The organism is Flavicella sediminum (assembly GCF_006381105.1).
Classification (GTDB): Bacteria; Bacteroidota; Bacteroidia; order Flavobacteriales; family Flavobacteriaceae; genus Flavicella; species Flavicella sediminum.
Map to the genome: position 1 here is coordinate 57,672 of NZ_VDET01000002.1, position 115,343 is coordinate 173,014.

General features: G+C 33.8%; 94 protein-coding genes and 5 tRNA genes (2 of these 99 cut by a window edge). 48 read left to right on the forward strand and 51 right to left on the reverse strand.

Features of this window, described 5'->3' with window-relative positions:
- The 4 genes from def to FGM02_RS01175 form a co-directional block, all read left to right on the forward strand.
- Positions 1–46, forward strand: partial view of a peptide deformylase gene (gene def / locus FGM02_RS01160; protein WP_139956138.1) — the 3' portion only. It extends 542 nt beyond the left edge of the window; only the last 46 of its 588 coding nucleotides appear in the window; its start codon lies off the left edge, out of view; the stop codon is at positions 44–46.
- 57 nt (positions 47–103) lie between these two features.
- Positions 104–526 (forward strand): DUF5606 family protein, encoded by a 423-nt coding sequence (locus FGM02_RS01165; RefSeq protein ID WP_139956140.1) that lies wholly within the window; start codon positions 104–106, stop codon positions 524–526.
- A 170-nt stretch (positions 527–696) separates the two neighbouring features.
- Complete coding sequence (mazG, locus tag FGM02_RS01170) at positions 697–1,476, forward strand: nucleoside triphosphate pyrophosphohydrolase (RefSeq protein WP_139956142.1); 780 nt, start codon at positions 697–699, stop codon at positions 1,474–1,476.
- 4 nt (positions 1,477–1,480) lie between these two features.
- Entirely contained in the window at positions 1,481–2,209 is a 729-nt protein-coding gene (locus FGM02_RS01175) for an SDR family NAD(P)-dependent oxidoreductase (RefSeq protein ID WP_166461108.1), read from the forward strand.
- 46 nt (positions 2,210–2,255) lie between these two features.
- Here FGM02_RS01175 and FGM02_RS01180 read toward each other — a convergent pair whose 3' ends face one another.
- From FGM02_RS01180 to FGM02_RS01195, 4 genes are all read right to left on the reverse strand, one after another.
- The gene (locus tag FGM02_RS01180; protein ID WP_139956146.1) at positions 2,256–3,035 is read right to left on the reverse strand and encodes a (Fe-S)-binding protein; all 780 of its coding nucleotides are present in this window, start codon (positions 3,033–3,035) and stop codon (positions 2,256–2,258) included.
- Positions 3,036–3,113: 78 nt separating this feature from the next.
- The gene (locus FGM02_RS01185) at positions 3,114–4,421 is read right to left on the reverse strand and encodes a (Fe-S)-binding protein (protein WP_139956148.1); all 1,308 of its coding nucleotides are present in this window, start codon (positions 4,419–4,421) and stop codon (positions 3,114–3,116) included.
- A 14-nt stretch (positions 4,422–4,435) separates the two neighbouring features.
- Positions 4,436–5,386 (reverse strand): MlaD family protein, encoded by a 951-nt coding sequence (locus FGM02_RS01190; protein WP_139956150.1) that lies wholly within the window; start codon positions 5,384–5,386, stop codon positions 4,436–4,438.
- Between the two features lie 57 nt (positions 5,387–5,443).
- Positions 5,444–6,550, reverse strand: coding sequence for an N-acetylmuramoyl-L-alanine amidase family protein (locus FGM02_RS01195; RefSeq protein ID WP_139956152.1), 1,107 nt, complete (start codon positions 6,548–6,550; stop codon positions 5,444–5,446).
- 81 nt (positions 6,551–6,631) lie between these two features.
- On the opposite strand from FGM02_RS01195, the gene FGM02_RS01200 reads away from it, so the two are divergent.
- The 6 genes from FGM02_RS01200 to FGM02_RS01225 all read left to right on the forward strand — a co-directional run bounded on the left by FGM02_RS01200 (position 6,632) and on the right by FGM02_RS01225 (position 15,080).
- Positions 6,632–9,280 carry a putative LPS assembly protein LptD gene (locus FGM02_RS01200; RefSeq protein WP_243739322.1) on the forward strand — a complete coding sequence of 883 codons (2,649 nt, stop codon included), beginning with the start codon at positions 6,632–6,634 and terminating at the stop codon, positions 9,278–9,280.
- 10 nt (positions 9,281–9,290) lie between these two features.
- A complete protein-coding gene (locus tag FGM02_RS01205; RefSeq protein WP_208021459.1) occupies positions 9,291–10,211 on the forward strand; it encodes a methylenetetrahydrofolate reductase in 921 nt (306 codons plus the stop codon).
- Positions 10,212–10,300: 89 nt separating this feature from the next.
- The gene (gene serB, locus FGM02_RS01210) at positions 10,301–11,533 is read left to right on the forward strand and encodes a phosphoserine phosphatase SerB (protein WP_139956154.1); all 1,233 of its coding nucleotides are present in this window, start codon (positions 10,301–10,303) and stop codon (positions 11,531–11,533) included.
- 186 nt (positions 11,534–11,719) lie between these two features.
- Entirely contained in the window at positions 11,720–12,370 is a 651-nt protein-coding gene (locus tag FGM02_RS01215; protein WP_139956156.1) for a peptidoglycan-binding domain-containing protein, read from the forward strand.
- A 41-nt stretch (positions 12,371–12,411) separates the two neighbouring features.
- The gene (locus FGM02_RS01220) at positions 12,412–12,792 is read left to right on the forward strand and encodes a RidA family protein (RefSeq protein WP_139956158.1); all 381 of its coding nucleotides are present in this window, start codon (positions 12,412–12,414) and stop codon (positions 12,790–12,792) included.
- Between the two features lie 8 nt (positions 12,793–12,800).
- Positions 12,801–15,080: a transglycosylase domain-containing protein gene (locus FGM02_RS01225; protein WP_139956160.1), complete on the forward strand. Its 2,280-nt coding sequence runs from the start codon at positions 12,801–12,803 to the stop codon at positions 15,078–15,080.
- Positions 15,081–15,122: 42 nt separating this feature from the next.
- Here the strand turns inward: FGM02_RS01225 and FGM02_RS01230 are convergent, their stop codons facing one another.
- The 5 genes from FGM02_RS01230 to FGM02_RS01245 all read right to left on the reverse strand — a co-directional run bounded on the left by FGM02_RS01230 (position 15,123) and on the right by FGM02_RS01245 (position 23,158).
- Complete coding sequence (locus FGM02_RS01230) at positions 15,123–15,485, reverse strand: methylglyoxal synthase (RefSeq protein ID WP_139956162.1); 363 nt, start codon at positions 15,483–15,485, stop codon at positions 15,123–15,125.
- Positions 15,486–15,605: 120 nt separating this feature from the next.
- Positions 15,606–16,604: a type I glyceraldehyde-3-phosphate dehydrogenase gene (gene gap / locus FGM02_RS18160; RefSeq protein WP_208021460.1), complete on the reverse strand. Its 999-nt coding sequence runs from the start codon at positions 16,602–16,604 to the stop codon at positions 15,606–15,608.
- 30 nt (positions 16,605–16,634) lie between these two features.
- A complete protein-coding gene (pfkA, locus tag FGM02_RS18165; RefSeq protein WP_208021461.1) occupies positions 16,635–17,621 on the reverse strand; it encodes a 6-phosphofructokinase in 987 nt (328 codons plus the stop codon).
- 247 nt (positions 17,622–17,868) lie between these two features.
- A complete protein-coding gene (locus FGM02_RS01240; protein ID WP_139956164.1) occupies positions 17,869–18,777 on the reverse strand; it encodes a nucleotidyltransferase family protein in 909 nt (302 codons plus the stop codon).
- Positions 18,778–18,832: 55 nt separating this feature from the next.
- Positions 18,833–23,158: a translocation/assembly module TamB domain-containing protein gene (locus tag FGM02_RS01245; protein WP_166461109.1), complete on the reverse strand. Its 4,326-nt coding sequence runs from the start codon at positions 23,156–23,158 to the stop codon at positions 18,833–18,835.
- Between the two features lie 163 nt (positions 23,159–23,321).
- On the opposite strand from FGM02_RS01245, the gene tsaD reads away from it, so the two are divergent.
- Positions 23,322–24,356, forward strand: a complete 1,035-nt coding sequence (gene tsaD / locus FGM02_RS01250) for a tRNA (adenosine(37)-N6)-threonylcarbamoyltransferase complex transferase subunit TsaD (RefSeq protein WP_139956168.1) — start codon at positions 23,322–23,324, stop codon at positions 24,354–24,356.
- Here tsaD and gldA read toward each other — a convergent pair.
- On the reverse strand, positions 24,353–25,246 hold the full coding sequence (gldA, locus tag FGM02_RS01255) for a gliding motility-associated ABC transporter ATP-binding subunit GldA (RefSeq protein ID WP_139956170.1): 894 nt from the start codon (positions 25,244–25,246) through the stop codon (positions 24,353–24,355). The genes tsaD and gldA overlap by 4 nt on opposite strands.
- Positions 25,247–25,349: 103 nt before the next feature.
- Between gldA and FGM02_RS01260 the strand changes: the two genes are divergently transcribed.
- Both FGM02_RS01260 and lipB read left to right on the forward strand, forming a co-directional pair.
- Positions 25,350–25,502, forward strand: coding sequence for a YqaE/Pmp3 family membrane protein (locus FGM02_RS01260; RefSeq protein ID WP_139956172.1), 153 nt, complete (start codon positions 25,350–25,352; stop codon positions 25,500–25,502).
- Positions 25,502–26,200, forward strand: a complete 699-nt coding sequence (gene lipB, locus FGM02_RS01265; RefSeq protein ID WP_139956174.1) for a lipoyl(octanoyl) transferase LipB — start codon at positions 25,502–25,504, stop codon at positions 26,198–26,200. The genes FGM02_RS01260 and lipB overlap by 1 nt, the downstream gene beginning before the upstream one ends.
- On the opposite strand, the gene FGM02_RS01270 is transcribed toward lipB, so the two are convergent.
- The 4 genes from FGM02_RS01270 to porU form a co-directional block, all read right to left on the reverse strand.
- Positions 26,201–27,268, reverse strand: coding sequence for a 3-oxoacyl-ACP synthase III family protein (locus FGM02_RS01270; protein ID WP_139956176.1), 1,068 nt, complete (start codon positions 27,266–27,268; stop codon positions 26,201–26,203). It abuts the gene before it with no gap.
- 82 nt (positions 27,269–27,350) lie between these two features.
- On the reverse strand, positions 27,351–27,737 hold the full coding sequence (locus FGM02_RS01275) for a group III truncated hemoglobin (protein WP_139956178.1): 387 nt from the start codon (positions 27,735–27,737) through the stop codon (positions 27,351–27,353).
- 74 nt (positions 27,738–27,811) lie between these two features.
- Positions 27,812–28,927 carry a type IX secretion system outer membrane channel protein PorV gene (gene porV / locus FGM02_RS01280; RefSeq protein ID WP_317133617.1) on the reverse strand — a complete coding sequence of 372 codons (1,116 nt, stop codon included), beginning with the start codon at positions 28,925–28,927 and terminating at the stop codon, positions 27,812–27,814.
- Between the two features lie 21 nt (positions 28,928–28,948).
- The gene (gene porU / locus FGM02_RS01285) at positions 28,949–32,767 is read right to left on the reverse strand and encodes a type IX secretion system sortase PorU (RefSeq protein ID WP_243739323.1); all 3,819 of its coding nucleotides are present in this window, start codon (positions 32,765–32,767) and stop codon (positions 28,949–28,951) included.
- Positions 32,768–32,975: 208 nt separating this feature from the next.
- On the opposite strand from porU, the gene gldJ reads away from it, so the two are divergent.
- Together gldJ and FGM02_RS01295 are read left to right on the forward strand one after the other, a co-directional pair.
- Positions 32,976–34,676: a gliding motility lipoprotein GldJ gene (gldJ, locus tag FGM02_RS01290; protein WP_139956180.1), complete on the forward strand. Its 1,701-nt coding sequence runs from the start codon at positions 32,976–32,978 to the stop codon at positions 34,674–34,676.
- A gap of 76 nt (positions 34,677–34,752) precedes the next feature.
- A complete protein-coding gene (locus tag FGM02_RS01295; protein WP_139956182.1) occupies positions 34,753–36,006 on the forward strand; it encodes a UDP-N-acetylmuramoyl-tripeptide--D-alanyl-D-alanine ligase in 1,254 nt (417 codons plus the stop codon).
- On the opposite strand, the gene FGM02_RS01300 is transcribed toward FGM02_RS01295, so the two are convergent.
- The gene (locus FGM02_RS01300; protein ID WP_139956184.1) at positions 35,995–36,852 is read right to left on the reverse strand and encodes an N-acetylglucosamine kinase; all 858 of its coding nucleotides are present in this window, start codon (positions 36,850–36,852) and stop codon (positions 35,995–35,997) included. The genes FGM02_RS01295 and FGM02_RS01300 overlap by 12 nt on opposite strands.
- Before the next feature lie 245 nt (positions 36,853–37,097).
- On the opposite strand from FGM02_RS01300, the gene FGM02_RS01305 reads away from it, so the two are divergent.
- Both FGM02_RS01305 and FGM02_RS01310 read left to right on the forward strand, forming a co-directional pair.
- Positions 37,098–37,367: a hypothetical protein gene (locus FGM02_RS01305; RefSeq protein ID WP_139956186.1), complete on the forward strand. Its 270-nt coding sequence runs from the start codon at positions 37,098–37,100 to the stop codon at positions 37,365–37,367.
- A gap of 96 nt (positions 37,368–37,463) precedes the next feature.
- Positions 37,464–38,201 carry a tyrosine-protein phosphatase gene (locus FGM02_RS01310; RefSeq protein ID WP_139956188.1) on the forward strand — a complete coding sequence of 246 codons (738 nt, stop codon included), beginning with the start codon at positions 37,464–37,466 and terminating at the stop codon, positions 38,199–38,201.
- Here FGM02_RS01310 and FGM02_RS01315 read toward each other — a convergent pair.
- From FGM02_RS01315 to FGM02_RS01435, 25 genes are all read right to left on the reverse strand, one after another.
- Positions 38,190–40,001 carry a LysM peptidoglycan-binding domain-containing protein gene (locus FGM02_RS01315; protein WP_166461110.1) on the reverse strand — a complete coding sequence of 604 codons (1,812 nt, stop codon included), beginning with the start codon at positions 39,999–40,001 and terminating at the stop codon, positions 38,190–38,192. The genes FGM02_RS01310 and FGM02_RS01315 overlap by 12 nt on opposite strands.
- Positions 40,002–40,107: 106 nt before the next feature.
- Positions 40,108–41,640: a glutamine-hydrolyzing GMP synthase gene (guaA, locus tag FGM02_RS01320; RefSeq protein WP_139956192.1), complete on the reverse strand. Its 1,533-nt coding sequence runs from the start codon at positions 41,638–41,640 to the stop codon at positions 40,108–40,110.
- Positions 41,641–41,850: 210 nt separating this feature from the next.
- A complete protein-coding gene (locus FGM02_RS01325) occupies positions 41,851–42,162 on the reverse strand; it encodes a DUF3467 domain-containing protein (RefSeq protein ID WP_139956194.1) in 312 nt (103 codons plus the stop codon).
- 110 nt (positions 42,163–42,272) lie between these two features.
- The gene (rpoC, locus tag FGM02_RS01330; protein WP_139956197.1) at positions 42,273–46,547 is read right to left on the reverse strand and encodes a DNA-directed RNA polymerase subunit beta'; all 4,275 of its coding nucleotides are present in this window, start codon (positions 46,545–46,547) and stop codon (positions 42,273–42,275) included.
- 99 nt (positions 46,548–46,646) lie between these two features.
- Positions 46,647–50,462 (reverse strand): DNA-directed RNA polymerase subunit beta, encoded by a 3,816-nt coding sequence (rpoB, locus tag FGM02_RS01335; RefSeq protein ID WP_139956199.1) that lies wholly within the window; start codon positions 50,460–50,462, stop codon positions 46,647–46,649.
- Positions 50,463–50,589: 127 nt separating this feature from the next.
- Complete coding sequence (rplL, locus tag FGM02_RS01340) at positions 50,590–50,964, reverse strand: 50S ribosomal protein L7/L12 (RefSeq protein WP_139956201.1); 375 nt, start codon at positions 50,962–50,964, stop codon at positions 50,590–50,592.
- A 48-nt stretch (positions 50,965–51,012) separates the two neighbouring features.
- A complete protein-coding gene (gene rplJ / locus FGM02_RS01345) occupies positions 51,013–51,528 on the reverse strand; it encodes a 50S ribosomal protein L10 (RefSeq protein WP_139956203.1) in 516 nt (171 codons plus the stop codon).
- Between the two features lie 23 nt (positions 51,529–51,551).
- On the reverse strand, positions 51,552–52,241 hold the full coding sequence (gene rplA / locus FGM02_RS01350) for a 50S ribosomal protein L1 (RefSeq protein WP_139956205.1): 690 nt from the start codon (positions 52,239–52,241) through the stop codon (positions 51,552–51,554).
- A gap of 9 nt (positions 52,242–52,250) precedes the next feature.
- Complete coding sequence (gene rplK, locus FGM02_RS01355; RefSeq protein ID WP_139956207.1) at positions 52,251–52,688, reverse strand: 50S ribosomal protein L11; 438 nt, start codon at positions 52,686–52,688, stop codon at positions 52,251–52,253.
- A 62-nt stretch (positions 52,689–52,750) separates the two neighbouring features.
- Positions 52,751–53,302, reverse strand: a complete 552-nt coding sequence (nusG, locus tag FGM02_RS01360; protein WP_139956209.1) for a transcription termination/antitermination protein NusG — start codon at positions 53,300–53,302, stop codon at positions 52,751–52,753.
- Positions 53,303–53,307: 5 nt separating this feature from the next.
- Positions 53,308–53,499, reverse strand: coding sequence for a preprotein translocase subunit SecE (gene secE / locus FGM02_RS01365; RefSeq protein ID WP_139956211.1), 192 nt, complete (start codon positions 53,497–53,499; stop codon positions 53,308–53,310).
- Positions 53,500–53,516: 17 nt separating this feature from the next.
- Positions 53,517–53,589, reverse strand: a tRNA-Trp gene (locus tag FGM02_RS01370).
- A gap of 54 nt (positions 53,590–53,643) precedes the next feature.
- Complete coding sequence (gene tuf / locus FGM02_RS01375) at positions 53,644–54,828, reverse strand: elongation factor Tu (protein WP_139956213.1); 1,185 nt, start codon at positions 54,826–54,828, stop codon at positions 53,644–53,646.
- A 64-nt stretch (positions 54,829–54,892) separates the two neighbouring features.
- A tRNA-Thr gene (locus FGM02_RS01380) sits at positions 54,893–54,964 on the reverse strand.
- Between the two features lie 13 nt (positions 54,965–54,977).
- Positions 54,978–55,050: transfer RNA gene (locus FGM02_RS01385), tRNA-Gly, on the reverse strand.
- 46 nt (positions 55,051–55,096) lie between these two features.
- A tRNA-Tyr gene (locus tag FGM02_RS01390) sits at positions 55,097–55,177 on the reverse strand.
- Positions 55,178–55,267: 90 nt separating this feature from the next.
- A tRNA-Thr gene (locus FGM02_RS01395) sits at positions 55,268–55,341 on the reverse strand.
- 98 nt (positions 55,342–55,439) lie between these two features.
- Positions 55,440–55,745: a ribosome hibernation-promoting factor, HPF/YfiA family gene (gene hpf / locus FGM02_RS01400; RefSeq protein WP_139956215.1), complete on the reverse strand. Its 306-nt coding sequence runs from the start codon at positions 55,743–55,745 to the stop codon at positions 55,440–55,442.
- A 6-nt stretch (positions 55,746–55,751) separates the two neighbouring features.
- The gene (locus FGM02_RS01405) at positions 55,752–56,636 is read right to left on the reverse strand and encodes a tyrosine-type recombinase/integrase (protein WP_139956217.1); all 885 of its coding nucleotides are present in this window, start codon (positions 56,634–56,636) and stop codon (positions 55,752–55,754) included.
- Between the two features lie 93 nt (positions 56,637–56,729).
- Entirely contained in the window at positions 56,730–56,927 is a 198-nt protein-coding gene (rpsU, locus tag FGM02_RS01410) for a 30S ribosomal protein S21 (RefSeq protein ID WP_139956219.1), read from the reverse strand.
- A 133-nt stretch (positions 56,928–57,060) separates the two neighbouring features.
- Positions 57,061–58,203 (reverse strand): acyl-CoA dehydrogenase family protein, encoded by a 1,143-nt coding sequence (locus FGM02_RS01415; RefSeq protein WP_139956221.1) that lies wholly within the window; start codon positions 58,201–58,203, stop codon positions 57,061–57,063.
- A 55-nt stretch (positions 58,204–58,258) separates the two neighbouring features.
- The gene (locus tag FGM02_RS01420; RefSeq protein WP_139956223.1) at positions 58,259–59,095 is read right to left on the reverse strand and encodes a helix-hairpin-helix domain-containing protein; all 837 of its coding nucleotides are present in this window, start codon (positions 59,093–59,095) and stop codon (positions 58,259–58,261) included.
- A 15-nt stretch (positions 59,096–59,110) separates the two neighbouring features.
- Positions 59,111–60,715, reverse strand: a complete 1,605-nt coding sequence (locus FGM02_RS01425) for an alanine/glycine:cation symporter family protein (protein WP_139956225.1) — start codon at positions 60,713–60,715, stop codon at positions 59,111–59,113.
- Positions 60,716–60,804: 89 nt separating this feature from the next.
- A complete protein-coding gene (locus FGM02_RS01430) occupies positions 60,805–61,794 on the reverse strand; it encodes a potassium channel family protein (RefSeq protein ID WP_139956227.1) in 990 nt (329 codons plus the stop codon).
- 18 nt (positions 61,795–61,812) lie between these two features.
- A complete protein-coding gene (locus FGM02_RS01435) occupies positions 61,813–62,040 on the reverse strand; it encodes a PspC domain-containing protein (RefSeq protein WP_139956229.1) in 228 nt (75 codons plus the stop codon).
- A 187-nt stretch (positions 62,041–62,227) separates the two neighbouring features.
- Here FGM02_RS01435 and uvrA point away from each other — a divergent pair, with 187 nt between their 5' ends.
- From uvrA to FGM02_RS01475, 8 genes are all read left to right on the forward strand, one after another.
- Positions 62,228–65,053 (forward strand): excinuclease ABC subunit UvrA, encoded by a 2,826-nt coding sequence (gene uvrA, locus FGM02_RS01440; RefSeq protein WP_139956231.1) that lies wholly within the window; start codon positions 62,228–62,230, stop codon positions 65,051–65,053.
- A 256-nt stretch (positions 65,054–65,309) separates the two neighbouring features.
- Positions 65,310–65,735: a hypothetical protein gene (locus FGM02_RS01445; protein ID WP_139956233.1), complete on the forward strand. Its 426-nt coding sequence runs from the start codon at positions 65,310–65,312 to the stop codon at positions 65,733–65,735.
- Positions 65,735–67,507 carry a tetratricopeptide repeat-containing sensor histidine kinase gene (locus FGM02_RS01450; RefSeq protein ID WP_139956235.1) on the forward strand — a complete coding sequence of 591 codons (1,773 nt, stop codon included), beginning with the start codon at positions 65,735–65,737 and terminating at the stop codon, positions 67,505–67,507. The genes FGM02_RS01445 and FGM02_RS01450 overlap by 1 nt, the downstream gene beginning before the upstream one ends.
- Positions 67,504–68,127: a response regulator transcription factor gene (locus FGM02_RS01455; protein WP_139956237.1), complete on the forward strand. Its 624-nt coding sequence runs from the start codon at positions 67,504–67,506 to the stop codon at positions 68,125–68,127. Before FGM02_RS01450 ends, FGM02_RS01455 begins: the two co-directional genes overlap by 4 nt.
- A 177-nt stretch (positions 68,128–68,304) precedes the next feature.
- Entirely contained in the window at positions 68,305–69,018 is a 714-nt protein-coding gene (locus tag FGM02_RS01460; protein WP_139956239.1) for an LOG family protein, read from the forward strand.
- A 102-nt stretch (positions 69,019–69,120) separates the two neighbouring features.
- Positions 69,121–71,853, forward strand: coding sequence for a gluzincin family metallopeptidase (locus FGM02_RS01465; protein WP_208021462.1), 2,733 nt, complete (start codon positions 69,121–69,123; stop codon positions 71,851–71,853).
- 82 nt (positions 71,854–71,935) lie between these two features.
- Positions 71,936–74,389: an alpha-ketoacid dehydrogenase subunit alpha/beta gene (locus FGM02_RS01470; protein WP_139956243.1), complete on the forward strand. Its 2,454-nt coding sequence runs from the start codon at positions 71,936–71,938 to the stop codon at positions 74,387–74,389.
- 161 nt (positions 74,390–74,550) lie between these two features.
- Positions 74,551–75,714: a carboxypeptidase-like regulatory domain-containing protein gene (locus FGM02_RS01475; protein WP_243739324.1), complete on the forward strand. Its 1,164-nt coding sequence runs from the start codon at positions 74,551–74,553 to the stop codon at positions 75,712–75,714.
- Between the two features lie 136 nt (positions 75,715–75,850).
- Here FGM02_RS01475 and FGM02_RS18240 read toward each other — a convergent pair whose 3' ends face one another.
- A complete protein-coding gene (locus FGM02_RS18240; protein ID WP_243739325.1) occupies positions 75,851–76,021 on the reverse strand; it encodes a hypothetical protein in 171 nt (56 codons plus the stop codon).
- Positions 76,022–76,058: 37 nt separating this feature from the next.
- Between FGM02_RS18240 and FGM02_RS01480 the strand changes: the two genes are divergently transcribed.
- The 3 genes from FGM02_RS01480 (at position 76,059) to FGM02_RS01490 (ending at position 80,224) form a co-directional block, all read left to right on the forward strand.
- Positions 76,059–76,610, forward strand: a complete 552-nt coding sequence (locus FGM02_RS01480; protein WP_243739326.1) for a hypothetical protein — start codon at positions 76,059–76,061, stop codon at positions 76,608–76,610.
- Between the two features lie 161 nt (positions 76,611–76,771).
- Positions 76,772–79,363 (forward strand): phosphoenolpyruvate carboxylase, encoded by a 2,592-nt coding sequence (locus FGM02_RS01485; protein ID WP_139956247.1) that lies wholly within the window; start codon positions 76,772–76,774, stop codon positions 79,361–79,363.
- A gap of 183 nt (positions 79,364–79,546) precedes the next feature.
- Positions 79,547–80,224, forward strand: coding sequence for a LuxR C-terminal-related transcriptional regulator (locus FGM02_RS01490; protein ID WP_139956249.1), 678 nt, complete (start codon positions 79,547–79,549; stop codon positions 80,222–80,224).
- Positions 80,225–80,230: 6 nt separating this feature from the next.
- On the opposite strand, the gene FGM02_RS01495 is transcribed toward FGM02_RS01490, so the two are convergent.
- Complete coding sequence (locus tag FGM02_RS01495; RefSeq protein ID WP_139956251.1) at positions 80,231–80,917, reverse strand: Crp/Fnr family transcriptional regulator; 687 nt, start codon at positions 80,915–80,917, stop codon at positions 80,231–80,233.
- 174 nt (positions 80,918–81,091) lie between these two features.
- Here FGM02_RS01495 and FGM02_RS01500 point away from each other — a divergent pair, with 174 nt between their 5' ends.
- The 6 genes from FGM02_RS01500 to FGM02_RS01520 all read left to right on the forward strand — a co-directional run bounded on the left by FGM02_RS01500 (position 81,092) and on the right by FGM02_RS01520 (position 86,713).
- Positions 81,092–83,473: a heavy metal translocating P-type ATPase gene (locus tag FGM02_RS01500; RefSeq protein WP_139956253.1), complete on the forward strand. Its 2,382-nt coding sequence runs from the start codon at positions 81,092–81,094 to the stop codon at positions 83,471–83,473.
- Between the two features lie 130 nt (positions 83,474–83,603).
- Positions 83,604–83,765, forward strand: coding sequence for a hypothetical protein (locus FGM02_RS18005; protein WP_166461111.1), 162 nt, complete (start codon positions 83,604–83,606; stop codon positions 83,763–83,765).
- Between the two features lie 48 nt (positions 83,766–83,813).
- Positions 83,814–84,047 carry a hypothetical protein gene (locus tag FGM02_RS01505; protein ID WP_139956255.1) on the forward strand — a complete coding sequence of 78 codons (234 nt, stop codon included), beginning with the start codon at positions 83,814–83,816 and terminating at the stop codon, positions 84,045–84,047.
- A 39-nt stretch (positions 84,048–84,086) separates the two neighbouring features.
- Positions 84,087–84,458, forward strand: coding sequence for a T9SS type A sorting domain-containing protein (locus FGM02_RS01510; RefSeq protein ID WP_139956257.1), 372 nt, complete (start codon positions 84,087–84,089; stop codon positions 84,456–84,458).
- Between the two features lie 293 nt (positions 84,459–84,751).
- Positions 84,752–85,612, forward strand: a complete 861-nt coding sequence (locus FGM02_RS01515) for a T9SS type A sorting domain-containing protein (protein ID WP_139956259.1) — start codon at positions 84,752–84,754, stop codon at positions 85,610–85,612.
- A 228-nt stretch (positions 85,613–85,840) separates the two neighbouring features.
- A complete protein-coding gene (locus tag FGM02_RS01520; protein ID WP_139956261.1) occupies positions 85,841–86,713 on the forward strand; it encodes a T9SS type A sorting domain-containing protein in 873 nt (290 codons plus the stop codon).
- An 89-nt stretch (positions 86,714–86,802) separates the two neighbouring features.
- Here FGM02_RS01520 and FGM02_RS01525 read toward each other — a convergent pair whose 3' ends face one another.
- Positions 86,803–87,810, reverse strand: a complete 1,008-nt coding sequence (locus FGM02_RS01525) for a LacI family DNA-binding transcriptional regulator (protein WP_139956263.1) — start codon at positions 87,808–87,810, stop codon at positions 86,803–86,805.
- A gap of 584 nt (positions 87,811–88,394) precedes the next feature.
- Between FGM02_RS01525 and FGM02_RS01530 the strand changes: the two genes are divergently transcribed.
- The 14 genes from FGM02_RS01530 (at position 88,395) to FGM02_RS01595 (ending at position 107,692) form a co-directional block, all read left to right on the forward strand.
- A complete protein-coding gene (locus FGM02_RS01530) occupies positions 88,395–89,549 on the forward strand; it encodes a carboxypeptidase-like regulatory domain-containing protein (protein WP_139956265.1) in 1,155 nt (384 codons plus the stop codon).
- Positions 89,550–89,789: 240 nt separating this feature from the next.
- On the forward strand, positions 89,790–91,436 hold the full coding sequence (locus tag FGM02_RS01535) for a sodium:solute symporter family protein (RefSeq protein WP_139956267.1): 1,647 nt from the start codon (positions 89,790–89,792) through the stop codon (positions 91,434–91,436).
- A 20-nt stretch (positions 91,437–91,456) separates the two neighbouring features.
- Positions 91,457–93,736 carry an FAD-dependent oxidoreductase gene (locus FGM02_RS01540; RefSeq protein ID WP_139956269.1) on the forward strand — a complete coding sequence of 760 codons (2,280 nt, stop codon included), beginning with the start codon at positions 91,457–91,459 and terminating at the stop codon, positions 93,734–93,736.
- 10 nt (positions 93,737–93,746) lie between these two features.
- Positions 93,747–96,026, forward strand: coding sequence for a glycoside hydrolase family 2 protein (locus FGM02_RS01545; protein ID WP_166461112.1), 2,280 nt, complete (start codon positions 93,747–93,749; stop codon positions 96,024–96,026).
- Between the two features lie 17 nt (positions 96,027–96,043).
- Positions 96,044–99,064, forward strand: a complete 3,021-nt coding sequence (locus tag FGM02_RS01550; protein WP_139956274.1) for a glycoside hydrolase family 2 TIM barrel-domain containing protein — start codon at positions 96,044–96,046, stop codon at positions 99,062–99,064.
- Positions 99,065–99,121: 57 nt separating this feature from the next.
- Complete coding sequence (locus FGM02_RS01555; RefSeq protein WP_139956276.1) at positions 99,122–99,466, forward strand: hypothetical protein; 345 nt, start codon at positions 99,122–99,124, stop codon at positions 99,464–99,466.
- Positions 99,467–99,581: 115 nt separating this feature from the next.
- A complete protein-coding gene (locus FGM02_RS18385) occupies positions 99,582–99,740 on the forward strand; it encodes a family 16 glycosylhydrolase (protein WP_394344437.1) in 159 nt (52 codons plus the stop codon).
- A gap of 131 nt (positions 99,741–99,871) precedes the next feature.
- Positions 99,872–100,999, forward strand: a complete 1,128-nt coding sequence (locus FGM02_RS01565) for a glycoside hydrolase family protein (RefSeq protein WP_243739327.1) — start codon at positions 99,872–99,874, stop codon at positions 100,997–100,999.
- Positions 100,980–101,246: a hypothetical protein gene (locus FGM02_RS01570; RefSeq protein ID WP_139956278.1), complete on the forward strand. Its 267-nt coding sequence runs from the start codon at positions 100,980–100,982 to the stop codon at positions 101,244–101,246. Before FGM02_RS01565 ends, FGM02_RS01570 begins: the two co-directional genes overlap by 20 nt.
- Positions 101,247–101,250: 4 nt before the next feature.
- A complete protein-coding gene (locus FGM02_RS01575; protein ID WP_139956280.1) occupies positions 101,251–102,711 on the forward strand; it encodes a sulfatase family protein in 1,461 nt (486 codons plus the stop codon).
- A 51-nt stretch (positions 102,712–102,762) separates the two neighbouring features.
- Positions 102,763–104,001 (forward strand): family 16 glycosylhydrolase, encoded by a 1,239-nt coding sequence (locus tag FGM02_RS01580; RefSeq protein ID WP_139956282.1) that lies wholly within the window; start codon positions 102,763–102,765, stop codon positions 103,999–104,001.
- Positions 104,002–104,005: 4 nt separating this feature from the next.
- A complete protein-coding gene (locus FGM02_RS01585; protein WP_139956284.1) occupies positions 104,006–105,334 on the forward strand; it encodes a family 16 glycosylhydrolase in 1,329 nt (442 codons plus the stop codon).
- A 3-nt stretch (positions 105,335–105,337) separates the two neighbouring features.
- Complete coding sequence (locus FGM02_RS01590; RefSeq protein WP_139956286.1) at positions 105,338–106,594, forward strand: glycoside hydrolase family 117 protein; 1,257 nt, start codon at positions 105,338–105,340, stop codon at positions 106,592–106,594.
- A gap of 15 nt (positions 106,595–106,609) precedes the next feature.
- Complete coding sequence (locus tag FGM02_RS01595) at positions 106,610–107,692, forward strand: glycoside hydrolase family protein (RefSeq protein WP_139956288.1); 1,083 nt, start codon at positions 106,610–106,612, stop codon at positions 107,690–107,692.
- Between the two features lie 63 nt (positions 107,693–107,755).
- Here the strand turns inward: FGM02_RS01595 and FGM02_RS01600 are convergent, their stop codons facing one another.
- The 8 genes from FGM02_RS01600 to FGM02_RS01635 form a co-directional block, all read right to left on the reverse strand.
- On the reverse strand, positions 107,756–108,043 hold the full coding sequence (locus tag FGM02_RS01600; RefSeq protein WP_139956290.1) for a rhodanese-like domain-containing protein: 288 nt from the start codon (positions 108,041–108,043) through the stop codon (positions 107,756–107,758).
- A 40-nt stretch (positions 108,044–108,083) separates the two neighbouring features.
- A complete protein-coding gene (locus tag FGM02_RS01605; RefSeq protein WP_139956291.1) occupies positions 108,084–110,180 on the reverse strand; it encodes a peptidylprolyl isomerase in 2,097 nt (698 codons plus the stop codon).
- A gap of 126 nt (positions 110,181–110,306) precedes the next feature.
- The gene (locus tag FGM02_RS01610) at positions 110,307–111,572 is read right to left on the reverse strand and encodes a hemolysin family protein (protein WP_139956293.1); all 1,266 of its coding nucleotides are present in this window, start codon (positions 111,570–111,572) and stop codon (positions 110,307–110,309) included.
- A 6-nt stretch (positions 111,573–111,578) separates the two neighbouring features.
- On the reverse strand, positions 111,579–111,758 hold the full coding sequence (locus tag FGM02_RS01615; RefSeq protein WP_139956295.1) for a hypothetical protein: 180 nt from the start codon (positions 111,756–111,758) through the stop codon (positions 111,579–111,581).
- Positions 111,759–111,760: 2 nt separating this feature from the next.
- Complete coding sequence (gene lptC, locus FGM02_RS01620) at positions 111,761–112,327, reverse strand: LPS export ABC transporter periplasmic protein LptC (protein ID WP_243739328.1); 567 nt, start codon at positions 112,325–112,327, stop codon at positions 111,761–111,763.
- 9 nt (positions 112,328–112,336) lie between these two features.
- On the reverse strand, positions 112,337–113,689 hold the full coding sequence (locus FGM02_RS01625; RefSeq protein WP_139956297.1) for a tetratricopeptide repeat protein: 1,353 nt from the start codon (positions 113,687–113,689) through the stop codon (positions 112,337–112,339).
- Positions 113,690–113,708: 19 nt separating this feature from the next.
- Positions 113,709–114,965: a hypothetical protein gene (locus tag FGM02_RS01630; protein ID WP_139956299.1), complete on the reverse strand. Its 1,257-nt coding sequence runs from the start codon at positions 114,963–114,965 to the stop codon at positions 113,709–113,711.
- Positions 114,962–115,343: the 3' portion of a type III pantothenate kinase gene (locus tag FGM02_RS01635; protein WP_139956301.1), read on the reverse strand. Its footprint extends 350 nt past the window's final position; only the last 382 of its 732 coding nucleotides appear in the window; its start codon lies off the right edge, out of view; it ends in the stop codon at positions 114,962–114,964. Before FGM02_RS01635 ends, FGM02_RS01630 begins: the two co-directional genes overlap by 4 nt.

The following is a 115,343-nucleotide window of genomic DNA, read 5'->3' on the forward strand; positions in this document are numbered from 1 at the left end:
AGACGCAGATTACAGAATGCGTTTTCCGAATGCGAAAAAAAAATAATTGATTTCAATTCTTAACCAGAATCAGAATCTCTAAATCATATAAAAAAACAATTAAATGGGACTTTCAAAAACTATCGCCATTGCTGGAAAAGCTGGTTTATTTAACATTATCACACAATCTAAAGGCGGATTTATTGTAGAATCTATTGCGGAAAAGAAAAAATTTCCTGTAACAAATGCACACAACGTAAGTGTATTGAATGATATTGCAATTTATACCTACGATGAAGAAAAACCATTAAGAGAAGTGTTTTTATCTATTCATGCAAAAGAAGAAGGAAAAGCGGCTATTAGCCATAAAGAAAGTAACAAAGTTTTATTAGCTTACTTCGCAGAAATTTTACCTGATTTTGATCAAGAAAGAGTGTACCCTTCTAATATTAAGAAAGTAATACAGTGGTACAACTTATTAATTGCTGCTGAATTTGATTTTTCTACATTAACAGAAAAAGAAGAAAAAACAGCTGAACAAGCATAAGTACTGTTCTACTATTCAAATACACAAATATAATAATCGGCAAGCTCAACTTAGAGCTTGCCGATTTTTTTTCATCACCTTACTACTTACAGAAATTACAATAAGAATATTTTCGTTTTAAGAAGTTTCTTCCTTGTATATTTTGTAATTTTCGCAGCAAATATAAGCGCATGGTAGCCAAAGAAAAGCAGTTAAAAGAAATTGAACGCCTATTAAATATCATGGATGAACTCCGTGAAAAATGTCCTTGGGATAAAAAACAAACTTTTGAAACCCTTCGGCATTTAACCATAGAAGAAACCTATGAATTGGCAGATGCCATCCTTGAAAATGACCTGGAAGAAATTAAAAAGGAATTGGGTGATTTATTGCTACACATTGTTTTTTATGCGAAAATTGGCTCTGAAACCAACAGCTTTGATATTGGTGATGTAGCGAGTAGTATTTCTGAAAAATTAATTCACAGACATCCACATATTTATGGTAATGTAGAAGTTGCTGACGAAGAAGAAGTGAAAAGAAATTGGGAAAAACTAAAATTAAAAGAAGGAAAAACCTCTGTTTTAGAAGGTGTTCCAAAATCCTTACCTGCTTTGGTAAAAGCCAGTAGAATTCAAGAGAAGGTCGCTGGAGTTGGTTTTGATTGGGAAGAGCCACAACAAGTCTGGGAAAAAGTCCAAGAAGAATTAACGGAATTAAATGAAGAAGTTAAAAATGGAAACAAAGACCATATAGAGGCTGAATTTGGGGATGTGCTATTTTCTATGATCAATTATGCTCGTTTTATAGGTGTGAACCCTGAAAACGCCTTAGAAAGAACGAATAAAAAATTCACCAACCGATTTCAATATTTGGAAAAAGCAGCCAAAGAAAACAACAAGGCTTTAAGTGATATGAGTTTGGAAGAAATGGATGTATTTTGGGAAGCTTCAAAAAAATATTTTAAATAGAAATATGAAAAACATCATTGTTATAACAGGAGGAAGTAAAGGTATTGGAAAAGCTTTGGCTAAAAAATATGCCGACAATGACTATCTAGTTTTTTCCATTGCTAGAAATACTTGTCCTATTAATGATGTTCATTCCATACAAGGAGATTTATCCAATCCCGAAAACATTGAAGCTTACTTCACTTCTATCTTACAAATCGTCAATTTAAAAAAGGTATCCTCTTTCACTCTTATTCTAAATGCAGGAAGCTTAGGCACCATTGGAAATATAGAAAAGAACCCTCTAAACTCAATTCAAAAAACCGTGCAATTGAATTTAACAGGACCTTTATTATTCTCCTCCATTTTCATTGAAAAGCTAAAAGAAGCTACTTTTGAAAAAAAGATCATTTCAATTTCCTCTGGAGCAGCCATAAAACCCTATGCGGGCTGGAGTGTTTATTGCAGTACCAAAGCGGGAGTAGACATGATGACCCGAACCATAGCCGAAGAACAAAAAACACTTGTAAACGGGGTAAAAGTCAATGCTATTTACCCAGGCGTTGTTGAAACGAATATGCAGGAAACTATTAGAAATTCTCCTGAAAAGGATTTTAAAAACGTACAAAGGTTTATCGACTTAAAAGAAAAAGAGGAGCTTTATACGCCTGATTTTGTCGCCGATAAGATTTACAACTTAGATTGTGAAAATGTATTAGAAACGGGTGCCATTGTAGATCTCCGGAATTTATAAAAAAGAGAATTATTTTTCCTTTCTCACAGGAGTTTCTCCATTCATTTTACAAATCTTGAGCGTTGGCAATCATTTCAGCAATATCCATTACTTGCACATCGTCTTCCTTCTCTTTATTCTTCACCCCGTCTGTCATCATTGTATTGCAAAAGGGACAACCCGTAGCAATAATATCTGGTTTAATTTCTAAAGCATCTTCCGTACGTAAAACATTGACTTCTTTGTTTCCTTTTTCGGCATCTTTAAACATTTGTGCTCCTCCAGCACCACAACACAAACCGTTTATTTTACAACGCTTCATTTCAATTAATTCTACTTCTAGTTTTCGAATTAATTCTCTTGGAGCTTCATAAACATCATTGGCTCTTCCTAAATAACAAGGATCGTGAAAGGTAATTTTTTTTCCTTTGTAAGAACCGCCTTCTATAGAAATTTTCCCTTCATCTAACAAGGTTTTTAAAAACTGTGTATGATGCATTACTTCATAAGAACCACCCAACTCAGGATATTCGTTTTTAATGGTATTGAAACAATGGGGACAAGCAGTGACAATTTTTTTCACATCGTAAGCATTCAAGACTTCAATATTTGTCATGGCTTGCATTTGAAATAAAAACTCATTTCCTGATCGTTTTGCAGGATCTCCTGTACAACTTTCTTCTGTTCCCAACACTGCAAAATTCACTTTTGCGTGGGTTAATATCTTCACAAAGGCTTTGGTTATTTTCTTTGCTCTATCGTCAAAACTTCCTGCACAACCAACCCAAAACAACACATCTGGTTGTTTTCCTTGAGCTGTTAATTCTGCCATTGTAGGTACGTTCATTTCTTTTATACGTTTTAAGTTATGAGATTTTAATTTTGAATTAAGGAAAACTCAATACTAAAAAATTCAAAACTGTTTTTATTCATCTTTCCAGTTCAATCGGTCCATTTGATTATAAGGCCATGGAGCTCCATTATTCTCAATATTCCCCATCATGGTATTTAATTCTTGCGGCGCTGCAGATTGCTCCATTACTAAATATTGACGCATGTCCATAATAATAGACAACGGATCAATATTTACAGGACATTCTTCTACGCAGGCATTACAACTGGTACAAGCCCATAATTCTTCTGGTGAAATATAATCATTTAGTAATTGCTTTCCGTCTTCTTTGAATTCACCTTTATTGGCATCGATATTTTTTCCTACTTCCTCTACTCGATCACGTGTTTTCATCATGATGGCTCTAGGAGACAATTCTTTACCTGTTTGGTTGGCTGGGCAAACAGAAGAACAACGTCCACACTCGGTACAGGTATATGCATTCATTAACTGCACCCAATTCAAGTCTGTAACATCACTGGCTCCAAATTTTTCAGGTTCGCCTTCTGGTTCTTCAGGAACGGCATAAGGATCTGCATTCGGATCCATCATGGTTTGCACTTCTTTGGTTACCGTTGCATTGTTTGCAAACTGCCCTTTGGGTTTTAAATTCGCATAAAAGGTGTTTGGAAAAGCCAATAGGATATGTAAATGTTTCGAATAGTATAAATAATTTAAAAAGGCTAGAATACCCACAATATGAATCCACCAAGCTGTGCGCTCTATGACATGATTTGTACCTTCAGAAAGGTTAGCAAACAAAGGACTTATATATTGGCTAATGGTATTTCCTATATTGATTTCTTGGAAATGAATATCTGTGGCATTCATTAGTAAAAATAAGGACATTAATACCATTTCGAAATACAAAATAATATTTCCATCATTCTTTGGCCAAGCCGTCATTTCCTTATACCAAAAACGTTTGATTCGTAATACATTTCTTCTTGCCCAAAAAACAATAACAGAAACAAGTACTAAAAATGCTAAAACTTCGAAAACACCAATTAAAAAAGAATAGAATGCACTTCCTAACAAACCTAAAAACAAACGATGTGTTCCTAAAAGCCCATCTAAAATAATTTCTAAAACTTCAATATTAATAATGATAAAACCTACATATACAATAATGTGCAAGAATCCTGAAACGGGTCTGCGTACCATTTTAGACTGACCAAGTGCAATCTTAAACATATTGGACCAACGTTCCTTTTTTTGATCACTTCTATCAATAGCTTTCCCTAAATGAATATTACGCTTTAATTTTCTTATGTTTTGAATAAAAAAACCAACCCCTCCTATGAGCAATAAGGCAAAAACTATGTTTGGTAGGTACTGCATATGTCAAATTTTATTTAGTTTTTTTGATATTCCTTTTCTTTTTTTCCAAACAAAGAAAAGTGTACATAACGTTTTGGATGCAATTTCAAGTCTCTTAACAATTCTTCCAATTCCTTTGAAGCATTGTCTAAATTATCATACACAGCATCATCCTTCATTAATTTTCCAATCGTACCTTCTCCTTTGGCCATTCCTTCAGAAACTGTTTGAAGGTTTTCAACTGTCGCTTCAATTTTAGCAATTAGCTGACCGATATTTGCATTTACCAAAGTATCAGACAATTTAGCGAAATTATTGGTGATTTTTTCAGTATTGTCTACCGAGGCATGAATATTTTTTCTATTCTCAAGAACAATCAATTCTGTAGTGGCGGTCATTTCATCTAAATTTGCCATGGTACTGTTCATCTTAGAAATAATACCACGAATGTTGTTTTTCGATTCTTCATCAAAAACACTATTTACATGAACTAATAAAGAGTCTGCACTTACAATAACACTTTCCAATTTGGCTTGCAAGGGATTTAATTTTTCTCCAAAAGAAGAAAACATATCCGATTCAATTTCTCCTCTTAAGAAATCTCCAGGTTTTGCCAAAACAGGATCGTCGTAAGATGGAATAATAGCCAAAGATTTACCGCCCATTAAACTGGCACTGTAAATTTTTGCGACACTATTTTTATCAAAATGAAAATCATTTTCAACCGTAAATTCTACAACCAACTGTCCTCGCTTTTCAATTTTCTCATTGAATTTGATATCAACCACTTTACCTACTTGGTAACCATTGATCGTGACTACGCTGGCGGTATTTAATCCTTGAACATTATTGTATTCTGTAAAGTACGAATGTGAAGGACCTTCGAATAAATTATGTCCTTTTAAAAAACTATAACCCCAAAGAAATATAGCGATTATGACGATAGCAACTATACCTGTTTTAAGTTCTCTTGAAAATTTAATCATAAACTAATTTTAATAAACAAAACTACTAATTATTTATGTGGTTAAAAACAAATCGCTCTATTTTATGGCTTCCGACAGAGAGATCTTTTCTCCTCCACGAAATGCCGCTATAAAGGCCGACGTATACCCTTTCTTTTTGGCAGAAATCAAATATTTTTTTGCTTTGCTATAGCTATTTGTTTCTCCCAAATAATACTTGTAATAACTTCCTACTTTTACTCGTTTTACTTCTTTTAAACCTTTAAAATTATAACTAGCCGTACTAATTTTAGATTTCCCTGAAGCTATTTGAATTTTAAACAACACTTCTTCTTTGTTACTAGAAGTTCTGCTTTTCATTTCTACAATTTTAGGTGCTTCAATAGTGACCACCGTATTCATTTTCAACCCGTTGACATAATTGATTATGGCTTTAGAAATAGAACTTGCCATTTCTAATTTCCCTTTTTTAGAGTTTAAATAAGCCCCTTCTCTTTTATTGGTTAAAAACCCAGTTTCCACCAAAATACTTGGCATATAAGTTTGATGCAACACAATAAACCCTGCTTGCTTTACTCCACGGTCTACTCTTTTTAAGCTTCCTTTAAAATTATTTTGAACAGCACTTGCCAAGCTAATACTCTTGTCTAAATTTTCCTCCTGTTCTAAAGTCAGCCCAATTACAGACTCTGGAGAATTGGGGTCAAAACCTCGATATTTTTCTTGGTAATTCTCTTCCAATAAAATCACTTCATTTTCAGCTTTGGCGACTTCAAAATTTCTTTTGTTGGCATGCAGACCTAAAACCCAAGTTTCAGAACCTGCTGCCTGAGAATTATGTGCATTGCAATGCACAGAAACAAACAAGTCGGCATGCGCTTTATTGGCAATTCTACCACGTTCAAACAAATCGACAAAAACATCTTTTTTACGGGTATAAATTACTTTTACATCTTTTTCTTTTAACAAGCGTTTACCAACTTCTAAAACAATTTCTAAAGCGATGTCTTTCTCTTTGTATTTTTTATAACCAACCTTTCCAGGATCCTTACCTCCATGCCCGGCATCAAGTACTACTGTATAGGTTCTTTTTTGTGCCAAAGAACTAAATCCGTCCAAAAACAAATACGAAATAAGTAGGAAAACAAAAATTTGTTTTATTTTAAGAATTTGTAACAAGTTCATGAATATTTTTTAATTAATTTTGGCGTTTTAGAAAAGCAAGTCTCTAAAAAACCTAATAGCACAAAAATAGCATATAAAGCATTGCGAACAAATTTATACCATATACTTTTATTGATAAGCTTTTTTGCTGTAGGTCTTACTGAATCTAATGCTCAAATTGATTCGTTAGCAGCACCCACACTCAACAAAAACCTTAGCTTAAAAGACAGTTTAGTTTCTCCAATAATTTTAAACGATTCCATTAAAAAGGACAGCATTTTACCTCCTAAGGAAGCCATAGATGCTATTATTGATCACAAAGCGGAAGATTACATATTGGAAGACGTTGTTAACAAACTAGTTACTTTATACGACAAAGCAGAAATTACTTACAACGACATCAATATAAAATCAGGTAAAATAACCATTGATTACAAAACCAATATTGTGTTGGCCAAAGGAATTAAAGACAGCGTTGGCGAATATTCACAACGACCAATTTTTGTTCAAGGTGGCGAGGAATCTACACAAGATTCAATTATTTTTAATTTTAAAACGGAAAAAGCAATTATATACGGTATCAGAACGGAACAAGATGGAATTATTACTTTGGGTGAAAAAACCAAAAAGATGAATGATTCAACCATTTTTATACGTGGTATTCGATTTACAACTTCCGATAAAAAAAATCCAGATTATTATTTAGAAACCAAAAAAGCCAAAATTGTTCCGAATAAAAAAATAATTGTCGGACCAACACGCTTGGTTATTGCAGATGTACCCACACCGGTTATTCTTCCTTTTGCTTACCTCCCTTTAACAACAACCAAAACCTCTGGGTTTATAATTCCTAGTTATGGAGAGTCTTCAAACCAAGGATTCTTTTTGCAAAACGGAGGGTATTATATAGCAGGAAATGATTTTTTTGATTTGGCATTGACTGGAGATATTTATTCCAATAGTAGTTGGGGTTTCAATGCAGAGTCTGCTTATAAAGTTCGTTACAAATACTCAGGTCGATTTAATTTTAGTTATGAAAATTTAATCTTTGGACAACAAGGTTTTGACGATTATAGCAAGGCAAAAAACTTCAATTTAAGATGGTCACATTCACAAGATTCAAAAGCCAATCCGAATGGAAGATTATCTGCCTCGGTAAACTTAGGAAGTAGTAAGTATTTTAGAGAGTCTTTGAATCAAGTTAATAATTCGCAAGCTTTAACCAATACTTTAAGTTCTTCTATTTCATATTACAAAAAGTTTGTTGGTACCCCTTTTAATTTATCGGTTACTGCCTCACATTCACAAAACACAAATACAGAAGTGATTACCATGGCCTTGCCGAGCTTGCAATTTAACATGGATCGAATTTATCCTTTTGCCCCTAAAACAGGAAGTAAAAAAGGAGCATTTCAAAAAATTGGACTGAACTATGCCTTAAAAGCAGACAATAGAATTACCACAACAGATGACGAGTTTTTCTCTCAGAAAATGTTTGACGAAGCAAAAACAGGAGCAAAACATACGGTTTCATTAAGTACCAATATGAAAGTAATGAAATATTTTACTTTGTCTCCTAGTGTTAATTATAACGAAACTTGGTATTTTAAATCTTTAGAAAAAACCTACGACAGCGAACAGCGTGAAGTGGTAACGGATACCATCAAAGGATTCAATGCATTTAGAGAATATTCAGTAAGTGCAGCCCTATCCACAAATATTTATGGTTTGTACCAAATCAATGGAAAAAAATTAAAAGCCATTCGACATGTTTTAAGACCATCGGTATCTTTAAGTTACAAACCTGATTTTAGTTTTTACTATGAGGATGTACAACAAAGTGAAGATCCAGAAGATCTGTTAAACTATTCTCCTTATCAAGGCGGAATTTACGGAACGCCTTCTACTGGTTTGTCAAATTCTATTGGAATTTCCTTGGCCAATACCTTGGAAGCCAAATTAGCTCCGAAAGAAGATGATCCTGAACAAGAAGATCGGAAAATTAAGCTGTTAAACAACTTAAACCTTTCTACCAGTTACAATATGGCGGCAGACACTTTAAAATGGTCTCCTGTTAGTTTGAGTGCCGGTACGCAATTGTTTAAAAATAAATTAAGTTTAAACATGGGGGCTACCTTAGACCCATATGCCATCAATGCCAATGGTAAAAAATACAATGTTTTTAACATCAACAATAATGGTAGTTTGTTTCGTTTAACACGTGCCAACTTAACCATGAGTTACTCACTTTCTAGTAAAGATTTAACCGCAGAAGGAAAAAGCAAACCTGCCGATGAAAATGCGGCAAATACTCAAAACACAGATCTATTCGGAAAAAACCTTGGAGACAACAGAACCGAAGAAACGCCAAAGGAAGAGGATGACGAAGACAAAACGGTAAAATTGTATCACAATGCCATTCCATGGTCTTTGCGTTTATCCTACTCTAGTACTTATTCTAACGGTGCACGGCAAAATGAAATTTCAAACAACACCTTAATGTTTTCTGGTGATCTTGAATTAACTCCTAAATGGCAAGTTGGTGCCTCTTCAGGTTACGATTTTAAAAACCAAGGATTTAGTTATACTCAAATTAGAATCTCAAGAGATTTGGACAGTTGGAAGTTGAACTTTAACTGGGTTCCTTTTGGTACACGTACTTCCTATTATTTCTTTATTGGTGTAAAATCACCTATGTTAAGCGACCTGAAATGGGACAAAAGAAAGGTTCCGGACAAAAGGTTATTTTAAAAAAATTGTAATGTTGTTAAAAGAGAAAATTTTAAATAAAAATTCTGGCCTATTGTTTTATGGGCTAACACCTCCAAAATTAAACACTGACCCAGAAAAAATTCATACCATTGCTAAAAAGCAAATAGAGCGACTAAAAGACTTGAATTTAGATGGCTTAATTTTATACGACCTTCAAGATGAATCTTCTAGAACAGACGCTCCTAGACCTTTTCCTTTTCTTTCTACCTTAGACCCTGATACCTACGCCCAGCATTATTTATCTGAATTGGCTATTCCTAAAATTATTTACAAAAGTATTGGAAAACAAAATAAGGAAGACTTTGTCCAATGGATTTGTAACAAAAACGGCACTACAGACACCTGTGTTTTTGTTGGGGCTCCTTCTAAAAACCAACATACAAAATTAGCGCTTCAAGAAGCGTATCAAATAAAAAAAGCCAACAACCCACAAATGTTGTTAGGCGGAGTCACCATTCCTGAAAGACATTTAAAAAAAGGGGATGAACATCTACGAGTCTTTCAAAAAATAGAAAATGGCTGTCAGTTTTTTATTTCTCAGTGTGTTTATAATTTAGAAAGCAGCAAGAATTTTTTAGCCGACTATTATTATTGGGCACAAGAAAATCAAAAAGAACTCGTCCCTATTATTTTTACACTAACCCCTTGTGGCTCTGTAAAAACGCTGGAATTTATGAACTGGTTAGGAATTGACATTCCCAATTGGCTAAAAGCTGATTTGAAACATTCCAATAATATTTTAGAAGAATCCGTTGAAATGTGCAACAAAATAGCGCAAGAATTACTGGATTACGCACGAAAAAAAAAGATCCCAATTGGTTTTAATATTGAAAGTGTGGCCATTCGAAAAGAAGAAATTGAGGCTTCAATCAGCTTGGTAAAAACTATCAGAAAAATGATGAACTCCTAAAAATAAATCCCAATAAATAAAGTAGTAATATACTTTTATATATCAATAAGATTAAGCAATTTTGCAACCTATAATAAATCTCATTCAAGATGAAAAAAGAAATCATTTTATTAAATATCTCCGGACAAGACAAACCTGGGTTAACATCTAGTTTAACTGGCGTATTAGCGGCATATGGAGCTAAGATTTTAGATATTGGTCAAGCAAACATTCACGATACCTTATCCTTAGGAATATTGTTTGAAATAAAAGCGAAATCGAGTGCTGCACCGGTTTTAAAAGATTTACTTTTCAAAGCTTATGAATTAGGAATTACAGCGAAGTTTAGACCTATTACTCTTGAAAAATATGAAAAATGGGTAAACTCGCAAGGGAAACATAGATATATTGTGACCATTTTGGGTGAAAAATTGGCGGCAGAACAAATTTCAGCAGTAACCAGTGTCATTTCTGACATCAACTTAAATATTGATTCTATTAAAAGATTGACAGGTAGAACTTCTTTAGTACATAAAGACGAATACCCTAGAGCTTGTGTACAATTATCTATCAGAGGAGAAATCAAAGACAAGGCCTATGTTACAGAAAAATTCATGGAAATTTCTCATGAATTAGATGTAGATATTGCTTTCCAAGAAGACAACATCTTTAGAAGAAACAGACGTTTGGTTTGTTTTGATATGGACTCTACCTTGATTCAAACAGAAGTTATTGATGAATTAGCAGAATTAGCGGGTGTTGGTGAACAAGTAAAAGCCATCACTGAATCTGCCATGAATGGGGAAATAGATTTTAACGAAAGTTTTAAAAAGCGTATGGCATTGTTAGAAGGCTTAAGTGAAGAAGTTCTTCACAATGTTGCCATCAACTTACCGATTACAAAAGGAGCACGCAGGTTAATGAAAACCTTAAAAAGCTATGGTTTTAAAACCGCTATTTTATCTGGTGGGTTTACCTACTTTGGTCATTATTTACAAAAAGAATTGGGTATTGACTATGTACACGCCAATCAATTAGAAATAAAAGATGGTGCCTTAACAGGAGGTTATTTAGGAGATATTGTAGATGGTAATAAAAAAGCAGAATTCTTAGCACAAATTGCCAAAGAAGAAAATATTGATATCGCACAAACTATTGCTGTTGGTGATGGGGCAAATGACTTACCGATGTTAAATTTAGCAGGTTTGGGAATTGCTTTCCATGCAAAACCGAAAGTCAAAAAAAATGCACAAAGTTCTATTTCTAGTATTGGACTAGATGGAGTTTTGTATTTGTTAGGATACCACGATCGCTATATAGATTTAGTAGACGACGAAGCATAAGTCTCTGAAAAATTCATAACAAAACCTCAAGTATTTAGTTGCTTGAGGTTTCTTTTTTTTAGGAGAAGATCAAACTTCTTATCCTCACAACCGTCATCGTTTTCGTAAGAAAAATTCTAAACTCGATTCTTATAAAACTTTTGCCTATTTTTGTTAGAAATACCACAATTATCCAAATTCGCTATTATGAAACAACTTATTATTTTCCTGCTTTTAATTATTGTTGGTTTAATTGGCTATGGAAAGTACAATCAATACAAAAGGTACCATACTTCAGAAATAAACTATAGCTCAGAAAAGACCTTAGATTTTGACTATCACAACCAAGATTTGGTTTTAAACTACCACAACGCCATAGAAGATTTAAATAGTTTTACCAAATTGCAATGGACTGCCAATAATATTGACGTTAGAACCCCTGAAGAGGATGATGACGCAACAAAGCAAGCCGTTGCAAAGTACAGTGAAAAATTAGCCACTCTTCATTATTATGAACGAAAATTAGAAAACTCAGCAAACTTAAAAAAAGACGGACTCTCAAATACCGAAATCAAACACCTTGAAGAAACAGGAACAGATTTAAAAGAGTACCAAAACGCAATACATAACAAAAAAATTAAAAACCTATACGATCCGAATACAGTGATGCGTTATGGACATAGCAGTGTATTGGTTTATGAAGTCCAAAAAAAATTAAACACCTTAAGTTTTTCTATTAAAATTGATGGCTTGTACAAAAGCGAAACCAAAGATGCCATCACAGAATTTGAAGAAATAAACGATCTTTTTCCTGATGGAATTATAGATCCTTTGACTTTGGATGCCTTGTTTAAATAGAACTACTGTCTACTAATTTTTATCCCCTTTAAGAGAATATAATGAAAAAAATCATCCATACAACGAACGCGCCAGCTCCTTTAGGCCCCTATAATCAAGCCATATTAAACAAGGATACTTTATATATTTCCGGACAAATAGCGATCGATCCAGCTACCAATGAATTTGTTTTGGATTCTATTAAAAACGAAACACACCGTGTCATGCAAAACTTGCAGGCTGTGTTAGAAGCGGCAGGCATGAATTTTGAAAACGTTCTTAAATCTTCCATTTTTATTAGTGATATGAATAATTTTGGAGAAATAAACGAAGTATATGGCAGTTATTTTAATGAAGCCACGGCTCCAGCAAGAGAGACCGTAGAAGTAGCTAGATTGCCAAAGGATGTGCATATTGAAATATCAATGATTGCTTCCTTATAACATAAAAAATGCTTCGTAAAACGCTAATTTTTCTTTTAAAACTAGGATTTTTATTCTCTTTCCTAGTAGCCTTATTTATTGGAACTGTGCTTGTAGGTGGCTTTGGACCTATTCCTAGCCATGCAGCGTTAACGGATATAAAACAATCAGAAGCCAGCATTGTTTACAGTGACGATGGGGAAATTCTAGGAAAATATTTTTACAAAAATCGTACACAAATAAGCTTCGATAAAATTCCAAAACATATAATTGAAGCCTTAATTGCAACTGAAGATGTTCGTTTTTACGAACACAATGGAATTGACAAAATTGCAATGACGAGAGTCTTGGTCAAAACCTTGCTTTTAGGAAACAGCTCTTCAGGTGGTGGGAGTACTATTTCGCAACAGCTGGCAAAAAATTTATTTCAAAGAAAAGATTTTTCTTTTTTATCAATGCCGGTAAACAAAACAAAAGAAGCCATACTTGCCAACAGGCTGGAACATATTTATTCAAAAAACGAAATCCTTACCTTATACCTAAACACGGTACCTTTTGGAGAAAGTGTGTATGGAATTGAGACAGCATCGCAAAGATATTTTTCAACAACAACCCAAAATCTTAGTGTAGCACAAGGCGCTGTACTTGTAGGAATGCTAAAAGCAAACACCTATTACAACCCTAGAAAACATCCAGATCATGCTTTGCGCAGAAGAAATGTTGTATTGCATCAAATGTATAAAGCAGGTTCTATATCTAATGAAAATTTAAAAAAAACAACTCAAGAACCTTTACACACAAATTATAAAAATTTATTAGTAGAAAACCCAAACGGTTATTTTTTACAACTTACAAAAAACAAAGCCAGCCTTATTCTTAAAGAATCTTTAAAAGATGACGGTACGGAATGGAACTTGGAACAAGATGGTTTGATTATTGAAACTACCCTCAATTCTGAATTGCAAAATGCAGCCTTAGACGCCCGTGAAAATCATTTGAAAAAACTTCAAAAATCGATGGATAACTATTGGCGCAGCTTAAAAAGAAAAAAAGACATCCAAAACATTGTAAAAAAAGAATGGGAAGTTACAAAAGAATATCGCTATTTAAAAAAGTTGAAACTAAGTAAGAACGCCATTTTAGATGCTGCAAATAAAAAAGAACAACGTTTGCTTTTTGACTGGAAATCTACTTATCAAAATAGTTCTAAGCTTGATTCTATTCAACACTATTTAAAAATGATCAATGCGGCTGTTTACGGAATGGATCTTAGCAGTGGTGCTGTACAAGTTTATGTAGGAGGAAATAGTTACGAATTTTTACCTTATAATTTATTAAATAGTGAACGCCAAGCAGCGTCTATCTTTAAACCTTTTGTATATACCGCAGCCATAGAAAATGGTCAAAAACCTTGTGACTGGATAAATAACGAAATAAAAACCTATGGCGATTTTGACGATTGGAAACCTGAAAATTACGACCACTCTGAAGGTGGCTATTATTCAATGCCAGGTGCATTGGCCAAAAGCATGAATATTCCAACCATTGAGACCTATATACAAGTTGGAAATGAAAAACTTCAGAATACAGCAAATGCACTTGGCTTAACAAAAATACTTCCAGATGTTCCTTCAACGGCCTTAGGCGCAAGCAGCTATTCTTTGCAAAATCTTGTACATGCTTATACTGCTTTTGCTACGCGAAAAGCTCCTGTCAGTCCGTATTATATCAAGACTATAAAAACGCCCAAAGGAGAAATTATTTACACACATACTGCAACGCAACAACAAAACAAAACAGAAGGCATTAGCGCCACTACTTTAGAAACCATGCAGTATTTATTAAAAGGGGTTGTTGCACAAGGAACGGCTAGCAAGCTAAAAACAAAATACCAAGCCAAAGGAGATTGGGCTGGAAAAACGGGAACCTCACAAAATTATAGTGATTCATGGTTTATTGGTTTTAACTCCAAGTTTATTATCGGATCATGGGTGGGTTGTAAATATCCTAGTATCAACCTTGCTCCTGGCATAGGCGGAGGTTCTGTTGCTGCTTTACCTATTGTAGCATCTGTACTTTCAAAAAACTACGATTCAAAAAAAATAAATGCTAATTTGGCAGCTGGTTTTCCTTCTTTTGATAAAAAAATCATGGAAGATTGTGACTGTGAATTTTACCGAGAAGAAAATACAATTGAAAAAATATTTGACATCTTTGATAAAGAAAGAGTAGAAAAAAAAGAAAAGAAAAAACGAAGTTTCTTTAGCCGCTTATTTGGTCGTAAAAAGCCGAAAGACGGTAGTCAATAAAGTGATAAAAAAAGCCTCTAAAAATATTTTTAGAGGCTTTTTTTATACTGATTTTATCAATAAGGTTGCGGTAGCAGGATTTGTTGCTAAGGGAACATTGTATACATCACACAAGCGCATCAACATAAAAATATCCGGTTCGTGTGGGTGTTTTTCTAAAGGGTCTCTAAAGAAAATAACCATTCCTGTTTTTCCTTCTGCAACTCTCGCTGCAATTTGTGCATCTCCACCTAACGGTCCAGACAAAAATCGGTGTACTGTCAATCCAGCTGCTTCTACTTTAGAACCTGTTGTTCCAGTAGAAATCAAACTAATTTCCTTTGCTTTTAATAATTCTTTATGCTCCATAAGGAACTGAACCATATCTGCTTTTTTACCATCGTGAGCAATAATAGCTATCTCCATAATTAAATTTCAAATTTCGGGTGTAAAGTAATTAATTGTCGCCAACTTACAAATACATTTTAAACAAAATATCCCGATTTGAAAACAAATCGGGATATTTATTATTTTAAATAACTGTGCTTACAAAGTAGCAGCATATTCAATTAAGTCAACGATTTTAGTTGAGTAACCAATTTCGTTATCGTACCAAGAAACAACTTTTACGAAGTTATCAGTCAATGCGATACCAGCATTAGCATCAAATACAGAAGTACGAGTTTCACCAACGAAATCTTGAGAAACAACTAAATCTTCAGTATAACCTAAAACACCAGCCATAGATCCTTCTGATGCAGCTTTCATAGCAGCACAAATCTCAGCATAAGTAGCAGGCTTGTCTAATTGAACCGTTAAATCAACAACAGAAACATCCATTGTAGGAACACGGAAAGCCATACCAGTTAATTTTCCATTCAATGCAGGAATTACTTTCCCTACAGCTTTAGCAGCTCCAGTTGAAGAAGGAATAATGTTATGGATTGCAGAACGTCCACCTCTCCAGTCTTTCATAGAAGGCCCATCAACAGTTTTTTGAGTTGCAGTTGCAGCATGTACAGTAGTCATTAAACCACCTGTAATACCCCAGTTATCATTTAATACTTTCGCAATAGGAGACAAACAGTTAGTTGTACAAGATGCGTTAGAGAAAATAGCCTCATCAGCTTTTAACTCAGTATTGTTAACACCCATTACAAACATAGGCGTATCATCTTTAGATGGAGCAGACAATACTACTTTTTTAGCACCAGCTTCTAAGTGAGCACCAGCAGATTCTTTCGTTAAAAAGAAACCTGTAGATTCAATAATGTATTCAGCACCAATCTCATCCCATTTCAAGTCAGCAGGATTACGCTCAGCAGTAATTCTAATTTCGTTTCCGTTAACGATTAATTTTCCATCAGCCACTTCAACAGTTCCGTTAAATGGTCCATGTACTGAATCGTACTTTAACATGTAAGCTAAATAATCAACGTCTAATAAATCGTTGATACCAACTACTTGTACATTTTCTCTTGCTACAGCAGATCTGAAAGCAAATCTTCCGATTCTACCGAATCCATTAATTCCTATTTTAATCATCTTCTTTAAATTTAAATAATTCTTTGTTTATTATATACTCATTATATCAGCAACACGCATTAATTCGTGGTCGATATTATGATGTTCTTTTACTGCTTTTTCTAAGGCTGTGTAACGAATTTCATTGTTTACAAAACCAACCATTAAATTAGAAGATCCTGAGACTAACAATTCAACAGCACTTACACCAAATCTACTTGCCAATACTCTATCAAAACAACTAGGAGCTCCTCCTCTTTGCATGTGTCCTAATACAGAAACTCTAATATCATACTCAGGTAAATTCTTCTCAGCATATTCTGCCAATTCAAAAATATTCTTTCCTGTTTTTTCTCCTTCGGCGACAACAACAATACTTGATGTTTTTCCTGACTCTTTACTTTTAATCAAAGAAGCCAACATTTTTTCCAAACCAATGTTTTCTTCAGGAATCAAAATTTCTTCAGCTCCTGCTCCAACTCCTGCATTTAAGGCAATAAATCCAGCATCTCTTCCCATTACTTCCACAAAGAAAAGTCGGTTGTGAGATGACGCGGTATCTCTAATTTTATCAATAGCTTCTACTACGGTATTTAAAGCTGTATCATAACCTAAAGTATATTGAGTACCATAAATATCATTGTCAATTGTACAAGGAATTCCAATAATTGGAAAATTATGCTCTTGGTTAAAAATCATACCTCCAGTAAACGTACCGTCACCTCCAATAATGATCAAACCTTGAATTCCTTCAGCAACTAAATTTGCATGGGCTTTTGCTCTACCTTCTACGGTCATAAATTCTTTTGACCTAGCTGACTGCAACATTGTTCCACCTTTGTTAATAATATTATTAACGCTTCGAGGACCCATTTCAATAAATTTGCCTTCAATCATTCCTTGGTAACCTTGGTAAATTCCAACACAGGTTACTTTATAATAAGCACAGGTTCTAACCACGGCTCTTATGGCAGCATTCATCCCTGGAGAATCTCCTCCTGAGGTCATTACTGCTACTTTTTTTAGTTGTATGTTCATTTTTCTATAATATTGTATAAAATTACTGCTTATTTACCATCTACCGTGTAAATACTCTATATTTATACGAAAACGTTTTCGGTTTATTTATTGCTAAAAGACCTCAAAACTAACTGTATTACAACAACTTATAAATAAGTGTTATTTTGACAATAAATAATAAACGCGCAAAAAAAAAGTCTAACAAGATTTACAATAATTCTCGCTTTGACTTTTTCTTACTTGTAAAATTACTCAAAAAAAATGATTATTGCCAAAGGTTTCTAGGATATATATTTTCCTTTTTCAACCTATTTACTTCACCAACAACAACAGGTCTATCTTCTGCATAAGTAACCCCCATCCATTTGGCATCTGAAGTCAAAACTTTAACGCTTCCTTTTCCTGATTCGATAATTGAATTCACAACCGTTGGAATGTAAAACTCACTTTTTAATTCTGTAGAGCGCTCTGCTAAGAAAGATTTGAATCCTTCTTCTAGCGCTTCTAAATATTTAGGTGTAAATCCCCAGAAATTCATTGAAACGATGGTATCCTCTGCCATAGTTTCTAAATTCCCAGCCTCATCTTGTCTTTTTATGACTCCGTCAATTTCTTCAATATGTGTTCTTTCAATAATATTGGTAAGCTCCATGTTTTCATTTACAAAACACTCTCCTCTTGATACATAGCCATTATCTGACAAGGTGTTTTTTAAATTGTATCCAACCATACACATATTATAAGAGTCCACATCTAAAGCGTCTAAGGCTTTGATAATTGTTTTAAAGGCTCCTTTACTGTAAAAATCATCTCCATTTATTACTATAAAATTACCATCAACTACGTCTTTGATCATTAAAGTGGCATGACCGGTTCCCCAAGGTTTTACTCTTTCCGGGCTTACTTTATAACCTGCTGGAATTTTTTCAATTTCTTGACAAACATATTCCACCTGAACTTTTCCTTTTAGTCTTTCGTCATATATCTTTTTAAAATCTTCTTTAAAAGACTCTCTAATAATAAAAACAACTTTCTTAAAACCTGCTTCGATGGCATCAAATAGAGAAAAATCGATAATTGTATCACCGTCATCCGACATTTTATCCAATTGTTTTAATCCTCCATACCTGCTTCCCATTCCGGCCGCAAGAATTACTAATGTATGTTCTTTCATGATGATTTTTTTAGTTCATTTTTAACTATGCATAGATACATAGTTTTTTTTAAATTTAAAAAGGTGCCGTTAAAATGATTGGAACTTCCTCTGTTTTTAATTCCTTTTCTTTCTTTCGCTTCCTTTTTGATCGAAATTTCTCAAAAACTTCACTTATATTATCAAAATCTATTTGATAGGTCAAACCAATTCCTTGCGTATAGCCTTCTTCTTCTTCAGAATACTGAATTTCATTTTGCCTATTAAAAAAGGTCCATCGTAAATTCCCTTCTTCATCTACTAGTACTTCTACTTTTACCTCACCTACTACACTTGATTGGGTTTTAGTCCCAACCGGTACTCCCAATTTTCCATTGATCAACACACGATCATTAATTTGTGTTGCCAATGAAATATCTACCTGATCATCAATATTCTGAGTTTCTAAATCATTTTTTTCTCCAGCCGTATACCCCAAATCAATTTGCAACCTATCACCAGATTTATTAAAAATATCTGACAATGCTCCTGAAATAATATCAGAGGTGGTTCCTGTAATTGCCGAATTCCCGTTTTCTGCCAAATTATTCTCATTGTAAAAACTCTTAGAAATAAGCAAAGAAAAGAATTGACGCATTTTTGTATTGTCGTCGTTATCATTCAATTTAAAATCTAACTCAGAGGCAACAACCGAACTTGAATTCGGAATGACAATATCAAATTCATTGGAAGAATTAAAAAGTTTGCCTCGAATTTGTGTTACCAAATCAATATCAATTTTTCTGTTGGTGCTCAAACTTTCCAACAAAGCTTTAGGATTTGCTTTTACTTGGTGAATGGCTTCAATATTAAGTTCGGCATTGTATGGATCTCCATCCCAAGAAACAACCCCTCCTTTTTTTACAATAAATGGTTTGTTGATGACTCCTCCATAGATAAAATTGTAAATTCCACTATCCACAAGATAGTCGCCAAACATATTAAATTTTCCTTTCGTATCTATTTCTATGGTTATATTTCCTGAACCGTATCCTTTTAAAGAACTTCCAGAAACTCGATCAATCACTACCTCTCCCAAAGCTTCTTTGGTGACATCTATATCAAAGTTTAATGAGAGTCCTTGAATATTTTTTAAAATAGACGACCCATCAAACAACAACTCTTTGCCTTTCTTCTTTTTCACTTCTTTAAAGTGAATTAATGTAGAATTTTCAATGGCCTTTACATCGCTTAACGGAATAATAAATTTTGTACCCGCTAAGGTTTTTGCCTTAACATTGATGCGTAAATCATTTGTTGGCCCAATAAAATCAGCAGTTCCAGAAATAAAACCCGTTCCATAATAACTAACATTTTCATCATCTTTGGTATCTAAAACCAACAATCTGTTAGAGCTAATTCTTAAGTCTAACATCCAATCTTTAAATGCACTATGATGTATGTTTCCATTTAAAAAACCTTGCGTTTTCAACTTAGAGTCTTGCAACTCTAAATTATTAAAAACAAAGGATTGCTTTTCCAAGGTAATTTTAGGTTTCCCAACAAAATTATAATCCACATTTAAATAAGGAATGGACAAACCTGTTTTGGACAAAGACAGTTCTCCATCCATTACCGGGTTAGACAAGGCACCTGTCACTTTAAATTGCCCATCGGCAAAACCTCTAATTTTTGTCAAAATATTTTTTCCTAACGGACTAAAGGCATTCAGTTTAAAAGCATCTAGCTTTACGGCCAAATCAATGATAGGTTGTTTGGGTGTCAAATCAATGGTTCCTGTTGCTTCTAGGTTTTTATAAGAATCACTAATCAGTTCAATGTTTACATTGTATTTTTTATAGGAGTCTTCTGCATTTAAATGCATACTTAAATCGCCTTGTTCAGCATTGTTAATTTTAAAATCATCAATATTCAACACTCCAAAAGGTTTGTAAATTCCGGCTTCTTGTTTAAAATTTAATTTACCATTAACAATTCCTTTTAAGGACAAGCTGTCTATTTTGGGGGTAACATCGTTCAGACTTACTTTGTCAAAATGTACTTTTAAATCTTTGTAAGTAGAATCTTTAATGACACCTGAAAAATGAATTTTTTGATTTCTTGAAGCCAAATCAAATTGTTCGAAATTGAATTCTTCTTTTTCAATATCAAAAATCACTTTGTTTTTTGCATTCTCATCTGGATTCACAAACCAATCTTCATTTTTATAACGAACTTTTGCTTGTTTTACACCTAAAACAGATTTTTGATCTTTATTATATGTATAAAACAAAGACAAATCAAAACGTTCATTTCCTTCTTTTCCTGCAGTAAAATCGGTTCTAAAAAACAAGGTATCGTTTAAGGTTTTGTTCAGCAAGTTCACTTCATTCAATATATAATCAGATGTAGCAACTTTTTTTATCGTTAAATTGGTATTCAACACCGGGTTTTTATTGTCAATTTGTAAATCTACCTGATCTAAAATAGTTTTGTATACGGACAGTTTTGGAGTTTGAAACAATAGTTTTATTTCATTGTTATCGTCAATAACTTTTCCTTTTAATATGGTATTGGTTCCAAATTTAATTTGTGGTAAAAACACCTCTACAATTTCATTGTAAATTTTAAAATCAAATTCAAAAAACTGATGCTTATCTACTGGAAAAGGAACATAATTAGACAGCATACTTCCCATGGCATTCTGTGTCAGCTTTTGAATTTCTGAAAGTTTAAAAACCCCTCTAATTTGTCCGTTGACAATATCTTTAGAATCTATCCTTATAATTTTAACACTGTCCTTTATGGCAGATATAATATTAAAATCTTTGAATTCAAATTTTTTGTTTTGGTTGGTATAGCTAGAATTTACAAAATGGGCTTCCCCTTGAATATCGTCTAATTTATTACCTTTAAATTTCATTTCAATATCTCCTTTCAAAATGGCAATACTGTCTTTTGTAAATAAATGCAATTGATTGAATTTTGCGTAGTCTACTTTGGCTTTAAAATTAAAATTGTTCTCCGCTTTTGAAAAATCTGCCAGCCCTAGAAAATCCAATTTTAAATTTTTGTCGTTTACTTTTAGCCTTCCGTTAAAATGTTTGTTTTTAAAAAAACCATTTATTTTTATATTTTTATAGGTATAACCTTTGTACTGGTGCTTGGTAACATCTCCTTTTATTTTTGCATTTAAATTTGCCACCGTAAAGCCTTTTCCTTTAATGTCTCCTTCTAGTGAAATTTCGCCAAGTAAAGAATCATTCACCACTAAGCCCAAATCAAAATCGGTTACTTTTATATGTCCGTTAAACGAAGCTTCATCTATTTTACTTACCTCGGTCAATAATAATTTTGTTGTTACCTCGCCTATGCTCGACACAATAGAAACGTCTAAATCAATGGTATCACTTGTTATGAGTGAGGCTCCTTCCATAGAAAAATCACCTATTTTCTTAAATTCGCTTGGCATATTCGTACCAACCAATCTTGGAAAAAGGTCCTTCAGCATGTCGTAATTCGAAGAAAATTTATTGGTCACCCCTTTTAATGAAAAAGTAGCATCGGCCAAAGCACTATTTTTTATATGGTAGCTTCCATTTAAAACCAAATTATTTTTAGAAAACAAATCTAAATGCGCCAATTTAAAATTATTGACCGTCCCGCTAAAACCTGTTTTTATATAAAAAGTTTCTACGCCGTTAAATTCTTTATACAGCTTTTTTAAATCGATGGTTGATATATACGACTCTTTTAAATCGGCATGGATTTGTACTTTGTCGTTAAAATATTTCAAATCATCTCCTTCGTAATGAAAAATGATTTCCGCATTTATTTTAGAATGTTCCGTTTTTAAACTGGTATTCTTAAAATCCATTCTGCTTAACGTATAAACAAAATCTGTTTTAAAAGCAGTAATTTTTAAATTGTGGTTTTCTTCTAAGGATAACTCTCGGAGTTTTGCAGAAATATCGGTTCCTTTCAATTCAAAATCAAATACCTGACCTTTTATATTTTTGTAATAGGCAATCAAGTCTCCTTTTTCTCTATTCTTGTTTCGAATCTCAAAATCAATACCGTCAACAGCAATTTGCAGGGCATTTAATAAAAACAGGTCGTCTTTGTTTTTTGATTTCTTAGCTAATTTGGAAGAAAATATTGTCAAGTTAGACTGTTCTTCACCTTTATAGGTTGTTAAATAAAACTCTCCATCTGCTAAAGAAACCTTTCCTAAATCAACTTTCTTCTCTAAAATTTCTTTAAAACTCAATAAAGAAGTTTCTAATTTATCTACTGCTATTAAAGTATTGTCATGATGATCTCTAATGAGAATGTCTTTTAACTTTATAAAACCTAAGTACGACAAATCCATTTGTCCAACCGAGATATACACATCAAATTTATTTTGTAATGTATTGGTCACATAGGAACCCAATTTTGTTTGTGTGCCAGATAGCGACAATACAAAACTTGAGATAAGCATTACTAACAAAAGTAAAACCAAAATTCTGCCCAGTATTTTTCTAAATCGTTTGATATGCTTTAACTTTGTTTGCTGTTAGAAATAAATGCCTAATTAATTTAAAATGTCTGAACAACAAATTTACATTCTTGCCATTGAATCTTCATGTGATGATACAAGTGCAGCTGTTATATGCAACGGAAAAATATTATCTAATATTGTTGCCAATCAAAAAATTCACGCCGAATATGGCGGTGTTGTTCCTGAACTAGCATCTCGTGCACATCAACAAAATATTGTGCCTGTTGTTCAACAAGCTATTTTGAAGGCAAATATCGACAAAAAACAGTTAAGTGCCATAGCTTTTACGAGAGGACCTGGACTTATGGGCTCACTTTTAGTAGGAACTTCTTTTGCCAAGTCTTTAGCCCTGTCTTTAGGCATTCCTTTAATTGATGTAAATCATATGCAAGGTCACGTTTTAGCTCACTTTATTGATGAAGAAAACACACCTAAACCTGCTTTTCCTTTTCTTTGTTTGACCATTAGCGGAGGCCATACACAAATTGTTAAAGTTTCAAATTATTTTGAAATGGAAGTATTGGGTGAAACTATTGACGATGCAGTTGGTGAAGCCTTCGACAAATCGGCTAAAATTTTAAACTTGCCGTATCCTGGTGGTCCCTTAATTGACAAATACGCGCAATTAGGAAATCCAAAGGCTTACAAATTTACCAAACCCAAAGTAAATAAAATGGATTTCAGTTTTAGCGGGCTGAAAACTGCTATTCTATACTTTATTCAAAAGCAAGAAAAAGAAAACCCAAATTTTGTTACAGAAAATTTAAATGACATTTGCGCTTCTATACAGGACACCATTGTTTCTATTTTATTAGACAAATTGAAAAATGCTGTCAAGGAAACAGGAATCAAAGAAGTAGCTATTGCAGGTGGTGTTTCTGCAAATTCTGAAATTAGAAAACAACTAAAAGAAGGAGAATTTAAATACGGTTGGAAAACCTACATTCCTAAATTTGAATACACAACCGACAATGCGGGAATGATTGCCATAGCCGGTTATTTAAAATATTTACAAAACAATTATGCCGACGCTAGTATTTCTGCACAAGCACGATTAAAAGTCCACCAAACCAACTAACTTGTTAATTCTGTAAACAGACTTTCTAAATTTTTGTTTTTCGTATTTAATTGTAGTATTTTTAAGCCATTGCTTGTCGCAAAATCAAAAATTGCTGAACTTCGATCTTCTTTGGTGTTAAAAGTTAACTGCCAAGTGGTACCTGCTATATTATTACTTTCTAAAAGATTGGGCAAAGAATTAAAAAACCGCTTTTCTATTTGAAAATCAAAAGCGACTTCAATAATTTGATTTTGTTGTTTTTTTAATTCTTCCATTTTTTCATCTTTTACAATTTGGCCCTTTTTTATAATCAAAACTCGATTACAAACGGCTTCTACTTCTTGTAAAATATGGGTGGAAAATAATATGATTTTATTTTTTCCTAATTCTTTAATTAAGGCTCTTATCTCAATTAACTGATTCGGATCTAAACCCGTTGTAGGCTCATCTAAGACCAGTACCTCAGGATCATGCAAAATAGCAGCCGCCAATCCAACACGTTGCTGATAGCCTTTCGACAATTGCTGTATTTTTTTATTAGCTTCAGGCAACAAGCCTACTTTGACCAATGCTTTTTCAGCAGCTTCTTTAGAAACCCTGTGTACCGCCGCTACAAATTGCAAATATTCTCTTACATACATTTCTTGATAAAGCGGGTTTTGTTCTGGCAAATATCCTATCCGCTTTTGTACTTGTAAAAGATCCGTAGAAATATTCAAATCACCTACAAACACCTCTCCTTCGGAAGCTTCTAAATAGCCCGTTAAAATTTTCATCAAAGTAGATTTACCTGCTCCATTTGGTCCTAGTAATCCAACAATTTCTCCCTTTTCAATTTTAAAAGAAACAGCATCCAACGCCTTTTGATTTCCATAATATTTAGAGGTATTCGAAACTTCAACTATCATACACTTTATTTATACGAACAAAAATACACTAATATCTTAATTGAATTTCATATTTCAACAATATTGATTTTTTTTTCAGACCTTTGCCACAAACCTAATCACTATGAGTTTTTTAAGAGCTTTGGCTTGTATCTTTTTCCCTCCGTTAAGTGTTCTTGACAAAGGTTGTGGATCCATTTTAATTGTTTTATTGCTAACCATTACAGGATGGATTCCGGGAGTTATTGCCGCTTTAATTATTAACAACAAAAAATAATGAATAAAAAAGTTCAACTTTTAGATTTAGGAAATACTGCCTACAAAGAAGCTTGGGAATACCAAGACAAATTATTTCAAGGCATTATTGATATAAAAATAGCCAACCGCAAACAAAACACCACGCATACAACTCCTAACTATTTATTGTTTGTAGAGCATCCACATGTGTATACTTTAGGTAAAAGTGGAGACGTATCGAATCTTCTTTTAAACGAAAAGCAACTGGCAGAAAAAGGAGCTAGCTTTTATAAGAGCAACCGAGGTGGCGATATTACTTACCATGGTCCTGGACAAATTGTAGGCTATCCTATTTTCGATTTAGAAAACTTTTTTACGGACATTCATAAATACTTGCGTTTTTTAGAAGAAGCCATTATTTTAACCTTAGAAGAATACGGATTAAAAGCAGAAAGAAGTCCGGGAGAAACCGGAGTATGGTTTGACGTTGGCACACCCTTTGCTAGAAAAATTTGTGCTTTGGGCGTACGCTCTAGTCGCTGGGTAAGCATGCATGGATTTGCCTTAAATGTAAACGTAAACTTAGGCTATTTCGACAATATTATTCCCTGTGGAATAAAAGACAAAGCCGTAACTTCTATGCAAGCTGAATTAGGCAAAATAATTTCTGAAAAAGAAGTGAGAGAAAAAATAACCAAGCATTTAGCAAGCTTGTTTGAAATCGATTTTTTTGCTTAATTAAAATTTATAAACAACAGCATTGATGTTCATTCCAGCACCCACCGAAGCTAACAAAACTACATCCCCTTTTTTTACTTCTTGATTTTCCATTTCACCCTTACGAACCAAATCTAATAGTGTTGGTACCGTAGCCACTGAGCTATTTCCTAGCTTGTGGATGCACATTGGCATAACCCCTTTGGGCATATTTGTTTTATACAAACGGAAAAACCTTTTTACAATAGCTTCATCCATTTTTTCATTGGCTTGGTGAATGAATATTTTTTTAACATCCGTTATAGAAACACCACTTTTATCCAAAGCAGTTTTCATAGCAGCTGGTACATTGTTTAAAGCGAATTCGTAAATTTTTCGCCCGTGCATTTTTATATAACAAGTTGCATTCGCTTCTTTTTTATAGGATTTTCCAAAAAACAAATAGTCGGTTTCGACTTCTGTAAAAGTTTGTGCTGCATGACTTAAAATTCCTGTTTTCTCAGCAACTTCCTTTGCTTCAATAACGCAAGCCCCAGCCCCATCGGCATAAATCATTGAATCACGATCGTAATCATCTACAACTCTCGATAGTGTTTCGGCTCCAATAACCAGTACTTTTTTCGCAATTCCTGATTTGATAAAAGCCTCTGCCTGAATGACTCCTTGTACCCAACCTGGACATCCAAAAATTAAATCATAGGCAACACAATTTACATTGCTGATTTTTAATTTGTTTTTTAATTTGGAAGCCAAACTTGGCAAAGTATCTCCTTGAATACTTCCTTTTTTTATATCACCAAAATTATGAGCAACAATGATGTAGTCCAATTCATTTTTATCTAATTGCGCATCTGCTATTGCTTTTTCTGCGGCAAAAAAGGCCAAATCGGAAGTGGTTAAATCATCTGTTGCGTAACGCCTTTCTGCAATACCTGTAATTTCTTTAAATTTTTCAATAATAAGCGCATTGTCATTTGAAAACGAAGTACCGTCTTCATTTAAAAAATTACTATCTAAAAAATCAGTATTCAACTTACACACTTCAGGAATATAACTACCTGTTCCAGTAATAATTGATTGTATTGCCATAAAATTTTCAACTTAAATATTTATCTCTTTCAAGATCTACGATTCTATAATGCGTGGTTTTGGGAATGCGAAAATAAAAACGTTAGGTGTTTTTTGCAAATTCTATCATTTTTATTTGCATAACCGTTGCAATAGATTGTGCTCTTGATTTTATTGTTTCAGCCGACTGCCCTTCAAAAAGAAAATCTACCGACTCTGAAAACAACTGTATCCATTTTTTAAAATGTTGGTCTTCAAAAGGAATGGATTTATTTTTTTCAAAATGCGGTGCCATTGCATTTTTTTTATAAGTTCCTGAATCAAATAAAATACCGTCCCAAAAATCGACCAAAACAGCCAAATGCTTTTCTAATAATTCCGGTTCTTTAAACTCCGTAAAAAACACAGCCATGTCTGCATCTGCAAATAACTTTGTGTAAAAAAGTGCTACTATTTTATGTAAATCTTTCCGGCTATCAATATCTCTCATTCTATTCATTTCAAAAAAAAAATCTGCTACATGCAATGTAACAGATTTTTTTATTCTTTTATAAGTTTTCTTTTTTAAAAATTCTCGTAGATATCTCCTAAATCAAAAGAAATTGAGAAACGTAAGGTTTTTTCTAAAGGATTGTTTACATCAGAGGCATTGATTAAATAAGACAAGTCGATATTAAAAGATCTTGCTTTGATACCTCCACCCATGGTAAAATGTTGTCTATTTCCTTTTATTTCACTTTCATGAAAATACCCCGCTCTAACAGCAAATGCATTGTTATATAAATATTCAGCACCTACAGAATAGGTGAATTCCTTGAACTCTTCACTAGATCCACCAGGTGCATCATTAAAAGATTTAAAAATTCCTTCTACCCAACCTGCATCTTCTGCATCACCTCCTGGAGTTGGTACTAATAATTTTGAGGTTTCTAAAGTCACCGATATCGTATTATAGTCATCCATAATAAAATCGAAACCACCCCCAAGACGCATTCTTGTTGGAATAAAGTTTTTATCACCAGAATTTGAATAAGAAACTTTTGGCCCTAAGTTCGAAATATTGAATCCAGCTCTCCACTTCCCATTAAAATTCCCATAATTTCTTTCTCTAGATTGGTAGTATCCAGAAACATCCACTCCAATACCATTGATGGCAGAAATATCATCATCTGCGGCATTGATCGATAAATCTGAACGAATATAACGTAAGGTTACCCCCATGGAATAATAGTCGCTCAATTTCAAGGCATAAGAACCTGCAATAGAAAATTCTTTTGGTTTTTCTACTCCTTGTGGCTGTGCTTGATCATCGAACAAACGTATTTCTCCCAAAGAAAAATAACGAAGATTAGCCCCCCAAGCACTTCTTTCATCAATTCTGTTGATTACAGAACCTCCACCTATAAAGAGTCCATCTACCAAATTTTGCAACCATGGTGTGTAATTAACACCATAGGTAAACTGAGAGGTATTAAAAGCCATTTTTGCGGAATTGTGGTAAATAGCACTTGCATCAGAACTGGTTGCAACCCCTAAATCTCCCATTCCGGCAGAACGCGCATCTGAGTTAATTAATAAAAGCGGTGCTACTGTTGAAATAGCATTAGACTCACTTTGAGCACGTACCGAACTTATTCCTCCTAAAATTAAAGCTAAAACTATAGCTACTTGTTTCATCATTTTACTTCTTATTTTCTTCAATTATTGTAATATTACTAGTTTCTCATATTTTTCTGCAGAAATACCCGATTTTGTTTTAACAATCAAGTGATACACATACACTCCTTTTCCTATTTTTTGTCCAAAATCATCCAAACCGTCCCAGGTAATAGAACGAGACAATGCACTGCCAGTAGCTGGAATTTCTTGATTGATTGTTTTGACCAATTTACCAGACACCGTAAATACATAAATCACCACATCCAAAACTTCATTTGGCTTGTTATGATTGAACCAAAACTCTGTATAATTGATAAATGGGTTTGGATAGTTCAACACATTTTCTATTAAAAAAGTGCCATCATCCACAATGTTAAAAGTTAACGTCTTTTCCGAAGAATTATTATATGTATCCCAAGCTTTTAATTGCAAAGTATGGGTTCCCGGTTCTAAACCTCTTAACGTATAAGAAATATTCCCTTTGGTATAATCGCCCAATTCAGTTTCATAAAATTCATTTAAGATAATTGGGTTGCTCACATCTCCATCAATAATTACAGAAATATTATGTCCTATTGAATTAGATGACGTGTTAATTCCATTAGCATCCGACAATTTAACTTTTAAATTTGGCAGGGCATTGGTATTTCCTCCATCTACGAAGGACTCGTCATTCATAAACAGTTCAATTTCTGGACCTGTAAGATCTTCGACTGCGTTTTCGTCGATTCCTCCAATTATCGTTTCAACATCAACACCTCCTTTATCTAAGACTCCATTTTCGGCGTACAAACTGATTTTCGCATTTCCTAAGGCTATTTTTATATCTTTTGGCACAACAAACTCTAAGTCGAACAAGCCATTTGCTACTTCTGCCGCGCCTCTAAAAATTCGACTGTCCTGCACGTCAAAAGTCATAACAACACCATAACCATCATTGTCTAAAGTAGTTTTGTCTATGGGCTTATCAAAAACTGAAGCAGAAACTTTTCCATTATAACTTGTCAAAGTATTTCCAGAAATATCTGTTACTTTTCCTGATAGTTTAATTTTTGACAAAGCTTTTAAAGCTGCTCTTTCTACAGTTACATCAACATCATTTATATGTGTTAATTTAATCTCTGGCTTGGTTGTTTTAAGCTTCATGGCAGGATCTCCAAAAGAAAAGATAAAATAATGCTGTCCACTTGAAGAAGGAACTTCATTCTTCGTATGCATCAAAGCTTCAGCAATAGAATAATCTTCATTGTTAAATTCAAGCATTTTTTTTATCAAAACCTTATTAAAAGACCTTCCAAAACTAATAAACACCTCACGTGTTGTAGAAATCAAACTACCTGCACCTCCGGTTGGGTGTAGCATAATTTCTTCTCCAGCTGCCAAAGCTGTTTTGTTTAAATGGTCAAATCTTGAAAAATCGCAGGTTACAGTAATAATTAGCGGCAACCTTTTTGCATTTTGCCAAGATTTGATATCTTCAACACGAAGTAATCTTTCTCCGGCCCATCCTATTTCACCTCCATGACCAAAATAATCAATGACCAAACTTCCTTTTTCAACCGCATTCGACATACCTAAATTCATATCTGGGTAGAAATCTCCTCCAGAAGATTTTACCTGTTTGAAAGAATCTGCATATAACTTTTTAATATTATAATGCGGTTTATTTGCCTTGATATCATCGGCAATATTTTCCATTTCTTGTTGTAAAACGGCTTCAGAAGCATTTCCTAAATCATCAGCAACAAGCGTTATTTCATTTCTCCAATCACCATAAGCCTCAGCACTGTAATAGGTTAATATTTTATCGACAACCGTTTTGGCCTGACTTACATTTTCCACAAGAATTCTTCCTGTAGCCACATCTTGTTTATCGCTAGACGACATCAAACCTTCGGTGTCATCCATAAAACCATAATAATCATCTGTTACATAAGAATATACCAAACTAAAACTTCTATACGATTCAAAGGCAGGAACAATATTTTCGTTTTTCTCTAAAATATTTTTAAAATCAAAAGAAGCATTTCCAAAAAGACACAGATATTTGATACGTGTTGCCTCACTCGTAGCATTTGTATATAAATGTTTTACAAAATCTCTTATAGAGGTGATATCTGCTGAACCTGAACCAAATTCGTTGTAAATTTTATCCAAGGTAACAACAACAGAGGTGAGTCCGTTATTTGTATGATGATCGGCCAAACGTTGGGCCTGACTTTTTAATTCATTATTAGTTACCAATACATATTGAATATCTTTTAAGGCATGCAAATTCTGATTTTCTATAGGACCATTCCCTACCGCTGCCGGCGTATAATAATCACTATTCGAAACAACTCTATATTCTTTTAACTCACCAGACGCTCCTTTAAAAACAAAATTGCTTGAACTAGGATCGCTATTGGCAACCAACTTTGGTTCTAAATGATTGGTCACATCCCATAATTGATGAATATTTGAAGCATTAGTAACGGTATATTGTAATATTCGAGCCGCTTCTTTGGATAAAAAATTTCGAAAAGAAAATTGCTTTCCACCCGCTATTAAATGTTTATCTCCAATAAGCTCAATATAATCTAAATAAGACGCAGCTGAAACATCTCCATTAACATCGTAGCTAATATTTACATTGATTTCATCTGAATTAACTAATACATTGCTTTCCACAATTTCATCATCTGCTTGTACAAATGAATTGGAACTTATGGCTAAAAAATTTATTGAAAAATCATTCGCTCCATTTACTTGAATCGTTTGGCTAGTGGCTACAGAAGACTCTGCCATAGATCGAACCCTAACTTTTACTTCTTTACTCTGATCTACATTTTCAAAATCAAAAGAATAATTATGTGACAATTCAGATCCTCTAAATACATCACCAAACCATTGTTGACCTACCTCATATATATTATCTGTTTCTTCTTCAAAAAAGACATAATCTTTGAATGTGCTTACAAAATCTGTTGCTCCAGCTGTAATTGGTGTTTCATTTGCAATTCGCTTTCCCGCTCCACTATCTACAGAAATAAAATAATACGATTTTTCAGAGTAGATATTCATTCTATGTTTTATAGAAGCCTCAGTGCTCGTATCCCAATCATTCGGACCTTCGGCATAAAACAAAGCAAAATCATTCGAATTAAAAACACCATCCGATGCTCCTTCTACATACAAGGCGTTTTCTTGTAAATCGTCATATCTAAATTCACTATTTAAATTAGGCAACAAGCTGCCTCCATTTCCAAAAACGCGAATGTTTTTTGGATCCAAACCAGAGGTATTAATTCCCAAACTGTTTAAAAAATTAGTGTCAATTTTATAAACTCCGGTTTTATCTATAGAAATTTTATACCAAGTCCCGGTTGCTAAAACAGAATTTTCTACCAAAACAGCTGCCGATTTATTGCTCCTTGTTGCGTTGGCTTCTAATTGATAATTCAACACAAAAGATTCTACGATTTGAAGTAGTTCTCCTTTTTTAATTACCGGAATCATCGTAAGTGAAAGCAAATACGAATTCCCTACTTTATTGATCGATACTTTTTCTGATATATCTGTAGGAATTTTTGAAAGATCCATTTCTCCTAAATAAGCAGAAGGAACTGTTTTATAAACAACATTTGTAAATTCAAACGTTTTTAAAGTTCCTTGTGACACTTTGAAGGTTTGCATATAGGTCGGCAAACCATCTGCATTGATAGAATTCTCAAGAACAAAAGGAATTTTATATGTATTCCCGTTTCCTGTTTTTATTCCGGTTTCTGTATCCCAAGTCAGCTGAAACGATTTTGAAAGTTCTTTTTGACCGTAACAAAAAGAAGAAAAAACGCATAAAATTAATATCAAATATTTTTTCAAAAGGACAAATTTAAATTATAAATAGAGCTGCTTTTTTATTCGCTCCGCAAGATACCAATATAATAAAGAAATAAAGAATTCGTTATATTATTTCTAAGAATCATCACTAAATTAATAGTTCATGTATTTTAAAATTAAAATATTGCAAAAACACATAAATATTGTAAATTGCGTCCTGAATAAACCCCGATATCAGCATTTTTTACTTATGATAAACTATTTCAAATTTTTTGTTCTTATTTTAACAATCTCAGTGTTTACAAGCTGTGAGCAATTATCAAAATTAAGTAATTCTGGAAATTCTGGCAATACATCTACTTTAACAGGTTGGAAGTTTAACGACGCTGAGTACGGCGGTTTTGGTATCAATAAAAATTACAAAGGTCAAAAAGCTCCTTATGGGATGGTCCTTATTGAAGGAGGTACATTTACCATGGGTAGTGTACAGGACGATATCATGGCAGATTGGAACACCACGCCAACAAGAATGCAAGTACGTTCATTTTATATGGATGAAGCAGAAGTTTCTAACTCAGAATATTTATTTTACTTACAATGGTTGGAAAGAGTTTTCCCTCCTAGAAATGAAGATTACACCAATATCTATGAATCTGCTATTCCTGACACTTTGGTTTGGAGAAATGCTTTAGGTAGTAATGAATCTTTAAGTGAAACTTATTTGCGTCATCCTGCTTATGCAAACTACCCTGTAGTTGGAGTTAGTTGGATTCAAGCGAATGATTATTGCGAATGGAGAACCGACCGAGTAAATCAAAAAATGTTAATGGATTTAGGCGTGCTTAAAGGCCGTGATGAAATAGATGAAATTGGAAAAGACCACTTCAGCACTGAAACTTATTATGCAAATCCTAAACTTTTATTTAGTGGTGACTCTACCGTTTATGGAAAAGGATTGCCAAGTTTTAAACGTGCAGATTTAAAGAAAGACAGTATTGAAGACACAAAAGTATTTAAAGGAAGACATGTAAAACCTCATGACGGGATTTTATATCCTGACTTTAGACTTCCTACTGAAGCAGAATGGGAATACGCTGCCAAAGCACTTATTGAAAACAGAGAATACAATAGTTTAAGAGGAAGAAAAAAATATCCTTGGAATGGTAGATATACAAGAAGTAAAAGTGCTGCTACTAAAGGCGACCAATTGGCTAACTTTAAACAAGGAAAAGGAGATTATAGTGGTTTAGCAGGTTGGACAAATGACGGAGCAGACATTACCAATGAAATCAAATCGTATCCACCCAATGCTTTTGGATTGTATGATATGGCAGGAAATGTAGCTGAATGGGTGTATGATGTTTACCGACCTATTATAGATACTAAAATGAACGACTTTAACTATGTTAGAGGAAATATATTCTACAAAAAATTAATAGACGAAGATGGTAAAGTAAGTATTGCCAATTATTCTGATGTTGTTTACGACACTTTACCAAACGGAAAACTTATTCCTCGTGATATTCCTGGTAGAATTATGTATGTTCCTATTACTGAAAAGGATGTTCAACTAAGAACCAACTACAACAAATCTGACAACTCAAGTGTCAATGATGGTGATTTGATCAATTCAAGGTATTACAACAAAGACATTAGAGATTTAGCTGTAAAACCTAGAATGTACAATTCTCCTTTATCGCCAAAATCAACATTCGATTACGATGCGGGAGATTTTGTTACAAAATATGATGACAAACCAAGAACCACTTTAATTGGAGACAGAACAAGAGTTTATAAAGGGGGGTCCTGGAGAGACAGAGAGTTTTGGTTAGACCCAGCTCAAAGAAAATATTTGCCAGAATACATGTCTACAGATTTTATCGGATTTAGATGTGCCTTAGACAAGGTTGGAAATATGAACAATGGTAAAAAAACACCTTTTAACAAATAAGATTTTACTTACTTTGTAATTATATTCAAACCTCACTAAATTTTAGTGAGGTTTTTAGTTCCTAAACTTAGCACAAATGACAATAGCTCAAATTCACGAATTATTTTTATCCAGTACTGGTGTAAGTACCGATACAAGAAACATTAAAAATAAAAGTCTTTTTTTTGCTTTAAAAGGCGAAAATTTTAATGGAAATACTTTTGCGACTAATGCCATAGAACAAGGTGCTAATTATGCTATTGTAGATGAAGCATTGGCTGTAAAAAACAACCAATGTATTTTGGTTGATGATGTTTTAAAAACCTTGCAAAATTTAGCGAACTATCATAGAACCTATTTAAACTTGCCAATTATTGCATTAACGGGAAGTAACGGTAAAACGACCACCAAAGAATTGATTCATGCTGTGCTACGAAAAAAATTCAATACCGTTGCTACTAAAGGAAACCTCAACAATCATATTGGTGTTCCCTTGACTTTATTAAGCATGGACAAAACAACGGAAATTGGTATTGTTGAAATGGGCGCCAATCACCTAAAAGAAATTGAATTGTTAGCCAGTATTGCGGCACCTAATTATGGCTATATCACCAATTTTGGAAAAGCCCACCTGGAAGGATTTGGGGGAATTGAAGGCGTGATCAAAGGAAAAACAGAACTGTATAAATACTTAGAAAAACACCAAGGAAAAGTATTTGTAAATACAGCCGATACTTTACAAATTCAGCATAGTCAAAATATAGAAAATATTCCTTTTACAACCTCTGTCCAACTAAAAAGCAGTCGTCCTTTTGTATCACTTTCTTATGATCATGAACAAATACAAACAAATCTTATTGGTAGTTACAACTTTGCCAATATAGTTGCAGCGATTACAATTGGCGCCTATTTTTCTGTTTCAAAAACAGATATCATAAATGCTTTGGAAAGCTATACACCAACCAATAACAGATCGCAAATACTAAAAAAGGGAGAACATAATATTATTCTTGACGCCTACAATGCGAATCCTAGTAGCATGAAAGTAGCTTTAGAAAATTTTAACGGCCTACAAGACAAACACAAAACCTTAGTACTTGGTGATATGTTTGAACTTGGAGAAACAAGTTTGGAAGAGCATCAAGCAATTGTACAACTTACCGAATCCTTCCATTTCGACGCTGTTTATTTTGTTGGAGAAAATTTCGCAAAAACAAAAACCTCAAAAGCTGTACAATTTACATCCTTTGAGGCTTTTAAAAATTCTTTTAAAGCAACGACTCCTTCAACCTATTTGATAAAAGGTTCTAGAGGTATGGCTTTGGAAAGAACGTTAGATTTATTTGATTAAATTCTTTTTATGATATTCTATCAAATTGTTTATTGGTCGTTGAATGACTCCTGTAATTTTTAAATCATGTTTCGCGGCAACCTTTTCTAAAATATCCGAAAAATAATGTGCTATAGATCCTATAAAATAAATGGGTGTCGACTTGTCCTTATTGTACGGCAAAACTCTTGCTTTAAAAAAGGCATCAAAACCATCTTCCATTAAATCTAACACATAAGGATCTTCCTTAAACTGAAACATAAAACTTGCAAAATCTGCCAAATATGTATTCGGGTTTGGTTGACGGTACAAATTGAATTTTACGTGATCTGGCTCTAAATTATAAGCCTTTTCAAATTCCTTTGCAATATAATCTGGCATAACTTTGTAAAAATAATTTCTTAGCAAACGCTTTCCAAAATAATTCCCACTGGCCTCGTCCATCACAATATACCCTAATGAAACTGAGTTAGAAACAATTGTTTCACCATCAAAATAGCTACTATTAGATCCCGTTCCTAAAATACACACAATGGCAGGTTCAGTACCCGTAGCTGCATAAACTGCTGCCAAAGTATCTTCTCCTACAACAACCTCTGCATTTGGAAAAATTTCTTCAAAAAGATCTTTTAATATTTTTGTAGCCACCACTGTTCCACAGCCTGCTCCATAAAAAAATATCTGACTTACCTTATCTGAATTGTTAGAGAATTGCGGTTCTGCTAAAATTCTTTCTCTTAGCACTTCTACAGCAACAACAGCAGGATTCAAACCTCCAGTTCTAACTTTAAATAATTGTTCTTTAGTTTCTCCATCTAAAGCAATCCAATCTGCTTTAGTTGACCCTCCATCTGCTATTAATATCATAAGTCTCGTTTATTTTAAAACTCAAATATATCAACTCAAAACTAGATAAACAATAACTATTGAAACTATATCGATTTCGCAAACTCAAATTAATTTTATTCCACCTAAAACTAGAGCAATCAACTATAAACAAAGGCTATACGTGTATTTTTTACATTTAAAAACTTATTGAATTTTCAATACAAAACAGAGTACCAAGCAAGTTCCATACAGAAGGAGAAGCACTAGAAAATCATTTGCCTTTTATGCCTGAACTAGTTGCACCTTTACGAGGAAGTCTGCTTACTACTAACAGTACAGAAATAGAATGGTCTTGCAGTGATTTAGATAATGACGTGTTGACCTATACGGTTTATTTAGGAACCAATGAATCTCCTGAAAAGGTAGCTACGGTAAACAGTACTAGTTATACAACAAACCTGTTGTCCAAAACAAATTATTATTGGCGGGTAGATGCTACAGATGCTCACAACAACAAAACAGTAGGACAGATATGGTCTTTTCAAACCGAGTAATTTTAACACAATAACAGTACAGAAACCATAGCATAAAGCATGTGGGGTCTCATTAAATTTACATAAATTTGTTGTTACGATTTAAAATAAGAGTACGTGCTAAATTTATTCAAAAAAAAGACCCCTATTTCGGAAGTGTTTCCTATCGATTTTGTTGATATTCATTCACACCTATTACCAGGCATTGATGATGGAGCTAAAACTATTGAAGACTCCATAAGTCTCATTTCTAAAATGGAAGAATATGGAATTCGAAAATTTGTAACCACTCCACATGTACTAGGAAGCGTTTGGCCGAATAGTTCAGATACCATTTTGGACAAATTGGATTTAGTCCAAGAAGAGTTGGAAAAAAGAAATATGTCGCATATACAAATAGACGCAGCAGCGGAATATATGCTGGATGAACAATTCTGTGAACTCTTAAAGAAAAGAGACCTTTTAACAATTAGAGAAGATTCTTTATTGGTTGAAATGTCTTATTTCAATGCTCCCGTAAATCTATTCGAAATTCTTTTTGACATACAATTAGCAGGCTACAATCCAATATTAGCACATCCTGAACGTTATAATTTTTATCACAAAAAATTCGATGTGTATGAAAAATTAAAAAATGCAGGCTGTCGTTTTCAATTAAATATTTTGTCGTTAACTGGCTATTATGGTGACCATGTAAAAAAGGCAGCTGAAAAATTAATCGAGCTAAATATGATTGATTTTGTGGGTACAGACACACACCATCATAAACATTTAGAGGCCATGAATAATTTAGGTACGAAAAAAATATTAAAACAATTGCAACCTCTTTTAAAAAACAACCAATTATTCGTCTAAGACGGATATTGGTTGTTTTTCTTTATCATCTTCCTTTTGCAAAATTTGAATAGACAAATCTTGATTGTATTTCATTAGATAAACAGACTTGTTAGAAGTTGGTCCGCTAAAGCTATTTTGTTCATAAAAATAGGTCTCCCCAATTCTAGTCGATTTCCCTTGATTAAAGCTCTTGTGAATGTCTAAATCTTCATCTGCTAGCATTCTAGTCAAAATATCATACACCACATCAAAGCCCTTAATAGCGTGCTCTGTTGGATATGTATAATTTTTTTCTTGGTACTTTTCATAAAATCGTTTAGACTTAGGTAAAGAATCATTTAAAACACCACCACTTGCGTAGGTAAAATTCATTTTAGCCAACACATTATTATCTACACGATCAAAGTTTTTATTCTTTTCAAAAGCGAATAATTTTACGGCTGCTTCATTTGGTAAGGATTTCAAGTTATTGACCACATCTGCAGTAACAACAGTATTATTCGTTGCCAAAATTACCCAATTCACACCCAAGGTATCTACAGCGGCCACAAAACGTTCCTTTTCTAAATAATTATTCTCTGGCTGTAGCAATACGACTTTCACACTATCAGGAACTGATAATTGTTTTTTTATTCTTAACATTTTAATTTTCGACGACACACTTCTATCCCCTACAATTAAAACATGTTCAGACGTATGACTGGCATTAAAATGATCTAGAACCACCTTTTCAAAAACAGCTCTTTCAGTAGCCGTTTTAATAACATTTGATTTTTTAAATGCTTTTTGTTTGGACGAATAAAAAGGATAAACAACAGGAATGTCCTTTAACTCACTTGCCACAAAATCTACATTTTTATTGTAAACCGGACCAAAAACTACATCTACATCCTCCAATGCTTTTGCCTCAAAAAGATCTAATAAACAATCTTTATCGTTATCCGTATCGTAAGCATTGTAACGAATAGCAGCCCCTTGTTCTTTTAAAGAATCAATTGCCATTTCCGCTCCTAAATAAAAATCGGTTACTATATTTTCCAAATTTCCTTTTGATGAAAAAAGCAATTCCTTTCTTAAGGTATCATTTTTCATAAATTTAAAAGGCAATAAAAAAGCAACATCAATAGGTTCTTTAAAAACTATCGTGTCCTTAAATAGTGTTGTTGTTTCTACCAAACTATCCTTTACTACAGCAGAAAGCTCAGGATCTTCTTTAATTTTTTCTCTAATTTTTATGACAGCCCCCAATTTTAAACCTTCCTTTAAAAAAGGATTTAGCGCCAATAAATCCAATTTGCTTACTTTGTAAAAATGTGTCAAACTATAAAAAGTATCATCCTTTACAACCGTATGCAAGTCATAATTCAATGCCCACTTTGCTAATTCTTTCTTTCTTAGTTCTTCTGGTGATACTATTTTATTATTCGGAATTTCTAATACCATCCCTATTTTTAGTCCATCAACTCTAATTTGTGGATTGGCACCTGTCAAAGCTTCTTTAGAAACCTTGTACTTTTTAGAAATTCCAAACAAGGTTTCTTTGGGTTGCACTATATGATTTTGAGAAGCCGTTATCAATACCTGTGCAGGTTCTGTATAATTGACATTGGGAATTAAAATAACCGTATTTTCTTTCGGTCTTCTTTTTAAATCAGGATTCAAATTGTAAATATCTTTCGATTTCAAATCGTAGCGTTTCGCTATTTTACGAACACTTTCTCCTTTTTTAATTTTATAAGTAATGTACTTTTTTTGCTGTGCGTTCGCAGAAAACACAGTGAATATTAGCAAACAACATACGATAAATATACTTCTCATCCTTTTATTTATTTTACACACAATAACCATTCTAATAAAAACAAAAGGTTTCTATAGGAATGGTTATTCTATTCAATTACCAAAATTGTACCACTTTCTAAAGTGATTATTCCCACTCAATTGTTGCAGGTGGTTTTGAACTGATATCATAAACAACGCGGTTAACACCTTTTACGTTGTTTATAATTTTATTTGATGTTTCTTGCAAGAATTTATATGGCAAATCTACCCAATCAGCCGTCATTCCATCCGTAGACTCAACCGCTCTTAAAGCAACCACTTTTTCATAGGTTCTTTCGTCACCCATTACTCCAACAGAATTTACAGGTAACAACATAGCTCCAGCTTGCCAAACTTTATCATACAATCCCCAAGCTTTCAAACCATTAATAAAAACAGCGTCAACTTCTTGTAATATTCTTACTTTTTCTGCGGTAATATCTCCTAAAATACGAATCCCCATTCCCGGTCCAGGAAAAGGATGTCTTCCTAACAATTCAGGATCAATTCCCATAGATTTTCCAACTCTACGTACTTCATCTTTAAAAATCATGCGCAAAGGCTCCACAATTTTTAATTTCATAAAATCAGGTAATCCCCCCACATTGTGGTGCGATTTAATAGTTGCTGATGGACCTCCATTAGCAGATACTGATTCAATTACATCAGGATATATTGTTCCTTGCGCCAACCATTTTACATCTGTAAGTTTGTGAGATTCGTCATCAAACACATCAATAAAACAACCACCAATAATTTTTCTTTTCTTTTCTGGGTCCGCTTCTCCTGCCAAAGCCGTTAAAAACCTGTCAGAAGCATCTACTCCTTTTACGTTCAATCCCATTCCTTCGTATTGTTTCAATACGCTCTCAAATTCGTTTTTACGTAAAAGTCCGTTGTTTACAAAAATACAATGTAAATTTTTCCCTATGGCTTTGTCTAATAAAACAGCAGCCACAGTAGAATCTACTCCACCAGACAATCCTAAAACAACTTTATCATTACCTACTTTCGCTTTCAAAGCCGCCACTGTAGTCTCTACAAAACTATCAGGTGTCCAATCTTGCGCTACATCTGCAATATTCACCAAAAAGTTTTTCAACAAAGTCAAACCATCCGTCGAATGGTAAACTTCAGGATGAAATTGAATTGCATACGTCTCTTCTCCTTCAATTCTATACGCTGCATTTTCTACATCATGTGTACTTGCAATTTTTGTATAGTTCTCAGGCAGACTTAAAATCGTATCAGAATGACTCATCCAAACTTGACTATCTTTTTCAATCCCATCAAATAAATGACTGGCATGATCTACAAAAGATAAATTTGCACGTCCATATTCACGTGTTTTTGAGGCTCCTACTTTTCCACCAAAAAAGTGCGCTAAGTATTGTGCACCATAACAAACGCCTAACAAAGGTTTTTTCCCTTTAATTTTAGACAAGTCTGGTTTTGGAGCATCTTCGCCTCTCACTGAATGAGGACTTCCCGAAAGAATTACCGCTTTATAATCATCTACATCAACTTTTAAGCTGTTGTAAGGGTGTATTTCGCAATAGATGTTGAGTTCTCTAACTCTACGTGCAATAAGTTGCGTGAATTGCGATCCGAAATCTAGAATAAGTACTTTTTGTTGCATGCGCAAAAATAAAACTTAATTTAGAAACCTAGCGCCTAATATTTAATTTTTTAATAGAAATTTGGGCGTTCCCTAAAGGTCAGGCTTTCCGCTAAATCTTTTCAGCTTGGCACACCTCAACAAGCTCAGTCAACCAAGCAAAAAAGGATACCGCTGCAATCCTTAACGCAAAAAAAAAGAGACAAACTTTTAATTCACCTCTTTTATATATTATGCTTGTCCCGTAGGTCCAAAATTCATTGGAATTGGTGGGTTTTCAGGTTCATTTATTTTCCCATTGGCATTTTCAAAACGCTTAACGTTATCCGCCAATGCTTTGGCCAATCGCTTGGCATGCTCTGGTGTTAAAATAATTCTCGATTTTACTTTTGCCTTAGGTGTTCCTGGCATCACATTAATAAAATCAACAATAAATTCTGATACAGAATGATTGATTATCGCTAAATTGGAATAGGTTCCTTCGGCAATGGTCTCATCCAATTCTATATTCAATTGACCATCTTTATTTTGTTCTTCGTTCATTCGATAAATATAAATAATTTGTAGCAAAAAAAAAGATTGGTTCACAAAATTTGTGAACCAATCTTCCTATTAAATATCGTCTTTAAACTTTCGTTTTAAGAACCAAACTTTTACAAGTTTTCTTCTATCTCCTCTTTCGGTCCAACAATAATATTGTTGTAACTTCTCATTCCTGTACCTGCTGGAATTCTCTTACCAACAATTACATTTTCTTTCAATCCTTCAAGAGTATCAACTTTACCGCTTACCGCAGCTTCATTTAATACTTTTGTAGTTTCCTGGAACGATGCAGCCGAAATAAATGACTTCGTTTGAAGTGAAGCTCTTGTAATACCTTGTAAAATTTGCTCAGCCGTTGCTGGTCTAGCATCTCTTGCAGTAACAAGTTCTTTATCTTCTCTGCGCAACAATGAGTTCTCATCTCTTAATTTACGAGCTGTAATAATTTGACCAGATTTCAATTCATCAGAACCTCCAACCTCTTCAACTACTTTCATACCGTAAATTGCGTCATTTTGCTCAATAAAGTCATTTTTATGAACCAATGCATTCTCTAAGAATAAAGTATCTCCAGAGTCCATAATTCTAACTTTACGCATCATTTGACGAACAACAACCTCAAAATGCTTGTCATTAATTCTTACCCCTTGTAAACGGTATACCTCTTGAATTTCATTGACCAAGTACTCTTGTACTTTAGATGGTCCTTGAATTTTTAAGATATCGTTTGGTGTAACAGCTCCATCAGACAATGGCATACCTGCTTTGATAAAATCGTTTTCTTGAACTAAGATTTGATTAGAAAGTTTTACTAAATACTTTTTAATATCTCCTAATTTAGACTCAACGATAATTTCACGGTTACCACGTTTAATTTTACCAAAAGAAACAACACCATCCGTTTCAGCTACAACAGCTGGATTAGAAGGGTTACGTGCTTCAAACAATTCTGTTACACGTGGCAAACCTCCTGTAATATCCCCTGCTTTACCCGACTTACGTGGAATCTTAACTAAGACTTTACCTGATTCTATTTCTTCACCATCATCAATCATTAAGTGAGATCCTAATGGTAAACTGTACGAACGTAAAGCTTCTCCATCTTTTCCTTCAATAATCAATGCAGGAATAATTTTCTTATTCTTAGATTCTGTAATTACTTTCTCTTGGAATCCTGTTTGCTCATCAATTTCTACAGCAAAGTTGATTCCTTTTTGAACATTGTCAAAAACAATCTTACCTGCAAATTCAGAAACGATGGTACCATTAAAGGCATCCCATTGACAAACTACTTCTCCTTTTTTAATTTTCTTCTTTCCTTTAATAAAGACATGAGAACCATAAGGAATGTTGTTTGTACTTAATACCAATCCAGTTACTTCATCAATAACTTTAATTTCAGAAGTTCTAGAAATTACGATATCAACTTTGTTTCCTTGAGCATCTTCTCCTTCAACAGTATTTAAATCTTCAATTTCAACTTTACCACCAAACTTAGCGATCAATTTGTTATCTTCAGAAATATTACCCGCTACCCCACCAACGTGGAATGTTCTTAATGTTAACTGTGTACCAGGCTCTCCAATTGACTGTGCTGCAATAACACCAACAGATTCACCTCTTTGTACCATGGTACGAGTTGATAAACTCTGACCATAACAACTAGCACAAATTCCTCTTGTAGCCTCACATGTTAATGGAGAACGTACTTCAACTGTATCTACACCAGCATCTTGAATTATTTTTGCTAATTCATCTGTAATTAACTGTGAAGCTCCTAAAAGAACTTCTTTCGTTAATGGATGGTATACATCATGCAATGTAAAACGACCAACGATTCTTTCCTCTAAAGATTCAACAATCTCATCGTTCTTTTTCAATGGAGCAACTTCTAAACCTCTTAAAGTTCCACAGTCTTCTTCATTAACAATTACATCTTGTGCAACATCTACCAAACGACGTGTTAGGTATCCTGCATCGGCCGTTTTCAAAGCCGTATCTGCAAGTCCTTTACGTGCACCGTGTGTAGAGATAAAGTATTCCAAAATTGATAAACCTTCCTTAAAGTTCGAAAGAATTGGATTTTCAATAATTTCCCCTCCAGATGCAGTAGACTTCTTAGGCTTCGCCATCAATCCACGCATACCTGTTAACTGACGAATTTGCTCTTTCGATCCACGCGCTCCAGAATCAAGCATCATATATACTGAGTTAAATCCTTGTTGATCTTCACGCAAACGTTTCATAGACAATTCTGTCAAACGGTTGTTTGTTGATCCCCAAATATCAATAACCTGGTTGTAACGCTCTTTGTTTGTTAACATACCCATGTTGTAGTTAGACATGATGATGTCAACTTCAGCATTTGCAGCATCAATCATTCCTTGCTTTTCAGCAGGTATAATGATATCTCCTAAACTAAATGACAAACCACCACGGAATGCAAACATGAATCCCATTGTTTTAATATCATCCAAGAATTTACCTGTTGTAGGAATATCTGTTGCTTTTAAAATAGCACCAATAATATCTCTCAAGTTTTTCTTAGTCAATACTTCATTGATATATCCAGCTTTGGCAGGAACAACTTCATTAATCAATACTCTACCTACAGTAGTTTTGATTATTCTAGTTACTTGTTCTCCATTTTCGTCAATATCTTGTGTTCTTACTTTAATTCCAGCATTCAAATCTACCGCCTCTTCATTGTAAGCAATATTTACTTCTTCTGGAGAATAGAATGTCAATCCTTCACCTTTAATTGGCACTTCAGGAGTTGAAATTCTTTCTTTCGTCATATAGTACAATCCAAGTACCATATCCTGAGAAGGAACTGTTACTGGCGCACCATTGGCTGGATTCAAAATATTGTGTGATGCTAATAATAACATCTGAGCTTCTAAAATAGCTTCAGGTCCTAATGGCAAGTGAACCGCCATTTGATCCCCATCAAAATCGGCATTAAAGGCCGCACAAGCTAATGGGTGCAATTGAATTGCTTTACCTTCAATTAATTTAGGTTGGAAAGCTTGGATTCCCAAACGGTGCAACGTAGGTGCACGGTTTAGCAATACAGGATGTCCTTTTAAAACATTCTCCAAAATATCCCAAACAACTGGCTCTTTTTTATCTATAATTTTCTTTGCAGATTTTACAGTCTTAACAATTCCTCTTTCAATCAACTTACGAATGATAAAAGGTTTGTACAATTCTGCTGCCATTTCTTTTGGCAATCCACATTCTGACAATTTCATTTCTGGTCCAACAACAATTACAGAACGTGCAGAATAATCAACACGTTTCCCCAATAAGTTTTGACGGAAACGACCTTGCTTCCCTTTTAATGAATCTGATAAAGATTTCAAAGGTCTATTAGATTCAGTTTTTACTGCTGAAGCTTTACGTGTATTGTCAAACAATGAATCTACAGATTCTTGTAACATACGTTTTTCATTACGTAAAATAACTTCAGGAGCTTGAATTTCCATCAATCGTTTCAAACGATTGTTACGGATAATTACTCTACGGTACAAATCATTTAAATCTGAAGTCGCAAAACGACCACCATCTAATGGCACCAATGGACGCAATTCTGGTGGTATCACTGGAATTGCTTTTAAAATCATCCAAGCAGGACTGTTCTCTCTATTTTTTGTAGAATCTCTGAACGCTTCAACAACATTCAAACGTTTTAAGGCTTCTGTTTTACGTTGCTTAGAAGTTTCTGTATTAGCTTTATGACGTAATTCATAAGACAATGAATCTAAATCAATACGGTCTAATAAATCAATCAAACACTCAGCACCCATCTTAGCGATGAATTTGTTAGGGTCTGAATCTTCTAAATAACGATTTTCTTGAGGAATCGTTTCTAAAATATCTAAGTACTCTTCTTCCGTTAAGAAGTCCATTTTAGACAATGGAGTACCATCTAAATTAGAAGCAATACCCGGCTGAATTACGACATAACGTTCGTAATAAATAATCATGTCTAATTTTTTAGATGGCAAACCTAAAAGGTATCCCATTTTATTAGGCAATGATCTAAAGTACCAGATATGCGCAATTGGCACTACCAAATTGATATGTCCAACTCGATCTCTACGTACTTTTTTCTCCGTTACTTCAACACCACAACGGTCACAAACGATTCCTTTATAACGGATTCTTTTGTATTTTCCACAAGCACATTCAAAATCCTTGATAGGACCAAAAATACGCTCACAAAACAAACCATCTCTTTCTGGTTTATGCGTACGGTAATTAATTGTTTCTGGTTTTAACACTTCTCCTTTAGAAATATCTAAGATAGATTCTGGAGAGGCTAAACCGATAGAAATTTTACTGAATTTCTTAACAGTGTATTTATCTTCTTTTCTTGCCATGGTATATAATGGATTCGAATTTAAATGTAAATTTTTAATATGCCTATTTCAACTAAGCTTGTAAAATGGCGAAGTACCGAAATACTTCGCCTTTAAACTTTAGTCTTCTAATCTTACGTCTAATCCTAAACCTTTCAGTTCGTGCATTAATACGTTGAATGATTCTGGTAAACCTGGTTCCGGCATTTGCTCTCCCTTAACGATTGCCTCGTAAGTTTTCGCTCTTCCCATTACATCATCAGATTTTACAGTTAAGATTTCTCTTAGGATACTAGAAGCACCATAGGCCTCTAATGCCCATACCTCCATTTCTCCGAAACGTTGACCACCAAACTGAGCTTTACCTCCAAGTGGTTGTTGCGTAATCAATGAGTATGGTCCAATAGAACGTGCATGCATTTTATCTTCAATCATATGCCCTAGCTTAATCATATAAATGATTCCCACTGTTGCTGGTTGATCAAAACGCATTCCTGTTCCACCATCATATAAGTAAGTATGTCCAAATCTTGGTACACCTGCCTCGTCTGTTAAAGCATTGATTTGATCCAATGAAGCACCATCAAAGATAGGTGTTGCATAAGTTTGACCTAGTTTTTGACCAGCCCATCCTAATACAGTTTCATAAATCTGACCAATATTCATACGAGAAGGTACCCCTAGTGGATTCAATACAATATCTACTGGTGTTCCATCTTCTAAGAATGGCATATCTTCAGCTCTTACAATACGTGCAACAATACCCTTGTTTCCGTGACGTCCCGCCATTTTATCACCAACTTTCAACTTACGTTTTTTAGCAACATAAATTTTAGCCAATTTCAAAATACCTGCAGGCAATTCATCTCCAACAGTAATCGTAAACTTGTTACGTCTTAATGCACCTTGTAAATCACTTACTTTGATTTTATAGTTGTGAATTAATTCACCAATCAAAATATTTAAATCATCATCCGTTGTCCAAGATCCTTTTGTTAAATGTGTATAATCATTAACTGAGTTTAACATTTTTAAGGTGAATTTTTTTCCTTTAGGGAATACATCTTCACCAAGATCATTTTGAACACCTTGAGAAGTTTTTCCTGTTACTAAGTTGAATAATTTTTCAATCAATTCATCTTTTAAACTTTCAAACTTCACTGCAAAATCATTCTCAAGTTTCGCAATTTCTTCTTTATCACGAGTTCTTTTAGATTTATCTTTTACAGCTCTTTGGAATAATTTTTTATCAATTACAACACCTCTTAATGATGGAGAAGCTTTTAAAGATGCATCTTTTACATCACCAGCTTTATCGCCAAAAATAGCACGCAATAATTTTTCTTCCGGCGTAGGATCAGATTCTCCTTTTGGTGTAATTTTACCAATAAGAATATCTCCAGGTTTTACCTCTGCACCTACACGAATCATTCCGTTTTCATCTAAATCTTTTGTAGCTTCTTCTGAAACATTAGGGATATCATTTGTCAACTCTTCGTTTCCTAATTTCGTATCTCTAACGTCTAATGAATATTCATCAATATGAATAGATGTAAAAATATCTTCTCTAACTACTCTTTCAGAAATTACAATCGCATCCTCAAAGTTATACCCTTTCCAAGGCATAAAGGCTACTTTCATATTTCTACCTAAGGCCAATTCACCTTTTTGAGTAGCATATCCTTCACAAAGAACTTGTCCTTCTTCAACTCTATCCCCTTGCTTTACAATAGGTTTCAAGTTGATATTTGTTCCTTGATTGGTTTTTCTAAATTTAATTAAGTTGTAAGATTTCTCATCTACATCAAAACTAACCAAACGTTCTTCTTCAGTTCTGTCATATTTGATGGTAATTTTATTAGCATCAACATACTGAACGACTCCTGAACCTTCTGCATTAATTAAAATACGAGAATCTTTTGCAACTCTTCTTTCCAATCCAGTTCCTACAATAGGAGCTTCTGGACGTAATAATGGTACCGCTTGACGCATCATATTTGATCCCATCAAAGCACGGTTGGCATCATCATGTTCCAAGAAAGGAATTAAAGAAGCTGAAATCGAAGCAATCTGATTTGGAGATACATCCATATAGCTCAATGCTGTTGGATCAATTACCGGATAATCAGCCTCTTCTCTAGCAATAATTTTGTCTTGAACAAAACTACCATCAGGATTCAACTTTAAGTTAGATTGGGCAAACTTGTGGCCTTCCTCTTCTTCCGCACTTAAATAAATAGGTGCTTCTTCTTGATTTACAATACCATTAGTTACTTTTCTATAAGCAGTTTCAATAAAACCTAAGTGGTTTACTTTTGCATATACTGCTAAAGAAGAGATCAAACCAATATTTGGTCCCTCTGGTGTTTCAATCGGACATAAACGACCGTAATGTGTATAATGTACATCACGAACCTCAAATCCTGCTCTTTCTCTTGAAAGTCCACCAGGTCCTAAGGCAGATAATCTACGCTTATGAGTAATCTCTGCTAATGGATTCGTTTGATCCATAAATTGAGACAATTGGTTGGTTCCAAAGAACGAATTAATTACAGAAGACAAAGTCTTTGCATTAATAAGGTCAATAGGTGTAAATACCTCATTGTCACGAACATTCATTCTTTCACGAATTGTACGTGCCATTCTAGATAAACCTACGCCAAACTGACTAGCCAATTGCTCACCTACCGTTCTTACACGACGGTTAGACAAGTGATCAATATCATCAACTTCAGCTTTCGAGTTAATCAACTCGATCAAATACTTGATGATGGTAATGATATCATTTTTAGTTAAAACTTTCGCGTCTAAAGACTCATCCAGTTGTAACTTTTTATTCATTCTATAACGTCCTACTTCTCCTAAATTATAACGTTGTTCTGAGAAGAACAATTTGTCAATAATTCCACGAGCCGTTTCCTCATCAGGCGGTTCCGCATTACGAAGTTGACGGTAAATATGTTCAACAGCTTCTTTTTCAGAGTTTGTTGGATCTTTTTGTAAAGTATTGTGAATGATTGCATAATCTGCCATTTCATTCTCAACTTTGTGCAATAAAACAGTCTTAGCACCAGAATCGATAATTTCATCGATATGTTCTTTTTCAAGAATAATATCACGATCCAATACAATTTCGTTTCTTTCAATAGAGACAACTTCTCCAGTATCTTCATCAACGAAATCTTCATGCCATGTTTTTAAAACACGTGCCGCTAATTTGCGACCTAAAATTTTCTTTAAACCACTTTTAGAAACTTTTACTTCCTCAGCAAGGTCGAAAATTTCTAATATATCTTTATCTCTTTCAAATCCGATAGCACGGAATAAAGTAGTAACTGGTAATTTTTTCTTTCTATCAATATAAGCATACATTACTTGATTGATATCAGTTGCAAATTCTATCCAAGATCCTTTAAAAGGAATAACTCTTGCAGAGTATAACTTGGTTCCATTTGCGTGGAATGATTGTCCAAAAAATACACCAGGAGAACGGTGTAATTGAGACACAACAACTCTTTCTGCACCGTTAATAACGAAAGTACCAGAGTTTGTCATATAAGGAATTGTTCCTAAATAAACATCTTGTACAATTGTTTCGAAATCCTCATGTTCAGGATCGGTACAGTATAATTTTAATCGTGCTTTTAAAGGAACACTATGTGTTAACCCTCTTTCGATACACTCTTGAATTGAATATCTAGGTGGATCTACAAAGTAGTCTAGAAATTCTAATACAAAGTTGTTTCTTGTATCTGTAATTGGAAAATTGTCCATAAAGGTTTTGTATAAACCTTCATCACCTCGCTCGTCAGCTTTTGTTTTTAACTGGAAAAAATCTTGGAAAGATTTAATTTGGATATCCAAGAAGTCTGGATATTCCATTGCCAGTTTAGCCGATGCAAAGCTTATTCTTTCAGTACTATTTTTCGTTGCCAAAGGAGAAAAAATTTTAGTTAAAATTCTGTATTAAATAAAGAATAAAATATATATGCAAAAAATGGTTTAGGTCTAAAGGAGGATATCCTTAAGACCTAAACCTTAATTTAATAGTTGGTTGAAGTGCTTATTTAAGCTCTACTTCAGCTCCAGCTTCTTCTAAAGATTTTACAAGACCTTCAGCCTCATCTTTAGAGATTCCTTCTTTGATTGGTGCTGGTGCACTATCAACGATACCTTTAGCTTCTTTCAATCCTAAACCAGTTAATTCTTTAACTAATTTTACAACTGCTAATTTAGAACCACCTGCTGCTTTTAAGATTACGTCAAACTCAGTTTGCTCTTCTGCTGCATCTGCTCCTCCTGCTGCTGGTCCTGCTACTGCTACTGCTGCTGCAGCTGGCTCGATACCATACTCATCTTTTAATATTGCTGCTAATTCGTTTACTTCTTTTACTGTTAAGTTAACCAACTGCTCTGCGAAATCTTTTAATTCTGCCATTTTGTGAATTTTTAATGTGTAATATAATAATTTATTTGTGCGCTTATTCTATCTCTCTGATAACGTTTTAACGATACCTGAAAGTGTTTGACCTCCTGATTGTAATGCTGAAATAACATTTTTAGCAGGCGATTGTAACAATCCAATAATCTCTCCAAGAAGTTCTTCTTTAGATTTGATATTTACAAGGTTGTCTAATTGATCGTCCCCTAAATAGATAGACTCTTCAATATAAGCACCCTTTAAAACTGGTTTGTCAGATTTTTTTCTAAACTCTTTGATAATCTTCGCAGGAGCATTTCCTGTTTCAGATAATAAGATTGATGAATTTCCTTTTAAAATAGTAGGTAATTCTCCAAACTCTTTATCAGAGTTTTCCATTGCTTTAGCAAGCAATGTATTCTTTACTACTGCCAACTGAACATTCGCTTTAAAACAAGCTCTTCTTAAGTTAGAAGTTGCTTCTGCGTTTAAACCTGATATATCAGCTACATAGATAATGCTATTATCAGTTAATTGGGCAGTTAAATCTACGATTACTTGTGATTTTTCCTCTCTTGTCATAATTTCTGAGTTTTAACTTCCGATTAATTTGATTTGATATCTACAGCTAATCCAGCACTCATAGTACTAGACATGTAAGTACTTTTGATATACGTTCCTTTTGCAGCTGTTGGCTTTAATTTGATCAACGTTTGAATCAATTCGTTTGCATTTTCTGCTATTTTCTCAGCATCAAAAGATACTTTTCCGATAGCTGCATGAACAATTCCTGTTTTATCAACTTTAAAATCAATCTTACCTGCTTTCACCTCTTTTACAGCTTTAGCTACATCCATAGTAACTGTACCTGTTTTTGGGTTAGGCATTAATCCTCTTGGTCCTAATACACGTCCTAATGGTCCTAATTTCCCCATTACAGAAGGCATTGTAATAATTACATCAACATCTGTCCATCCAGACTTGATTTTTTGTAAATACTCATCTAATCCAACGTAGTCTGCACCTGCTTCAGTTGCTTCAGCCTCTTTGTCTGGAGTAACCAACGCCAATACTTTTACGTCTTTTCCTGTTCCGTGAGGTAATGTTACAACACCACGTACCATTTGATTTGCTTTTCTAGGATCTACTCCTAAACGAACAGCTAAGTCTACAGATGCGTCAAAGTTTACCGTAGTAATTTCTTTAACCAATGCAGACGCTTCATTCAAAGAATATACTTTAGAAGGGTCTATCTTAGCTTGAGCTTCTTTTTGCTTTTTTGTTAATTTTGCCATTTCTTAAGTTTATTGTGGAGCGTCTCCTTTCATTGTAATTCCCATAGAACGTGCAGTACCTGCAATCATTCTCATAGCTGACTCGACTGTAAATGCATTTAAATCTTGCATTTTGTCTTCCGCAATAGCTTTTGCTTGGTCCCAAGTAATACTTGCAACTTTTTTACGGTTAGGTTCTCCTGATCCTTTTTTAATTTTTGCTGCTTCTAAAATTTGAACAGCTGCTGGAGGAGTTTTGATCACAAAATCAAAAGACTTATCTTTATACACAGTAATTGCTACTGGTAAGACTTTCCCTTGTTTGTCTTGAGTTCTAGCATTAAATTGCTTACAGAACTCCATAATGTTAACTCCGGCAGCACCTAAAGCAGGACCTACTGGTGGAGACGGGTTTGCCGCTCCTCCACGAACTTGTAATTTTACTACTTTACTTACTTCTTTTGCCATTTTAAAACTTATTTACTTTACATATAGTGGAAGCCATCTGTAACAGTTCTTTTATTTTACAATTATGATATTTTATCAACTTGCATATAGCTCAATTCCAATGGTGTTTTTCTTCCAAAAATCTTCACCATTACCTCAAGCTTTCTTTTTTCTTCATTTACATTTTCGATCACCCCATCGAATCCATTGAAAGGTCCATCTACAACTTTTACTGTTTCACCTACAACATATGGTATTGCCACATTGTCATTTTGAACAGCTAGTTCATCAACTTTACCTAACATGCGGTTGATTTCGCTTTTTCTCAAAGGAACAGGTTCTCCACCTTTCGTTTCTCCTAAAAAACCAATAACACCAGTTACCGATTTAATTACGTGAGGCACTTCTCCAGCAAGATTTGCTTCAACCATTATGTAACCTGGGAAATAAATACGTTCTTTATTTACTTTCTTACCGTTACGTATTTGTATAACTTTTTCTGTAGGGACTAAAACTTGCTCAACAAAATCAGACAAACCTAATCTAGAAATTTCCGTTTCTATATAAGATTTCACCTTGTTTTCTTGACCACCGATAGCTCTTACTACATACCACTTCTTAACAGAATCAGCCATATCAATTAATTAAAAATGTTGAAAAACGTATCCAAACCGCTTTGAAAAAAAGTATCTACTGCAAATACTGCTAATGCAAATATTATTGTAAAGATAGCCACAACAACTGTTGACTTTTGTGCTTCTGCTTTCGGCAACCAAGTCATGTTGGTATTTAACTCTTCAAATGATTCTTGGATATATTTTATAACACTCATTTTTTTATTTTTTTATGCACGGGCGGAGAGACTCGAACTCACGACACCTGGTTTTGGAGACCAGTGCTCTACCAACTGAGCTACGCCCGTAAAAACGAGGTGCCACTAAAGTGAAACACCTCGTATTATATTTATTGTAATGTACTACAAGATTTCAGTTACCTGACCTGCACCTACAGTTCTACCACCCTCACGGATTGCGAAACGTAAACCAACATTCATTGCAATTGGTTGGTGTAAATCTACAGTAATTGTCAAGTTATCTCCTGGCATTACCATATCAACTCCTTCAGGTAAATTAATAGTTCCTGTTACATCAGTTGTACGTACGTAAAACTGTGGACGGTAGTTGTTATGGAATGGAGTATGACGTCCACCCTCTTCTTTTTTCAATACATAAACCTCAGCTTTGAAGTGTGCATGTGGAGTTACAGAACCTGGCTTACAGATTACCATTCCTCTTTTGATATCTTCTTTAGCAATACCTCTTAATAAGATACCTGCGTTATCTCCTGCCTCACCTCTATCTAAGATTTGACGGAACATTTCAATACCTGTAATAGTAGAAGTTAATTTCTCAGCTCCCATTCCAATGATATCAACAGCGTCTCCAGTGTTAGCAATTCCAGTTTCAATACGTCCAGTTGCTACTGTACCACGACCTGTAATTGAGAATACATCCTCGATAGGCATTAAGAAATCTTTATCTACCTCTCTTAATGGCTCCTCGATCCATGCGTCACAAGCTTCCATTAATTCAAGAATTTTAGGAACCCATGTTGGATCATCATTCAATCCTCCTAATGCAGAACCTGCAATAACTGGCCCATTATCTCCATCATAGTCATAGAAAGAAAGTAAATCTCTTACTTCCATCTCAACTAATTCTAATAACTCTTCATCATCAACTAAATCTACTTTGTTCATGAATACAACAATTCTAGGAATTCCAACTTGTTTTCCTAATAAGATATGCTCTCTAGTTTGAGGCATTGGTCCATCAGTTGCAGCAACTACTAAAATTGCACCATCCATTTGAGCAGCACCCGTTACCATGTTCTTTACGTAATCCGCGTGACCTGGACAGTCAACGTGAGCGTAATGACGATTTGCAGTAGCGTACTCTACGTGAGATGTATTAATTGTAATACCTCTTTCTTTTTCTTCTGGTGCATTATCGATTTGATCAAAATCTTTAACATCACAATAACCAGCTTTTGCCAATACAGTAGTAATTGCAGCAGTTAATGTAGTTTTACCGTGATCTACGTGCCCAATAGTACCAATATTTAAATGTGGTTTCGAGCGGTCAAAAGTTCCTTTAGCCATGATTATTAATTTTAATTCTTAGTTTATTATACTTTATTTTTATTATACGCTTATTTTTTCTTTGAGCCAATGACGGGAATTGAACCCGTGACCTCTTCCTTACCAAGGAAACGCTCTACCTCTGAGCTACACCGGCCTATTTGATTTAGAGCGAAAGACCGGGTTCGAACCGGCGACATTCAGCTTGGAAGGCTGACGCTCTACCAACTGAGCTACTTTCGCATTCTAATTATCAAATTCCCTTTTTAGCATCTCTACTAAAAAATTGTGGTGAGAGAAGGATTCGAACCTTCGAAGCTTGCGCAGCAGATTTACAGTCTGCCCTCGTTGGCCACTTGAGTATCTCACCATTATTCAAAGAACAAAGTTTTTCAATTTTACAATTCAAAAAACCCCAATCTATCTTTTATACATTACCGTAAGTTAAACTTACACTTAGAGCCGATGGAGGGACTCGAACCCACGACCTGCTGATTACAAATCAGCTGCTCTAGCCAGCTGAGCTACATCGGCATCGCTGTACAAAAAACAGTCCATTATTTCTAACGGACTGCAAATGTATAAAGTTTATTTTATTACGACAAACTTTTTGTGTTTATTTTTCGTTTTTTTTAGTGCTGAAGTTCTCTTTCTTTTTCTTTTGATTTCTTTAGCAGTCTTTTCATAGAATCGACAACCGCTGAAATACCTTCTTCAAAGGTTTTATTTTCTTTCTTAACGATCAATTCACTTCCAGGTATATTGATTTTTAATTCGGTAAATTTATTCTCCTTTTCACTTGTTTTTTGAACTTTCAAAAACACTTCAGCATCAATAATCTTATCGTGATACTTTTCTAGTCCTTCTACTTTCTTCTCAACAAAATCTACTAACTTTTTGTCTGAATTAAAATTCACTGACTGTACAAATACTTTCATATACTATTATTTTTTACTCCTAGGGTGAGCTTGGTTATACACTTCCTTTAAATAATCTATACTGGTATGCGTGTAGACTTGCGTTGCGGCTAAACTAGAATGCCCTAGTAATTCCTTCACCGAATTCAAATCGGCCCCTTCATTTAACAAATGTGTTGCAAATGAATGTCTAATAACATGAGGGCTTCGCTTTACCTTTGTAGATACCCTACTAAAATATAGATTTATTATTCTATACACAAGGGTTCCATAAATTTTATTTCCTTTATTTGTAATAAAAATATTTGAAACAGTAGGGCTGAGCTTAGAACGCTCAGACAAATAAGTAATTAGCGTTTTCTTTACAGATTTCAGTAAAGGCAAATACCTTTCTTTGTTTCGTTTTCCTAAAACCTTTATCGTATTATTAGAAAGATCAACTGCTTCTTCTTTTAAGTCTATTAATTCTTGTCGCCTCATTCCTGTGGAATAAAACATTTCAACAATTAATTTGTTACGCATGGCAATAAAACCTTCTTCTTCAGGATCTATGGAAAGTACCTCTACAATTTCTTTTTCTGAAAAAGGAACCTGTACCCTTTTAGCTACTTTCAGTGCTTTGTGTTGCGCCAAGGGATTTATGCGAATTTGCTCCGTCCTTAATAAAAATTTAAAAAAACTATTTAAAGAACTTACTTTTCTATTCACTGTCCTATTCGAAACACCATCCTCTACCAAACTAACAATCCAACTTCTAACCAATGGATAGCGCAAACTATTTAAATTATCGGTATCAAACTCGTGCATACAGAATTCTAAAAAAACTGAAATATCCTTTCTATAAGCAGCAACTGTATGTGCTGAATATTTTTTTTCAAATTCGATATAGGCTATAAATTGATCTAATTCCATATAATTATGCTTGCAAACAAATCTACAGTTATTATCACAACAAAAAAAGCCTGTTACTATAGTAGTAACAGGCTTCGTTTTCTTTGCGATCGATTAACTCAACTCTTCGTTTGTTCTTAATCTTTGGATATATTTCGCTTTTATTCTTTGCTTACGGTTTGTAACAGACGGTTTATTGAACTGCTGACGCTCACGTAATTGACGCATCGTTTTCGTGCGATCGAATTTTCTCTTAAAACGTTTTAACGCTCTATCGATATTTTCTCCTTCTTTAATAGGTATAATTAACATTGTGTATCACCTCCCTTCATCGTACTCTCTTTAAATATGATTTAAAATAAAAATTAGTAATCAATTTTTATTCGTTTCGTTTTCTAATTTGGATTGCAAAAGTACAACTAATTTCTAATTGCACCATCTTTTTCTAATCTTTTAATATTTTTCTTGAAATCACCACTTTTTGAATCTCTGTTGTCCCCTCTCCAATCGTACACAGCTTAGAATCTCTATAAAATTTTTCAACAGGAAAATCCTTTGTATAACCATAACCACCATGTATCTGAACCGCTTCATTGGCTGTTCTCACGCAACATTCTGAAGCATACATTTTTGCCATCGCTCCAATTTTTGTCATGGGTTTATTTGCGTTTTTAAGAGCAGACGCTTTATGAATCAGCAACTCAGAAGCTTCAATTTCAGTAGCCATATCTGCCAATTTAAAAGAAATTCCTTGAAATGAAGAGATAGGTTTTCCAAATTGCACTCGCTCTTTTGAATACTTCAAAGCAGCTTCATAAGCTCCTTTTGCAATTCCTAGAGATAAGGCTGCAATAGAAATCCGCCCCCCATCAAGAACTTTCATAGATTGAATAAATCCATCTCCGACTTCTCCTAAAACATGATCTTTATGAATTCTGCAATTATCAAAAATCAGCTCTGCTGTTTCCGAAGCTCGCATCCCTAATTTATCTTCTTTTTTACCTGAACTAAAACCTTTTGTTCCTTTTTCAACAACAAAAGCCGTCATTCCATGTGAATCTCCTTTTTCACCTGTTCTAACTATGACAACAGCTACATCTCCACTAATAGCATGTGTAATAAAATTTTTAGCGCCATTTAACACATAATAATCACCATCTTTTACCGCAGTGGTACTCATACCCCCCGCATCAGATCCTGTATTGTGTTCTGTCAAACCCCAAGCACCAATAAATTCGCCACTAGCAAGTTTTGGCAGCCATTTTCTTTTTTGTTCTTCAGAACCGAACTGCATGATATGCCCTGTACACAATGAATTATGTGCCGCTACAGACAAACCAATGGCACCACAAACCTTAGATATTTCTTCTAAAATTAAAACATACTCATGATAGCCTAAGCCAGATCCTCCATATTCCTCAGGTACCATTACCCCCATAAAACCCATATCTCCAATTTGACGAAACAAATCAACAGGAAAAATTTGTTTTTCATCCCATTCCATGATGTATGGTTTGATATGTGTCTTTGCAAAATCTTTTACAGACGCTGCAATCATTATTTGTGTTTCTGTATATTCGAAATTCATGAAGAATGTTTTGTTTATCTTTTTGTCTTATTTATTAAACAAAAATACGACCTATTTATTCAGCTTGCAAATATAAAACTATTCTATCGTATTTTTCCACGGGAAAACCTTCTATTTTTTTTAATTCTTTTACGTCTTGAATTTTAGCGACAGAATTTTTATAATTAAAAAGTAATTTAGTTGTTTTATAATCTAAATAGGGCGTTGCCAATACCTCCTTAAAACTAGCTGTATTGATATTTATTTTTTTGATTGATGGTTTTGATTGAATGCTAAATTTCTTTAGAATTTGTTCAACCACCTCCGGTTTTAATCCCCAAACTTCTTGCAATTGGTTTCCGTATGTAAATCCTTTTAGGCGACTTCTATATTTTACAATTCTTTCACCCAAAACATTACCTACACCTTTTACACTCTTAAAATCTTCAATCGAAGCTTTGTTTAGATCTTTAGATATGACCTTAACTTTAAGCTTCCTTTTTATTTCTTTCCGCTTCGGATATTTCAATTTCTCTTTTAAAACCGCCGCTAAACTATCTGAAACTCCTGTTACATTCCTAAAATCTTCAATGTCATATATTTTATTTCCGGTCTTTCGAAACTCAAGCAACCTATCAATTTCATCCAAATTTAAACCCAATGCATAGCCAGACTCATCAGTCATATAATTCGGATTCAACAAAAATACTTTCTTAGCTTTATTCTTCAATTCGGCAAGCGAATCCAATTGCATTTGCAACTTTATAAAGTCGTCTGGAACAACCTTCTTTTCTTCACCAGAGAAGTCTACAAATAGATATACCCCTTGTAAAATTAACAGCAATACTAGTAAAAAGAAAATCCCATTTCTTTGGCGTTTGTTATACCTGAAATGAGATTTAAATGAATTCATACTTTTAATTTTTTATCACTTGCTTTTCGCAATTGCTTTTAAATATCTTTTTAATTCTAATTGAACTTTTGGTGCCAACAATAACAATCCAAGAACATTTGGAAATACCATAGCAAAAATCATAGCATCAGAGAATTCAACAACAGAATTTAAACTTGAAGAAGCTCCTACAATTACAAATAACAAAAACAATCCTTTGTATGTTAAATCTGCTGCTTTCCCTTTTCCAAATAAATATTTCCATCCTTGAATACCATAGTAAGACCAAGATAACATGGTTGAAAATGCAAATAAAATCACGGCTATCGTTAAAATAAGTGAGAAATTGGGTATTGCAGAATCAAATGCGACCGAAGTCAAATCGACACCCCCCAGTTTTTCACCTGTCTCATTCATGATTACATTACTTCCTTCTAAATTACCATAACTAAATAAATTACTTTTTAAATTGGTCACCACAATTACCAGAGCGGTCATGGTACAAATAACAACCGTATCTACAAAAGGCCCTATGGAAGCAACAATTCCTTCACTTGCAGGAAATCTTGTTTTTACAGCAGCATGAGCAATGGAAGCCGAACCAACACCTGCTTCATTCGAGAAGGCTGCTCTTTGAAAACCAACAATCATAACTCCAAAAATTCCTCCAGTTACCGCCTTACTACCAAAGGCACTTGACCAAATTTGTGCAATTCCTTCGGGAAGCATATCGATGTTCATTCCTAAAATAACCAATGCCGCACCTACATAGATAATCCCCATAAAAGGCACTACTTTTTCTGTAACCTGACCAATACGTTTAATTCCACCTATAATTACGACACCTACTAAAACGGCCATTACCAATCCGAACCAGAAACCACTTTCGACTCCGAATAAAACTTTTAATTGTGCTGCGGCTTGATTGGATTGAAACATGTTTCCACCACCAAAAGATCCTCCGACCACAAAAATGGCTAAGAGAACAGCCAGCACTTTTCCTAATCCGCCTAAATTCTTTTCTTTCAATCCTTTTTTCAAATAATACATCGGACCGCCATATACTTTTCCATCAGGACCAATTTCTCTATACTTTACCCCCAAGGTCGCTTCTACTAATTTTGTTGACATTCCTAAAAAACCAGCCAATATCATCCACAAAGTAGCTCCAGGACCACCAATAGCAATAGCCACGGCAACACCTGCAATATTTCCTAAACCTACCGTTGCAGATAGCGCTGCTGTTAATGCCTGAAAATGCGTAACCTCACCCACGACTCCTTCTACTGTAGGTGTTTCAAAAACATCGCCACCAGGAGTCGAATCTCCAGCTACTTCTTCCACCGTATGATGATCCACAGCATCGTATTTTCCACGTGCTGCATTTATAGCAACTCCTAACAACCTTACGTTGGCAAACTTAAAATACAAGGTAAAGAACAAAGCTCCGAGCAGTAAAACAATTAACACAATGGGAACACTGTTTCCTACAATAGATATAGGATAAAAAACGATGGAACCGATCCAATCCGCAAATGGTTTAAAACCAGATTCTATTCTTTCATCAATAGACATTTCCTTAGCAAAAGTTAGAAATGGTAACATGGTTAACAATAAGGTGGTTATTCGTTTTCGTTTCATATAGTTGTTAATTTTTAAATTAAATGCGCCTGTATAGGAACTATTTTTTGTTCTAATTTAGAACAATACTTACATATTAAGTAATACTCTTAAAATATTTCTTTTATTTTTTTTATTTGCTCTGGTCTTCCTAAAACAATTAAATTTGAATTAAGCTCTAAAACCAAATCAGATGAAGGATTGATAATATAATCATCTTCTGCTGTTATAAATCCAATAACACTACAGCCTGTTTTTCTTCTTAAATCTAAATCTCTTATGGATTTCATTAAATATTCTTTTGGCAAATCTTTTACCGCTATTTCTTCTAAGTTTGCGCTACTTTCTCCTTCAAAAGAAATTCTTTTTACAAATTCAATCAAATCTGGAGTTACCACCAATGAAGCCATATAATCACCTCCCAATTTATCGGGCATGATAACATTGTCTGCTCCAGCAATCATTAATTTTTTTTGTGTAGATTCATTTGTGGCTCGACTTACAATAGTCATGCTTTTATTTAATTGTCGAGACGAAAGCACCACATACAGGTTATCGGAATCTGAAGGCAAAGCCGTAATTAAATTCCCTGCATTTTTTATTCCAGCAGCTTCCAAAGTTTCATCGTCGGTGGCATCTCCTTCAATCACTAAAAAACCATCCTCTGCAATTTCCTTTAACAATTCCGAAGAACGCTCAATAACTACACACGATTTTTTAAAATTTTTCAATTTAGCAGCTGCTTGTCTACCATTTCTACCATAACCACAAACAATAGTATGCCCTTCCAGTTTGCCAATGGTTTTTAATATTTTATTAATTCTTAATTCTTCCATCAATGTGCTATTTGATAAATATTCTGAAACGACGGTGACCACATATCCATAAATACTAATACTTGTCAATATTAAAAAAATAGTGAAAATTTTAGCATTAGCATCCAAGGGCTGCACTTCACTAAAACCCACCGTTGTTATAGTGATTATGGTCATGTACAAACCATCCACAAAAGTAAAACCGAAGAAATAACTATAACCAATAACCCCGATTACAATTATACTTAAAAAAAGTAAAATGGCCTTGTAAATTCTAGATGTCAAATTAACTAAACTTTTATATTACAAATCAAAAACAGAGGTTCTTTTGGTGTACACCATATCCTTCAATTTTAGCAAAAAAGCCAAAGTTAAATACACTCCAAATGAAACGCCCAGTGTTACAAACGACAAATAGATAAAAAACAAACGGATGTTTTTAGCCCCAACACCTAATCGATCTGAAAACCGAGCAGACACATTAAATCCGTGGCGTTCAAAATAATGACGTAAGTTATGTATGATTTTCATTCCTGATTTTTGATTACGCAATATACTGAAAGTAATTTGTGTAATCACTTTTTTGAAGCAACAATTAGTTACACCCCTTCAAACAAATTTCTGAAGGCTATTATTTTTCTATTACTCAATTCATTTCGCAAATCTCCACACTTAAGTTCACCTCATTTATTTATATTTGCTTTTTTCAAAATCTCCTATGTCAGATCAGCAAGAATATATTGAAGTTTTAGGTGCAAGAGCACACAATTTAAAAAATATTGATGTCAAAATACCTCGAGAAAAATTGGTGGTTATTACCGGCTTAAGTGGTAGTGGAAAATCTTCCTTGGCATTTGACACAATCTATGCTGAAGGACAAAGACGGTATATTGAAACCTTTTCGGCCTATGCCCGACAGTTTTTAGGAGGTTTAGAAAGACCTGATGTAGATAAAATTGACGGTTTGTCGCCTGTAATTTCTATTGAACAAAAAACGACTAACAAAAACCCACGATCAACGGTTGGAACGATTACAGAAATCTATGATTTTTTACGTTTACTTTTTGCAAGGGCTGCTGATGCCTATTCTTATGTCACCAACGAAAAGATGGTTAGCTATAGTGATGCGCAAATTCGAGATTTAATACTAGAGGTTTACAAGGACAAGAAAACGATTTTATTAGCGCCAATTATCAAATCGAGAAAAGGACATTACCGTGAATTGTTTGAACAAATTGCCAAACAAGGTTTTGCAAAAGTTCGTGTGGATGGAGAAATTGTAGACATTGTAAAAGGCATGCGATTGGATAGATATAAAACGCACGACATTGAAATTGTTGTCGATCGCTTATTGATCAATGACTCTGTTATCAAACGTTTGGAAGAAAGTATCAAAACAACCTTGTATGCTGGTGACAATATTTTAATGACCTTAGAGCATGATGGAGACGAGCCAAGGTATTTTAGTAAAAACTTGATGTGCCCAACTTCTGGAATTTCTTATCCAGATCCTGAGCCTAACATGTTTTCATTCAACTCACCTAAAGGTGCTTGTTCTAAATGTAACGGACTTGGCGTTATAAACGATATCAATATAGATAAAGTAATTCCAGATCCTAAAATAGCCATTAGTGCAGGAGGAATAATTCCATTAGGAGAACAAAAAAATACGTGGATTTTTAAGCAACTGCAAACTATTGCAGAACGTTTTAAATTTAAATTAACCGACCCTATTGATGAAATTCCTGCTGAAGCATTAGAAATTATTTTAAAAGGGGGCAATGAAAAGTTCGAAATCTCTTCTAAAACACTGGGTATTACCAGAAATTACGAAATAGACTTTGAAGGAATTGTATCCTTTATTACTGGGCAATATGACAATACTGAATCTACTTCTATAAAGCGCTGGGCGAAGGCTTTTATGGATCAAATAAAATGCCCAAGTTGTCATGGAAACCGCTTGAAAAAAGAAGCTTTATTTTTTAAAGTCAATGAGAAAAATATTTCTGAATTGGCACAAATGGATGTGATTGAATTGGCCAAATGGTTTGAAAACTTAGAGCCACTTCTTTCAGAAAAACAAAAAATTATTGGTTCAGAAATACTAAAAGAAATCCGTACTCGAATTCAATTTCTATTAGATGTAGGTTTGGACTACTTAACCATTGACAGAACCTCTAAATCATTATCCGGAGGAGAAGCACAACGTATTCGACTGGCAACGCAAATAGGCTCTCAATTGGTAGGTGTATTGTATATTTTAGACGAACCTAGTATTGGTTTGCATCAAAGAGATAACGAACGTTTGATCAACTCTCTAATCAAACTTCGCGATATAGGAAACTCTGTTTTGGTAGTAGAGCATGACAAAGACATGATGGAATGTGCTGATTATGTTTTAGACATTGGTCCTGGCGCAGGGAAATATGGCGGTGAAATTGTAAGCAAGGGAACCTTTAAAGAAATGATCAAAGGAGACACCCTAACAGCAGATTACCTTACAGAAAGAAAGAAAATTGAAGTCCCAAAAACACGCCGAGAAGGAAACGGAAAAAAATTAATTTTAAAAGGAGCGACAGGAAATAATTTAAAAAATGTTTCGGCGACATTTCCATTAGGAAAAATGATTTGTGTTACTGGCGTTTCAGGAAGTGGAAAATCTTCTTTGATAAACGGAACGCTATACCCTATTCTAAACAAGCATATTTATAGAGGTGTTAAAGAACCTATGCCTTACAAATCTATCAAAGGCTTGGAACATATTGATAAAATTATCGACATTGACCAATCTCCTATAGGAAGAACGCCAAGATCTAACCCTGCCACTTATACTGGCGTTTTTAGTGAAATTAGAGCTTTGTATACAAAAACGCCTGAAGCGATGATTCGTGGTTACAAAGCGGGAAGGTTTTCGTTTAATGTAAAAGGTGGGCGTTGTGAAACTTGCCAAGGAGGTGGAATGCGTATTATTGAAATGAATTTTTTACCTGATGTTTATGTGGAATGTGAAACCTGTATGGGAAAACGTTTTAACAGAGAAACACTAGAAATTCGCTACAAAGGAAAATCAATTTCTGATGTTTTAAACATGACCATCAATGAAGCGGTTCCCTTTTTTGAAGCAATACCTAAAATTCATAATAAAATAAAAACCATAAAAGATGTCGGACTGGGCTATATAACCTTAGGGCAACAGTCTACAACTTTATCTGGTGGTGAAGCACAGCGTATAAAACTAGCAGCAGAATTATCAAAAAGAGATACTGGAAACACTTTTTATATTTTAGACGAACCCACTACAGGTTTGCATTTTGAAGATATAAATGTATTGATGAAGGTGCTAAACAAGTTGACCGATAAAGGAAATACGGTTTTAATTATTGAACACAATATGGATGTAATCAAACTTGCCGATTATATTATTGACGTTGGCTTGGAAGGTGGAAAAAATGGGGGGACCATTTTATGCACAGGGACACCTGAAGAAATTGTAAAAAACAAAAAAAGCTATACAGCTAAGTTTTTAAAGAAAGAACTGCACTAGCTTTAAGCTTTGTAAAAAAGGCATTTAAAACTTAATACCGGTACAACAAAAATTAATTTCATTTTAAATTTCAACTTGGAACACAGCAATATATTGCTGAAAATATTTTACATTTAGGCATGTTTTCTAAAAAAGCTATGGAAAAACAGCCGCCTACTTGTCACAATTCTACTTTATACCCATTTGTAGGTATGTTTTGCTATTTTTTTTCATACTAATTTTAGAAGGTAATTAATTAACCCTTTAAATAAAAAAAATGAGAAAACTTAAAAAAATCAAATTTAAAAAAAGAGATAACAAGCAACGTTTTGAAATCTATGGAGATTTAGTGAATGATGAAATTGACGTTATCATAGGGACCTTAAAATGGAAAAAAAACAAAATCACTCATATAAAGATAGAATACTCTTCAATTCCAAGACAATTTGAAGAAGCACAGTATTGCGAGTCTTCAAATAAAATTTTAATTCACTGTAGAGTGGATCCGTCTATAACAGAATCTGATTACGGCAACCCAAACGGATTCGGTATCCAAAAGTGTATTTTAGAAGAATATGATATTCCAATTTTCTTATTAGAATACAAACCTAAAGAAGAATTAAATCGTGACTGTCACCCAATAGGACCTCCAACTAGAGAAGGTAACATTATTGTTGGTGGGCCAGGATTCATAGAAGATTAATGAAGACACACAACTATTTATTATTTATATACATCTCAGGAATATTCTTACTTTTTCCTGAGATTACCTTTTGTCAAAAAACAAACTTCAGCAAACTAGAAATTTATGCCAAAACAAAAAACACCGCCGAATTAAAAACGGCCCTAAAAGAAATAGACACTGCACAACTAACTTTAAACGACAAAGGTTTATGGTATTATTACTTTGCTCGTTTGCACCAATACATAGATAAGCAGGATATTGCTTATAACTATATACTAAAAGCTAAAAATATTGCCAACAAGCTCAATCACAAAGAGCAACGACTGAATTGCAACCTTTGGCTTTTGGAAATACTTAGTCACAGAAGTAAAGCTACAATTGACTCTGCACCTATTCTAACAGAACTAGAAAGTGATGCCAAAGCCTTAAACAACAACAAAGCCGTTAGAGAATATTACCGCAGAATTGCCATCCAGTATTTAGATGCAAAAAACGCTCTAAAGGCCATTGAATATTTTAATAAAACAATCCCACTCATCATAAAAAAAGAAGACTCCGTTAGAATTGCCTATGTATATATGAATATCGCGACCGTTCACAGTACCGTTTCAACAAATCCAGATTCTTCTTTGTTCTATAACAAAAAGGCCATCTTCTTTTTAAAAAAATACAAGGACTTACAAACGCTCGCCTACAACTACAACAACCAAGCACAGCAATACAAACTCTTAAAAAAATACGACAAAGCAGTTGAACTATACCAAAAAGCCGATTCAATTAGTTTGAAAGAAAACATCAACTCTTCAAAACTTATTTTTTACAAAAACTTAGCAGAAACCTATGAGCTATCGGAGGATTTTAAAAATGCAACATTGTACCTGAATAAGATAACTGCTTTAAAAGATAGCATCAACGACACAAAACAAAATATTGCAATTTCAGAAATCAATGAAAAGTACAATAACGAAAAGTTGAGAGCTGACAACTTGGTGATTGATGCCAAACGTAAGAAAAACAAAAACCTCCTGTTCCTTTCACTTGCCCTATTATTCTTCGGAATTATAACCTTTGTTTTAATTCAAAAAAACACCAAGAAAAAACAACGATTGGCTGAAAAAGAAAAAGAACTACAAACACAAAAACTAAGCACTGTCTTAAAAGAACAAGAATTGACCATGATAGATGCGATGGTAGCAGGACAAGAAAAAGAACGTCAACGTATTGCTAACGACTTACACGATGACCTAGGTAGTTTATTAGCCAATGTTCGTTTGCATTTTGATGCTTTAAAAGAAAAAAAATCGGAAGATTTATTTGAACGCACCCATGTATTAATTGACGAAACTTACGACAAGGTTCGCTCACTATCACACGCCAAGAACTCTGGTGTTATTGCCAAACAAGGCTTGTTAAAAGCCGTTCAAAATATGGCTGATAAAATTTCACAAACAAATAAAATTTCTATTGCGGTATTTGATTATGAATTGAATGAACGCCTAGAAAACAGCTTGGAGATTACTTTATTCCGAATTTTACAAGAATTGATTACCAACACGCTTAAACACGCAAATGCTTCTGAAATTGAAATTCATTTAACCAACCATGGCGATACATTAAATATTTTATTCGAAGACAATGGAATTGGTTTTGACACCGCTCAAATTCTAGCCAAACACAATGGTATGGGACTTAGCAGTATTGACAAACGCATAGAACATCTAAACGGCTCTATGAATATTGATTCCATTAAAAACCAAGGCACCACCTTTATAATAGACATTCCTTTATGATACGATTAGCTATAGCCGAAGACCATCAATCCTTAATTGACGGTATCAAACTACTTTTAAAATACGAGGAAGGAATTTCCATTATTGGTACAGCCAATGACGGAGAAGAACTAGTTGAACTTGTAAGCCTAAAAAGACCCAGCATTGTTATTACCGACATACGAATGCCCAAACTTGATGGAATTGCAGCGACAAAAAAAATAAAAAAACTATTTCCTGAAATAAAAATACTCGCTTTTACCATGTTTGATCAAACTGATGCTATAGAGCAAATGATTGCTGCAGGAGCTTCTGGTTATATCTTAAAAAACTCTCCATTAAGTGAAGTCTTAAACGCCATCAAACAAGTAGCCAATGGGGAAACGTATTACGATGCCCATATTGACACCAATAGCTTACAAACAAAAGCAAGCTCTTCTAAAAAAGGTGTTTTAACCAAAAGACAGATTCAAATTTTAAGACTTATCTCCCAAGGAAAAACTTCTAGAGAAATTGGTGAGGAGCTTTTTATAGGAACACTAACGGTTAGTACGCATCGTAAAAATATGATTCAAATTTTAGGTCTCAAAGGCACAGGAGAATTGATGCGTTATGCCCTAGAAAAAAAATACGAATTCTAAAATTTCTTTTTCACTCGCAATTCGATGCACTTCTTTTTTTTTAAAAGAAAACACAGTCCTATACGCAGGTCAACCCAAACACTGTTTTTTATCTCAATTTCTACAACAATTGATTTGACTAGCAAAAAGAATTATTATATATTGACTTTTTTATAACCCTTAATTAACTTAGTCCGTATGAGCCCAAATGAAGACAGAAAAATAAGAGAACAATTCACCCCTAAAACATGGAACGAAATTAAAACAAACGATTCTTGGGGAATTTTTAAAATCATGTCTGAATTTGTAGATGGTTATGAACGCTTAAGTCAAATTGGCCCATGTGTCAGTATTTTCGGATCTGCCAGAACCAAAGAAAACCATGAACATTATATTCTTGCAGAAGAAATTGCCTTTCAACTTTGTAAAAATGGTTATGGTGTTATTACTGGTGGTGGACCAGGAATTATGGAAGCAGGAAACAAAGGTGCCAACCGCGCCGGCGGAATTTCTGTCGGATTGAACATTGAGCTTCCGTTTGAACAAAAAGACAATCCATATATCAACAAAGGAATGAGTTTAGACTTTGATTATTTCTTTGTTAGAAAAGTAATGTTTGTAAAATATTCGCAAGGTTTTATTGTTATGCCAGGAGGTTTTGGAACCTTAGATGAATTATTTGAAGCCATTACTTTAATTCAAACAAAAAAAATTGGACGATTTCCAATTATTCTTGTGGGACGAGAATTTTGGAGTGATTTGTTAGTTTGGATAAAAAACGTATTGCTAACAGAACATGCTACCATTAGCGAAGAAGATTTAAATCTTTTTAGAGTTGTTGACACCGCACAAGAAGCTATTGATCATCTCAACAAATTCTATGAGAAATACAATTTCAAACCAAATTTCTAAAAATACGCGTTGAAAAAATTCTATTCTTGTTCTTTACTATTGTTCTTGATTTGTTTAAAAATTAATGCACAACAAACAAAAATCAGCATCAAAGGTTTACTTATGCCCGAAGTTGACCAACTGGCATTGCAACAAAAAATAGTGTACTACAACAATAGCAACCAAGTCTTGCACAAAATTGTTTTACACAATTGGGCCAATAGTTTTTCAGGTCAAAAAACCGCCTTAAGCAAACGCTTGATAGAAAATTATAAAAAGAGCCTATATTTTGCAGACTCTATAGATCGGGGGAATTCGAACATACACAAATTATCTGTAAATTTTAAACCCGCTGACTATCATTTACACAACAGCAAAGTTGATCTGTTAGAAATTCCACTAGAATCACCCTTACAAAAAAACGACTCTGTTGTTATTACCGCCAATTACTCGGTAAAAATTCCCAATGCTAAATTTACAGGCTATGGAAAAGACGAACTTGGCAATTATAATTTAAGACATTGGTACCTGCAACCCGCCGTTTTTTCCAACAAGAAATGGCAAGCTTCCTCCAATCTCGACATGGACAATCTATACCAGCAAGCAGCAGATTACGACATTCAAATGTTTGTGCCTATTGGCTATCATATAAACGCTGGGCTTCCTTATGAAATGACATACAAAAACCATTTAGCCGATTTTAAATTCGAAGATAAAAAACGTGTAGATGTGGTACTAGCCATAACTTATAACAGCAGCTTTTCTAACTACAAAACCAACGACTTAAACATTGCTACAAATATTGAAAGTGATAAAATTTCAACACAAACAAAAAAAGTAATTCTAGAAAGAGCCGTTGCTTTTATTGAAAACAACCTAGGTAAATTTCCACACAACTTCGTTTTATTAGATGCTGCCTCATATCAAAAAAACAAAATTTACGGCATCAATGATTTGCCCAATTTTTTACGGCCTTTTTCAGATGTTTTTGAATGGGAAACCAAAATATTCAAAGCGCTAAGTAACAAACTGGTGGAAGAAACTTTATTATTCGATCGAAATACCGATTACTGGTTATCCGACGGGATACAAAGTTATTTGATGATGCAATATGTGAGCCAATACTATCCTGAAGTCAAGCTACTGGGAAAAAACTCAAAACGTTGGGGAATTAAAAATTTCAATTTTGCTCAAATGGATTATAACGACAAATATCCTTTTGTATACCAATTTTCAGCAAGAAAAAACATTGATCAATCACTAACCACACCTGCTGTGGAACTTTCTAATTTCAACAGAAAAATAGTCAACAAATACAAAGCTGGTTTAGGCTTGCGTTATTTAGATGCTTATTTAGGCGGAGCAACTTTACAGAATTCTTTAAAAGCATTTTACAAAGAGAATCAATTACAACCAACCAACAGCGGTACATTTCAACAATATTTATCTGAACGTACCAACAAAGATCTTTCTTGGTTTTTTGGCGACTACCTACAATCCAAAAAGAAAATAGACTTTACTTTAAAAAGAATAAAAAAAACGAAGGACTCGCTGTTTGTTACAATTAAAAACACTCGAAACATAAGCGCCCCCGTTGCATTGTATGGAGTAAAGAATAAAAAGATTCAATGGAAAAAGTGGATTCCACCAATTGACAGCACCAAAACCATCAAAATAGCAAAAGGAAATTTCGACAAAATATCGTTGAATTACGAATACCTATACCCTGAATTTAATTTAAGAAACAATTGGAAAAATGTGCGTCCAAAATTATTTGAAAGACCGCTACAATTAAAATTCATAAAAGACATTAGCGATCCATATTACAACCAAATATTTTACAAACCCACATTTGACTATAATTATTACGATGGTTTTATTTTAGGAATTGACCTGAACAACAAACCTGTCCAAAAAAATAATTTCGAATATAAAATAGTTCCAACCTACAGTACGAAAAGTGAAACTTTCTCTGGTAAATTCTCAACAGTTTACAACTACTTTCCAGAAAACAAAAAAGTATACCGTGTGCTTTTTGGAGTATCTGGAAGTCGTTTTCATTATGACAAAAATTTAAACTACACCACTTTTGCCCCTTTAGTTTCTATACAATTTAACAGAAAAAACCTAAGAGCTGTTGGCACCAATAATCTAACCTTAAAATATTTAATGATTGACAAGCAGGTTGAAGTGAACACCCTGAAAACTGACGAAGACCATTACAATATCACCAAATTAAAATATTCTTATACAAGACCCGATTTATTAAATGATTTCAGAATAAATACCAGTTTCGAATTCGCCAATAATTTCAACAAAATAGCCACAGATATTTTGTACAGAAAGCTTACAGATAAAAACAGGCAATGGGAATTTAGATGGTTTGCTGGAGTGTTTTTAAACAATAACACCGATTCAAATTATTTCAGTTTCGGACTAAGCAGACCGCAAGATTATTTATTTGAACACAATTTATTTGGCCGGTCGGAAGATACAGGAATTGTGAGTCAACAATATGTTAGCGCACAAGGTGGATTTAAATCTCTTTTTACGAAAGACACTGAAAAATTTGCCAATAGCTGGATGACTTCCTTTAACACATCTGTTAGTATTTGGAGAAGCTTGCAATTGTACAACGATTTTGGAGCTGTAAAAAACACGGGGCAGCCAATTTTTTTCGCACATGAAAGCGGACTTCGTTTAAATTTTGTTCACAATATACTAGAATTCTACATCCCTATCCACTCTAATAATGGTTGGGAAATGGGACTCAATAACTACACAAGTAAAATTCGATTTACCTTGGTTTTAGACGCCAATAGAATCTTTAATTTTGTTAGACGTGGTTTCCTATAATTAGTGCATTTTACCAAGGATACAAACTCTTTTAAAATTCATTTTAAAACCGTACCTTTGCACTATCTAAAAATGCTTATTCATGACCTCAGTAACCTCTGAAATTAACGAACAAAACCTATCGTTTCAACAATTTAAAGATGAAATATTAAAGGACTACTATACAGCTGTATTGAGTAGAGAATGTAGTTTGTTAGGAAGGAAAGAGGTACTTACAGGAAAAGCAAAGTTTGGAATTTTTGGTGATGGTAAAGAATTGCCACAAATTGCTATGGCCAAAGCTTTTAAAAAAGGAGATTGGAGATCGGGCTATTACAGAGACCAAACTTTTATGATGGCTTTGGGTGAGTTTACGCCCCAACAATTTTTTGCTGGCTTGTATGCGCATACAGATATCAAAGCAGAACCTTTTTCTGCAGGTAGGCAAATGGGAGGCCATTTCGCAACTCATATTGTAAATGAAGATGGCACTTGGAAAAACCAAACACAACAATACAACACCAGTTCTGATGTATCTTGTACAGCTGCACAAATGCCTCGATTAGTGGGATTAGCTTATGCATCTAAACTTTATAGAAACGTAGCTAGCTTACAAAAAGGCTATGAAAACTTCACCAATAAAGGAAATGAAATTGGTTGGGGTACCATAGGAAATGCAAGTACAAGTGAAGGACATTTTTTTGAAGCAATCAACGCTTCTGGTGTTTTACAAATCCCCATGATTACCAGTGTTTGGGATGACGAATATGGAATTTCAGTTCATGCCAAATACCAAACCACAAAAGAAAATATTTCTGAAGTTTTAAAAGGTTTTCAAAGAGATCCTAAAAACAAAGGTTTGGAAATTTTACGTGTAAACGGTTGGGATTATGTGCAATTAATGGATACCTATAAGAAGGCTGCAGAAATTGCTAGAACAGAACATGTACCTGTATTAATTCACGTTCAAGAACTAACACAACCACAAGGACACTCTTCTTCTGGATCCCATGAACGATACAAAAGCAAAAACAGACTAGGTTGGGAAGCCGATTTTGATTGCAATAAAAAATTCAAAGAATGGATTTTAGAATTTGAATTAGAAAACAACGACCATATTTTAAAAATTGTTGAAAGCGAAGAAGAACTTATTGCTATAGAAAAACAAGCCAAACGAGAAGTTTCTCAAGCAAAAAAAGATGCCTGGAAAGCTTTTTTAGAACCGCTTAAAAAAGAACAATTAGAATTATTGCAATTATTGGATGGCGTTTGTAAAACGAGTTCAAACAAAAATTTTATAGCAAAACTAAGAAACGATTTTGCTGCTATAAAAGAACCTTCTCGAAAAGAAATATTTGAAACGGCTAGAAAAGCAACGCCACTTTTACGTTTTGAAAATTCGAAAGAAAAAACAAAATTCTTAGCTTGGCTAACCGAAAACAAGCAAATTACACAAGATAAATACAGCACAAAACTTATCAATGATACCGGAAACGGAGTAAGTACTATTGCTGAAATAAAACCAACCTATCCTTCCGACAAAAAAATTGTTGATGCAAGAATTATCATTCGTGATAATTTTGACGCCCTACTAGAAAAACATGGCAACTTGTTTATTTTCGGGGAAGATTCTGGTAAAATTGGAGATGTTAACCAAGGACTAGAAAGCTTACAAGATAAATTTGGTGAAGATAGAGTAACGGATACCGGAATTAGAGAATCTACTATAATTGGTCAAGGAATTGGAATGGCTTTACGTGGCCTTCGTCCTATTGCTGAAATTCAATATTTAGATTATTTAATATACACCATACAAACCTTAAGTGATGATTTGGCCTGTTTACGTTACCGAACCTTTGGAAAACAACGTGCCCCATTAATCATTAGAACCAGAGGACATCGTTTGGAAGGAATCTGGCATTCAGGATCTCCTATGTCTATGATACTAGGAACCTTAAGAGGAATTCATTTATTGGTACCAAGAAACATGACCAAGGCCGCTGGGTTTTACAATACCTTGTTACAAGGAGATGAGCCAGCTTTAGTTATTGAAAATTTAAATGGTTATCGTTTAAAAGAAGAATTACCTGAAAATTTAGGAGAATACACTACGCCTATTGGTTACGTAGAAACCGTAAAAGAAGGAGCTGATATTACGTTAGTTTCCTATGGATCTACTTTAAAAATTGTTCAGGATACCGCTTTAGATTTAGCTCAAGTAGGAATTGATATTGAAATTATTGATGTACAATCTTTAATGCCTTTTGATTTGAATCATGACATTTCGAAAAGTGTTGCCAAAACCAATAGATTATTAGTTATTGATGAAGATGTTCCTGGGGGAGCTTCTGCTTATATTTTACAAAAAGTACTAGATGAGCAAGATGCTTATCATTATTTAGACAGCAAACCTTCTACTTTAAGTGCAAAACCACATCGACCTGCTTATGGTAGTGATGGTGATTATTTTTCAAAACCGTCAACTGAAGATGTGTTTGAAGCTGTATACAAAATAATGCATGAAGTCAATCCTGTAGAATTCCCAAACCTCTACTAAATAAATTACTGACGACAAACTAAGTGCGCTCATATACTACTTAACAAACAATACACGTATAGTGCATTTTATTACACATTTGTTATAGGGTTTAGGGGTGTTCGCGCTTTACAGAATAAAGGTTTTGTTTTAACTTTGAAAGAAGTTTAACCAACCCTTTTATGATGATCAAATTATTTAGCAAGACACAATTATGTCTATTTGCCCTTACTTTATTATTCTCTTACACCCAAAATGCTCAGCAAAAAAATATTGAAGTTACTGGAGTAATTTTAGATGAAAACAATATTACCATTCCTTATGTTGCTGTAGGAATTGTTGCCAAAAGCATTGGAAGTTCCAGTACAGAAGACGGTGAATTTTCACTTAAAATTAGCGCCAATGAATTGCAAGACACTTTATCGGTTTCTTCTTTAGGGTTTGACACCTATAAAATTAGAGTAGAAGAATTTTTAGCCTTAAAAGAAAAGAAAATTATCCTAAAAGAAAACGTTGTTTCTATGGATGATGTTCAACTTTTAAAACCTTCCGAATATGTGTTTAATGCCATCAAAAACTTAAAAAACAACACGTTAAGCTCTTACCACCAATTACAACTTCTTTACCGGAGAGCGGCTACAGAAGGAGGTAAATCAAAATTCTTTGTCGAAAATTTTATAAAAATTAAAGATCGAGGTCCAAAATATTCTTTAGGAAGAGTACAAGTAACCGAAGCTCGAAAATCTGCAGATTATAGAATATGGAAAAGAACCCAATGGACACATTCTATCAACTATATGGCAAGTGGAAATCCGTTAAGACCTTCAGACAAAAAACCAAACCTTAAAAAATATACCTGGAAAAAAACAGGGGATACTTCTTACGAAGGAGAAGATGTTCTAATTATAAAAGGAACCCTCAAACACGATTATATAATTTTCTATATTGGACTTGACGATTATAAAATTTATAAAATAGAAAGACCACGAACCATATACACTTATACAAAACACAAAAGTGGAAAACTACATTTGAGCTATTATTCAAAAGAATGGGGATTTGGAAGAAATATGATTCCAAAACAATACTGGAATACTGAAGCGGAAAAAATGACCTATCGCTTGGAAGGATTTGTACTGAATGTAGTGACTAACAAAAGTAATATTGCGGTTCGTGATTTTGGAGGTACTTCGGATATGGGAACATTAAAACTTCCTTACCATCCCGAGTTCTGGTCAAATTTAAGCATGCCACCAGATACGAAGTTTTTCAAAAAAATTAAATCTGAATTGGAAGGACTTTACGGAGTTCCACTTGAAACCCAATTTAAACTCGTCAATAAATAAAAAAATGCCACTGTTGTTCACAGTGGCATTTATGTTTCTAACAACTTTCCTTTTTTAAACCCTATTTTTTGTAAATTTGCCTCTTGAAAAATTAAACAAATTACCAACAAACAATCGGACTCCCTAAATTATACTATTAAATGATTTCAGCAAACGGAAAATCTATAATCATAGCCGCTAATAAAACCGTAGTCCCATTATTTTTATTGATGTTTTTTGGATTGTATTTCGACAGTTCGATGTTTGCCAAAAAGTATCCTGAAACACAAAATATTGCCAACATACTAATGGTTATTTCGTTTTCCATTCTGTTTTGGAAATCTTCGGCTAAAATAAGAGAACTAATGATTTACGCAGTGATTGTGGGAATTATTGGAGAATATTTATTTTCCTTAGGAATGAGCATGTATACCTATCGACTAGAAAATGTTCCCTTTTATATTCCTCCAGGGCACGCCATCGTATATATTACAACCATATATTTTTGCAAACAAAAAAGCATCAAAGTAAACAGGCTGCTTTTAGAAAAAATATTTACCATCGCCATTGTACTTTATGGCCTTGTATTTTTAATAACAAAAGGAGATGTTTTTGGTTTTGTTATGACCTTAACGGTTCTGTTGCTGCTAAAAAACAAACCTCGAGAGCGCTTGTTTTTTTTAAGCATGTATATTGTTGTTGCCTTTCTAGAAATTGTTGGTACCACCTATGAATGTTGGTATTGGCCAACAACAGCTTGGGATGTCATTCCTTTTTTAGAGAGCGGTAATCCTCCAAGCGGCATCAGTCTATTTTACTTTTTACTAGACCTAAGTTGCTTATGGCTATACAAACAAAGACACCGAAAAGCATGGGCGAGAATGAAACATATTCGATTCTTAAATGAAAAATTGTAAGTGTATTTACATAGCCATTTCTTGCCATAAAATGACTATTTAGAGGGTCGGAAACAAATTGTTAATTTTTTTCAACTCCTCAACATCTTTGTTTATTTTCACACATATTACCTACACTTTACACAGCGTTTCGTATCTTGCCGCAAATTAAAAAACATAGTATGTCAAAACAGACCAAATTATCAAGATTTAACGACAATGTACTTGCTAAATACCAAGTATACAACAGTGTTTTCATGACATTACCTTTTGATAATGTTACAAAAACAGGTACATTATTACCGTTATTTAATGAGACTTGTATTGAAGGCTTTAAAAACGGAAAAACACCTACTGAAATAGTCAATGGGTTTTTTGATAAATACAAAGAAAACTGTACCGAAGAAAATAGAATAAGTTTTTTATTCAAATTCATCCAATACATTGAACGTCAGGTAGTTTTGTTTGACGCCATTGAAGATGCAGCTTTTCCAATTGTCAATAACATGAATGGAATTGGAACCATTAGAAATGTAAAAGAAGTTGCAGATTCTAAAAGGGTTACCAAAGAATTACAAAAATATTTAGAAGAATTTAAAACTCGTTTGGTACTTACGGCGCATCCTACGCAATTTTACCCAGGAACCGTTTTAACAATTCTTACAGATTTACAAAAAGCAATTAATGAAGACGATTTGTCTTTGATAAAAAAGCTTTTGTCTCAGTTAGGAAAAACAACTTTCTTTGCCGATCAAAAACCAACACCTTATGACGAAGCAATTAGCTTAATCTGGTATCTAGAAAATGTATTTTATCACTCAATCAGTAAAATATATGACTACATCCAAACGCATATTTTTGATGGAAGATCTATCGACAACGAAATTATAAACCTAGGATTTTGGCCTTGTGGAGATAGAGATGGAAATCCGTATGTCACTACAGAAACTACTTTAAAAGTAGCGCGTAAACTTCGTCAAACTGTTTTAAAGAACTATTACAGAGAAGCTAGAAAAATTAAAAGAAGATTGTCATTCTCAGGTGTTTTTGACATTATTTCTGACATCGAATCTCGTTTGTACGACAGTTGTATTTCGGAGGATGCTCCAATCAGAATTTCTCAAGAAGCATTATTAGAAAAATTACAAACCATCAAAAAAATTATCAAAGACCAACACAATAATTTATTTATTGAAGAGGTAGATAGTTTTATCAACAAGGTGAAAATTTTTGGATACCATTTTGCAACCATGGATATCCGTCAAGATAGCCGTGTACATCATGATGTATTTACAGAAATCGTAAAAGAATTACAAGCCAAAGGAGATACTTCTTTTCCTGAAAACTATTTAGAGCTTCCTGCAAAAGAACAAATTGAAATTTTAGCAAAAGTCAAAGGAAATGTTGATGCTGAAGATTTTTCAAACGATATGGCTGTAAAAACTTTAGGTTCTATGCAAGCTATAAACACCATTCAAAAAGAAAATGGTGCAAGAGGGGCAAATAGATATATCATTAGTAACAACCAAACAGCATTGAATGTTATGGAAACTTTTGCCATGCTAAACCTTTCTGGTTTTGAAGATGGATTAAAAGTTGATGTCGCTCCTTTGTTTGAAACGGTGGATGATTTAGCAGTTGCACCAAATGTAATGCGTGAGCTTTACAATATTCCAGAATACCGTGCACATGTTGCTAGTAGAGGAAATAAGCAAAACATTATGTTAGGTTTTTCTGATGGAACCAAAGATGGTGGTTACTTAATGGCCAACTGGGGTATTTACAAAGCGAAAGAAGAATTAAGTGCTGTTTCTCGTGAATTCGGGATCAAAGTAATTTTCTTTGACGGACGTGGTGGACCTCCTGCACGTGGTGGTGGAAAAACATCTAAGTTTTACGCTTCTTTAGGACCAAATATTGAAAATCAGGAAATTCAATTGACCATTCAAGGACAAACAATTAGTTCTAATTTTGGAAACTTAGATTCTTCTCAATACAATATTGAACAATTATTAGGAGCTGGTGTTGCCAACAAAATCTTTAACGACCCGAAAAACGGTGCCATGTCTGATGAAGATAGAGCGGTTATGATTGACTTAGCAGAAACTAGTTTTGAAGCGTATAGCAACTTTAAGAACCATGAAATGTTCATTCCTTATTTAGAGCGAATGAGTACTTTAAAATTCTACGGAAAAGCCAATATCGGTTCAAGACCCTCTAAGCGTTCAAAATCTGCACAACTAGATTTCAGCGATTTAAGAGCTATTCCTTTTGTAGGTAGTTGGTCTCAGTTGAAACAAAATGTTCCTGGATTCTTTGGAGTAGGTACGGCTTTCAAAAAATACGAAGATGCTGGAGAGTTTGAAAAAATTCAACATTTTTACAACAACTCTAACTTCTTTAAAACTTTGTTAGAAAACAGTGTGATGTCCTTAACAAAATCTTTCTTTGAATTGACGGCCTATATGGCCAAAGACGAGGAGTTTGGTGACTTTTGGAATATCATTCATGACGAATACCAATTGACAAAAAAAATGTTATTGAAGTTAACTGGACACAAAGAACTTATGGAAAATTACCCTGATGGAAGAGCTTCTATTGCAGTAAGAGATTCTATTGTTTTACCATTGTTAACCATCCAACAATTTGCATTGAAGGAAGTTCAAAACATCAATAAATCTGGTATTAAAGACAGTGCAAGACTTGAAACTTTTGAAAAAATTGTGACTCGTTCTTTATTTGGAAATACAAATGCTAGTAGAAACTCAGCATAGTTAATTATACTTTAAAACCCAAAGGCCGTAAATACTATTTACGGCCTTTTTTCTTTTTTGCTATTTAGTGAAAATCCCCCTATAATTTAGTACGTATAAATACCTGTTTTTCCTTTTTTAATTCTTAGTTGAAAAAAAAATCGTAATATTAATAGTTCTTATAGGAGACCACAAAAAAAAGCGATGAAAAAAGAAAGAATAAAAATATTTTTAATAGATGATGACGTCTTGTATTTTGAGAGTCTTCAGAATTTATTCCGATCAAATGAACGTTTAAACCTCATCTATCAAACGGCTAATTTTCGAGAACTTTCAAATATCTTGTTAACATCTCAACCCGATATTCTTTTGTTAAATATTCGATCTGCACATTACCAAGCTGAAAATATAACCAGTCTCTTACATGCAAATTTTCCAGAAATAAAAATCATTGCTATTTCTAAAAAACTAGAAGAAATTTTAAATTCAAAATTATTTATTTTTGATGCCAACGCCTACTTAACCAAGAAGGACAGTAGCGAACAGATAATACAAACCATACTAAAAGTAAAAAAAGAAGGCTATTATTATGGAGAATCTTTTATTCGCTTCATGAGAAATCATCATGTAAAGAAAAAAATAATCCATCAGAAAAAAGAAAGCAACACCTTATTTACCAAAAGGGAACTGCAAGTTTTAGAATTGGTTTGCTTGCAAAAAACCACGCAAGAAATATCTGAAGAATTGTATGTAAGCCCTAGAACAGTAGAAGGACACAGAAATAGTATGATGGTTAAAACAGGCTCTAAAAACGTAGCAGGATTAATTGTTTACGCCTTTCAGCACAATTTAATAGACATCAAAGAAAGTCTAATTTTTTAAAGAAAATTAAAAACCTATTCCGATTCTTTTCAAAGCTTCTTTGTCTTCGATTTTTATTTTCTTCCCTACCAAACTAATGATCTTATCTTTTTTAAGTTCTGACAACAAACGTATAGCTGATTCTGTTGCTGTACCGATAACATTAGAAATTTCTTCTCTAGAAAGTTGAATATTAATCGTACCATCTTCTGCCTCTCCAAAAGTTTCATCTAAAAACAATAGCATATCTGCCAAACGTTCACGCACAGTTTTTTGAGCCATATTAGTCAACGTTGCATTGGCGTCTTTTAAATCATGACAAACCACCTTAAACATGTCTTTAGAAAAATCTTTATTGTTCTGAATAGAATCAAAAATATCTTTTTTAGGAATAAAACAAGCTGCCATATCTTCCAAAGCCACAACTGATAAACTCACCGGTTCTTCACTTAAAACGGATCGATAACCAAGCATATCACCATGTTTGATAAACTTTACAATTTGTTCTTTTCCATTCTGACTCAGCCTTGTCAACTTACACTTTCCTTCTTTAATACAATACACCCCATTTAACATTGAGCCCTCTTTAAAAATAACGTCACCTTTTTTAAAGATCAATTCATTTTTATGATTAGACACTTCTTTTAGCTCTTCGCTTGATAATGTTTTTAAGGTATTGAATTCCCGAATGATACATTGATGACAATTTCCCATAGTTTTGTAGTAATAGCTTTACCAAATATAACTTAATTATATGATAATTGTCAGTAATTGACGCGCTAATTATTCGGAAATTTGTCGTATTATTTTAGGTATGAATGTCTTTCGAGACACAACAAAAAAAGAAAAGCCTTCGGGTATTGACTCTTTTTTTTTAATTTTAGGAACATGGAAAAAGCAAACTGCTATCATTGTGGTAATGATTGCAAGGATAATAATTCGCTTGTTTTTGACCAAAAGAATTTCTGTTGCAACGGTTGTAAAACTGTTTTCGAAATTCTTAACGAAAACGAATTGAATTGTTATTACGATTTTGAGCAAGCCCCTGGGAAAGTTCCAGAAGAAATTTTTGGGAAATACGACTATTTAGACAGCCCAAGTATTGCTGCAAAAATATTAGAATTTGACGATGATGTGACAAGTATTGTTACCTTGAGTATTCCGCATATTCACTGTAGTTCTTGTATTTGGATTTTAGAAAATTTACACAGACTAAACGAACACCTGAGTTCTTCACAGGTAAATTTCCCAAACAAAACTGTACGTATTGTTTTTCATAAAGAACTGATTTCCTTAAAAGAAATTGTTATTTTACTTAGTTCTATTGGTTATGATCCCTATATCAGTTTAGAAAATACTGAGTCTAACAAAACAAAAGCTGCCGATAAAACACTGATTTACAAATTAGGCGTTGCGGGTTTTGCTTTTGGTAACATTATGTTTCTGTCTTTTCCTGAATATTTTGAAGTCGATGAATTTTGGCTAAACCAATACAAAAGTTTCTTCAGATGGATCATGTTTTTCATGGCAATCCCTGTCTTAGTTTATTCTGCTCAAGATTATTTTATTTCTGCTTACAAAGGATTGAAACATAAAATATTAAATATTGATGTTCCTATTGCTTTGGGTGTTCTTGTTTTATTTCTAAGAAGTAGTTATGAAATTTTCACAAAATCGGGGCAAGGTTATTTAGATAGTTTATCTGGATTGCTATTTTTCTTACTACTTGGTAAACTTTTCCAACAACGAACCTATTCATTTTTATCTTTTGAAAGAGATTACAAATCGTATTTCCCAATTGCGGTTACACGAATTAAAAACAAAATTGAAGAGGCCGTTCAAATTTACGATATTGAAAAAGGCGATCGATTGCTTATTAGAAACCAAGAACTTATTCCTATTGATGGAATTATCATCAACGGTGATGCTTTGTTGGATTATAGTTTTGTAACCGGAGAAAGCAATCCTGTTGAAAAAAAATCAGGTGATAAAATTTTTGCTGGCGGAAAACAATTGGGAGGTGGTATTGAAATTGAGGCTATCAAATCTGTTTCACAAAGTTACTTAACTCAGCTTTGGAGCAATGATATTTTTTCCAAAAACAAAGACGACAATTTTAAAGGCATAACCGATCAAATAAGCCAATATTTTACTTTTGTAATTTTAATTATTGCCATTGTATCAGGGACTTACTGGTATTTTATTTCACCTAAAATTGCTGCTACCGTTGTCAGTGCAATTCTAATTATTGCCTGTCCTTGTGCCTTGGCTCTTTCGGCTCCTTTTACCTTAGGAAATATTATTCGGATTTTTGGAAAACATAAATACTATTTGAAAAACGCCAATGTTATTGAAAGTATGGCCAAAATAAATTCCATCGTTTTTGACAAAACGGGTACCATTACTTCTAGCAGCAGTCAAGAAATAACTTATGAAGGAACTCCCCTATCAACGAAAGAAAAATCACAAATAAAATCCATATTAAGAAACTCCAATCACCCTTTAAGCAGAACCTTATACGATTGGTTGCCTGAATTAGAAATAGAAAATATTTCCGACTTTAAAGAAATTGCAGGAAAAGGAATTACAGGCATTGTTTCCGGACAAGAAGTGAAAGTTGGAAGCGCTAGTTTTACCGTTTCTCAACAAGAACTAAATAGTGAAGAAACAGCTGTTTTTGTAAATATCAACGAAATCAACAAGGGGAAATTTCTTTTTAAAAATCAATACCGCCTTGGAATGTTTGAGATGTTTAATCAATTAAAAAACAAATTCAAATTGGCTTTACTCTCTGGAGACAATGAGGGTGAAAAGTTACATCTGCAAAAAGTCCTTCCCAAAAACACCACCTTACTTTTCAACCAAAAACCAGATGACAAGCTGAATTATATACAACGTAAACAACGAGCACATGAAATTGTCATGATGATTGGTGATGGCCTAAATGATGCGGGGGCACTCGCACAAAGCGAAGTTGGAATTGCCGTTTCAGAAAATGTAAACGTATTTTCTCCTGCTTGTGATGGTATTATTGACGCCATTCAACTAGATAAACTTCCACTTTTTCTAAGCATTGCAAAAAAAGCTATGCGCATCATAAAAGCTAGTTTTGTCTTGTCTTTTCTATACAACTTGCTTGGTTTGTATTTTGCTATTAGCGGACAATTATCTCCTGTTATAGCAGCTATTTTAATGCCTTTGAGTTCTATTTCTGTGGTTGTTTTTGTTACTGTACTCACCAATTATATCTCCAGACCTTTAAATACTTAATTTCATCTCTTTTCGGTATCGTTATCGAAAAATAAAAACGTTTTCGGTAACCTCCTCGATAATTGAATATAGTTCACAATCTTATTTAAGACTACTATTACCGAATTATATTACCGAAAACTTTTTAATTATGAATACGAAAATTACTTTAATGGCAATGTTCTTACTAACTGCAACAACAATTGCGCAACCAATTCTTACGGCAATATACTCGAGTGATTGTACTGTAAAACCTAGAGGAATTGAAATCTATGCCAAAGGAACCGTAGATTTTTCGTTATACAAAATCTAAAACCAAGCAAACGGTACTACTGTAGCGTTTGCTGACAGAAGTATAGACTTGAATGCATTAGGAACTAAAACAAATGAATTTGTTTACATTACTATTAACTCATCGGAATTTGCATTTACCGTTGCTGATTTTGCTGGAGTTGACGGAACAGAACCTTGGCTAGAGGCAGGCAATGTTGCTTGGGTTAACGGAAACGACGCAGCAAGAATTGTAAGAAAATCTGACGATGCAATCATAGACTTCTATGGAGTTGAGGGAGAAAATGGAGATGGTAAACCTTAGGATTATATTAAAGGTTATGCAAAAAGAATTAACGCTACCATGCCAACTAGTGATATTACAATAGCAGATTGGGAAATTAATAAGAATGCATTTTCAGGCAAAGGACTATGTCAAGACCCGGATGCCGCTATCTTATCATCTGTTGCTGATTTAGGAACTTATAACACTACAGCTCTATCTGTAAACCATAACGAATCTACAGAATTCTCTATTTACCCAAACCCTGCTAATAAGGAAATTAATATTTCTAGTTTACAAACAATTTCTACTTGTAACATAATGGATCTTAGTGGTAAGATTATTGTTTCCAAAGCACCTGAAAAAACGACTGCTTCATTTGATGTGCGTTCATTTTCTCCTGGAATATATATTATTCAACTAATAGACCGTAAAAATTCAATAAACACATAAAAAAATTATGATTGAATAATTCTACATTTGTTTTCTAAATAGAACATCGTATGCTTTCTAATTTAGATAAAAAAATTGCTACCTATAACAAAATAAAAGCGTAAAACTCCAAAGACTATATAGGTTTTTGGAGTTTTTTTTTGCTTTTAGACATCCAAATTCAAAAATCATTTAAGAACGCCTAAGAACAATAATTAAACCTTTCAGAACAAACCAAACGCTGCTCCAATACTATTTTAGCTCTCGAAAAGTCAATTAAAGTAATTGACAACTAATAACTAAAAAAATAAATTATGAGAAACAAGATTACTTTAATGGCAATGTTCTTTCTAACAGTAACAACATTTGCGCAACCAATTATTACCGCAATTTACTCTGGAAATTGTACGGGTGCTGTACCAAGAGGAATTGAAATCTATGCGAATGGAGAAGTAGATTTTACGCTGTATCAATTTCAAAACCAACCCAATGGAGTTGGCTTTACAAGAATGTTTGATATGGATGGACTAGGAACTAAAACAGACGAATTTGTTTATGTTTCGAGAAATACAGGGGAATTTTCGGACACGACAACTGAATTTGCAGCAATTACAGGAACAGAAACGAATTTATACGACGCCAATACTGGATGGGTAAGTGGCGATGATGCCGTTAGAATTGTAAGAAAATCTGATGATGTCGTAATAGATTTCTATGGTGTAATAAATGAAGACGGAACCGGGAATCCTTGGGATTATACAAAAGGTTACGCTAAAAGAATTAATGGCACAATTCCAACAGGTGCATTTACAATTGCTGATTGGAACATTGCTAAAAATGCATTTTCAGGCAAAGGTCTATGTAATAGCGAAGCTTTGTTATCCGATGTTGCCGATTTAAAAACTTATAGCACCGTAGCTTTGTCTGTAGATCATAACAAATCAATAGAATTCTCTATTTACCCAAACCCTGCTAATAAGGAAATTAATATTTCTAGTTTACATACAATTTCTACCATTAACATCATGGATCTTAGCGGTAAGATTATTGCTTCTAAAACCCCTGAAAAAACGACTACTTCTTTTGATGTGCGTTCATTTTCTCCTGGTATATATATTATTCAACTAATAGACCGTAAAAATTCTGTGAGCACAGAAAAAATTATTATTGAATAATGCTACAATTGATTCAGTGAACTCAAAAACTTGGTAAAACTCCAAAGACTATAAAGGTCTTTGGAGTTTTTTTTACCTGTAGTAATTCTAATTCAAAAATTATTTAAGAACCCCTGAGAACAATAATTAAACCGTTCAGAACAAACAAAACTGCACGTCAACGCTATTTTTGTCCATGAAAAGTCTATTAAAAATAATTGACAACTAATAACCAAAAAAACTAAAATTATGAGAACCAAAATTACTTTAATTACAATGTTACTACTAACAGTAACATCATTTGCGCAACCAATTATAACAGCAATCTACAGTGGAGATTGTAGCGGTAAACCAAGAGGAATTGAAATATATGCAAAGGGGGAGGTGGATTTTACACTATACAAAATTCAAAACCAAGCAAATGGAACAGGAGTAGCCTTTGCCGATAGAAGTATTGACATGGATGCATTGGGAACTATCACAGATGAGTTTATTTATGTTATTAGAAACTCAGGAGAATTTTCTGATACGGTAACTGATTTTGCCGCAATTGATGGAACAGAAACGGTATTATACGGTGCTGATGTTGCATGGGTAAGTGGTGACGATGCGGTTAGAATTGTAAGAAAATCTGACGATGTCGTAATAGATTTCTATGGTGTGCTTGATGAAGATGGAACCGGGAAGCCATGGGATTACCTAAAAGGTTACGCTAAAAGAATTGATGGAACCACACCAACAGGTGCCTTTACAATTGCTGACTGGAGCATTGCTAAAAACGCCTTCAAGTTGAAGGGAATTTGTCAAGATCCTGATGCTGCAATCTTGTCATCAGTTACTGACCTGGGAACTTATAGTACTGTCGCTTTATCTGTAAACAATAGCAAAACAACAGGATTTTCAGTTTACCCAAATCCAGCAAACAATGAAATTAATATTTCAAATTCAAACGCCATTGCTAGTTTTAAATTAATTGACATCAGTGGAAAAACCATACTTACAAAAAATAACATTGGTCAAAACTCAAAAATAAATATAGAAAACATCGAAAGTGGGCTTTACATTATTCAACTAATAGACCTACAAAACAATGTAGCTACAGAAAAAATAGTTATAGAATAAGGCTACTTATTAAATATATTTTGAATTTGTAAAATCTTTTCAAAGTTTAAATGAATGAGAAAGCTCAACAGTTACTGTTGAGCTTTTTTTTATATTTTCATAGAAGATTCCCTTACATTTAATCTTCCATTTAAAACAATAGTCTGCGGTACAAACAAGCCTTTTGTTTCAATCTGTTCTAACAACAAATTAGCGGCTGTTTGTCCAATATCTCTGGTAGGCTGACTTACAGAGGTTAGTGCGGGCACAATATGTTCCGCCAATCGAGATTCTGAGAACCCAACAAAGGCTATGTCTTTAGGTATTTCGTACCCATGTTCTTTAAAAACTTTCATGGCTCCTATTGCACTTTGGTCACTTGCCGCAAATATAGCACTCGGTACTTCTTTATTTTCAATCATTTCTAAAGCCACTTTTGCACCAGCTTCCATAGAAAAACTACACGCTACTTTTCTTCCTAAAGGAACTTTGTATTTTCTATGTGCCGCATCAAAACCTTTCAATCTGTTTTTTGAAAGCGTTAAATTCTTAGGCCCCGTTAAATGCACAATATCTCTATGCCCTTGGACTAATAAATGTTCCGTAGCAAAAAATGCCCACTTAAAATCATCAAATACTACTTTTGATGCGGGTAGGTCTTCCACTACCCTATTAAAAAAAACAATCGGCATATCAGAATCGATCAATTTTTTATAATTTTCTATATTCTGATTTTCGCAGGACAAAGAAATAATCAATCCATCTACCATGTTATCAACCATGGTTTTTACATTGTTAAACTCAGTTTCCCAAGATTCGTTTGACTGCATAATCAATACCTGATATCCTTTTTCTAACAAAATTTCCTGCGCTCCCATAATAACTTCAGGAAAAAAACTATTCACAAATTCAGGAACTATAATTCCTATATTTAAAGAACGCTGTTGAATTAGTTTCCTAGCAATTGGATTGGGTCGATAACCCATCTCTTCTGCCGTTTTCAAAATCAATTCTTTTGTTTCGGTTCTAATGTCATACTTGTCATTAAAAGCCCTTGACACAGTTGAAACTGATACATTCAATTTTCTGGCTACATCTTTTATAGTGATATGTTTCATAAATCAATATTAAAGAATAAAAAGCATTTCCGCAAACACCGGAAACGTTTCCGATAAAAATAAGGTTTCCGAAAACGTTTCCGAAACAAAAATAAATTCAATTTGCAATAAAAAACATTTTGATGGCTATATTTAGCATCTATTTTTACTTTTCAACCTGAATGGACAAACCATTTAACCATGAAAAAATTAATTCTAACCGCATTATTACTCACCTGCACCTTCATATCATTTAGTCAAAAAACACAGGTTTATGGAACTATTCAAGACGAGACAGGCATGCTGATTTCTGGAAAAATTTTGTAGCTCCACCAGATACAAAATACTTCAAAAAAATAAAAAAAGAGCTGGAATCCAACTTCGGTGTTCCCTTAGAAACACAATTCAAATTGGTCAACTAAATTTTAATTCTCAAATAAAACACAACCTTCAAAATCTTAAATTGATTCTTGGAGTTTTTTCACAAAGCCTCATATTCATTGAGCATTCTAAAACAAAAAAAACTCCTAAGAACAATTTTTATTCAGTGAAGCACAACAAAAGGACTGCAATTTCTGAAGTTTGTAAGCACAAACCACTCAAACATGAAAAAATTAATTCTTATCCTTCTATTTATTGGAAGTTCAATCAATGCTATAGCTCAAAAAACACAAGTCTACGGTACCATACAAGACGAAACAGGTATGTTGATTCCCTATGTTTCTGTAAGTTTTGCTAACAATACCAAAGGTACCACCTCCAATGATGATGGAGAATTTGTTATACAAGTAAGCAACGAAGAAAAACAAGATACATTAACGATAAATTGCCTTGGTTTTAATACGTATGAAATAAAAATTCAAGACTTAATTGACAAAAAAGACAAGAATATAGTTTTAACAGAAACCGCTATTAGTTTGAACGAAGTAGAATTACTTCAACCAGATGTTTACGTACAAAGAGCCATAAAACAATTAAAGACCAATACTATTAGTAGCAGACACCAACTGACCTTGCTATATCGAAGAGCTTCTAGTGAAGAAGGCAAAGCACGATTTTTTACAGAGCACTATTTAAAAATTTATGACAAAGGTCCAGCCGCTAAAAAAATGACATCCATAGAAGTGTTGGAATCTAGAAAATCTGCGGATTATCGGTTTCTTAAAAAGAAAGAAAACCATCACTCCATTATTCCTATGACGGTTCGCAATCCGTTAAGACATTTAAGATCTACAAAAAACATCCAATGGACAAAAGAAGGAGATTCTTCTTATGAAGGAGAAGATGTACTTATTATCAAAGGAAAACCAAAAGATGCAGCTCCATTTATCATGTATATTGGTGTGGATACTTACAAAGTGTACAAAGTTGATAATGCCGCTAATAATTCATTGTATGTCTATAAAAATAATAATGAAGGAAAATTACAACTAGCTTACCACAGTCGACAATGGAAATCTGGCGTTCCAATTTCCAAAAAATTACAAAAAAACTTAAAGAAGTCTAAACCTGAACTTTCGGCAACTTACAAACACGAAGTATTTGTTTTAGACGTTGAAACAAATAAAAAGAAAATGAAGGTCAGAAACCAAGCAAAAGCCTGGACAACAGACATGGGTGATTTAAAAGTTCCTTATCACAAGGAATTTTGGGCTAACTTTATTACACCTCCAGATACCAAATATTTTAAGCAAATAAAAAAAGAATTAGAATCCAACTTCGGTGTTCCCTTAGAAACACAATTTAAATTGGTTAACTAAGTCTCATTTTATTCCTAAAAGCCCTCCAAAGATTTCTTTAGATCCTTGGAGGGCTTTTTGCTTTTAGAGCATTTATACACCCCTTGTATGAATTATTTAACAGAATAAACAAAACACCGAAAACGTTCCCGACGACAAATAACGTTTTCGGGAACGTTTCCGAAAACATATTCATTGTAATCCTTCTAAGAAAGCCTAAATTTGATTGTATAAGTATCTTAAATACTAAAATTTACAATCATGACTACAATTGATATTGCTGTAATTTTAATTTTCACATTGCTCGTTTTTATTTGTGGAATGAGTTTTTCCAAATCTGGAAAAAATATGAAATCCTATTTTGCCGCAGGTGGTGCTTTGCCATGGTGGATGAGTGGGTTGTCACTTTTTATGAGTTTTTTCTCCGCAGGAACCTTTGTGGTTTGGGGCTCTATTGCCTATAAAAGTGGTTGGGTGGCCATTGCTATACAATGGACCATGTGTATTGCTGGTTTAATTATCGGTTTTTGGATTGCTCCTAAATGGCAAAAAACAAAAGCCTTAACTGCTGCTGAGTTTATTACCGATAGATTGGGCTATAAAACACAGAAAATTTATACTTATTTGTTTTTATTGATTTCCGTTTTTACCACCGGAGCTTTTTTATATCCTGTGGCTAAAATCGTTGAAGTTTCTACGGGCATCCCAATTACGGCAAGTGTTATTTTTTTAGGAATATTAATTTTAATTTACACAGCTGTTGGTGGTTTATGGGCCGTTATCGTAACCGACGTTTTACAATTTGTGGTTCTTACCGCAGCCGTACTTATAGTCGTTCCTTTGTCTTTTGATAAAATTGGAGGCATCAATCAATTCATCAATCTAGCGCCAGATAATTTTTTCAACTTTGTAAATGAAGAATATACGCCAGGATTTTTAGTTGCTTTCGGACTTTATAATTTATTTTTTATTGCAGGAAACTGGGCCTACATTCAACGTTACACTAGTGTTGCAAGCCCTAAAGACGCCAAAAAAGTAGGTTGGTTATTCGGTGGATTATATACGATCAGTCCGCTTATTTGGATGCTACCTCCTATGATTTACAGAGTATTAAACCCTGGACTTGGCGAGTTGGCTGAAGAAGGAGCCTATTTATTAATGTGTAAAGAAGTATTGCCTGTAGGAATGCTAGGTTTGATGCTAGGAGGAATGGTTTTTGCCACTTCAAGTTCGGTCAATACAACCTTAAATATTTCCGCAGGAGTTTTGGCTAACGATGTCTACAAACATTTCAAACCAAACACCAGTGATAGCGACCTAGTAAAAGTTGGGAAACGATCTACCATTATTTTAGGAATTATTACCATAATTGTTGCTTTATTGGTTCCGTTAATGGGTGGAATTGTTAACGTTGTTATGAGTTTAGCTGCCTTAACAGGTGGTGCCATGTTCCTACCTCCTCTTTGGGCGCTTTTTTCCAAATACCAAACCGGTAAAAGTGTTTTGTTGGTTACCCTTGTTTCTTTAGCCATCAACGGATTTTTCAAATTTATAAGTCCTGAGTTATTCGACTTTGCTTTGGATCGTGCTACGGAAATGGGTGTAGGAGTAGGAATACCCGTTGTGTTATTAGCCATTTTCGATTTTTATGCGAAATCAACAAAACAGAGTACCGAACAACATGAAAAACACCAAGGTATTGTTTCCACAAAAGTCTCTGCAACCAAAGAAGAAAGCGAAAGTGGTAATAAAAAAGGAAGTAGAGTCATTGGAATTGGCGTGGCAGCTACTGGGCTATTGGTACTCGGACTTTCATTTATTGCAGAAACAGGAGCGTTTCTTGTTGGAGGAATGGGAGTTGCCGTTTTAATATTAGGCTTATTCGTGATCAAAAAAAATCTTAATTAGAAAATTACAATTAAAAAAATATGTTAGTACAAAATAACAGCGCGGCTATTAGACAAAACAAAACAACTAGCTTACAAAGTGAATTTGTAGTTATTGGAGGTGGAACTGCCGGTGTTTGTGCCGCTATAACAGCAGCAAGAAAAGGTGTGAAAACGGTATTAATTCAAGACCGACCTGTATTAGGAGGAAATGCTTCTTCTGAAGTTCGCTTATGGATTTTAGGTGCTACTTCTCATATGGGAAACAACAACCGTTGGGCTCGTGAAGGAGGTGTCATGGATGAAATTCTTGTTGAAAATTTATACCGAAATAAAGAAGGAAATGCTGTTATTTTTGATACCGTATTACTAGAAAAGGTATTGAACGAAGAAAATATTACACTACTACTAAATACCGCTGTGTACGATGTAAGTAAATCTGATGACAAGAATTTAGAATCTGTAAGAGCATTCAATCCACAAAACTCAACAGAATATATTATCAAAGCTCCTTTATTTTGCGATGCTTCTGGTGATGGAATTGTAGCCTTTAAAGCTGGCGCTTCTTTTAGAATGGGAGCCGAAACACAGGAAGAATTTGGAGAAAAATTTGCTCCAGACAAAGCGTACGGAGAGCTATTAGGACACTCCATGTATTTTTATAGCAAAAACACGGACAAACCTGTAAAATATGTGGCTCCAGAATATGCTTTAAAAGACATTACTGCCATTCCACGTTACAAAGCTATTGGTAAGGACGATAAAGGTTGTCGTTTTTGGTGGTTTGAATATGGTGGTCGTGGCGATACAATTCATGAAACAGAAGAAATTAAATACGAACTGTGGAAAGTAATCTATGGTGTTTGGGATTATATTAAAAATTCAGGAAATTTTGAAGATGTGGACAACATGACTTTGGAATGGGTGGGTACGGTTCCTGGTAAACGTGAAAGTAGACGTTTTGAAGGATTGTACATGATCAAACAACAAGATGTTATTGGTCAAAGTAAATTTGACGACGCGATTGCACATGGAGGCTGGGCCATAGATTTACATCCTGCCGATGGTGTTTATAGTGAACTTTCAGGCTGTACCCAGTGGCATTCAAAAGGTGTTTACGACATTCCTTATAGATCTTTTGTTAGTAAAGATATAGACAACTTATTTTTAGCAGGAAGAATTATTAGTGCTACACATGTGGCTTTTGGTTCTACTCGTGTTATGGCCACTACCGGTTTATGCGCACAAGCATTAGGAATGGCCGCTTCTATTTGTATAGAAAACAAAATAAAACCTGCACAAATTCTAGAAAATGGATTGATTAAAAAATTGCAAAATGAACTGAATCTATTTGGTCAAAGTATTCCTAGAGTGCCTATTCAAAAAGAAAGCAATTTATTATCAAAAGCAACGATAAAAAGTTCTTCTTCTTTAAAATTAACTAAAATAATTGGAGATGGAGAGTGGATGAATTTAGGAACGGCTACTGCTCAATTGTTGCCTTTAAAAGCGAATCAGAAATACAAATTTAAGGTACTAGCCAATGTTTTGGAAGCTACGAATATTGAAATTCAATTACGTACTTCTATCAAAGCTGAAAATTACTGTCCAGAATTAATTTTAGAAACTCAAATTTCTTCCTTAGAAAAAGGAGAACAAGAAATTGAATTCGAATTTGACACGACACTTACCGAGGATCAGTATGCGTTTGTTACTTTTCTTTCAAACGACAAAATAGAACTTAAAAATAGCAACCAACGATTTACAGGAATACTTTCTGTATTTAATGGCGTTAACAAAGCGGTTTCTAATAATGGAAAACAAACACCACCTGCAGCCATTGGTGTAGATACTTTTGAATTCTGGATTCCTCATAGACGACCTGAAGGAAAGAATATCGCCTTAGAAATTTCTCCTGCTATTGAAGTATTTGAAGAGAACAATATTAGAAATGGGTTTGTGCGTCCAGGAAAAACGAGCAATGCTTGGTCGGCTAGTTTAGAAGACAAAAATCCTAGTCTGACAATTACTTGGGACGAAGTTCAAGAAGTTTCGGAGATCAAGTTGTTCTTAGACACAGACTATGACCATCCTTTAGAATCTACCTTAATGGGACATCCTGAAGAAGTAGCTCCTTTTTGTTTAAGAAACTATAAAATTACAGACCTAAACGGAAACCTGATTGTAGAAAAACAAGGCAATTACCAAACCATTAACACTTGGAAATTAGAACAACCTATACAAACAAAAGGCTTTATTATAGAAATGGAACACCCGTTGGAAAATGTACCTGCTTCCATTTTTGAAATTGTATGTCAATAATTTTAAATACATGAAAAAAATAACCCCTTTTATACTTTCTTTATTCCTTATAGGATGTAACGTGCATAAACAGGCTACGAAGAACACCAACAATACGGATCTTAGTCTGAATGGAACTTGGAATTTCTTAGCCAATAATGACATCCAAGAAACGGAAGTTTTACATGCCAATTATTCAACTTGGGATCAAATGAGCGTTCCTGGAAATTGGGATTCGGAGAACAAATACTCCAATTATGTCGGCAAAGGCTATTATCAAAAAAACATTACGATTCCACAAGCATGGAAGGGCAAACAAGTACGCTTAAAATTTGATGCTGTTTATGAAACTTCAAAAGTATGGCTTAATGGAGAATTACTGGGCACACACAAAGGCGGCTATACTCCTTTTGAATTCAATATCTCAAAAAATGCTAGTTATGGTGCTATAAATTCACTTGTCGTTTTGGCCGACAATAGCTTTAAGCGTGGTGCTTGGTGGGCATGGGGAGGAATTAGTAGAGACATCCATATTTATACAAATGATGCAATCCGATTGGTTTGGCAACATATAGACGCTGTTCCAAACTTTTCAAAAGGAATAGTTCATTTTAAAATTGAGTATAAAATAGAAAACAATGGAGAAAAAGCAGAACACTTAAAAATTGTTTCCAATATTAAAACTGCCTCTGGAGATACCTGTGTTACAAAGCAACAAATGCTGGAAGCACAAAATGGCATTACAAAAACAAGTGTTGAGTTTTCAGAAAAACTAGCTGATTTGGAATTATGGCATTTTGATCATCCTACTTTATATCTTTTAACTTCAGAAATTTCAACCAAGTCAAAAATATTACAAATAGATAGCGCTAAATTCGGAATTCGAAAATTAGAAGTCAAAGGAGAAAAGTTAGTTCTAAACAATGAACCTATACGTGTTAATGGATTTAACCGTGTTCACGATCATAGATCCTTTGGAAATACAGAACCTGATGAACTCATTCAGCAAGACATACTTGATATCAAATCTTTAGGAGGTACTTTTTCTAGAATCATGCACGCCCCTGCTTCAGAAAACTTATTGGCCTTTTGCGATAGTATTGGTTATATGCTAATTGAAGAAATTCCTGTTTGGGGAAGAGGTGCTCCTAATGCAAGGGCAAACAATCCTATTACTAAACAATGGCTAACGGAAATGATTGAAAGAGATTACAATCATGCCAGTGTTGTTGGCTGGAGCGTAGGTAATGAAATTGGTAATTTAGATGGTGATTGGGCCGACATGACCATGACACCTGATCAGTACAACTATGTAAATTCTATGTTTGACCATGTGATCGCTTTAGATCCGAATAGATTAAAAACGTATGCTAGTTTTACGGCTTATTTACCAAAATCTGACAACACCAATGAACCTGTAGCTAAGGCAGATTTTATTTCAATAAACACCTATGGGAAAGCCTATGACAAAGCTGTAAAAACACATAAAAAATTTCCGAACAAGCCTATTTTCTTTTCTGAAATTGGAAAGGGACAAATTGGAGAAACGAACACTTCGCAACTGGCCAAATCCTTAGTTGACGATTTAGCCGAAATTCAAGAATTACCTTATGTTATGGGTTCGGCTTTATGGACGTATAACGACTATAGAAGTAATTACAAAGCCACACCTGCTTCAGGAAACAGAGCATGGGGTGTGGTAGATGTATGGAGAAATAAAAAACCCGTCGCTTATAATCAAATTCAAGATATTTATGCCCCTATCAAAAATATCTCTTTCACTTTAAGTGACAGATGGATAAATGTAATGGTTACCCCTAAATCAATTAAAGAATTACCTAGCTACATTTTAAAAAACTACCACCTGACTTGTCGCTTTTTTGATGAAAACGATAAAGAAATAGCTTCTCAAAAATCTAAACTACCTACAATACATCCTGGAGACGAATTGTTTTTTATCTCCTTCAAAAATATTTACAAAGCGGCTTATTTTAAAATTTCATTGCAATCGCCTCTAGGAATAGAAATGAAAACAATTTTCAATCATTCCAAAAAATCGTTAAAAAAAGACCAAAATCTATCAGATAGAATTATTCATTTGGAAAAGAGAACGAACGAAATTATACTCGGTTACAATGTATCAGAAGAAGAAACTTCATTCACCATTAAATATGGAGAAAACATTCCTTCAAAAACTATTGAAACCAAGCTTAAAGGATCCATTAAAATTCCTTGGCAATCTAACAAACCGTTCACTATTCAAATGAAATCTAACAAAAGTGACTGGTCTAAAATAAAAAGCATCAACTAAAGTTTTAAATTCCGATTATGAAAAACCTATATACGCTACTCTTCCTACTTGTCCTATTTTCTTGTACATTGCAAAAAAAACATGAGTCGACTTATGAACCAACCACTAGTAGTTTAAATGGTGAATGGAAATTTAACACCATTTACGGTCAAGGTTCAAACCCCTTAAATATTCAGGAACTAGCTTCTGATATTGTGATTGATAACGATGATCAAAACAAGGTTGAAATAAAAGGAAATTGGAATACTAAAAAAATTGGAGGAAGAGGCTCTGTTTTTTATGGACAAAACTACTTAAGTCATCATTTTTCTAAAAATGAATCAGCAGATAATTATGTGCGTTTCAAACCTTCAATAGCTAAAACTGGATATTATGAAGCATTTGTTAAATATCCATTTGCTTCACATTTAACCGCTCAAATTAACATCAACAGTTCAGAAGGAAAAACATCAAAATATGTAAGTCAAAGAACTGATTGCGGACAATGGATTAGTTTAGGGATCTATAAATTCAATGCTTTAGAAAACAATTATGTAGAAGTTACTGCCATTACAGAAGGTGAAGTGGCTGCAGATGCCATACTTTTCAGACCTATTTCTAAAGAAAAATATGTAGAAGCAAAAGAACAACCAAATCAGATTTATTTACCCGAATTCAACGATTCAGATTGGCATCATTTAAAAGTTCCTGGTCACTGGGGAATGATCAATTCTTATTCTAATTACAATGGTTTGGCTTGGTATCGAAAAGAATTTGAATTGCCAAAAACATGGAAACCGAATGCGAATGAAAAAATTAGATTAAAATTTGATGGGGTTTATCATGTTGCTAAAGTATATTTAAATGGCCTATTTATAGGAAAACACCGAGGTGGATTTACTCCTTTTGAATTTGAAGTAAAAGACATTTTAAATTTTAAAGAAAAAAATACGATTGCTGTTGAAGTCGACAATAGAAATAAAGTTGGTGCCACATGGAATTGGGGAGGAATTATTCGAGGTGTTCATTTAATTAAAAATAACGTTGTCCGAATTAATAACCAATACATGCATGCTGAGCCTAATTTAACAAAAGGAACGGCAAGTTTAAAATTGAAAGTAAGGTTGGAGAACAATTCTTCAGAATCCAAAAATATTACTATCCATTCTATAATTTCTAAAGACGGAAAATTAGTAGAGCTAAACAAAACCGTTTCCGTTGCTGCGCAAACAACAATGGATGCAGAGCTAACAGGAAGTTTAAAAGCTAGCGATGTAAAATTATGGCATTTTGATCATCCTGAATTGTACAATTTAGAAACAACAATTTCAGAGCAAAACAAGTCCATAGATTTGAAAACCGATCATTTTGGAATACGCAAAATTGAGGTTACAGCTTCTAAATTGTTATTAAATGGTGAGCCTGTTCGTTTAGGTGGATTTAACCGTGTAAGTGAGCATCGATTTTGGGGTTCTTCAGAACCTTTAGAAGTTTTAGAAAAAGACATGGATTTGATGAAAGAAGCAGGCGCAAACTTTATGCGAATTATGCATGGTACCCAAAACGAAAAACTCATTGATTTGTGTGATAAAAAAGGAATTCTAATTTTTGAAGAAGCCAATGTTCGTGATTTAAGCAACCCTGAATTTACACCTCCCCACTACCCTTTAGCAAAAGAATGGATTAAGGGAATGGTGGAACGTGATTGGAATCACCCAAGTATTATTGGTTGGAGTGTTGGAAATGAATTAAGCAATCATTATGATTATGCAAAGTTAACGATGGATTATGTTCGTGAAATGGACCCAAATAGATTGGTTACTTGTGTTAGTAATAGCGGACAAAAAAGTTTTTCCAATCGTAAAACTGATCCGAATACGGAAGTAGATATTATTATGCACAATATGTATCGTTGGCAAGGAGAACCTCAAGTTATTATTGATAAATTGAGGAGCGAATGGCCAGAAAAACCCATCTTTATTTCAGAATATGGTTTTGACCCGTATCCAACAACTTCCTTAGACGGAGATCAACAGATATTTTCTGACTGGAACCAACATTGGAGAGGCAAAAATGAATTTGTTATTGGAGGTTCGCTTTGGACATTCAATGATTATAGAAGTGGTTATGCAGCAACTTCACAAGAAGAAAATAGAGTTTGGGGACTGGTTAGCGTTTGGAGACAAAAAAGAAGAATGTTTGACAGAGTTGCCAAAGAATTTAGCCCTATCAAAGATATTAAAGTCGAAAACTTAACCATTTCTAATAACAAAGCAAACGTGATCATTCCTATTAGAGGATTAGCAGATTACCCAAGCTACAGTTTAAAAGGCTATCAATTAGTCTGGTCTTTTAGAGCTCCTGAGGGAAAAATAGTTTCAAAAAACTCGAAAAACCTGCCTTTACTTTCACCAACTGACAAAACATGGAGTGGTGAAATTACTTGGAGTAAATTACCTGAAAACTTATTGGATTTACGTATCCAACTTATGAGTCCGACAGGCTATGCACGTTATGAAAAAACAATCTCCTTAAAAACACCTAATGCTCCAATAATTAAGGCCGTTGATTTAGGCGACAAATCTGCACGTGTGTTGTTTGAAAAAGTTCCTGGAGCTAAAGAGTATTTTGTGCGCTATACAAATGATGACGGAACGATAACAGAATCATTTAAAACAATTACAAATGCCATTGAAATTGAAAACTTAAGCAATCATAAAGCCTACACTTTTAGTGTCATTTCTATAAATGAGAAAGGAGAATGTCTAGCACCTAATTCAATAGAAGCAACACCAAACGGAAAACTACTAGCACCTAAAATTTGGGAAGCATTTATAACAGATAATAAAGCTGTGATTGGTTATACAAGTGAATTTGAAGACACGTTTTACAATGTAAAATATGGTGCTTCAAAAGAAAATTTAAATAACGAATTTAGATCTAATGTTAGAGGTATGATGACCATTGATTTAGAGAATGAAAGTGAAATTTATTTCCAAATTCAACGAGAAACTAAAGGTCAAAAAGGGAGTTGGTCGCAAATAATTAAAGCAAATTAGTATGAAATTAACACGAATAGACATCATTGGCAAAATGGAGAAACAGAAAATAGTCAATTGGGCTATACAGAAGGACTTTCGCCAGGATATGCCCATACTTATGAAAAGGCTATAAAAACCAAGCGAATTCGTTTTTCATCTAAGAATTCAAACCACTTTCATATCAAAAAATTTCGTATTTACGAAGAAAACATAGAATGTGAATTTCCTAGAAATATATTATCTAACAACGCAGACAATATTGTAACAGGTTTAAATAACCTTTCAAAGGACAGTCAAGTTACAATTACTGCTAGTGGTCTTTATAACGATACCTTTAAAATTTCTGATGTTGCTAATGGTAGTATTACAACAGGGTGGGTTTCTCAGAAAGAAGGTGAAAAATGGTTGGAGTTTGAATGACCTTCAGGAAAAAAGTTGGACATATTCAGTTCATAAATAGGTAAAAAAAAATAATTGGAATGGACTTGTTTCGGATTATAAAATTGAGGCAGAAGTTCATGGAGAATGGGTTGAAATTGCAAGTTACGATGCGAAAATCAGTAATAACTTTGCCGAAGAATACCATACTTATGGAATGGATTGGAATGAAAAAGAATTGATTTTTTATTTTGATGGAAAAGAGATTAGAAGAGAGAAAATACATTTTGTTATAGCGAAGCACCTATTTGGTTAAGTCTAGCAATTAAAAAATGGTCAGGTACAGTTTCTGATGGAATTGATGGTACTTCATTGAAGGTGGATTATGTAAGATATCATAACAAAAAATAATAAAATTAAAAAAACATAGTAATCAAACAACACAAAATGAAACATCTAGCATTAGTTTTAATTACAGTTACTCTTTTAAGTTCTTGTAAAGTACAACCAAAAAAAACTGTTGAAATAAAAAAATCAGATTATAAAATTGAATTAGGAGAAGTTAGGCTTCAGTCTAAATTTGAAAGTGATACAATGAGTGTTTGGGGAGGTTCCATTACAAAAGGAGATGATGGTTTGTATCATATGTTTTATTCTCGATGGAAAAAAGATTTAGGTTGGGCTTGGGCTACACATTCTGAAATAGCACACGCTGTTGCTGAAAGTCCTTTTGGACCATTTAAGTTTAAAGATATTGCTTTGGGAATTCGAGATTCAAAATTGTGGGATGGTTTATGTACACACAATCCTACAGTTCACAAATATGGCAATAAATATTACTTGTATTATATGGGAAATACAGGTGACGGAAAAGTATTTGGAGAACCTGGAGAAATAAAACTAAACCCTATTCATAGAAATAATGCGAGAATAGGTGTAGCAGTTGCCGAGAACCCAAACGGACCTTGGAAACGTTTTGATAAACCATTAATTGATGTGAGTAAGGATAGCACAGCTATTGACGCGTTATTAGTGAATAATCCATCAATTACCAAAAGACCAGATGGAGGATATTTAATGGTGTATAAGGCAGTAGGTAAAAAGAAAAAAGGAATATGGGGAGGTCCGGTAGTGCATTGTGTAGCAACATCTGATAATCCTACAGGACCATTTGTAAAATTCGACAAACCAATTTTTCTAGCTAAAGGACACGATTTCCCTGCTGAAGATCCTTTTATTTGGTATGAAGCTGGAAAATATAGAGCAATTTTAAAAGATATGCATGGAGCATTTACAGATGCAGGTATGGCGTTGGTTTTATTTGAATCTGAAGATGGATTTGATTGGACATTATCTAAAAATGCATTGGTTTCAAAATTAGAAATTAAATGGGAAGATGGAACGGTTCAAAAAGTAGCTAATTTAGAACGCCCCCAAGTTTATTTAGAAAATGGAATTCCAAAAGTTCTTGTATGTGCTTCTGATGTAAAAGATAGTAAAGGTGTGCTTCAATCTTTTAATGTTCAAATTCCAATTCAAACTATAAAAATTAATAATGAAGAATCTAAAAAATAGTTTTATATCCGTTTTTTCCTTTTCCGTAACCTTTATAGGTTTAGCACAATCAAATTTTGATTTTAAAGAGTTACTCCCTGAAAAGTTTGACAAAGCAAATATTATTCAGGAAAAAGATTACAATGTTTGGGGTACCAATATTTTAAAAGGAAAAGACGGAATTCCTAAAGCATTGATCATTGCCATTTTACCTAAGGATAGTGAAGTCTCTTTTTCTTTGGTAATTCCTTTAAAATATAAACATTGATTTTATGAAATTAGAACTCAAAAACCACCTATTCAAAAGTGTTTGTTTGTTGTTTACTTTGATTAGCTATCAGTTACAAGCGCAACAAAAGACCTACAATATTGTTTGGATAAATGCTGATGATTTAGGAAGAGAATTATCTTGCTACGGACATCCTGCAGTGCAGACACCAAATATTGATGGTTTGGCAAAACAAGGAGTTTTGTATACCAATGCTTATGCCAATGCCCCTGTTTGCTCTGCAAGTAGATCGTCTCAAATTACAGGAATGTATCCAATAGCTATAAATTCGTTAGATCACAGAACCTTAAATATGACCGCTTTGCCTGATGGCATACAACCTATTACTGAGTTTTTTAAAAAAGCCGGTTATTTTGTAACCAATGGAAATGGATTGAATTTATTAAAAAGTGGAGGTAAAAAAGATTACAATTTTATTCCAAGTATTAAATACGATGGAACAGATTGGAATCAAAGAAAGCAAGGGCAACCTTTTTTTGCTCAGGTTCAGATAAAGTATCCACATAGATTGTTTGTAAAAGATAAAAAAAATCCAATCAATCCAAAAGATGTAGTGTTGCCTAAATGCTATCCAGACCATCCGTTACTAAGAGCAGATTGGGCTCTGTATTTAGAATCTATTCAACATTGTGATGCTATTGTAGGTGAAATTTTAAAAAAATTAGAAGCAGATGGATTGGCAGAGAATACGATTGTATTCTTTTTTGGAGACCACGGTCGTCCACATCTTAGAGATAAACAATTTTTATACGAAGGAGGATTGCAGATTCCTTTAATTGTAAGATGGCCAAGTCAATTAAAACCCAATAAAAAAGACAAACGTTTGGTCAGTTTGGTAGATGTAGCAGCTACTAGTTTGGCTATATCAGGTATTAAAACTCCGTATAAATTACACGGTAAAGTGTTCTTAGGAAAAAACACAAAAAAACGTACATATATCTATGGATTTAGACAACGTACAGGAGATGCCGTAGAAAATATGAGAAGTATTACCGATGGTCGTTACAAATTAATTTGGAATAGAACGTATGACAGACCCTGGATGCAGTTAACGAGTTATAAAAAATTACAATATCCTGCTTTTGCCTTGTATCATTATTTATATAGTAAAGGAGCATTAAAAGCTCCGTACAATCAGTTTATGGCGGCAACAAAGCCAGAGTTTGAATTGTTCGATTTGAAAAAAGATCCTATGGAATTTAAAAATTTGGCAGGAAAAAAAGCTTGTAAAAAAGTTCAAGAAAGATTATTTCAAACTCTATCATCCAACTTAAAATCCTATGAAAAAAATATGATTTTTGAAGATGAGGCAACCATTGCCAAAGCCAAACAGGGTTCTAAAATTTATTATAAAAAAGCATTGGAACAACAAAAACCAGAAGTTTCTGTAGAAGCTTCTTATGAAGAAATAGTAAAAGATTGGGAAGAAAGACTTTTACAGTAAATCAATTAATTTTTGAATGATCATAAATAAACAACATAAAATATAACAAAGATGAAGTATATAGTACTATGCATAGGAATTGTTCTTTTTGGAGTTAAAGCAAAAGCTCAAGAAAAAAGCACATTTGATTATTCCCAGTGGGAATTAAAATGGGAAGATAATTTTGATTATAAAAACAGTCAATTAGATGATCATTGGATTTCTGCCAATTACACTAGTAAAAATTTATACTGTAGCCGATGGCGAGAAAACGTAGATGTAGTAGATGGCGTAATGCATTTAAACATTAAAAAAGAAAAAAGAGGGGGGAAAGATTGGACAGCAGGTAGTATCTGGACACGCAAACAGTTTAAATATGGATATTTTGAATGTCGCTACAAATATGCTGGAGGAGAAGCTACCAATAATTCCTTTTGGTTAATGACAAGAGGAGGAGAACCTACAGAAGGTAAAAAATTTGAAATTGATATTAACGAAGGACATTATCCTAATGAGGTGAGTACTAATATCCATAATTGGTCAGATTTTACCGTTTTGCCAAATGGAAAGAAAACACACCCAAGTTATAATGAAATGTTCTTTTTTGGAACCAAACCAAATTATTCTATTCAATTAGAAATTCCTGTTGAAACGAAGAAAATACGTTTTACCTCTAAAAATAGTTCTAGGTTTAATGTGGGCGAATTTAGAGTGTATGGAGTAAACGAGTCTGGAGAATATCCAACGGTATTGTCACAAACAGCAGATAGTGATATTGATGGTTTGGTAAACTATGCAAGAGCTCAAAATGTAAGCATTACATCAAGCGGTTCGTATAAAGGAAATTCTTCAGAAAATAAATTGATAGATGGAAACCCTTTTACTTCTTGGAGCACACAGCAAGAGGGAGATAAATGGGTAGAGTTCACTTGGGATCAATCTATAACTGTTGGTTGTATTCAGTTTACAAACGGATGGAGAGATCAAAGTAAAACATGGCACAGCTTAGTAAGCAATTACAAAATTCAATATTTAAAAGATGGAGAATGGAGAGATATTTCTGTTTTAGATGCCAGTAAAGAGAATGATTTTTCGGAGGAATATCATACCTACGGATTGGAGTGGGATGAAAATGAATTGGTGTTTTATTTTGATGGTAAAGAATTAAGAAGAACTAAAAATGATTTTTGTTATAGTGAAGCTCCAATCTTTTTAAGCTTAGCTCTTATTAAATGGCACGGAGTATTAAAAGATGATTTGGATGGTAAAAGTATGAAGGTTGATTATGTGAAATATTATCAGAAAAAATAAAAAAATGAAATTACCCATAACCATTACGACTATTTTAGCACTAAGTTTTAGCTTAGAAAGCTGCGCGCAATCTACTAACAACAACGAGATTATAGTAAAAGAGCCAGAGAACAAAAATGAAGAAAAAATCATTTGTCCTGAAGATATCTATCATACTCTTTTACCCATTCCATCTGTTGAATTTGATATTTCTAAATGGGAATTAGCTTGGGAAGATGAATTTGATTATCCTAACTCTCAGCTTGAAAACAATTGGACTTCTCAAAATGGGCCTAGTGGTCATATCCTTTGTAGCCGATGGAGAGATAATGCAGTAGTAGCCAATGGCGTTTTGGAATTACAAGCAATAAAAGAACAGCGTGGTGGAGCAGATTGGACTTGTGGCAATATTTGGACAAAAGAAACCTTTAACTATGGTTATTTTGAATCAAAATACAAATATGCTGGTGCTAGTGGAACCAACAACTCCTTTTGGTTGTTTTCGAATTTAAAAGGTGTGGGTAATAGTACACCTGGTGTTACTTGTGAATTGGATATTAATGAAGGACATTTTCCTAATGAGATGAACACAAACCGTCATCATTGGCAAAATGGAGAAACGGAGAACAGTCAATTAGGATACACAGAAGGCTTATCTCCAGGATATGCGCATAGTTTTGAAAAAGCTATAAGCACAAAAAAAATTCGTTTCTCTTCTAACAATGCCAATCATTTTCATATCAAAGAATTTCGCATCTACGAAGAAAAAGCAGACTGTGATTATCCTAAAAACATACTTTCCAATACGGCTGACAACTCAAATGCTAACTTAAACAACCTTTCAAAAGACAGTCAAGTTACCATCACAGCTAGTGGTACTTATAATGATACTTTTAAAGTTTCTGATGTTACCAATGGAAGCATTACAACTGGTTGGGTATCACCAAAAACAGGAGAAAAATGGCTAGAATTTTCTTGGCCTTCTGAAAAAAACATAGGACATATACAATTTATCAATGGTTGGCAAAGTGGAAGTAATTGGAATGCCTTAATATCAGACTATAAAATAGAAGCTTATATAAACAATGTATGGGTTGAAATAAGTAGTTACGATGTAAAAACAAGTTACAATTATGCCAACCATTACCATATTTATGGAATGGACTGGTCGGAAACTGAAATCAAATTTTATTTTGATACTAAATTGATTCGTACAATTCCGAATACACTTTGCAATGAAGCATTAAATATTTATTTAAGCTTGGCTATATTAGAACACGCTGGTGAAGTTACAGACGCAATAGATGGTACTAGCATGAAAATAGACTATGTGAAATATTATACTAAAAAATAAACCATGAAAACAACAATTCTCAACATTATAAAAACATCTTTTCTTTTCTTATTGATAAGCGCCTGTAGTTCAAAGGAAAAAACAAATACTACGGGATTTCCTTACAATATCAAGGAAGATACGAAAAACAGAGCATTAAGCAGTGCCATAGAACGTGCCTTTACTCAGTACGATGGTTACACACCTGCCACTAATGAATTGTACTCTAACTTTTTATATACACCTTTAAAAGGCTTGGACTATAACGATGGTGACGGTACCATTTCTAGAAGAGATCCTTCAAAAATCATTAAGGAAAACGGAAAATATTATGTTTGGTACACACATCGTCAAACACCAACGCCACCTGTTGGAGCTAGAAATGCAGACAAGAGTAACGATACCATCCCTTCTACAGATTGGGATTTATGCGATATTTGGTACGCCACAAGTAAAGACGGTTTTACTTGGGAGGAACAAGGAGTTGCCGTTCCTAGACCTCCAAAACCACAAGTAGGTTGGCGATCTGTAGCCACAACTGATATTTTAAAATGGGAAGGAAAATATTATTTATACTTTCAAGGATTTTTAGAAGCGAGCGGAAAGAAAGGTGATTATTGTCCGGTAGCCGTAGCTTCTTCGGATTCTCCTGATGGTCCTTGGACCTATCATGAAGGTGCAGTTATAGAAAACGGTGCCAAAGGCGAATGGGATCAATTTGCCATTCACGATCCAAATCCATTTATTCACAACGGCAAAATTTATATCTACTACAAAGCAGCCTTTAACAGACCCGATAATTTATGGATTGCTGCTGGTTTGGCGATAGCAGATTCTCCTTTAGGACCTTTTAAAAAGCATCCTTTAAATCCACTCTTTAATTCCGGACATGAAACTTCATTATTTCCATTTAAAGAAGGAATTGCTGCCTTAATCGTTCAAGATGGTGTAGAATCCAATACCATTCAATATGCCAAAGACTGGGTGAATTTTGAAATTGCTTCTGTATCGAAATTTATGCCTGTTGCTTCAGGTCCTTATATTGCAGATGCTTTTTTAGACAACAAAAATGGAAGAGGAATTACATGGGGATTGTCTCATTTTGTCAATGCAGGAGCACATGGAAAACAACATTCAATACTAGCCCGATTTGATTGTGATTTGAGTTTGGATGTACACGATCCTCAAATGAAGAAAAAAATTAGATGGAACAAACCTGACTTTTATTTTCAACATAAACTGAATAAAAAACAACTAGATAGAATTAAAAACAGCAACTAAAACAATCAATTTAATATGAAAACAAAACCATATGCGCTGCTTGCGCTAGTACTTGTCTTATTTACGGCATGTAGTACAACAACAACTAAAAAAGAATACAAATTAACCCTAGGAGAAGTCGCCTTAACATCAAAATTTCAAAATGATTCCATTACTATTTGGGGAGGATCTTTAGTAAAAGGGGATGATAATTTATACCATCTCTATTATTCAAGGTGGAAAAAAGATTTAGGTTGGGCTTGGGTGACCCATTCCGAAATAGCACATGCAGTATCCACTAGTCCGTTTGGACCTTTTACTTTTAAAGACGTTGCCTTAGGAATTAGAGATGCCGCTTTATGGGATGGACTCTGTACACACAATCCTACCGTGCATAAATATGGCGACAAATATTATTTGTACTATATGGGAAACACGGGTGATGGCGTCGTAACTGGAAGTCCAGGAAACATCAAATTAAACGTTTTGCACAGAAACAATCAAAGAATAGGTGTTGCCGTTGCCGACAACCCAAATGGCCCTTGGAAACGCAGTGACAAACCTCTAATTGATGTAAGCGAGGATGTGAATTCCTTAGATGCATTAATGACAAGCAATCCTTCAATAACAGAACGTCCAGAAGGAGGGTATTTAATGGTGTACAAAGCGGTTGGTAAAAAGAAAAAAGGAAAATTTGGCGGACCTGTAGTCCATTGTGTAGCCACTTCTGACAGTCCGACTGGGCCTTTTAAAAAATACGATTTCCCTATTTTCACTGCAAAAGGACACGATTTCCCAGCTGAAGATCCATTTATTTGGTATGAAGACGGAATGTATAGAGCTATACTAAAAGACATGCATGGCGCCTTTACAAAAGCCGGACAAGCTTTAGTTTTATTCGAATCTAAAGATGGTTTTGATTGGAGTTTAGCCAAAAATGCATTGGTTTCAACTTTAGAAATAAACTGGGAAGATGGGAACACACAAAAAGTAGCACATTTAGAAAGACCCCAACTTTATATTGAAAATGGGAAACCCGTTGCTTTGCTATGTGCCTCTGACATAAAAGATGCCCATGGCGTTTTACAATCCTTCAATGTACAAATTCCGATAAAATAGAAAGTATACAAACAAAAAAAGAGGCTGTATTTTCATACAGCCTCTTTTTTTGTTCACTATTTCCTATAGATATTGATCCACATTTTCCCATGGACCTCCATTGATAATATCAATTCCTTGTTGCTTTAAGAAGTCAGTTGCCTGTCCACTTCTCGCTCCACTTCTACAAACAGCAATTACTTGCTTACCGTAGCCCTTCACTGTATCAATATTACTAGGAATTCTATCTAAAACAATATGCTCTGAACCTGCGACATGCCCTTCAGCATATTCGCCATCTGTTCTAACATCTAATACAACAGCTCCGTTTTTTAAATACTCTTGTATTTTTTCATTGTCAAAATTTGCCATAATTTTTTTGCTTTAATTTTCTGTACCTAATCATACTGTATTAATACATATTTCCTCTTTGATCATCAACTTCAACTAAATCTTTTAGTGCGTTGAAGATTTGACCGTTTACTTTGTTTTTGTTGTCTGTAGCAAGACTGTTTTTAGCCCCTTCATAACTAGGTAAAGTTGCTGGTTTTTCTTTTGATTTTACAACAAAAGCAAAAACACCTTTTACTCCAGAAACATTTGTAATTACTTTATTTTCAGCTACAGCATACATGGCTCCTACAACACCTGGCTCAATTCCAACACCAGAAATAGTTGGAGCACCTAAAGTAACATTAGAAAATGATTTTACAGCAACTTCTGCTGATTTAGCAATTGCTTCTAAATCTGCTCCCTTCATTTTTTCAGCAATCAATTTTGCTTTTTTCTGATTCATTAAAATAGGCTTCACCTTTGCCGATGCTTTAGAAGAAGACGAAAGACCTTTTTCTGATTTATTAGTCAATACAACTACCGCATAACCATTATCTAAATCGAAACGTTTTACATCATTGATTGAACGTTCATTATCGAAAGTCCATCTTACAATACTTCTGTTTTTACCTAAACCAGAAACATTTTCTTCTAATTCTTTAATACCTACTAAAGGTCTAGCTGTATAGTTTAATTCTTTTAACAATTCATCTAAAGTCTCACCTGAAGATAATTTATAAGCCAAACTTTCCGCATTTTCAAAAATAGTGTTTTCAGTAGCTTCAGAAGCTTCAATTTTTCTTGCCAAAGTTGACAATTTCACCGCATTTTGAATATTTTTTTGATTTGTAATATGAATTACATGCAATCCGAAATCAGTTTTAACAACTCCGATATCTCCTTTTTTATTTAAGAAAGTATAGTCTCTAAATTCAGGTACCATACGAGAATATGTAAACCAGTCTAATTCACCACCCTTTTCAGAATTTGATTTATCAGAAGAAAATTCTTTTGCCAAAGAGGCGAATTTAGATTTCTTTCTTTTTACAACTTTCAAAATACTATCAGCCAATTTTTGTGCTTCAGCTTCCGTTCTTGTAATGGTTGGATCAGCAGATCTTGAACCTACATAAGAAATTAAGATATGACTAGCTTGCACTGAATCCGGCATCTTAATAAATTCTTCAACTTTCGATAATCTGTAGTGATTTTGAAATTTATAAGGTCCAACAACAACACCTTCTTTCGCCGCAAAAATTTCATCAGCAACAACGGTAGGTAAATTGTTCTTAAATAAATAATTTCCATCAACAGGAATATCCGTTCCGCTTTCAGCTATATAAGCTACACCATCTTTAGCCGCTGTAAAAGGAGCTATTTCCAATTTCAATTCGTCTTGAATGTCTTTTTCATCTTCTTCAGAAGCTACTATATCAAACTTTACATATTTAATATCTCTTGTCGCGTCTACTTTAAATTCAGCAGCATGACTTTTAACATAGGCATCAATTTCAGAAGAACTTACTGTAGCATCTGCATCTTCAATAGAAGAATAAGGTACGTAAACAAAAGATCCAGATAACTTGGTTCCATTTTCAAAATGGTTTCTTTCACCATCTTTTAAAGATGCACCAACTCCTAACTTTACCAATTGCGTATACGCCGATTGCTCAACGTTTGCTTTAACGTTCTTTTCAGTATTCAACCAATTTGTCCAAGCACTGTTTGCTTGACCTTTTGAATTTTCTTTTAAGTTTGCTAAGTACTCTTTGAATTTATCTTCATCAAAAAGACCAATCTCATTTTTGAAAATTTCAGCATTTTTAATTGAAGGTATTTCAACGATGGCATCCCAAACGTCTTTTTCTCCTACTACAATTCCTGCATTTTTTAATTGCTCTTGGTAAATTTTTTCGCTTAAAACACTATTCCAAACAGCATTTACTGCTTGCATATCAGAAACACCATTTCCAACATTAGATTTGTATGCTTCTACTCTAGTTCCAAAATCTTTTCTACTAATCGTTTCGCCATTAATTTCACCTACTGAATTTACTTTACTAGAATTAAAAAAGTCTAAAATATCTTTTGGACTTGCAACAAAAGCAAATAGCGCCAAACCAATGATTACAATTAAAAACATTGAACGCTCTCTAATTTTCGATAATATTGCCATTATTTTTATTAAATTATTTATTGATAGTGTGCGAAAATACAATTTACTCTTTAATAATAAAAGTGAAACAGCTTTTTAATTAGCCTACAAAATAAAAAAAGTAATGTGTTGTTTTTGAGGTGAAATTTAAGCCTCTAAAACGGTAAGATAAACTTGTTCAATCTTTGAAGTACTGCTTTTTAACACTTCGATTTTATAGTTTTCAATCGTCAAAATATCGCCTTTTACAGGGATATCTTCGGTATGGTTTAAGATAAAACCACCCAATGTTTCATATCCCTCATCTTTTGGAATATTTAAGTTGTAGGTTTCGTTCAAATAATCAATTTCCAAGCGAGAAGAAAATTGAAATTTATTTTCTTTGATGATGACTTCTAAAAGCTCAATAGAATCGTGTTCATCTTCTATCTCTCCAAACAATTCTTCAATAATATCTTCCACAGTGATCAATCCAGAGGTACCTCCATATTCATCTAATACAATCGCAATACTTTTTCTTTTTTTGATCAATGAATTTAAAACATCACTAATACTGCTTGATTCTGGTACATTTTCAACTGGCATCAAAATAGATTTGATACTTTTCGGCTTTTTAAACAAATCGAAGGCGTTTACGTAGCCGAGAATATCATCTAAAGAAGTTTTATAAATTACAACTTTGGACAGGCCTGTTTCAGCGAAAATTCGTTTTAATTTGGCCGTTGTTTCGTGTATTTCAACCGCAATTATTTCTGTTCTAGGCACCATAATTTCCCTAGCTTTCAATTTATGAAAGTCTAAAGCATTTTGAAAAATTTGAATTTCAGAATCTACGGAATCATCTGCTGTATCTAATTGTTCATTTATATAATCACCTAATTCTTCTTTGCTAAATTCAGTTTGAGACTCAGCTCCATTATCGTTAAAAAACACTTTTAAGAAGAAATCGGAAATTCGTGAAATAAATCCTGAGATATAGTAAAATAAAATATAGAAGAAATATGCTGGAACAGCAAATAACTTTAAAGTTTCGTTTGCATAAATTCTGAAAATTGCTTTTGGCAAAAACTCAGCAGTCACCAAAATTATCAAAGTAGAAATAAGCGTTTGAATTAGCAGAACACTAAATTCATTAAAATAAGCAATACCAATAAAAGGGATTAGCACATCTACAATAAGTGCCCCCATATAGTAACTATATACCACCAAAGAAATATTATTACCCACTAACATTGTGGTAATAAATTTTGAAGATTTTTTTGTGATACGCTCAAGAATTTTAGAGACAATCGTGTCTCCTTTTTTCTCTAGCTCAATGTGCAATTTATTAGAAGAAATAAAAGCAATTTCCAAGCCTGAAAAAAAAGCTGATAATAAAACGGAAACAATAATTATTGTAATTTCTACGCCCATAAAAATTTATTCTCTTTTCTTTCGAAACCTTCTTTTAAAGAAAAACATAAATACAGCAAGTACACCAAAACCCAATTGTATGTATCCTTTTTCCGGTTCTTCTGAAATTTTCAGAACACCTTCAAAAATAAAAATAGCTCCTATAATTAAATAAGCAAACTCAAAATATTTACTAAATGCATGCATAATTACTCTTCTTTTAAAAATAGTTCTCCACTTGTTTTTTTCATTACCCAATTTTGCAAATTGTGCTTCGACTCAAACCCGGTTCCATAGATAGTATCTTGATCTAAGGTAAGTTTAAATTCTTTTTCGGTAAAGAAATAATTGATTTTTTGATCCCAATACAATTGAGACGTTTCTAATTTTGTTTTTTCTGTATGATTGTACACCACGACATTTCCTATAATTTCAGAAATAGAGGTTTTGGTATATGACCTTGCATAGTCTCCAGAAATAGTTGTTGAATCCGTTCCCGTTTTATCAATTGTTACAATAACAACGCCCTCCGGATATTCCGAATACGGATGCTCTTTCCTATTGCTAAAATCGTACAACAAAGGCGTGTTTAATCGGGTAACAACCTTACCCGAGTCTTTGTAAACATACCTTACATTTTCAGATTCTCCTACAGGTAAATTCTTATCAGCTAAAAAGTCTTTAACCTCTTTAACATTGTTTACACAAGAAAAAAACATTGCCACCATAAAAATGGCAACAATGTTTTTTAAGTTATTTATTATAGTTAAGTACATTCCTTTAAATTAAGGAATTTTTACTGTTTCACCAATCCAACATCCAATTTTAAAAGGAGCTCCTGAAGTAACACCTTCAGTAAAGATTAACTTTTTAGCAGGAATTGACGACTTATAACTCTTAACATATTTTTTTGCAGTACTTGCATTTGCAGGATCTACTCTTTCTGCAATTTCAGCCATTTTTAAAGCGGCTACATATACCATTTTCTTTTCAAACTCTGATTTACCACAAGTATTTGCACTTTTAGCATACAAACTTGCAATTAACAAGTAAGCTTTCCCCATACTTCTTTTGTTTGCAATTGCTTTTCTTGCATAAGATCTGGCCTCAACTTTACGACCTTTCTTTTGCATTATTTGAGCAATTTTATACAAATAAGCTGCTTTTTTATTCGTGTCTTCTTCTTGTTGCACCGCTTTCTCAAAATACTCTTTTGCCTTGTCAAACTGATTGTTCTTAACTAAGATACCCGCATAAAAAACAGATGCTTCTGGAGAAGGTTGCGCTTTAACGTAAGCCTCTACTAATTTATCATATAATGGATCCTCTGTACATTCTTTTTTATACATTCTAGAAACAGAACTTTTCAACCATGCTCCATTCGTTTTATTTGCTTCAAAATCTGCAGTAAACATAGGAATCAAACGATCGCAAGTAGAAAGATCAACAATTATTTTATCCAAACCACCTTCTACTTGACCGATAGCTTTAGAATTATTTTCATAAGCTTTCTTATATCTTTTTTCGCTAGAAGTTAAAACATTCCCTGCTTCTTCTTTTGCAGAATATCCATCTAATTTCTTTGCGTAATTATCTAATTTATCGTGAACTGCTTCCACTAAAACATCATAGGTATCAAAAATAAACTGAACATTAGAATCTTTGTTCTTTTCAGTAACATAACTGAAATATCTGTAAATTGCTTTTACACCCATTTTTGATGGATCAATTTTATAAGCTTTATCTAGCATTTGAAAAACATCTTCATCAGACTGTTTTTCTTCACTTAAGAAATCTGCATAATCGCTATATACTTTTGCTAAGTCTTTAGGATACAACTCAATTCTTTGGTCAAAAACTCTACGAACCAAAGCAATAGCTGCTGGTCTTTCTTCTGGTGTTGCTTTAGCTAATTTATCTTTAGCGATAGTCACTCCCAATTTATAAATATTTACAGATAATTTTGGACTGTTATTCAAACACCATAGCCAATTTTCATAAGCCCCTGCATAATTTTTCGACTTATAATCTCCTTTGAAAAGATTATACTTTATTGCCGCTTCTTGATTGGTATCTTGTGCGTTTACCATGTTCATGCTAAAAAATAAACATGTCATTAAAAGTAATACTTTCTTCATCCTTTTAGTTATTTTAATATTAATCAATTTTCCTCTGTCTAAACCATTTGTCTCCTAAAGAGAAACTAAGCTTCAAATTAAAGTATTTTTCTTCAATTAAACTAGTTGTTAATTCTCCTTTTTTTCCATACTCAAATCCAACATTCAAATCAGACAAACCTTTACCCATTGGTAATCCTACTCCAAAAGACATGCCAAAGTCTTTTATCTGAGTTCCGTCCACCTGCATTCCTAAGTTTTCATATTTCACACCAGCTCTATAGGTTACCCTACTAAAGTAGCTTGTTAACGAATTGAATTTAGGTATATAATAACCACCTAAAGACAAACGTTTGTAGTCGGTAAAAGTCACATTTTTTGTATTGTTTTCTAGGGCAGACCCGTTAAAGCTCATTGCTTTGTTAAAGCTGTATTCAATACTCGTATTCCATTTACTTAGTTCACCATAGCCAATAGCAAAAGTTGTATTGATAGGATTAACAACAGTTGTAGAATTTGAATCATCTTCTGGCAATGCATCTACAATTGTTTCTACATCTATTCCGTTAAAAATACCTTTGTATAATTGTGTCGACTCTTCAACACTTTGATCTTTGCTCTTTAAAAACACCAAACCTAAACCTAAGGTGTGTTTAGTAGATGTTTTTGATTGGTAATTTACACCAAACTTACCGTCAAAACCTCTAATAATATCTTTTGTTCTATACCGAATATCATAAATCAAATCGTCTTGTTCTTGGGTTACTGTATTATTTACGGTTCCAAATACATATCCCGCCTCAAAACCTATAGAAAGTCCTTTGTATATTTTATATCCTACCCCCATAAAAAGCATGCTTGTACCACCTTCACCTTCATAGGTATAAATAGAAGTACCATCATCTTCTTGTAAATTATATCCAACACCTGTTTTACTTCTTAAACCACCGGTAAATCCCATTTTCTCTCCTATTGGAAAACCTATTGCCAAATAAGACAATGCAAATGCAGATGATTTTTGTTCTGTTGAATTATCGGAAATTGTAGATTGATAATTTGTTGTTCCAACAGCATAAGTTGTAAACCTTAAACCTGACAAACTAGCAGGATTTGAAAAATTCAAATGCAAAGGCTCAGAAAACGAAGCTCCGATTCCTCCCATCAATGTTTCTTCAACTGTTTTACTTGGTATGTTATTTCCTATTCCGAAAAACGAATATGGTGAGGCTTGCTGTTTTTGCGCAACGGCACTTACTGTTAAAAACACAGTTAAAAACAGTATTGTTTTTTTTATCATTCTTGTGTATTGTGTGTCAAAATTGAGTTCAAACCTTCCGCTAGAAAATTTGGATTCGCAAATATGCTATTTTTTAATCTTTTAGACAAGTAATAAGCGTCTCCTCCTGTTAAAACAACTGTTAAATCACTAAAACGACACTTATATTCTGAAATTACCCCGTCAATTTCACTAATTGCGCCTTGAACAACTCCCGAACCGATACACGAATTTGTATCATCACCAATAAAATTTTTAAAATTATCTATCGTTAATAAAGGTAAATTTTCAGTAAAATTATGGAGGGCTGTAAACCTCATTTGCAAGCCTAAAGAAATGGCTCCTCCCAAATAATTATTTGTTTCAGACAAGATATCAAATGTGATGCAAGTACCTGCA

Excerpts from the sequence above, each read along its gene's own strand:
- secE (WP_139956211.1), bottom strand. The coding sequence starts at position 53,499 with ATGAGTGTTATAAAATATATCCAAGAATCATTTGAAGAGTTAAATACC.
- FGM02_RS01295 (WP_139956182.1), top strand. The coding sequence starts at position 34,753 with ATGACAATAGCTCAAATTCACGAATTATTTTTATCCAGTACTGGTGTA.
- hpf (WP_139956215.1), bottom strand. The coding sequence starts at position 55,745 with ATGAAAGTATTTGTACAGTCAGTGAATTTTAATTCAGACAAAAAGTTA.
- FGM02_RS01225 (WP_139956160.1), top strand. The coding sequence starts at position 12,801 with ATGCTTCGTAAAACGCTAATTTTTCTTTTAAAACTAGGATTTTTATTC.
- FGM02_RS01205 (WP_208021459.1), top strand. The coding sequence starts at position 9,291 with ATGTTGTTAAAAGAGAAAATTTTAAATAAAAATTCTGGCCTATTGTTT.
- FGM02_RS01540 (WP_139956269.1), top strand. The coding sequence starts at position 91,457 with ATGTTAGTACAAAATAACAGCGCGGCTATTAGACAAAACAAAACAACT.
- FGM02_RS01480 (WP_243739326.1), top strand. The coding sequence starts at position 76,059 with ATGATTTACGCAGTGATTGTGGGAATTATTGGAGAATATTTATTTTCC.
- nusG (WP_139956209.1), bottom strand. The coding sequence starts at position 53,302 with ATGGCTGATTCTGTTAAGAAGTGGTATGTAGTAAGAGCTATCGGTGGT.
- guaA (WP_139956192.1), bottom strand. The coding sequence starts at position 41,640 with ATGCAACAAAAAGTACTTATTCTAGATTTCGGATCGCAATTCACGCAA.
- FGM02_RS01575 (WP_139956280.1), top strand. The coding sequence starts at position 101,251 with ATGAAATTAGAACTCAAAAACCACCTATTCAAAAGTGTTTGTTTGTTG.
- rpoC (WP_139956197.1), bottom strand. The coding sequence starts at position 46,547 with ATGGCAAGAAAAGAAGATAAATACACTGTTAAGAAATTCAGTAAAATT.
- FGM02_RS01495 (WP_139956251.1), bottom strand. The coding sequence starts at position 80,917 with ATGGGAAATTGTCATCAATGTATCATTCGGGAATTCAATACCTTAAAA.
- FGM02_RS01270 (WP_139956176.1), bottom strand. The coding sequence starts at position 27,268 with ATGGCAATACAATCAATTATTACTGGAACAGGTAGTTATATTCCTGAA.
- FGM02_RS01405 (WP_139956217.1), bottom strand. The coding sequence starts at position 56,636 with ATGGAATTAGATCAATTTATAGCCTATATCGAATTTGAAAAAAAATAT.
- FGM02_RS01610 (WP_139956293.1), bottom strand. The coding sequence starts at position 111,572 with ATGGGCGTAGAAATTACAATAATTATTGTTTCCGTTTTATTATCAGCT.
- FGM02_RS01305 (WP_139956186.1), top strand. The coding sequence starts at position 37,098 with ATGCCTGAACTAGTTGCACCTTTACGAGGAAGTCTGCTTACTACTAAC.
- FGM02_RS01420 (WP_139956223.1), bottom strand. The coding sequence starts at position 59,095 with ATGAATTCATTTAAATCTCATTTCAGGTATAACAAACGCCAAAGAAAT.
- serB (WP_139956154.1), top strand. The coding sequence starts at position 10,301 with ATGAAAAAAGAAATCATTTTATTAAATATCTCCGGACAAGACAAACCT.
- FGM02_RS01605 (WP_139956291.1), bottom strand. The coding sequence starts at position 110,180 with ATGGCAATATTATCGAAAATTAGAGAGCGTTCAATGTTTTTAATTGTA.
- FGM02_RS01180 (WP_139956146.1), bottom strand. The coding sequence starts at position 3,035 with ATGAACGTACCTACAATGGCAGAATTAACAGCTCAAGGAAAACAACCA.
- FGM02_RS01165 (WP_139956140.1), top strand. The coding sequence starts at position 104 with ATGGGACTTTCAAAAACTATCGCCATTGCTGGAAAAGCTGGTTTATTT.
- lptC (WP_243739328.1), bottom strand. The coding sequence starts at position 112,327 with ATGTACTTAACTATAATAAATAACTTAAAAAACATTGTTGCCATTTTT.
- gap (WP_208021460.1), bottom strand. The coding sequence starts at position 16,604 with ATGATTAAAATAGGAATTAATGGATTCGGTAGAATCGGAAGATTTGCT.
- FGM02_RS01580 (WP_139956282.1), top strand. The coding sequence starts at position 102,763 with ATGAAGTATATAGTACTATGCATAGGAATTGTTCTTTTTGGAGTTAAA.
- lipB (WP_139956174.1), top strand. The coding sequence starts at position 25,502 with ATGAATAAAAAAGTTCAACTTTTAGATTTAGGAAATACTGCCTACAAA.
- FGM02_RS01465 (WP_208021462.1), top strand. The coding sequence starts at position 69,121 with ATGCCCGAAGTTGACCAACTGGCATTGCAACAAAAAATAGTGTACTAC.
- FGM02_RS01275 (WP_139956178.1), bottom strand. The coding sequence starts at position 27,737 with ATGAGAGATATTGATAGCCGGAAAGATTTACATAAAATAGTAGCACTT.
- FGM02_RS01470 (WP_139956243.1), top strand. The coding sequence starts at position 71,936 with ATGACCTCAGTAACCTCTGAAATTAACGAACAAAACCTATCGTTTCAA.
- FGM02_RS01220 (WP_139956158.1), top strand. The coding sequence starts at position 12,412 with ATGAAAAAAATCATCCATACAACGAACGCGCCAGCTCCTTTAGGCCCC.
- FGM02_RS01520 (WP_139956261.1), top strand. The coding sequence starts at position 85,841 with ATGAGAACCAAAATTACTTTAATTACAATGTTACTACTAACAGTAACA.
- pfkA (WP_208021461.1), bottom strand. The coding sequence starts at position 17,621 with ATGAACATACAACTAAAAAAAGTAGCAGTAATGACCTCAGGAGGAGAT.
- rplK (WP_139956207.1), bottom strand. The coding sequence starts at position 52,688 with ATGGCAAAAGAAGTAAGTAAAGTAGTAAAATTACAAGTTCGTGGAGGA.
- FGM02_RS01585 (WP_139956284.1), top strand. The coding sequence starts at position 104,006 with ATGAAATTACCCATAACCATTACGACTATTTTAGCACTAAGTTTTAGC.
- FGM02_RS01195 (WP_139956152.1), bottom strand. The coding sequence starts at position 6,550 with ATGAACTTGTTACAAATTCTTAAAATAAAACAAATTTTTGTTTTCCTA.
- FGM02_RS01215 (WP_139956156.1), top strand. The coding sequence starts at position 11,720 with ATGAAACAACTTATTATTTTCCTGCTTTTAATTATTGTTGGTTTAATT.
- FGM02_RS01435 (WP_139956229.1), bottom strand. The coding sequence starts at position 62,040 with ATGAAAATCATACATAACTTACGTCATTATTTTGAACGCCACGGATTT.
- FGM02_RS01485 (WP_139956247.1), top strand. The coding sequence starts at position 76,772 with ATGTCAAAACAGACCAAATTATCAAGATTTAACGACAATGTACTTGCT.
- gldJ (WP_139956180.1), top strand. The coding sequence starts at position 32,976 with ATGATAAACTATTTCAAATTTTTTGTTCTTATTTTAACAATCTCAGTG.
- FGM02_RS01530 (WP_139956265.1), top strand. The coding sequence starts at position 88,395 with ATGAAAAAATTAATTCTTATCCTTCTATTTATTGGAAGTTCAATCAAT.
- FGM02_RS18240 (WP_243739325.1), bottom strand. The coding sequence starts at position 76,021 with ATGGAAAACGAAATAACCATTAGTATGTTGGCAATATTTTGTGTTTCA.
- FGM02_RS01425 (WP_139956225.1), bottom strand. The coding sequence starts at position 60,715 with ATGAAACGAAAACGAATAACCACCTTATTGTTAACCATGTTACCATTT.
- FGM02_RS01535 (WP_139956267.1), top strand. The coding sequence starts at position 89,790 with ATGACTACAATTGATATTGCTGTAATTTTAATTTTCACATTGCTCGTT.
- porV (WP_317133617.1), bottom strand. The coding sequence starts at position 28,927 with ATGATGAAACAAGTAGCTATAGTTTTAGCTTTAATTTTAGGAGGAATA.
- FGM02_RS01415 (WP_139956221.1), bottom strand. The coding sequence starts at position 58,203 with ATGAATTTCGAATATACAGAAACACAAATAATGATTGCAGCGTCTGTA.
- FGM02_RS01490 (WP_139956249.1), top strand. The coding sequence starts at position 79,547 with ATGAAAAAAGAAAGAATAAAAATATTTTTAATAGATGATGACGTCTTG.
- FGM02_RS01475 (WP_243739324.1), top strand. The coding sequence starts at position 74,551 with ATGATGATCAAATTATTTAGCAAGACACAATTATGTCTATTTGCCCTT.
- FGM02_RS01325 (WP_139956194.1), bottom strand. The coding sequence starts at position 42,162 with ATGAACGAAGAACAAAATAAAGATGGTCAATTGAATATAGAATTGGAT.
- FGM02_RS01450 (WP_139956235.1), top strand. The coding sequence starts at position 65,735 with ATGAAGACACACAACTATTTATTATTTATATACATCTCAGGAATATTC.
- FGM02_RS01600 (WP_139956290.1), bottom strand. The coding sequence starts at position 108,043 with ATGGCAAATTTTGACAATGAAAAAATACAAGAGTATTTAAAAAACGGA.
- FGM02_RS01175 (WP_166461108.1), top strand. The coding sequence starts at position 1,481 with ATGAAAAACATCATTGTTATAACAGGAGGAAGTAAAGGTATTGGAAAA.
- FGM02_RS01565 (WP_243739327.1), top strand. The coding sequence starts at position 99,872 with ATGAAACATCTAGCATTAGTTTTAATTACAGTTACTCTTTTAAGTTCT.
- FGM02_RS18005 (WP_166461111.1), top strand. The coding sequence starts at position 83,604 with ATGAATACGAAAATTACTTTAATGGCAATGTTCTTACTAACTGCAACA.
- rplJ (WP_139956203.1), bottom strand. The coding sequence starts at position 51,528 with ATGACAAGAGAGGAAAAATCACAAGTAATCGTAGATTTAACTGCCCAA.
- FGM02_RS01545 (WP_166461112.1), top strand. The coding sequence starts at position 93,747 with ATGAAAAAAATAACCCCTTTTATACTTTCTTTATTCCTTATAGGATGT.
- FGM02_RS01460 (WP_139956239.1), top strand. The coding sequence starts at position 68,305 with ATGAGCCCAAATGAAGACAGAAAAATAAGAGAACAATTCACCCCTAAA.
- FGM02_RS01315 (WP_166461110.1), bottom strand. The coding sequence starts at position 40,001 with ATGAGAAGTATATTTATCGTATGTTGTTTGCTAATATTCACTGTGTTT.
- FGM02_RS01515 (WP_139956259.1), top strand. The coding sequence starts at position 84,752 with ATGAGAAACAAGATTACTTTAATGGCAATGTTCTTTCTAACAGTAACA.
- FGM02_RS01500 (WP_139956253.1), top strand. The coding sequence starts at position 81,092 with ATGGAAAAAGCAAACTGCTATCATTGTGGTAATGATTGCAAGGATAAT.
- rplA (WP_139956205.1), bottom strand. The coding sequence starts at position 52,241 with ATGGCAAAATTAACAAAAAAGCAAAAAGAAGCTCAAGCTAAGATAGAC.
- FGM02_RS01510 (WP_139956257.1), top strand. The coding sequence starts at position 84,087 with ATGCCAACTAGTGATATTACAATAGCAGATTGGGAAATTAATAAGAAT.
- FGM02_RS01595 (WP_139956288.1), top strand. The coding sequence starts at position 106,610 with ATGAAAACAAAACCATATGCGCTGCTTGCGCTAGTACTTGTCTTATTT.
- FGM02_RS01550 (WP_139956274.1), top strand. The coding sequence starts at position 96,044 with ATGAAAAACCTATATACGCTACTCTTCCTACTTGTCCTATTTTCTTGT.
- mazG (WP_139956142.1), top strand. The coding sequence starts at position 697 with ATGGTAGCCAAAGAAAAGCAGTTAAAAGAAATTGAACGCCTATTAAAT.
- FGM02_RS01260 (WP_139956172.1), top strand. The coding sequence starts at position 25,350 with ATGAGTTTTTTAAGAGCTTTGGCTTGTATCTTTTTCCCTCCGTTAAGT.
- uvrA (WP_139956231.1), top strand. The coding sequence starts at position 62,228 with ATGTCAGATCAGCAAGAATATATTGAAGTTTTAGGTGCAAGAGCACAC.
- rpsU (WP_139956219.1), bottom strand. The coding sequence starts at position 56,927 with ATGTTAATTATACCTATTAAAGAAGGAGAAAATATCGATAGAGCGTTA.
- FGM02_RS01570 (WP_139956278.1), top strand. The coding sequence starts at position 100,980 with ATGAAGAATCTAAAAAATAGTTTTATATCCGTTTTTTCCTTTTCCGTA.
- FGM02_RS01185 (WP_139956148.1), bottom strand. The coding sequence starts at position 4,421 with ATGCAGTACCTACCAAACATAGTTTTTGCCTTATTGCTCATAGGAGGG.
- gldA (WP_139956170.1), bottom strand. The coding sequence starts at position 25,246 with ATGATAGTTGAAGTTTCGAATACCTCTAAATATTATGGAAATCAAAAG.
- FGM02_RS01445 (WP_139956233.1), top strand. The coding sequence starts at position 65,310 with ATGAGAAAACTTAAAAAAATCAAATTTAAAAAAAGAGATAACAAGCAA.
- FGM02_RS01230 (WP_139956162.1), bottom strand. The coding sequence starts at position 15,485 with ATGGAGATAGCTATTATTGCTCACGATGGTAAAAAAGCAGATATGGTT.
- FGM02_RS01625 (WP_139956297.1), bottom strand. The coding sequence starts at position 113,689 with ATGAAGAAAGTATTACTTTTAATGACATGTTTATTTTTTAGCATGAAC.
- FGM02_RS01455 (WP_139956237.1), top strand. The coding sequence starts at position 67,504 with ATGATACGATTAGCTATAGCCGAAGACCATCAATCCTTAATTGACGGT.
- rplL (WP_139956201.1), bottom strand. The coding sequence starts at position 50,964 with ATGGCAGAATTAAAAGATTTCGCAGAGCAGTTGGTTAACTTAACAGTA.
- FGM02_RS01190 (WP_139956150.1), bottom strand. The coding sequence starts at position 5,386 with ATGATTAAATTTTCAAGAGAACTTAAAACAGGTATAGTTGCTATCGTC.
- FGM02_RS01630 (WP_139956299.1), bottom strand. The coding sequence starts at position 114,965 with ATGATAAAAAAAACAATACTGTTTTTAACTGTGTTTTTAACAGTAAGT.
- FGM02_RS01590 (WP_139956286.1), top strand. The coding sequence starts at position 105,338 with ATGAAAACAACAATTCTCAACATTATAAAAACATCTTTTCTTTTCTTA.
- FGM02_RS01240 (WP_139956164.1), bottom strand. The coding sequence starts at position 18,777 with ATGAAAGAACATACATTAGTAATTCTTGCGGCCGGAATGGGAAGCAGG.
- tsaD (WP_139956168.1), top strand. The coding sequence starts at position 23,322 with ATGTCTGAACAACAAATTTACATTCTTGCCATTGAATCTTCATGTGAT.
- tuf (WP_139956213.1), bottom strand. The coding sequence starts at position 54,828 with ATGGCTAAAGGAACTTTTGACCGCTCGAAACCACATTTAAATATTGGT.
- FGM02_RS01615 (WP_139956295.1), bottom strand. The coding sequence starts at position 111,758 with ATGCATGCATTTAGTAAATATTTTGAGTTTGCTTATTTAATTATAGGA.
- FGM02_RS01525 (WP_139956263.1), bottom strand. The coding sequence starts at position 87,810 with ATGAAACATATCACTATAAAAGATGTAGCCAGAAAATTGAATGTATCA.
- FGM02_RS01300 (WP_139956184.1), bottom strand. The coding sequence starts at position 36,852 with ATGATATTAATAGCAGATGGAGGGTCAACTAAAGCAGATTGGATTGCT.